The 95590-nt window shown below is 70.0% G+C and carries 93 protein-coding genes, 4 tRNA genes and 1 riboswitch (1 of these 98 only partly in view); of the genes, 37 read left to right on the top strand and 60 right to left on the bottom strand.

Annotated elements, in window-relative coordinates:
• Positions 1–275 (top strand): glycosyltransferase (locus tag GGQ54_RS16445; RefSeq protein WP_179446326.1); only part of this gene is annotated, 275 nt, incomplete at its 5' end.
• On the opposite strand, the gene GGQ54_RS16440 is transcribed toward GGQ54_RS16445, so the two are convergent.
• Positions 251–1546: a UDP-glucose dehydrogenase family protein gene (locus GGQ54_RS16440; RefSeq protein ID WP_179446325.1), complete on the bottom strand. Its 1296-nt coding sequence runs from the start codon at positions 1544–1546 to the stop codon at positions 251–253. The two genes, GGQ54_RS16445 and GGQ54_RS16440, sit on opposite strands and share 25 nt — an antisense overlap.
• Positions 1547–1707: 161 nt before the next feature.
• On the opposite strand from GGQ54_RS16440, the gene glf reads away from it, so the two are divergent.
• On the top strand, positions 1708–2877 hold the full coding sequence (gene glf / locus GGQ54_RS16435) for a UDP-galactopyranose mutase (RefSeq protein WP_179446324.1): 1170 nt from the start codon (positions 1708–1710) through the stop codon (positions 2875–2877).
• 9 nt (positions 2878–2886) lie between these two features.
• On the opposite strand, the gene GGQ54_RS16430 is transcribed toward glf, so the two are convergent.
• The 5 genes from GGQ54_RS16430 to erm form a co-directional block, all read right to left on the bottom strand.
• On the bottom strand, positions 2887–4788 hold the full coding sequence (locus tag GGQ54_RS16430) for a glycosyltransferase (RefSeq protein WP_179446323.1): 1902 nt from the start codon (positions 4786–4788) through the stop codon (positions 2887–2889).
• Positions 4789–4893: 105 nt separating this feature from the next.
• Entirely contained in the window at positions 4894–6294 is a 1401-nt protein-coding gene (locus tag GGQ54_RS16425; protein ID WP_179446322.1) for an FAD-dependent oxidoreductase, read from the bottom strand.
• A 31-nt stretch (positions 6295–6325) separates the two neighbouring features.
• Positions 6326–7618 (bottom strand): MFS transporter, encoded by a 1293-nt coding sequence (locus GGQ54_RS16420; RefSeq protein ID WP_246292671.1) that lies wholly within the window; start codon positions 7616–7618, stop codon positions 6326–6328.
• A 116-nt stretch (positions 7619–7734) separates the two neighbouring features.
• Positions 7735–8217, bottom strand: a complete 483-nt coding sequence (locus tag GGQ54_RS16415) for a hypothetical protein (RefSeq protein ID WP_179446321.1) — start codon at positions 8215–8217, stop codon at positions 7735–7737.
• Between the two features lie 94 nt (positions 8218–8311).
• Complete coding sequence (gene erm / locus GGQ54_RS16410) at positions 8312–9115, bottom strand: 23S ribosomal RNA methyltransferase Erm (protein WP_179446320.1); 804 nt, start codon at positions 9113–9115, stop codon at positions 8312–8314.
• A 289-nt stretch (positions 9116–9404) separates the two neighbouring features.
• Between erm and GGQ54_RS16405 the strand changes: the two genes are divergently transcribed.
• Positions 9405–10907: a peptide MFS transporter gene (locus GGQ54_RS16405; protein WP_179446319.1), complete on the top strand. Its 1503-nt coding sequence runs from the start codon at positions 9405–9407 to the stop codon at positions 10905–10907.
• A gap of 88 nt (positions 10908–10995) precedes the next feature.
• Positions 10996–11391 carry a PPOX class F420-dependent oxidoreductase gene (locus GGQ54_RS16400; RefSeq protein WP_179446318.1) on the top strand — a complete coding sequence of 132 codons (396 nt, stop codon included), beginning with the start codon at positions 10996–10998 and terminating at the stop codon, positions 11389–11391.
• Here the strand turns inward: GGQ54_RS16400 and GGQ54_RS16395 are convergent.
• The 5 genes from GGQ54_RS16395 to GGQ54_RS16375 all read right to left on the bottom strand — a co-directional run bounded on the left by GGQ54_RS16395 (position 11378) and on the right by GGQ54_RS16375 (position 16080).
• Complete coding sequence (locus GGQ54_RS16395; protein WP_179446317.1) at positions 11378–12334, bottom strand: ROK family protein; 957 nt, start codon at positions 12332–12334, stop codon at positions 11378–11380. The genes GGQ54_RS16400 and GGQ54_RS16395 overlap by 14 nt on opposite strands.
• Positions 12331–13137, bottom strand: a complete 807-nt coding sequence (locus GGQ54_RS16390; protein ID WP_179446316.1) for a 6-phosphogluconolactonase — start codon at positions 13135–13137, stop codon at positions 12331–12333. Before GGQ54_RS16390 ends, GGQ54_RS16395 begins: the two co-directional genes overlap by 4 nt.
• Positions 13138–13142: 5 nt before the next feature.
• Positions 13143–14051: a sugar phosphate isomerase/epimerase family protein gene (locus GGQ54_RS16385; RefSeq protein ID WP_179446315.1), complete on the bottom strand. Its 909-nt coding sequence runs from the start codon at positions 14049–14051 to the stop codon at positions 13143–13145.
• Positions 14048–15208 (bottom strand): Gfo/Idh/MocA family protein, encoded by a 1161-nt coding sequence (locus GGQ54_RS16380; RefSeq protein WP_179446314.1) that lies wholly within the window; start codon positions 15206–15208, stop codon positions 14048–14050. The genes GGQ54_RS16385 and GGQ54_RS16380 overlap by 4 nt, the downstream gene beginning before the upstream one ends.
• A 95-nt stretch (positions 15209–15303) precedes the next feature.
• Positions 15304–16080, bottom strand: coding sequence for a GntR family transcriptional regulator (locus tag GGQ54_RS16375; protein ID WP_218843912.1), 777 nt, complete (start codon positions 16078–16080; stop codon positions 15304–15306).
• Between the two features lie 105 nt (positions 16081–16185).
• On the opposite strand from GGQ54_RS16375, the gene GGQ54_RS16370 reads away from it, so the two are divergent.
• From GGQ54_RS16370 to fdhA, 6 genes are read left to right on the top strand one after another with little or no spacing between them, the layout of a single operon-like run.
• The gene (locus GGQ54_RS16370) at positions 16186–17559 is read left to right on the top strand and encodes an ABC transporter substrate-binding protein (RefSeq protein WP_179446313.1); all 1374 of its coding nucleotides are present in this window, start codon (positions 16186–16188) and stop codon (positions 17557–17559) included.
• Positions 17560–17567: 8 nt separating this feature from the next.
• Positions 17568–18494 carry a carbohydrate ABC transporter permease gene (locus GGQ54_RS16365; RefSeq protein ID WP_343046006.1) on the top strand — a complete coding sequence of 309 codons (927 nt, stop codon included), beginning with the start codon at positions 17568–17570 and terminating at the stop codon, positions 18492–18494.
• Positions 18491–19321, top strand: a complete 831-nt coding sequence (locus tag GGQ54_RS16360) for a carbohydrate ABC transporter permease (RefSeq protein ID WP_179446311.1) — start codon at positions 18491–18493, stop codon at positions 19319–19321. The genes GGQ54_RS16365 and GGQ54_RS16360 overlap by 4 nt, the downstream gene beginning before the upstream one ends.
• Positions 19318–20766 carry a sulfatase family protein gene (locus GGQ54_RS16355; RefSeq protein ID WP_343046005.1) on the top strand — a complete coding sequence of 483 codons (1449 nt, stop codon included), beginning with the start codon at positions 19318–19320 and terminating at the stop codon, positions 20764–20766. Before GGQ54_RS16360 ends, GGQ54_RS16355 begins: the two co-directional genes overlap by 4 nt.
• A gap of 34 nt (positions 20767–20800) precedes the next feature.
• The gene (locus GGQ54_RS16350; protein WP_179446310.1) at positions 20801–23188 is read left to right on the top strand and encodes an ATP-binding cassette domain-containing protein; all 2388 of its coding nucleotides are present in this window, start codon (positions 20801–20803) and stop codon (positions 23186–23188) included.
• Positions 23189–23240: 52 nt separating this feature from the next.
• On the top strand, positions 23241–24455 hold the full coding sequence (gene fdhA, locus GGQ54_RS16345; protein WP_179446309.1) for a formaldehyde dehydrogenase, glutathione-independent: 1215 nt from the start codon (positions 23241–23243) through the stop codon (positions 24453–24455).
• Positions 24456–25178: 723 nt separating this feature from the next.
• Here fdhA and GGQ54_RS16340 read toward each other — a convergent pair.
• Together GGQ54_RS16340 and GGQ54_RS16335 are read right to left on the bottom strand one after the other, a co-directional pair.
• On the bottom strand, positions 25179–27119 hold the full coding sequence (locus GGQ54_RS16340) for an ATP-dependent nuclease (protein WP_179446308.1): 1941 nt from the start codon (positions 27117–27119) through the stop codon (positions 25179–25181).
• 840 nt (positions 27120–27959) lie between these two features.
• Positions 27960–28448: an SRPBCC family protein gene (locus tag GGQ54_RS16335; RefSeq protein WP_179446307.1), complete on the bottom strand. Its 489-nt coding sequence runs from the start codon at positions 28446–28448 to the stop codon at positions 27960–27962.
• A gap of 57 nt (positions 28449–28505) precedes the next feature.
• Between GGQ54_RS16335 and GGQ54_RS16330 the strand changes: the two genes are divergently transcribed.
• Positions 28506–29252 carry a VOC family protein gene (locus GGQ54_RS16330; protein WP_179446306.1) on the top strand — a complete coding sequence of 249 codons (747 nt, stop codon included), beginning with the start codon at positions 28506–28508 and terminating at the stop codon, positions 29250–29252.
• Positions 29253–29262: 10 nt separating this feature from the next.
• The gene (locus tag GGQ54_RS16325; RefSeq protein ID WP_179446305.1) at positions 29263–30210 is read left to right on the top strand and encodes a hypothetical protein; all 948 of its coding nucleotides are present in this window, start codon (positions 29263–29265) and stop codon (positions 30208–30210) included.
• A gap of 28 nt (positions 30211–30238) precedes the next feature.
• Here GGQ54_RS16325 and GGQ54_RS16320 read toward each other — a convergent pair whose 3' ends face one another.
• Positions 30239–30622 carry a VOC family protein gene (locus GGQ54_RS16320; protein ID WP_179446304.1) on the bottom strand — a complete coding sequence of 128 codons (384 nt, stop codon included), beginning with the start codon at positions 30620–30622 and terminating at the stop codon, positions 30239–30241.
• Positions 30623–30666: 44 nt separating this feature from the next.
• On the opposite strand from GGQ54_RS16320, the gene GGQ54_RS16315 reads away from it, so the two are divergent.
• Entirely contained in the window at positions 30667–31374 is a 708-nt protein-coding gene (locus GGQ54_RS16315) for a dienelactone hydrolase family protein (RefSeq protein WP_179446303.1), read from the top strand.
• Positions 31375–31377: 3 nt separating this feature from the next.
• Here the strand turns inward: GGQ54_RS16315 and GGQ54_RS16310 are convergent, their stop codons facing one another.
• Positions 31378–32619, bottom strand: a complete 1242-nt coding sequence (locus tag GGQ54_RS16310) for an MFS transporter (RefSeq protein ID WP_179446302.1) — start codon at positions 32617–32619, stop codon at positions 31378–31380.
• A gap of 81 nt (positions 32620–32700) precedes the next feature.
• Between GGQ54_RS16310 and GGQ54_RS16305 the strand changes: the two genes are divergently transcribed.
• The gene (locus GGQ54_RS16305) at positions 32701–33585 is read left to right on the top strand and encodes a LysR substrate-binding domain-containing protein (RefSeq protein WP_179446301.1); all 885 of its coding nucleotides are present in this window, start codon (positions 32701–32703) and stop codon (positions 33583–33585) included.
• A 29-nt stretch (positions 33586–33614) separates the two neighbouring features.
• Here GGQ54_RS16305 and GGQ54_RS16300 read toward each other — a convergent pair whose 3' ends face one another.
• Both GGQ54_RS16300 and GGQ54_RS16295 read right to left on the bottom strand, forming a co-directional pair.
• On the bottom strand, positions 33615–34166 hold the full coding sequence (locus GGQ54_RS16300) for an LOG family protein (protein WP_343046004.1): 552 nt from the start codon (positions 34164–34166) through the stop codon (positions 33615–33617).
• A complete protein-coding gene (locus GGQ54_RS16295; RefSeq protein WP_179446300.1) occupies positions 34163–36811 on the bottom strand; it encodes a M14 family zinc carboxypeptidase in 2649 nt (882 codons plus the stop codon). Before GGQ54_RS16295 ends, GGQ54_RS16300 begins: the two co-directional genes overlap by 4 nt.
• A 135-nt stretch (positions 36812–36946) precedes the next feature.
• Here GGQ54_RS16295 and GGQ54_RS16290 point away from each other — a divergent pair, with 135 nt between their 5' ends.
• Positions 36947–37432, top strand: a complete 486-nt coding sequence (locus GGQ54_RS16290; RefSeq protein WP_218843909.1) for a DUF6328 family protein — start codon at positions 36947–36949, stop codon at positions 37430–37432.
• A 6-nt stretch (positions 37433–37438) separates the two neighbouring features.
• On the opposite strand, the gene panC is transcribed toward GGQ54_RS16290, so the two are convergent.
• From panC to GGQ54_RS16255, 7 genes are all read right to left on the bottom strand, one after another.
• On the bottom strand, positions 37439–38290 hold the full coding sequence (gene panC, locus GGQ54_RS16285; protein WP_179446299.1) for a pantoate--beta-alanine ligase: 852 nt from the start codon (positions 38288–38290) through the stop codon (positions 37439–37441).
• 19 nt (positions 38291–38309) lie between these two features.
• A complete protein-coding gene (locus GGQ54_RS16280; protein WP_179446298.1) occupies positions 38310–38678 on the bottom strand; it encodes a hypothetical protein in 369 nt (122 codons plus the stop codon).
• A gap of 76 nt (positions 38679–38754) precedes the next feature.
• On the bottom strand, positions 38755–39042 hold the full coding sequence (locus GGQ54_RS16275) for a hypothetical protein (protein ID WP_179446297.1): 288 nt from the start codon (positions 39040–39042) through the stop codon (positions 38755–38757).
• 10 nt (positions 39043–39052) lie between these two features.
• Complete coding sequence (locus GGQ54_RS16270; protein WP_179446296.1) at positions 39053–40750, bottom strand: sodium:solute symporter family protein; 1698 nt, start codon at positions 40748–40750, stop codon at positions 39053–39055.
• Between the two features lie 58 nt (positions 40751–40808).
• Positions 40809–41858 carry a zinc-dependent alcohol dehydrogenase family protein gene (locus GGQ54_RS16265; protein WP_179446295.1) on the bottom strand — a complete coding sequence of 350 codons (1050 nt, stop codon included), beginning with the start codon at positions 41856–41858 and terminating at the stop codon, positions 40809–40811.
• A gap of 30 nt (positions 41859–41888) precedes the next feature.
• Entirely contained in the window at positions 41889–42617 is a 729-nt protein-coding gene (locus GGQ54_RS16260) for an EcsC family protein (RefSeq protein ID WP_179446294.1), read from the bottom strand.
• A gap of 122 nt (positions 42618–42739) precedes the next feature.
• Positions 42740–43162 (bottom strand): hypothetical protein, encoded by a 423-nt coding sequence (locus GGQ54_RS16255; protein ID WP_179446293.1) that lies wholly within the window; start codon positions 43160–43162, stop codon positions 42740–42742.
• Positions 43163–43285: 123 nt separating this feature from the next.
• Between GGQ54_RS16255 and GGQ54_RS16250 the strand changes: the two genes are divergently transcribed.
• Positions 43286–43633 carry a tetratricopeptide repeat protein gene (locus GGQ54_RS16250; protein ID WP_218843908.1) on the top strand — a complete coding sequence of 116 codons (348 nt, stop codon included), beginning with the start codon at positions 43286–43288 and terminating at the stop codon, positions 43631–43633.
• A gap of 124 nt (positions 43634–43757) precedes the next feature.
• Positions 43758–44660 (top strand): polyphosphate kinase 2, encoded by a 903-nt coding sequence (gene ppk2 / locus GGQ54_RS16245; RefSeq protein WP_179446681.1) that lies wholly within the window; start codon positions 43758–43760, stop codon positions 44658–44660.
• 314 nt (positions 44661–44974) lie between these two features.
• On the opposite strand, the gene GGQ54_RS16240 is transcribed toward ppk2, so the two are convergent.
• The 3 genes from GGQ54_RS16240 to GGQ54_RS16230 all read right to left on the bottom strand — a co-directional run bounded on the left by GGQ54_RS16240 (position 44975) and on the right by GGQ54_RS16230 (position 48580).
• The gene (locus GGQ54_RS16240; RefSeq protein ID WP_218843907.1) at positions 44975–45907 is read right to left on the bottom strand and encodes a type IV toxin-antitoxin system AbiEi family antitoxin domain-containing protein; all 933 of its coding nucleotides are present in this window, start codon (positions 45905–45907) and stop codon (positions 44975–44977) included.
• A gap of 189 nt (positions 45908–46096) precedes the next feature.
• A complete protein-coding gene (locus GGQ54_RS16235) occupies positions 46097–47275 on the bottom strand; it encodes a winged helix DNA-binding domain-containing protein (protein ID WP_179446291.1) in 1179 nt (392 codons plus the stop codon).
• Positions 47276–47284: 9 nt separating this feature from the next.
• Entirely contained in the window at positions 47285–48580 is a 1296-nt protein-coding gene (locus tag GGQ54_RS16230) for a uracil-xanthine permease family protein (RefSeq protein ID WP_343046003.1), read from the bottom strand.
• A 124-nt stretch (positions 48581–48704) separates the two neighbouring features.
• Here GGQ54_RS16230 and GGQ54_RS16225 point away from each other — a divergent pair, with 124 nt between their 5' ends.
• Positions 48705–49781, top strand: coding sequence for an alpha/beta hydrolase (locus GGQ54_RS16225; protein ID WP_179446290.1), 1077 nt, complete (start codon positions 48705–48707; stop codon positions 49779–49781).
• Here the strand turns inward: GGQ54_RS16225 and GGQ54_RS16220 are convergent.
• From GGQ54_RS16220 to GGQ54_RS16210, 3 genes are all read right to left on the bottom strand, one after another.
• Positions 49759–50256 carry a DUF6069 family protein gene (locus tag GGQ54_RS16220; RefSeq protein WP_179446289.1) on the bottom strand — a complete coding sequence of 166 codons (498 nt, stop codon included), beginning with the start codon at positions 50254–50256 and terminating at the stop codon, positions 49759–49761. The genes GGQ54_RS16225 and GGQ54_RS16220 overlap by 23 nt on opposite strands.
• Before the next feature lie 107 nt (positions 50257–50363).
• Positions 50364–51287: an RNA polymerase sigma-70 factor gene (locus tag GGQ54_RS16215; protein ID WP_179446288.1), complete on the bottom strand. Its 924-nt coding sequence runs from the start codon at positions 51285–51287 to the stop codon at positions 50364–50366.
• 45 nt (positions 51288–51332) lie between these two features.
• On the bottom strand, positions 51333–51602 hold the full coding sequence (locus tag GGQ54_RS16210) for a DUF2277 domain-containing protein (RefSeq protein WP_179446287.1): 270 nt from the start codon (positions 51600–51602) through the stop codon (positions 51333–51335).
• Positions 51603–51688: 86 nt separating this feature from the next.
• Here GGQ54_RS16210 and GGQ54_RS16205 point away from each other — a divergent pair, with 86 nt between their 5' ends.
• The 7 genes from GGQ54_RS16205 (at position 51689) to GGQ54_RS16175 (ending at position 59326) form a co-directional block, all read left to right on the top strand.
• A complete protein-coding gene (locus GGQ54_RS16205; protein ID WP_179446286.1) occupies positions 51689–53986 on the top strand; it encodes a carbon starvation CstA family protein in 2298 nt (765 codons plus the stop codon).
• The gene (locus GGQ54_RS16200) at positions 53983–54177 is read left to right on the top strand and encodes a YbdD/YjiX family protein (protein WP_179446285.1); all 195 of its coding nucleotides are present in this window, start codon (positions 53983–53985) and stop codon (positions 54175–54177) included. Before GGQ54_RS16205 ends, GGQ54_RS16200 begins: the two co-directional genes overlap by 4 nt.
• Before the next feature lie 70 nt (positions 54178–54247).
• Entirely contained in the window at positions 54248–55024 is a 777-nt protein-coding gene (locus tag GGQ54_RS16195) for a FadR/GntR family transcriptional regulator (protein ID WP_179446284.1), read from the top strand.
• A 15-nt stretch (positions 55025–55039) separates the two neighbouring features.
• A complete protein-coding gene (locus GGQ54_RS16190) occupies positions 55040–56416 on the top strand; it encodes a glutamine synthetase family protein (protein ID WP_281370026.1) in 1377 nt (458 codons plus the stop codon).
• A 33-nt stretch (positions 56417–56449) separates the two neighbouring features.
• Entirely contained in the window at positions 56450–57829 is a 1380-nt protein-coding gene (locus GGQ54_RS16185) for an aldehyde dehydrogenase family protein (RefSeq protein WP_179446283.1), read from the top strand.
• The gene (locus tag GGQ54_RS16180; protein WP_179446282.1) at positions 57822–58601 is read left to right on the top strand and encodes a 3-oxoacyl-ACP reductase; all 780 of its coding nucleotides are present in this window, start codon (positions 57822–57824) and stop codon (positions 58599–58601) included. The genes GGQ54_RS16185 and GGQ54_RS16180 overlap by 8 nt, the downstream gene beginning before the upstream one ends.
• Complete coding sequence (locus tag GGQ54_RS16175) at positions 58598–59326, top strand: gamma-glutamyl-gamma-aminobutyrate hydrolase family protein (protein WP_179446281.1); 729 nt, start codon at positions 58598–58600, stop codon at positions 59324–59326. The genes GGQ54_RS16180 and GGQ54_RS16175 overlap by 4 nt, the downstream gene beginning before the upstream one ends.
• Here GGQ54_RS16175 and GGQ54_RS16170 read toward each other — a convergent pair.
• Positions 59293–59913 carry an L-threonylcarbamoyladenylate synthase gene (locus tag GGQ54_RS16170; RefSeq protein WP_179446280.1) on the bottom strand — a complete coding sequence of 207 codons (621 nt, stop codon included), beginning with the start codon at positions 59911–59913 and terminating at the stop codon, positions 59293–59295. The genes GGQ54_RS16175 and GGQ54_RS16170 overlap by 34 nt on opposite strands.
• 57 nt (positions 59914–59970) lie before the next feature.
• On the opposite strand from GGQ54_RS16170, the gene GGQ54_RS16165 reads away from it, so the two are divergent.
• From GGQ54_RS16165 to GGQ54_RS16155, 3 genes are read left to right on the top strand one after another with little or no spacing between them, the layout of a single operon-like run.
• Positions 59971–61104, top strand: coding sequence for a MalY/PatB family protein (locus GGQ54_RS16165; RefSeq protein WP_343046002.1), 1134 nt, complete (start codon positions 59971–59973; stop codon positions 61102–61104).
• 23 nt (positions 61105–61127) lie between these two features.
• Entirely contained in the window at positions 61128–61583 is a 456-nt protein-coding gene (gene soxR, locus GGQ54_RS16160; RefSeq protein ID WP_179446279.1) for a redox-sensitive transcriptional activator SoxR, read from the top strand.
• 59 nt (positions 61584–61642) lie between these two features.
• On the top strand, positions 61643–62848 hold the full coding sequence (locus GGQ54_RS16155) for a pyrophosphate--fructose-6-phosphate 1-phosphotransferase (protein ID WP_179446278.1): 1206 nt from the start codon (positions 61643–61645) through the stop codon (positions 62846–62848).
• Positions 62849–63004: 156 nt separating this feature from the next.
• Here GGQ54_RS16155 and GGQ54_RS16150 read toward each other — a convergent pair whose 3' ends face one another.
• From GGQ54_RS16150 to GGQ54_RS16055, 21 genes are all read right to left on the bottom strand, one after another.
• Positions 63005–64222 (bottom strand): YhjD/YihY/BrkB family envelope integrity protein, encoded by a 1218-nt coding sequence (locus GGQ54_RS16150; protein WP_179446277.1) that lies wholly within the window; start codon positions 64220–64222, stop codon positions 63005–63007.
• Positions 64223–64330: 108 nt separating this feature from the next.
• Positions 64331–67123, bottom strand: a complete 2793-nt coding sequence (gene gcvP, locus GGQ54_RS16145) for an aminomethyl-transferring glycine dehydrogenase (RefSeq protein WP_218844251.1) — start codon at positions 67121–67123, stop codon at positions 64331–64333.
• A 209-nt stretch (positions 67124–67332) separates the two neighbouring features.
• Positions 67333–67419: riboswitch (glycine riboswitch) on the bottom strand.
• Positions 67420–67511: 92 nt separating this feature from the next.
• The gene (locus tag GGQ54_RS16140) at positions 67512–68129 is read right to left on the bottom strand and encodes a MerR family transcriptional regulator (protein ID WP_425487411.1); all 618 of its coding nucleotides are present in this window, start codon (positions 68127–68129) and stop codon (positions 67512–67514) included.
• A 141-nt stretch (positions 68130–68270) separates the two neighbouring features.
• Positions 68271–68759, bottom strand: a complete 489-nt coding sequence (locus GGQ54_RS16135; RefSeq protein ID WP_179446276.1) for a bifunctional nuclease family protein — start codon at positions 68757–68759, stop codon at positions 68271–68273.
• 81 nt (positions 68760–68840) lie between these two features.
• Positions 68841–69557, bottom strand: coding sequence for a transcriptional regulator FtsR (ftsR, locus tag GGQ54_RS16130; protein ID WP_179446275.1), 717 nt, complete (start codon positions 69555–69557; stop codon positions 68841–68843).
• On the bottom strand, positions 69557–70081 hold the full coding sequence (locus GGQ54_RS16125; protein WP_179446274.1) for an FHA domain-containing protein: 525 nt from the start codon (positions 70079–70081) through the stop codon (positions 69557–69559). The genes ftsR and GGQ54_RS16125 overlap by 1 nt, the downstream gene beginning before the upstream one ends.
• Positions 70082–70139: 58 nt before the next feature.
• On the bottom strand, positions 70140–70526 hold the full coding sequence (gene gcvH, locus GGQ54_RS16120) for a glycine cleavage system protein GcvH (RefSeq protein ID WP_179446273.1): 387 nt from the start codon (positions 70524–70526) through the stop codon (positions 70140–70142).
• A gap of 26 nt (positions 70527–70552) precedes the next feature.
• Positions 70553–71389: a DUF881 domain-containing protein gene (locus GGQ54_RS16115; protein ID WP_179446272.1), complete on the bottom strand. Its 837-nt coding sequence runs from the start codon at positions 71387–71389 to the stop codon at positions 70553–70555.
• Entirely contained in the window at positions 71382–71714 is a 333-nt protein-coding gene (locus GGQ54_RS16110; protein WP_179446271.1) for a small basic family protein, read from the bottom strand. The genes GGQ54_RS16115 and GGQ54_RS16110 overlap by 8 nt, the downstream gene beginning before the upstream one ends.
• Complete coding sequence (locus GGQ54_RS16105) at positions 71711–72574, bottom strand: DUF881 domain-containing protein (protein WP_179446270.1); 864 nt, start codon at positions 72572–72574, stop codon at positions 71711–71713. Before GGQ54_RS16105 ends, GGQ54_RS16110 begins: the two co-directional genes overlap by 4 nt.
• 13 nt (positions 72575–72587) lie before the next feature.
• Positions 72588–73154, bottom strand: a complete 567-nt coding sequence (gene clsA, locus GGQ54_RS16100; RefSeq protein ID WP_343046029.1) for a cardiolipin synthase ClsA — start codon at positions 73152–73154, stop codon at positions 72588–72590.
• An 81-nt stretch (positions 73155–73235) separates the two neighbouring features.
• Positions 73236–74348, bottom strand: coding sequence for a glycosyltransferase family 4 protein (locus GGQ54_RS16095; protein ID WP_179446269.1), 1113 nt, complete (start codon positions 74346–74348; stop codon positions 73236–73238).
• The gene (locus GGQ54_RS16090; RefSeq protein WP_179446268.1) at positions 74345–75226 is read right to left on the bottom strand and encodes a phosphatidylinositol mannoside acyltransferase; all 882 of its coding nucleotides are present in this window, start codon (positions 75224–75226) and stop codon (positions 74345–74347) included. Before GGQ54_RS16090 ends, GGQ54_RS16095 begins: the two co-directional genes overlap by 4 nt.
• 3 nt (positions 75227–75229) lie before the next feature.
• Positions 75230–75826 (bottom strand): phosphatidylinositol phosphate synthase, encoded by a 597-nt coding sequence (pgsA, locus tag GGQ54_RS16085; protein ID WP_179446267.1) that lies wholly within the window; start codon positions 75824–75826, stop codon positions 75230–75232.
• Positions 75826–76407 carry an HIT family protein gene (locus tag GGQ54_RS16080; protein WP_246293530.1) on the bottom strand — a complete coding sequence of 194 codons (582 nt, stop codon included), beginning with the start codon at positions 76405–76407 and terminating at the stop codon, positions 75826–75828. The genes pgsA and GGQ54_RS16080 overlap by 1 nt, the downstream gene beginning before the upstream one ends.
• 18 nt (positions 76408–76425) lie before the next feature.
• Positions 76426–78465: a threonine--tRNA ligase gene (gene thrS / locus GGQ54_RS16075; protein WP_179446672.1), complete on the bottom strand. Its 2040-nt coding sequence runs from the start codon at positions 78463–78465 to the stop codon at positions 76426–76428.
• A gap of 55 nt (positions 78466–78520) precedes the next feature.
• Positions 78521–78655: a hypothetical protein gene (locus tag GGQ54_RS17515; RefSeq protein ID WP_281370025.1), complete on the bottom strand. Its 135-nt coding sequence runs from the start codon at positions 78653–78655 to the stop codon at positions 78521–78523.
• A 530-nt stretch (positions 78656–79185) separates the two neighbouring features.
• Positions 79186–80517, bottom strand: a complete 1332-nt coding sequence (locus GGQ54_RS16070; protein WP_179446266.1) for an ankyrin repeat domain-containing protein — start codon at positions 80515–80517, stop codon at positions 79186–79188.
• Positions 80517–81152, bottom strand: a complete 636-nt coding sequence (locus GGQ54_RS16065; RefSeq protein ID WP_179446265.1) for an FCD domain-containing protein — start codon at positions 81150–81152, stop codon at positions 80517–80519. The genes GGQ54_RS16070 and GGQ54_RS16065 overlap by 1 nt, the downstream gene beginning before the upstream one ends.
• Positions 81153–81360: 208 nt before the next feature.
• Positions 81361–81432, bottom strand: a tRNA-Val gene (locus GGQ54_RS16060).
• A gap of 15 nt (positions 81433–81447) precedes the next feature.
• Positions 81448–82950, bottom strand: a complete 1503-nt coding sequence (locus GGQ54_RS16055) for an MFS transporter (RefSeq protein WP_179446264.1) — start codon at positions 82948–82950, stop codon at positions 81448–81450.
• Between the two features lie 89 nt (positions 82951–83039).
• On the opposite strand from GGQ54_RS16055, the gene GGQ54_RS16050 reads away from it, so the two are divergent.
• Positions 83040–83897 carry a LysR substrate-binding domain-containing protein gene (locus tag GGQ54_RS16050; protein WP_179446263.1) on the top strand — a complete coding sequence of 286 codons (858 nt, stop codon included), beginning with the start codon at positions 83040–83042 and terminating at the stop codon, positions 83895–83897.
• A gap of 32 nt (positions 83898–83929) precedes the next feature.
• Here GGQ54_RS16050 and soxR (GGQ54_RS16045) read toward each other — a convergent pair whose 3' ends face one another.
• Positions 83930–84388 (bottom strand): redox-sensitive transcriptional activator SoxR, encoded by a 459-nt coding sequence (gene soxR, locus GGQ54_RS16045; RefSeq protein ID WP_179446262.1) that lies wholly within the window; start codon positions 84386–84388, stop codon positions 83930–83932.
• Positions 84389–84451: 63 nt separating this feature from the next.
• Between soxR (GGQ54_RS16045) and GGQ54_RS16040 the strand changes: the two genes are divergently transcribed.
• Positions 84452–85867, top strand: a complete 1416-nt coding sequence (locus tag GGQ54_RS16040) for an MFS transporter (protein WP_179446261.1) — start codon at positions 84452–84454, stop codon at positions 85865–85867.
• Positions 85868–85871: 4 nt separating this feature from the next.
• Here GGQ54_RS16040 and GGQ54_RS16035 read toward each other — a convergent pair whose 3' ends face one another.
• Together GGQ54_RS16035 and GGQ54_RS16030 are read right to left on the bottom strand one after the other, a co-directional pair.
• Complete coding sequence (locus tag GGQ54_RS16035; protein ID WP_179446260.1) at positions 85872–86708, bottom strand: aminotransferase class IV; 837 nt, start codon at positions 86706–86708, stop codon at positions 85872–85874.
• 27 nt (positions 86709–86735) lie between these two features.
• A complete protein-coding gene (locus tag GGQ54_RS16030; protein WP_179446259.1) occupies positions 86736–87149 on the bottom strand; it encodes a nitroreductase family deazaflavin-dependent oxidoreductase in 414 nt (137 codons plus the stop codon).
• Positions 87150–87237: 88 nt separating this feature from the next.
• Between GGQ54_RS16030 and GGQ54_RS16025 the strand changes: the two genes are divergently transcribed.
• From GGQ54_RS16025 to GGQ54_RS16010, 4 genes are all read left to right on the top strand, one after another.
• Positions 87238–87310 (top strand) — tRNA-Gly (locus tag GGQ54_RS16025).
• Positions 87311–87376: 66 nt separating this feature from the next.
• A tRNA-Cys gene (locus GGQ54_RS16020) sits at positions 87377–87447 on the top strand.
• A 1-nt stretch (position 87448) separates the two neighbouring features.
• Positions 87449–87524 (top strand) — tRNA-Val (locus tag GGQ54_RS16015).
• Positions 87525–87588: 64 nt separating this feature from the next.
• Positions 87589–88224: a CPBP family intramembrane glutamic endopeptidase gene (locus GGQ54_RS16010; protein WP_179446258.1), complete on the top strand. Its 636-nt coding sequence runs from the start codon at positions 87589–87591 to the stop codon at positions 88222–88224.
• On the opposite strand, the gene GGQ54_RS16005 is transcribed toward GGQ54_RS16010, so the two are convergent.
• The gene (locus tag GGQ54_RS16005; protein WP_179446257.1) at positions 88183–89121 is read right to left on the bottom strand and encodes an NAD(P)H-binding protein; all 939 of its coding nucleotides are present in this window, start codon (positions 89119–89121) and stop codon (positions 88183–88185) included. The genes GGQ54_RS16010 and GGQ54_RS16005 overlap by 42 nt on opposite strands.
• A gap of 64 nt (positions 89122–89185) precedes the next feature.
• On the opposite strand from GGQ54_RS16005, the gene GGQ54_RS16000 reads away from it, so the two are divergent.
• Positions 89186–90172, top strand: a complete 987-nt coding sequence (locus GGQ54_RS16000) for a YihY/virulence factor BrkB family protein (RefSeq protein ID WP_179446256.1) — start codon at positions 89186–89188, stop codon at positions 90170–90172.
• Here the strand turns inward: GGQ54_RS16000 and GGQ54_RS15995 are convergent.
• Genes GGQ54_RS15995 through GGQ54_RS15985 form a run of 3 tightly spaced genes read right to left on the bottom strand, consistent with a single transcriptional unit; the run spans position 90083 to position 93158 of the window.
• Positions 90083–90979 (bottom strand): carbohydrate ABC transporter permease, encoded by an 897-nt coding sequence (locus tag GGQ54_RS15995; protein WP_179446255.1) that lies wholly within the window; start codon positions 90977–90979, stop codon positions 90083–90085. The two genes, GGQ54_RS16000 and GGQ54_RS15995, sit on opposite strands and share 90 nt — an antisense overlap.
• Positions 90976–91872, bottom strand: coding sequence for an ABC transporter permease subunit (locus tag GGQ54_RS15990; RefSeq protein ID WP_218843906.1), 897 nt, complete (start codon positions 91870–91872; stop codon positions 90976–90978). Before GGQ54_RS15990 ends, GGQ54_RS15995 begins: the two co-directional genes overlap by 4 nt.
• Positions 91869–93158 carry an ABC transporter substrate-binding protein gene (locus tag GGQ54_RS15985; protein ID WP_179446254.1) on the bottom strand — a complete coding sequence of 430 codons (1290 nt, stop codon included), beginning with the start codon at positions 93156–93158 and terminating at the stop codon, positions 91869–91871. Before GGQ54_RS15985 ends, GGQ54_RS15990 begins: the two co-directional genes overlap by 4 nt.
• 199 nt (positions 93159–93357) lie before the next feature.
• Here GGQ54_RS15985 and GGQ54_RS15980 point away from each other — a divergent pair, with 199 nt between their 5' ends.
• A complete protein-coding gene (locus tag GGQ54_RS15980) occupies positions 93358–94155 on the top strand; it encodes a sirohydrochlorin chelatase (protein WP_179446253.1) in 798 nt (265 codons plus the stop codon).
• Between the two features lie 22 nt (positions 94156–94177).
• Here GGQ54_RS15980 and GGQ54_RS15975 read toward each other — a convergent pair whose 3' ends face one another.
• On the bottom strand, positions 94178–95029 hold the full coding sequence (locus GGQ54_RS15975; RefSeq protein WP_179446252.1) for a PPK2 family polyphosphate kinase: 852 nt from the start codon (positions 95027–95029) through the stop codon (positions 94178–94180).
• A 57-nt stretch (positions 95030–95086) separates the two neighbouring features.
• Between GGQ54_RS15975 and GGQ54_RS15970 the strand changes: the two genes are divergently transcribed.
• Positions 95087–95590: the 5' portion of an ATP-dependent DNA ligase gene (locus tag GGQ54_RS15970; RefSeq protein WP_179446251.1), read on the top strand. Its footprint extends 591 nt past the window's final position; only the first 504 of its 1095 coding nucleotides appear in the window; it begins with the start codon at positions 95087–95089; its stop codon lies off the right edge, out of view.

Here is a 95590-nt window from a genome sequence, read left to right as displayed (position 1 = left end):
CCTCGGCGTACCACCACGGCACGCCGGTGATCGCGACCGATGTGCCCGGCCTGATCGATGTGGTCGACGAGTCGACCGGCTGGGTCGTGCCGGTGGACGATCCCGAGGCGCTGGCCGACACGATTCGCACCATGACTCCCGAGGATTGCGCGACGCGGAGCGCCGGTACGCGCGAATTCACCCGGGACAATGACTGGCCCGCGATGGCGCGCGCGGTTCTGCGGACCTTCCTCGGTGACCGCGGCCCGCGTCAGGGGCGGCCGAGGCCCGCGTAGGTCCAGCCGGCGCCCTGCCAGGCGGCCGGATCGAGGACATTGCGGCCGTCGATCACCAGGCGCTGGGCGACCAGGCCGGCCGTCGCCGCCGGGTCCAGCTCGCGGAACTCCGACCACTCGGTGACCAGCACCACCGCCTGCGCGTCCTTCAGCGCCGCCTCGGCGGACTCGGCATAGACGAGCTGCGGATGCGCGCGCCGCGCATTCTCCACGGCCTCGGGATCGAAGGCGAGGACCTCGGCACCGAGCCCGTTCAGCATCACGGCGACGTCGAGGGCCGGCGAGTCGCGGATGTCGTCGCTGTTCGGCTTGAACGCAAGGCCGAGCACCGCGATCCGCTTCTCATAGACCGAGCCGCCCAACAGCTCGGTCGCCAGGTCCACCACCCGCTGCCGGCGGCGCAGGTTGATCTCGTCGATCTCCTTGAGGAAGGCCAGCGACTCGCCGCGCCCGAGCTCCTCGGCCCGGGCTCGGAAGGCCCGGATGTCCTTCGGCAGGCAGCCACCGCCGAAGCCGACGCCGGCATTGAGGAACTTGCGCCCGATCCGGGCGTCGTGGCCGATCGCGTCGGCCAGCTTGGTGACATCGGCGCCGGTCACTTCGGCAATCTCGGCCATCGCGTTGATGAAGCTGATCTTGGTGGCGAGGAAGGCGTTGGCGGCGGTCTTCACCAGCTCGGCGGTCGCATAGTCGGTGACCACGACCGGCGTACCCGCATCCACCGCGGTGCGGTACACGTCGTCGAGGATCTGCCGCGCGCGGTCGCTGCGGACGCCGTAGACGATCCGGTCGGGCTCGATCGTGTCCTTGACCGCGAAACCCTCCCGCAGGAACTCGGGATTCCAGGCCAGCTCGGCGCCCGTCGGCTCGATCCGCTCGGCCAGCCGCTCGGCGGTGCCGACCGGCACGGTCGACTTGCCGACCACGAGCGCGCCCGGCTTGAGGTGGGGCAGCAGCGACTCCACGGCCGCATTGACATAGGTCAGGTCGGCGCTGTGCCCGCCGCGGCGCTGCGGCGTACCGACCGCGACGAAGTGCACATCGCACTCGGCAACCTCGGCGATGTCGGTGGTGAAGCGCAGCTTGCCGCTGTCGTGGTTCTCGGTCAGCAGCTCGGGCAATCCGGGCTCGAAGAACGGCGCCTGGCCGGCCGCCAGCGCCTCGATCTTGGCCGGATCGACATCCACCCCGACGACCTCGTGTCCGAGGGATGCCATCGCCGCCGCATGCACGGCACCGAGGTACCCGCACCCAATAACCGACATCTTCATCTGTGCCAGATCCTCCTGCGTCCGCACCACCGCCGGTCGGCGGCCCCGGCCACGATACGCGAACCGACCGCCCGACACGGAAACCGCCGGTTCGGGCGCGCGGGCGCGTCACGGTTAGACTCGCCGCGGTTCTGGCCGACAAAGAGTGGGAGTGGACGAGGATGAATGCCGATCTGGTGGTGGTGGGGTCCGGGTTCTTCGGGCTGACGATCGCCGAACGCGCCGCCGCCGAGCTGGGGCTGAAGGTGCTGGTGATCGACCGACGCGACCACATCGGCGGCAATGCCTACAGCGAGGACGACCCCGAGACCGGGATCGAGATCCACCGCTACGGCGCCCACCTGTTCCACACCTCCAACGAGACGGTGTGGGACTACGTGAACCGGTTCACCGCGTTCACCGACTACACCCACCGCGTCTACACCCGGCACAAGGGCGTGGTGTATCCGCTGCCGATCAACCTCGGCACAGTGAACCAGTTCTTCTCCGCGGCCCACTCGCCGGACGAGGCGCGCGCGCTGATCGCCGAGCAGGCGGCCGAGTTCGACTCGAAGACGGCGGCAAACCTGGAGGAGAAGGGCATTTCGCTGATCGGCCGCCCGCTGTACGAGGCGTTCATCCGCGACTACACCGCCAAGCAGTGGCAGACCGACCCGACCGAGCTGCCGGCGGAGATCATCACCCGGCTGCCGGTCCGCTACAACTACGACAATCGCTACTTCAACGACACCTGGGAGGGCCTGCCGGTCAACGGCTACACGGCGTGGCTGGAGGCGATGGCCGATCACCCGAACATCGAGGTACGCCTGTCCACCGACTTCTTCGATGCCGGCCAGGAGGTCGCCAAGCAGACCACCGTCGGCAACGTGCCCGTCGTCTACACCGGGCCCGTGGACCGCTACTTCGACTACGCCGAGGGCGAGCTGTCCTGGCGTACCCTCGACTTCGAGCGCGAGGTCGTGCCGACCGGCGACTTCCAGGGCACCTCGGTGATGAACTACGCCGACGCGGACGTGCCGTTCACCCGGATCCACGAGTTCAAGCACTTCCACCCCGAGCGCGCCGATCGCTACCCGAGCGACAAGTCGGTGATCATGCGCGAGTTCTCCCGCTTCGCCTCGCGCACCGACGAGCCCTACTACCCGGTCAACACGCCGAAGGACCGCGCCGGCCTCGAGGCATACCGCGAGCTCACCGAGGGGGAGCCGAACGTGCTGTTCGGCGGCCGCCTCGGCACCTACAAGTACCTCGACATGCACATGGCCATCGGCTCCGCGCTGTCGATGTATCGCAACAAGCTGCGCCCGATCTTCGGCCAGCCGGCCGAGTAATCCCGGCTCCTACTCGCCGGCGAAGCTGCGCTCCCAGGCCTCCAGCGAGGTGATCTCGGGCAGCGCGCGCTGGTACTCGGCGGCCAGCTCGTTCCAGCGCCGCTCCAGCTCCCGGTGCAGCCGCAGGCTCTCGGCCAGCATCTTGCGGAACTCGGCCTGGTCGCGCCGGTAGACCGACTTGCCGCGCCCGTCGGCGGTGGAGATCAGCGCGCTGTCGAAGAACGGGACCCGCCACCACGCGGCGTCCTTCTTCGCCAGCTCCACCTCGGGCTGCTCGACGTTCTCCGGCCGCGGGCGGGTGAGCAGGTGCCGGATCGTGCCGCGCGCACCGAACGCCCACAGCCTCGGCCCCTGCGGGGGCTGCTCGATCACCGGCGGATAGATCTTCTTGCCCCGGTTGGCGTGCGGCATCTCCTCCTCGGTGCCCGAGATCACCCGGGTCTCGGGGAAGTCGGCCTTCGCGGCCTGCAGCTCCGGCAGCCGCTCGCGCTGGGTCGGGTGCATGTGCGCCGGCCCGGACAAGATGTCGCGCAGCGCCCGATGCCGGGCGGCGACCGCGTAGTACTGCATGGACAGCAGGTGCTTGAGATCGATCCGCCGGCTGTTCGACATCAGCCGCCCGCCGTGCTTGAACGGCGAGTGCAGCAGCGCCGCGACGATCCGGTTGCGCGCATGGAAGTACGCCTGCCAGTCCTGGGAGTCGTCCTTGTCCACCCACGACACGTGCCACAGCGCGGCGCCGGGCAGCGAGACGGTGCGGTAGCCGGCCTCGCGCGCCCGCAGCCCGTACTCCGAGTCGTCCCACTTGATGAAGGCGGGCAGCGACAAGCCGATGTCCTTGACCACCTCGACCGGGATCAGGCACATCCACCAGCCGTTGTAGTCGGCGTCCATCCGCGCGTGCATCCACGGCGTCTGGCGCAGGTTGGTCTTGCGGAAGTCGTGCCGAATCTGCTCGTCGAACAGCGGCCGCCACAAGAAGTACTTCATGTCGACGACCTCGGCGAACGCGTGCAGCACCGGCTTGTCGAACAGGTCGAACATGTGGCCGCCGACGATCGTCGGCGTGCGGGCGTACCGCGCGAACTGCAGGGCCCGGAAGATGCCCTCCGGCTCGACCTGGACATCGTCGTCGAGCAGCATCACGAAGTCGCTGGTGCCGGCCTTGATCGTCTCGGCCATCCCGCGGGAGAAGCCGCCGGAACCGCCGATGTTGTCCTGGCGGATCAGGCCGAGCTGGTCGCCGAGATCGGCAGCGACCTCGGCGAAGCCGGGCTCGTCGGAGACGAGCTTGGTGCCCTGGTCAACGACGTAGACCTTGTCGATCTCGCGCCGCAGATCCTTCTCGGCCGCGAGCGTGCCGAGCGTGCGTACCGCGTAGTCGGGCTTGTTGACCGTGGTCATCCCGAGCGAGACGTTGCCGCCGACCCGGGGCTCCCGCTCGGTGGTCCACTCGCCGCCGCGCAGGATCACGTCGTCGTCGTTCGCGACGATCTCGAACCAGTACCAGCCGCCGTCGCCGAAGTTGGTGACCGCCAGCTCGAACTCCGAGGTCTGCTCGCCGGAGACCATCGCGGAGTCGACGCGTTGGGCGTTGCCGGCGGCGTTGGAGCGGTAGACCAGCACGGTGCCGTCGCCGGAGGTCGTCACCCCCAGCGTGATCTTGTCGATCGTGGTCCAGCGCTGCCAGTACGCCGCGGGAAAGGCATTGAAGTAGCTGGCATACGACACCCGTCGCCCGGCCGGCACCCGCGCGCTGCTCCGCGACAACACGTTGTCCATGTGGGCCAGGGCGGACACGCGGACGTCCTGGGGACCGATGCGGGTCCAGGTCTCCGGATCGGCATAGAGGGGAAGGATGTCCGGGTCGTTGTCCTGGGGAAAGACGACGTGCTGGATGGTGGTAGTCATGGCGGCCGGTGGGGCTCCTGGTTCGCGATCGGACGGGGGCGGCAGTGGCGTCGAGCGTGCTCGGCTCCGGCTCACAGCCCATCACATTGCGGCCCCGAGGGCCACTCAGCCGGGCGGCGCGTCCTCGTCCGCGGCGGCAATCAAGTCGGCGCGGGCGGCGATGGTCGCCCGGTCGCGGCCCTGGGCCTGGCCGAGCGCGGCCTCCGTGGCATCGATCCGGTGCCAGGCCGCCATGTCCAGCGGGTGCAGGCCCTTGTCGGCCAGCAGCGCGGTCAGCGGGCGGGGATCGGGCGGCGCGGGCGGGTCGTCCTCGGCGAGGTCGTGCAGCAGCGCACCGACGGTCTCCACGGCGTCGTGCTTGTTGGTGCCGATCACGCCGGTGGGCCCGCGCTTGATCCAGCCGGCGACGTACTCGCCGGGGGAGAAGGCGCCGTCGCGCAGCACCCGCCCGTCGACCTGGGGCACCCGGCCGGTCTCGTCGTCGAACGGTACGCCCGGCAGCGGTTGGCCGAGATAGCCGATCGAGGTCACGAACAGGTCCGCGGCCACCTCGTGCTCGGCGGGTACGCCGCCCGGCGGGGCGGTGGCCAGGCGTACCCCCGTCACGCGATCGGAACCGAGCAGCGCGACCGGGACGGTCCAGAAGTGCAGGTGCACCCGCTTGCGGGCGGCGCCCGGGCGCTTGGCCTGCCAGGCGAGGAACTCGGTGACATTGCGGGCGGCGACCTTGTCCGACGCGCGTACCCGATCGAGGACCGCCGGCAGGTCGAGCGGGTCGGGATGGAAGGCGATCTCGACGTCGGGCAGGCCGCCGAGCTCGCGTACCTCCTTGGTCGTGAACGAGGTCTCGCCGGGGCCGCGCCGGTGCACCAGGTGCACCTCCTCGACGTCCTTGCGGGCCAGTGAGGCGAGCACGGGGTCGGCCATGTCGGTGGTGGTGAGATCCGCCCCGTCCTTGATCAGGATCCGGGCGACGTCGAGCGCCACATTGCCGGCACCGATGATCACCGCGCGGCGGGTGGTCTCCACCAGGCTGGGCAGGCTCGCCCGATCGGTCGCGGACGCCTCCCCGGGATGCACGTCGGGGTGCCCGCAGTACCAGGCCACCAGATCGGCCGCGCCGATCGCACCGGGCAGCTCATGACCGGGGATGTCCAGCAGCCGACTGGTGGCGGCGCCGTAGGCATAGATCACGGCATCGACGTGGCGGCGCAGCTCGTCGATGGTCAGGTCGCGGCCGATCTCCACGTTGCCGACGAAGCTGACCGCCGGGGAGTCAAGCGTGCGTTCCAGGGTGTTGCGGATCGAGCGGATGCTCGGATGGTCGGGGGCGACGCCGTAGCGGACCAGCCCGAACGGGGTCGGCAGTCGGTCCAGGACCGTCACCTCGACGGGCGTCTCGGCCTGCTGGGCCAGCGCCTCGGCGGCATAGATCCCGGACGGTCCGGCGCCGACGATCGCGATCCGGCGCGGCCGGTCCGCGGCGCCGCCTCCCGGGCTTCCCATGGGCGCAGTATCGCCGACCGCGCCGGGGAGGTCACCCCCCGGGCGTGAGCGGCGCCACCGACGCGGTTGCGGCCGCCGGGCGAGTGGCCAGGCGGGCGTCGAGCAGGCGCCGGCCGAACACCGCCAGCACGAGCGCACAGGCGGCCCCGGCGCAGGTGACGGCGTAGGCCAGCCGGTGACCGCCGAGATCGGCCAACTGTCCGGCCGCGGTGGAGCCGATGGCGTACCCGAGACCGATGGTGCCGGCGAGCACCGTCATCACGGTGCCGAGCCGCCGGCGGTCCGCGACCCGTTCGGCGAGCGTGAACACAGTGATCATGTACGGCGCCACCGTCAGGCCGAGGAGGACGAGCAGCACGGGCAGTTGGTCGATCGATCCGACGACGAGCAACGGCAACGTCAGGACGACCATGGCGGCGGCGAACGCGAGATAGCGCCCGACCAGCCCGAATCGCGGGGGGAGAGCCGGCAGCGAGAAGCCGGCGATCACGCTGCCGACACCGAGCAGTGCGTGCAGCCCGCCGGCCAGTCCGGGTTGGCCGGCCTGCGTGGCGAGCACCGAGTTGCCGGTCTGTACCGAACCGAAGATCGTTCCCATCAGCAGCATCGCGACCAGCAGCAGCGCCAGGGCCCGGGTCAGCACCGGGCCGCCCGGGGTGGTCGCCGGGGCGTGGGCCTCGGGCCGGGTGAGCGCGGCGCTCGGATGGAGCGCGAAGGCCGAACCGAACACGATGATCATGACTGCCGCGGCGACCAGGGCTCCCGCCGGCGAGATCAGCGCAGCACCCAGTCCGACCAGGGCCGGCCCCAGCATGAACGATGCTTCGTCGGCCGTGCCCTCGTAGGAGAACGCGGTCTCCAGTCGGCGTCGGCGCTCGCCGGCGGCCGGAGTCGCAGCGTTGATCATCAGCGGCCAGCGCACCCTGGCGAGCGAGCCGACCTGGGGGAGCGCGATGCCCGACAGACCCGCCAGCGCGGCCAGCGCGGGCCACGGCAGCCCGGCAGCGGCGCCGGCGACCAGCCCGAGCAGCGCCGCGGCCGCCGCGACCGAACTGATCAGGAGCACCCAGCGCTGGCCGATCCGATCGGTGAGCGCACCGATCAGCGGCGCCACGACGGCGTTGCAGACCGCGAGCACGCCGGCGCTCACGCCCCCCGCGCCGTAGGAGCCCGTCGCGCCGGCGACCAGCAGCAGGGTGCCGAGTTGGGCCATGGCCAGGGGCAGGCGCGCGATCGCGGCGATCACCACGAACGGCCAGCCCGACTGGCCGAAGAGTTCCCGATAGCCCGCGATGAGGCCGGTCGGGGCGGTGGACTGGGACACTGATGCCTCCGGGTTCGATCAGCGGCGTGCCGTCCCACCCATCCGACACGCCCAGAACCCTGTGCTGGCGACCATGGTACGCCGCCGGATCCGCGGCGGCGAACCTCGCCTCGCGCTCAGTCGGCCTGGTCCAGCCCGAGGGCGATCACATCGGCGGAGCCGCCGGCGCGCCAGACGAAGTGCACGGTGGTGCGGTCGGGGGCGCTGCGCCACGAGGCGAGACTGACATCGCGGTCGACCCCGCAGGCCAAGCTGAACAGGTCTCGGCGGCAGGTCGCGCCGACGAGCACCACCGTGCCGTCGGCGAAGCGGACCCGCGCGGTGCCGGCACGCTGGGCCGGCAGCACGGCGCGAACCGGTACGCGGCGGCTCCGCAGGACCCGCAGCCGCGCGTCGATCGCCGCGGCCCGGACGGGCGCGTGATCGGCGGCAATGGCCGCGAACCGCTCGCTCAGTTCACTCACATCCCGCGGGTCCAACATCGGCTGCGGGGCCGCGCGCCGCCTGCGCGCCCCCAGCGCACCGGCCACGACCGCCACCGCGATACCGCCGACCGCGATACCGCATGCCACGAGCACGCCGAACTGCCACCACTGCATGTCACGAGTCTGCGCTTCGTGAGCCGCGTATGCCAGCGATAATTCGTACCGTTTCGAGTTCGCCGTTCGGGGTTGACGTTTCGGGGGTTGATCGTCACGTCCGGCGGTACAGCGCGACCCAGTCCTCGACGGTCAGGTCGCGAGGCAGTGCGCTGTCGGCGATCCCGGACCGGCCGAGCCAACCGGCCGCGGCGCGGGTGGAGGAGAAGCAGCCGGCCCGTCGCAGGATGGCGGGCAGGCGGGCGCCGGGTCCGGTGAACACCCGCCGCACCAGCTCGCGATAGGCGCCTCGCTCACCCGCCGGCAACAGCGGCGGACTGCGCCGCTCGATGATCAGGATGGCTCCGTCGACGCCCGGGCGCGGTTCGAACGCGCGCGACGGCACCCGGCGATCCAGCCGGAAGTCGAACCAGGGCAGCCATTGCGCCGTCATCAGGGTGGATCCGCCGATGCCCGCTCGCCGGCGCGCGACCTCCCACTGCAGGAGCAGGACCGCCCGGGTCCAACCGGGTGCCTGCAGCACCCGACGCAGCATCGCCGTGGTCTGGTGGAACGGCAGGTTGCCGACCAGCACCTGCGGCCCCGGCGCGAGCCGGTGGTCGAGGAAGTCCCCGGTGATCACGCGAACCCCGGGCAGCCGGGACCGCAGCCTCCTCGCGTACCGGTCGTCGATCTCGACGGCGGTGAGTGGGCGGCCGAGACGCGCGAGTGGTGCGGTCAGGGCGCCGTCGCCCGGGCCGATCTCGGTGATCGGGCCGTCGGTCGGTGCCACCAGCTCGACCATCCGACCGATGACCGCGCGGTCGATGAGAAGGTTCTGGCCGAGTTCGTGTGGGCCGCCCGCGGATCCGGCGCGCCTGGGCCGGGTCGAGCGAGATGACGGATTCTTGCGTGCCATGGGTGGTGCTCCGCTGTCGATTCGGACAGCCGGGCAGCACAAGATCGCCGCCCGGCCAGGGACCGGAGGACGGCGGAACGCGATCAACAGGTACGCCGCGCGGCGCGCGGCACCGAACACTCCGCCGTCAGCGGCGGCGCAGACGCACGGCAACTCCGACAGCGAGGGCACAGGTCGACATGGGGCCACCGTAGGCCCAGCACGCGTGGCGGTCGAACGGTTTTCCGCGCCCGGCGCGCGGCGGCCCGCGACTTGTGCCCGCCACGACCGCGGGAGTAGGAGTGGAGCCATGTCATCTCGCCCCCCGACGAACCCGACCGACGCAGCCGCGGATTCCCGCACCGTGGTCCCCGCCGCGGAGCGCACCTTCTTCGGACATCCGTGGGGGCTGGCCAACCTGGCCGGCGTGGAGATGTGGGAGCGGTTCAGCTTCTACGGTATGCAGGCGATCCTCGCGTTCTACATCTACTACTCGGTGAGCGAGGGCGGCCTGGGGCTGCCGGAAGCGGCGGCCACCTCGATCGTCGGTGCCTACGGCGGCCTGGTCTACCTGTCCTCGATCGTCGGCGCCTGGGTGGCGGACCGCCTGATCGGCGCCGAGCGCGCGGTGCTCACCGCCTGCGTGGTGATCATGATCGGTCACATCTCCCTGGCCGTGCTGCCCGGTGTCGCCGGTCTCGGGGTCGGCCTGGTCGCGATCGCGCTCGGCTCCGGCACCCTGAAGACGACGACCAGCTCGGTGCTCGGGGACATGTACGCCCCTGGTGACACCACGCGCGATGCGGCGTTCTCGATCTACTACATGGGCGTGAACCTCGGCGCGCTGATCGGTCCGTTGCTGACCAGCGCGCTGTGGGGCTGGCGGGGCTTCCACTGGGGCTTCGGGCTGGCCGCGATCGGTATGGCGGTCGGGCTGGTGCAGTACCTGCTGATGCGGCGCCGCACGATCAGCGTCGTCGGCCGGCCCGCGCCGAATCCGCTGCCCGCCGCGCAGCGGGCGCGCCTGTTGATCATCCTGGTCGGGGCAATCGCACTGATCGCGGTCCTCGCCGCGACCGGGGTGCTCCGCGCCGAGCGACTCTCGGCCATCGTTGTCGGCCTGACCCTGGTGGCCGCGGTGGTGATGTTCGCCGTGATCCTGACCAGCTCCGAGATCACCTCGACCGAGCGTAGCCGGGTGATTGCGTTCGTTCCGATGTTCATCGCCAGCGCGGTGTTCTGGTCGCTGTTCCAGCAACAGTTCGGCGTGGTCGCGATCTATGCCGACCAGCGCCTTGACCGCAACCTGTTCGGGGTCGAGCTTCCCCCGTCGCTGGTCAATTCGATCAACCCATTGTTCGTGATCATCTTCGCCGGTGTGTTCGCGACGCTGTGGACCAGGCTCGGCAGCCGCCAGCCGTCCGCCCCGATGAAGTTCGCCCTGGGAACCGTGATCATGGGCGTGGCCTTCCTGGCCTTTCTCCCGTGGTCCGGCGGCGGCCCCAACAGCACCCCGCTGTATGCGATCGTGCTGATCCTGTTGCTGTTCACCTTCGCCGAGCTGTGTCTGTCACCGGTCGGCCAGTCGCTCGCCACCAAGCTCGCCCCGCGGGCATTCCACACCCAGATGATCGCGCTGTTCTTCTTGTCCATCGCGGTCGGCTCGGCCGGTGCGGGTGCGCTCGGCGGCTTCTACACCGAGTCGAGCGAGCGACCGTATTTCCTGATCATCGGCGGCGCGTCGATCGCGGTCGGGGTGCTGGTCGCCCTGCTGTCGCGCTGGATCAACAAGATGATGATCGACGTGCGCTGAACCGCGACCGACTTCATGATCGCGTCGGGATTCGGCCCGACGGGAATCACCGCATCGCCGGGCGGGCCCATGTGGCAGATTCTCGACCATGGCAACCGAACTGACAGACCACCAGCGGCGACTGCTGGAACAGCCGATCTATGCCTCGCTCGGGACGACGCGCCCCGACGGCACCCCGCAGGTGAACCCGATGTGGTTCGGCTGGGACGGCGGGGACACGATCAGGTTCACCCACATCCCCGGCCGGGCGAAGTACCGCAATCTGCAGGCCAACCCGGCGATGTCGCTGATGCTGCTCGATCCCGACAACCCGTTCTCCTACATCGAGGTACGCGGGCGGCTGGTCGGGGTCGATCCCGACCCCACCGGCGCCTACTACGTCGAGCTGCAGAACCGGTACGGCAATCCCAGCACCACGCCGCCCCCGGATGCGGCCGATCGGATCGTATTGCAGATGAGCATCGACAAGGTCATCGGTCAGTAGCGGGCGGCGGTCCCGCAGCGGCGCCACGAAGGTCCTGCCCGATCGCCCGGAACGCCGCGACCGCCCCGCCGAGCATGCCCGAGCGATGTCCGCAGCGGGCGGGGACCAGGGCGGCTGCCCCGGTGCGGCGTCCGGACCGCCGCAGGTAGGCCTCGGTCGCGGCGGTACGCAGCGGGGTGTCGGCGGTCCCGAGCCCGCCGCCGAGGACCACCGCGTGCGGGTCCAACACGGCAACCAGCGCCGCGATCCCTTCGCCGAGCGCCGTCCCGGCGCTGCTCAGCACGTCGAGCGCCGCCGCGTCACCGGCGCGGGCGGCGGCGGCGATCGCGCGCCCGTCGGCGCGGCGACCGGTCCGTTCGGCGTAGCGGGCCTGCACGGCGCTCCCCGAGGAATAGGTCTCCAGGGTGGCCCGGTCCGCGGAATCCGCGGGTACGGCCAGGGGAAACTCGCCGAAGCCGATTGCCTCGCCGCGGGCACCGGCCCAGATCCGGTCGTCGATGACCAGGGCCGAGGACAATCCGGTGCCTAGCGACACGTAGAGGAACGATGCGAATCCGGCACCGGCCCCGAAGCGGGCCTCACCCAGCGCCCCGAGTCGGACATCGGAATCGATCACCAGCGGCCGCTCAGCCGCCCCGGGATCGCGGGCGAGGTAGGCGTCGTGGGGCTGGACCGCCCAGTCCAGCACCTCGTGGGAGGTGAGACGCCCGTCGACGACATATTCCGGGAATCCGGCCGCAACGCAGAGCGGGGGGTGGCCGAGCCGGCCGAGATCCGCGGCGGCCCGGGCCGCGAAGTCGATCACCCAGGCGACCTGATCGCCGTCGGCCGCGCCCGGCCCGGTCGCCTCGGTCCACTCGCGAACGACCCGACCGTCCGCGGCGACGCCGGCCGCCAGCGTCTTGGTGCCGCCGACATCGAGCGACAACACGGTCGCCGTCATCGCTGCTCGCGGTCCGGGGATTCGCCTGCGGCGGCGCGGTCGGCGTACAGCATGGCCGGCGGGACCAGCCGATAGACGGTGGCCGGCCATTCGGGGTCGTAGCCCTCCCCGGTGGTCAGCCGGGTGTAGGCGTGTCGCTTGTCGGCACCGAGGAGGATCATCGGGGCGCTCGCGGAATGCCGCACGATCGTGCCGATGCCGATCGTGACGCCGTGCGTCGGCACGTCGTCCAGGCCGCCGAAACCGGGAAATGTGGCCAGGTTGTCGCGCCGCGTCTGCTCGCCGAGCCGCACGATCCGGGTGAGCGAGTCGACCGGTGAGCCCGGGGGATTGAACGCGACGTGCCCGTCGCCGGCGCCGCTGGCCAGCAGGAAGCAGTCGATGCCACCCGCATCCGCGATGCGCTCCTCGTAGGCTGCGGGGTCCTTGGGATCGGGGAACCAGACATGCTCGTCGCGCACCCAGCGATCCGTGGGCAGCACTCGATTGAGTACGCCCTGGATCTCCACCCGGGCGAACCGCCGGCACGAGTAGTGCGCGTCGCCGTCCACATTGCGCCAGCTTGTCCCATCGGGCACGACGTAGTCGTCCATCATCGCGATCACGAGGCCGGACAGGTCCAGCTCGCGCGCGGCGGCCAGCGCGGCCAGGGCGTGATAGGTGCTGACCGGTGTCCGACCGCCGGGGCAGCCGAGCACGAATCTCCGACCGCCGCGCAGGGCCGTTGTCAGGTCGTCGACGATCCGGCCGGCAACGGCCGCGCCGACCGCGGCGGCGTCGGGACCGATCTGGATCTGCGGCATCGATCTCACCGGTCCTTCCGCGCCAGCGCGGGGCCGAGATGATCTTCCAGCCAACGCAGATTCGCCGCCTGGTCGGCCACCACCGCCGGGTAGTCCGCCGCGGTCAACGGCGCTCGGTCCTGCTCGACCACCACCCAGCCGTCGTACCCGGTGTCCAGCAGCGCCTCGGCGAACTCGTCCAGCCGCGAGTCTCCGCGCCCGAGGGTCGTCGAGACACCGGACCACCACTCGTCGAAATCGGTACGCCGCTCGGCGCGGGCGGTCTCGAGCACGTCGATGTGGACATCCTTGATGTGGACGTGGTTGATCCGCTCGCGCCAGCGCCGGTACAAGGCGATGCCGTCTCCGCCGGCGAGCACCAGGTGCCCGATGTCGAAGGTGAGCGACAGGTCCGTGGCGTCGAGCAGGCGGTCGACCTCGTCGGGCAGCTCGACGAAGGTGGCGATGTGCGGGTGGACGCTCGGCGTCAGGCCGCGATCCCGGGCGCGCGTCGCAGCATCGGACAGGACGCGGACCAGTCGGGCCCAGTCGTCGCCGGCAAGGCTCTGCGCGGGATCCTTGCGGGGCCGGCGCAGGAGATCGTCCGAGCCCTCGTCGGCGAGGATGGCCAGGCCGTCCGGGTTCGTCCGCTCCAGCTCGGCGAAGGTCTGCTCCATCCGGGCCAGGTCGCGCTCCAGTGCGTCGGGATCCTGCGTGTGCAGCGGAACGTAGGCCCCGACCGGGGTCAGGCCCGCGTCTGCGAAGACCCGGGCGACGCCGTCGGGATCTCCGAAGAATCCGGGTGGCCCGAGCTCGGATCCCGCGTAGCCCGAGCGGGCCATGGTGTCCAGCAGCTCGGCGGTGGTCACGACGCCGTCGACATCAAGATCACCGAACACGCCGTAGGAGACGGGGGCATTGGCCAGCCGGATCATCGCTCATCCTCGATTCGGCTCTCGTCCTCGATTCGGCTCTCATCTTCGGTTCGGATCGACTCGCCGAGGTTCTCCGCGACGGCTCGGGCGAGGAGCTGCAACTGCCGGATGTCGGTCTTGACCCCGGCCAAGCCGGCGGCATTGGGTCGATCCGTGCGGATCGCCGCGGCAAAGGCGTCGAGCTGGCGCAGGAATCCGGTCTCGTGGCCGCTGGTGTAGGTCGTGTCCCGGCGCAGCTCGCCCTCGTGACGCTGGCTGCGCAGCCGGCTGCGAGCCTCCAGCAGGTACGGCTTGGCGAGGCTGAACTCCAGCCGACCGTTGGCCGCCAGCACCGCCAGCTCCTCGTGGTACTCCGGGTGATCGGGCAGCCAGTTCCAGTTCAGCAGGTACGCCGTGTCGCCGACGCGGGCGTGGGCGAGCAGCGACGGTGGCTCCGCGGCGCCGAGCGGACCGAGCAGCTCGGCCGACCAGCGCGTCGGCAGGGGCAGGCCGAGCGCCCGCAACAGGCTGAACTCGTGGATGATCGATCCGTTCAGGACGTCGGCGTAGTAGCGGGTCAGCGGCTCGCTGGCCCCGGGCAGCGCCTCCCGCGCCCGCGCCGAGTCGTAGTCCACGAACGGGCGGATGCTTTCCGGGTCGGCATCGTGCGGAGCCGGGCCCATCCGCAGGTGTGAGACCTGCGGATCATCGGCGGGGTGGGAGACGGTGATCCGCACCAGGCGCGTGTCGCGGTACTCGGCGAGTTCCGCGGCCGCCGTCTCCACCAAGGGATCGAACATCTTCATGTAGCCGACCTGGGTGACCACCCGCTGCTCGGCTGCGAGCCGTTCCAGTTCGTCGACCTCACCGACAGTGAAGGCAAGCGGCTTCTCGGCCAACACGTGCTTCCCGGCCCGGATGGCCGCCGCGGCCAGTTGGGCATGCGATCCGGGAGTGGCGATCAGCACGGCGTCCACGTCGGACCCCAACACCTCGGCGGGGTCGGTGAACCCGCGCGTGCCGAGCAGGGCAGCCACCTCGGCGGCGCGGCTGGGGGAGGCATCACACACCGCCGCCACCTCGAATCCGGCGCGTCGCAGGCTCGCGAAGTGCACCGATTGCGAGATGGTCCCGGCACCGATCACCCCGATCCGGATGCGGCGTGCAGCGTCTGTCATCGGCAGTCCCGTCGTCGTCGATCGAACCCGTCGCCGAGAAGATACCAGTTAGTCCATACGGTCTGCCACACGATCCTTGGCGCCCGGACGGGCCGTCAGCTCACCGGGCGGAAGAGATCGGCCTTGAAACGGTACGCATCGCCGCGGTACTTCACCTCGCCCAGGATGATCGGGCGACCCCGGTCGTCATAGGCGGTCTCGGTCCCGACGAGGACCGGGCTGCCCAGATCGATCCCTAGCTGTCCGGCCAGCTCCTCGTCGGCCGCGCGGGCCTCCACGGCGTAGGAGCTGCGAGTGATCTCGACGCCGGCGAGGTCCGCGAGCGCGGCATACAGCGACCGGTCGACAAGATCGAGCTCGGCCAGGGCACCGGGCTCTGTCAGGTGCACGACGCTGCGATCGACGCACACGGGGGAGGGGCCGAGGAACCGGAGCCGCCGGATCTCGACCACCGGCGTCGCGGGGGCGACCCCGAGGCGGAGCGATTCGTCGTAGCTGCACGGTCGCATTTCCTGGAGGAGGATCCGCGAGTGCGCGGTGAGGCCGCGAGCCGTCGCCATCTCGGTGAAGCTCTGCAGGATGCTGGGCGGCTCACCGATCCGCTCGCCGGACACGTGCCAGCCACGCTGCCCGGTGGAGGCAACGCGCTCCTCGCGGGCCAGCCGATTGAGGGCGAGGCGAAGCGTCGAGCGCGAGGTCTCGAGGCGGTTGGCGAGCTCGCGCTCGGCCGGCAACCGGGAGCCGGGTCCGTAGACGCCGCGGTTCAGATCACCGAGGAGCTGGCGGTAGACCGCCTCGGCCGCCGGCCGGCCGCGCGTCAGGTCGCGCGCCTCGGAGCCGCCGTCCGCTCGGGCCGGTGCACGGGGAGCCATGGGGGCAGCGTACCAATGAACGCTTCGCGCCATCTATGGCGCAGGAGCGAATCATCTGGTCTAATTGGTTTGTCAGAGTTGACACCCGTAAGCCCTGGAGGAGCAATGAAGCACCGACTGCCCCGCGCGGCACTCATCGTGGCCAGTGGGGCCACCCTGCTGCTGTCCGCCTGCGTGCCCGGCGCCTCCGGCCCGTCCGCACCGCAGGAGGGAGGCCCGGCGATCACCGCGCCCGTGACCGTCGAGGAGGTCGCGGCGCTCGGCGAGACCACGCTCGATGTCCTCGCCGACTCCGGTGAGGAGGGGACCCTCGCGGCGCTCGAGCCGCTCTACGAGGAGCGCTATCCGAACGTGGACGTCCGGATCACCGTGAAGGGCTTCGACGACCTGATGAAGACGGTCGTCAACGTGGTGAGCAGCGAAGGCGCGCCCGATGTGGTGCAGGGCAACCAGGGCTACGCCGTCGACGGCGCTCTCGTCGAGGCCGGCCTGATCCGCAATCTCGATGATGTGGCGGCGGCCTACGGCTGGGAGGAACAGTTCGGCGCGGCCACGCTGGAGCAGTTCCGCTGGACCGAGGGGGGCGCCGCGTTCGGCGAGGGCGCCCTCTACGGCGTATCGCCGGTCGACGAGTTCGTCGGCGTCTTCTACAACCGCAGCGAGCTGGAGAAGCTCGGCATCACCACCCCGCCCAAGACCTTCGAGGAGTTCCAGCAGGCGCTCGCTGCCGCCAAGGCCGCGGGCAAGGTGCCGCTGATGCTCGGCAACTCGAGCAAGTACCCGGCGAACCAGGTCTTCTCGGTCGTGCAGTCGGCGTTCCAGGCGCCCGACGCGACCCGCGCCTGGATCACCGGAAGCGGGGAGAACTATGCGAACCCGGCGAATCTCGAGACGGCATCCATCATGCGGCAGTGGGTCGAGCAGGGCTACGTCGTCGAGGGCTATGACGGCATCAGCCCCGACGACGCGGTGGCGAAGTTCTCGGCGGGGGAGGGCGTGTTCCTGATCGGTGGATCGTGGAATGCGAATGCGCTGGCCGAGGTCGGAGGCGGCGACGGCTTCGGCTTCGTCGCGCCGCCGGTCGGCGCCGGCGGCGAGCGGACGGGGCCGGGCTCGCTGGGGCTGGGCTGGCACATCAATGCGGGTACGCAGAAGCTGCCGGCGGCCGTCGCCTTCGTGGCCATGCTGAACGATCCGAGCTTCGCCCAGCAGCTCGCGGACCTGAACCGCATTCCGGTTGCCGCGGATGGCGTCACCGCGCCGAATCAACTGTTCGCCGATGCCATGACCGCGGCGGGGGAGATCCGCGCCGGCGGCGGGGCGACCTTCTTCGTGGACTGGGCGACCCCGACCATGGCCGACACGGCAGGCTCCCGACTGCAGGAGTTGCTGGCCGGCCGGATCACGCCACAGGAGTACGTCAATGCGGTGCAGGCCGACTGGACCGACTTCCAGGAACAGCGCGCCACCGGCAGATGACCAGCATCGTGACTGACCCGGCACCGAGGTCTGCCCCGGCGGCCGGGAGGCCCGGCCGCCGGCGGCGGCGGAGTCTGGGTGACTTCTCGGCGTACTGGTTCCTGGCGCCGGGGCTGATCGTCTATGCGATCTTCGTGCTCTGGCCGATCGCCCAGACGGCGTGGCTCAGCCTGTTCGACTGGAACGGGCTGACGGCCGGGCGCTGGGCGGGCCCCGACAACTACCTGCGCGCGTTCGGTGACCGGCGGATCACCGGGGCCCTGGGCCATTCGTTCGCGTTCATCGGCTTCTACGCGCTGTTGCCGACGGCCATCGGGCTGGTCCTCACCGGACTCCTTTCGCGGGTGCGGGTGTATGGGCTGACCTTCTTCCGCGCCGTGCTCTTCCTTCCGCAGATCCTCGCCACCGTGGTGATCGCGGTCGCATGGCGCTGGATCTACGACATCGACGGGCCGCTCAATGCCGGCCTGCGGGCGATCGGCCTGGGCGGACTCACCCGGGCCTGGCTGGGCGACTTCGACCTCGCGCTGCCCTCGGTCGGCATGATCGGCGCCTGGATGACCTACGGATTGTGCATGGTCTTGTTCCTGGCGGGTGCGCAGAAGATTCCTCGGGAACTCTACGAGTCGGCGCGGCTCGACGGCGCCGGTGCGGTCCGCGAATTCCTGACCGTCACCCTGCCCGCCCTGCGCGGGGAGATCCAGGTCGCGCTCGTGCTCACCGTCACCTTCGCCCTGCGCAATTTCGACATCGTCTGGAACACCACCGCCGGCGGTCCGGGATCGTCCACGGCGGTTCCGTCGGTGTACATCTACCAGGGCGCGTTCCTCACCCGCGAGGTCGGCTATGCCGCGGCGATCAGCGTGCTGCTGACCATCCTGATCCTGGCCGTCACCGGGATCGTGCTGTGGACGCTGAGGGAGCGACGATCATGAAGGAACGTCCCGCCGCAGTCGGCATCACCCATGCCTTGTTGATCCTCGCCTCGATCGTCGCGCTGTACCCGTTCTTCTCGATCCTGGCGCTCGCCGTCAGCGAGCCCGGCCGCCGGCCGACCGGCATGTCGCTGCCCAGCAGCTTCACCCTCGACAACTTCGCGCGGGCATGGACCGGTGGCCACTTCGATCAGGCGCTGGTGTCCTCGGCCATCGTCTCGGCGGTGGTCGTCTGCGGCACGGTCGTGCTGTCGGCGCTCGCGGCGTACCCGTTGGCGATGATGCGGGTGCCGTTCGGGCGGCTGATCATGGGCCTGTTGTTGCTGGGTCTGGTGATGCCGGTCGAGGCGATGATCGTGCCTCTTTACTACCAACTGCGCGGCCTGGGGCTGACCAACAGCTATCTCGCCCTGATCCTCCCGCAACTCGGTCTGCAACTCGCCTTCGGCACCTTCTGGATGCGCACGGCGTTCGCCGACATCCCACCCAGCCTCTCCGAGTCCGCCGCCCTGGACGGTGCGAGCCGCCTGCAGGGACTGCGCCACGTTCTGCTTCCCGTGGTCAGTCCCGCCGTCGGGACGCTCGCCACGTTGATCTTCTTGTTCAGTTGGAACGAGTTCCTCCTGGCGCTGGTCATGGTGCCGACGAACCAGGCGGTGCAGACCGCGCCGCTGGCCCTGTCGTTCTTCGCCGGCAACATCCGGACCGGCGATCCGGGCGTCACCGCCGCCGCCGCCGTTCTCGTCGCCCTGCCCGTGCTCGTGGTCTACGTGTTCCTGCAGCGCCGATTCATCTCGGGCATGCTGTCGGGTGCAGTGAAGGAGTGACCACGGAGAGGGCCCTGATGCGTACCCGACCGAACATCTTGTTGATCATGAGCGACGATCATGCCGCTCGCGCGATCGGGGCGTACGGATCGGTGGTGAATGCCACTCCCCGGATCGACGAGATCGCTCGCCGGGGTGCCCGGTTGGACTCCTGCTTCTGCACCAACGCCATCTGCGCCCCGAGCCGGGCGAGCATCCTGACCGGCACCTACAGCCACGTGAACGGGGTGCTGACGCTCGCGATACCGATGGACGCGTCGCAGCCGACCTTCGTCTCCCGGCTGAAGGAGGACGGATATCGCACCGGGCTCGTCGGCAAGTGGCATCTGGGGCACGGCGAGGCGCATGACCCACAGGGCTTCGACTACTGGGACGTCTTGCTCGGCCAGGGGGAGTACGTCGACCCGCGGTTCCGCACCGCGGCGGGCGAACGCACCGAGACCGGATATGTGACCGACGTGATCACCGATCTCGGCATCGGGTGGCTCGACAGCCAGGCTCCCGACGAACCGTGGTGCCTGCTCGTTCATCACAAGGCGCCGCACAGTCCCTGGGAGCCGGACGCGAAGCACGCCGGGATGTATGCCGACCCGATTCCGCTGCCGGACACCTTCGATGACGACTACGACACCAGGAGCGTTGCCGCCCACCATGCGACGATGCGGGTCGCCGACTACCTGCGCCGCGACGATCTCAAGATCGATCCGCCGGAGGGGCTGAGCTATTCCGATCTGGCGGCGTGGAAGTACCAGCGGTTCATGGAGGACTACCTGGCGGTGATCGCATCCGTCGACGACAACGTAGGCCGGCTGATCGACTGGCTCGACGACCGCGACCAGTTCGACGACACGATCGTGATCTACACCTCCGACCAGGGCTACTTCATCGGCGAGCACGGCTGGTTCGACAAGCGATTCATGTACGAGGAGTCGCTGCGGATGCCGTTCCTGATCAGCTACCCCAGGGCGATCGCGGCGGGCACCGAATCGGGCGAGATGGTCGCCAATGTCGACTTCGCCCGGACCCTGCTGGAGGCGGCCGGGGTCCAGCCGGATCCGCGGATGCAGGGGAGAAGCTTCTGGCGCGATCTCGCGCCAGGTACGCCGGAGCCGGCCCGCGACGGCCTGTACTACCGGTACTGGGAGAACGACTCCTCCGACCATCACGTCCTGGCGCACTATGGCCTGCGCACGGAACGCTACAAGATCATCTACTTCTACAACGACGGCCTGGGGGTCCCGGGCTCCGGCCCCTACACCTACCCGCCCGAATGGGAGCTCTACGACCTGGCGAACGACCCGGACGAGCTGCACAACGTGTACCACGACCCCGCCTACGGCGAGATCCGCGAGCAGTTGAAGCGCGAGCTGTGGCAGGCCCAGGCCGCGGTCGGCGACGAACCTCACCCGCGGCAACCAGCGCCGGGACCGTTGACGGTCGACTAGAGTCGAGCGCGGCCGAGTCAGGGACGGGAGAGCAATGTCGACCACGCCGCACATCGCCGACAACCACGACACGATCCGGGTACGGGGTGCCCGGGAGAACAATCTGCGCGACATCAGCGTCGAACTGCCCAAGCGGCGGCTCACGGTGTTCACCGGGGTATCCGGGTCGGGCAAGAGCTCACTGGTCTTCGCGACCATCGCCGCCGAGTCGCAGCGGATGATCAACGAGACCTACAGCGCGTTCGTCCAGGGCTTCATGCCACGGATGGACCGGCCCGATGTGGACCTGCTGGAGGGCCTGACCACCGCGATCATCGTCGATCAGGAGCGGCTGGGCGCCAATCCTCGGTCGACCGTCGGCACGGTGACGGACACCGGCACCATGTTGCGGATCCTGTTCAGCCGGCTGGGCGAGCCACACATCGGCTCGCCCCAGGCGTACTCGTTCAATGTCGCGTCGATCAGCGGCGCCGGCGCGGTCACGCCGGAGCGCGGGGGAGAGCAGGTCAAGGAGCGCCGGGACTTCTCGATCACCGGCGGGATGTGCCCGCGCTGCGAGGGCACCGGCCGGGTCAGCGACTTCGACCTCACCGCGCTGTACGACGAGGAGCTCTCGCTCAACGATGGCGCGCTGAAGATCCCGGGCTACAGCATGGACGGCTGGTACGGCCGGATCTTCCGCGGCGCGGGCTTCTTCGATCCCGACAAGCCGATCAAGAAGTTCACCAAGAAGCAGCTCAACGATCTGTTGCACAAGCCGCCGACCAAGATCAAGGTCGAGGGCATCAACGTCACCTACGAAGGCCTGATCCCGCGGATCCAGAAGTCGATGCTGAGCAAGGATCGCGAGGCGATGCAGCCGCACATCCGAGCGTTCGTGGACCGGGCCATCGCCTTCGACGTCTGCCCGGAGTGCGCCGGCACCCGACTGAACGAGGGGGCGCGTTCGTCCAAGATCGACGGCGTCAGCATCGCCGACGCGAACGCGATGCAGATCAGCGATCTCGCCGAGTGGGTACGCCGGATCGACGACCCATCGGTGGCGCCGCTGCTGAAGGCCCTGCGCGACAGCCTGGACTCGTTCGTGGAGATCGGGCTGGGCTACCTGAGCCTGGATCGTTCGTCCGGTTCGCTGTCGGGCGGCGAGGCGCAGCGGACGAAGATGATCAAGCACCTCGGTTCCTCGCTGACCGACATCACCTATGTCTTCGACGAGCCGACCATCGGGCTTCACCCGCACGACATCCGGCGGATGAACGACCTGCTGATCCGCCTGCGGGACAAGGGAAACACCGTGCTCGTGGTGGAGCACAAGCCGGAGGCGATCGCCGTCGCCGATCACGTCGTCGACCTCGGCCCGGGTGCCGGATCGGGCGGCGGCACGATCTGCTTCGAGGGAACGGTCGAGGACCTGCGGGCCAGCGACACCCTGACCGGACGGCACCTGGACGACCGGGCGCGGGTGAAGGACGAGGTGCGCGAGTCGACCGGTGCGCTGGAGATCCGCGGCGCGACGACCCACAACCTGCAAGACGTCGACGTCGACGTACCGCGCGGTGTGCTGTGCGTGATCACCGGGGTCGCCGGATCCGGCAAGAGCTCCCTGATCCACGGATCGCTGGGCAACCGCGACGGCGTGATCGCGATCGACCAGGGCGCGATCAAGGGCTCGCGGCGCAGCAACCCGGCCACCTACACCGGCCTGCTCGACCCGATCCGCAAGGCCTTCGCGAAGGCCAACGGCGTCAAGCCCGCCCTGTTCAGCGCCAACTCCGAGGGCGCCTGCCCGGTGTGCAAGGGCGCCGGCGTCGTCTACACCGAGCTGGGCTTCATGGAGACCGTGGCCACGACCTGCGAGGAATGCGGGGGCAAGCGCTTCCAGGCGGCGGTGCTGGACTACAAGCTGGGCGGCTCTGACATCAGCGAGGTGTTGGCGATGCCCGTCGCGGAGGCGGAGCGATTCTTCGCCGAGGGCGACGCGCGTACCCCTGCCGCACACAAGATCCTGGAACGGTTGGCGGCCGTCGGGCTGGGCTATCTCAGCCTCGGGCAGCCGCTCACCACGCTGTCCGGCGGCGAGCGCCAGCGACTGAAGCTCGCGACGCAGATGGGGGAGAAGGGCGGGGACGTGCTGATCCTCGACGAGCCGACGACGGGCCTGCACCTGGCCGATGTCGAGCAACTGCTGGAGCTGCTGGACGGCCTGGTGGACTCGGGCAAGTCGGTGATCGTGATCGAGCACCACCAGGCGGTGATGGCGCACGCGGACTGGATCATCGACATCGGCCCGGGCGCGGGCCACGACGGCGGCCGCGTGGTGTTCGAGGGTACGCCGGCGCAGCTCGTCGCCGACGGCTCGACGCTCACCGGCCAGCACCTGGCCGAGTATGTCGCGGATGGAGCAGTCGCCGGCAAGGGGTAGCCAGAGCGTCGATGTCGGCGCATTGTGGAGTCATCCGAGGAAAGGATGAGTCATGGCTGACTCCAACCGCGTCGTCGTGTACCAGGGTCCCGGGAAGGTGGCGGTCGAGTCGATCGACTACCCGAAGCTGGAGATCCCCGAGGAGGTCGCGAGTCACTTCGGTATCGCACAGAAGGCCCCACACGCGGTCATTCTCAAGCTGGTCACCACCAACATCTGCGGCTCCGACCAACACATGGTGCGCGGGCGTACCACCGCGCCCGTGGGGCAGACGCTCGGGCACGAGATCACCGGTGAGGTCGTCGAGACCGGGGAGGACGTGCTCTTCGTCAAGAAGGGCGACATCGTCTCGACGCCGTTCAACATCGCCTGCGGTCGGTGTCGGCTGTGCAACGAGGGCAAGACCGGGATCTGCCTGAACGTCAATCCGGCAAGGCCCGGTGCCGCGTACGGCTACGTGGACATGGGCGGCTGGATCGGCGGGCAGGCGGACTATGTGATGGTGCCGTACGCCGACTTCAACCTGCTGAAGTTCCCCGACCGCGATCAGGCCCTGGAGAAGATCTTGGACCTGACGATGCTGTCCGACATCTTCCCGACCGGCTATCACGGCGCGATCACCGCCGGCACGACGACGGGCTCGACGGTCTATGTCGCCGGCGCCGGGCCCGTCGGGCTGGCCGCCGCGTACGCCGCGCAGTTGCTCGGCGCGTCGGTGGTGATGGTCGGTGACATGAATCCCGAGCGGCTGCGCCAGGCCGAATCGTTCGGCTGTGTCGGGATCGACCTGACCAGCGAAGGGGAGTTGGGCGACAAGGTGGCCGACATCGTCGGCGAGCCGGTCGTGGACGCGGCCGTGGACGCGGTCGGATTCGAGGCGCGCGGCCACGGCGAGGGCGCCGCGGAGGCGCCCGCGACTGTGCTCAACGACGCGATGACCATCGCGCGGGCGGGCGCAGGGATCGGCATTCCCGGCCTCTACGTCACCGGCGACCCCGGTGCCGTCGACGACGCCGCCAAGGAAGGAACGCTCGGCGTGCGGTTGGGCCTCGGCTGGTCCAAGTCGAACTACTTCGTGACCGGCCAGTGCCCGGTGAAGCAGTACAACCGGAAGCTGATGAACATGATCTTGAGCGACAAGGCCGACATCGGGAAGGCGGTGAACGCGACCGTGATCACGCTGGACGAGGCCCCGGAAGGCTATGCCAGCTTCGATCAGGGCGTCGCGCGCAAGTATGTGATCGATCCGCACGGCATGGTCGCCTGACACACCCGCTGCGTGGACTCTGCCCGCCGAAGGGCACTCAATCGGGCCGACGAGGTCGGTGCCGCCGGGCCAGCAAGATCAGCCCACCAGCGAGCACCACCGCGATGAGCCCCACAATCATGGCTGCCCACACCCAAAGCAGTGACCATATCCCGACTGACATCGCTTTCACCTCACAGGCGCTTCCGTAGCTTGATCGTCGCTGGCGCCCACGCTGCCGACCAGTTCGGTACGACGCAACCGCATGGTCAGCCTCTTACCGAACCCTTATCACCGCGACCACGATGCTGGTCCGATAAGCCACATTATGACATTACGATAGTGTGCGTAGTGCATCAGATGAATCATCTGGCTCGCTGCATGCCACTACCCCGGCGTCAGCGGCCACTAAGGTCCTAACCTGCGCAAACAGCTGCTCTCGAATGACGGAGCAGGACTGCGATAGCCCAGACGCTGGCGAGTGAGACTGCCGGCGCCTTGGTAACGACACGCCGATGACCTGCGTTGAGCGCACGAAATCGAGCAATCGGTGAACTCGTGCTCGAGTGCCCACCCTCGCTCGTCGCCGACACACTCGGCTACAGCCACCAGGTCGCCTTCCTCCACGCCAACAAAGCCGCCGAGCCGTGGGCTCGCTACGCCGGACGACGCATTGCTTCCCCGTGACGTCGCGTCGATGGACGGGGCTCCCGGTCATGATGCTGCGTGACATTGGCGGGCCTGTCACAGCAGCGCGTTGAGCGCCTTGAACAGTGATTCGAAACGGTCGAGCGCGTCCGCGGCGTGCGTGCCCAGCACGTCCGGATGCTCGATGAGGTAGCGCGACGGGCCGAAGTGCCCGTACTCGTCCACGGCGCCCGGCAGTGTCCGGAAGTGGTCCTCGACCTCGACCGTGACACGTCCTGGCGCGTCGGCCGGTGCCTTCTTCGGAAGCGTCTGCTTCACGGTGAGGCCGTAGGTCGCCTTGACCAGTTGGAGGTAGCCGTCGCGGCCGATGATGTCCTCCACGTCGGCCTCGCCGGGGCCTCCTTCAGCGAACATGTCGGCGCTGAAGACGTGCCCGTCCCGCAGAAGGTCCGACTCGCGTAGGTCGCGGACCTTTTTCTTGTCGCCGGCACCGTGGTCGGTCAGAACCGCGACGTGCAGCTTGCTGCCGCCGAAGAGCGCCAGGAAGCTTGGGACCTTGGTGATGCCGCCGCACGGGGTGACCGTCCAGCGCGAGTCGAGCGGGGTTCGGCCCTGCTGGCGCAGCTGATCGCAGGCCCATTGGATGTACAGCAGGTCCGAGGGCCCCTCCACGAGAAGGCAGTGCTCCCCGACGAACAGCGTCTGCGTCAGGTCGTAGCCCAGGGCCGCCTGCAGCGGGAACAGGGTGTCCCCGTCCGTGGACAGGACCTGGTCGCCGACCTTGGTCCCGAGGACCTCCTCGTTCGGCCCGGTAGCGTCCTCGACGGTGCGGCAGCTGAGCAGGTTGGCGGCGTCGACCATGAACGGCGAGTGGGTGGTGTAGACGACCTGGTACCTGGGCAGGAGCTCCTCGCGGATGTATCGCAGCAGGTCCTCCTGCGCGCGTGCGTGCAGGGTCAGGCCGGGCTCGTCCAGCAGCACCACGAGGTTGTCGCCGTGCTGCTTCTGCACCTCAGAGAACCACACCAGGAAGGAGAAGAACCAGATAAATCCGGTGCTGCGCTCGTCGAGCCGGATCGTCGCCTCGTGCCGGGTGTTCTCGATGCGGGTCTGGAAAACCTTGCCGCTGTTGAACGGCGCTGGGTCACCAGGGCTGGCCTGGTCGAACCGGAACCGGACCTTCAGGTGCCGGTTCTGCGACCAGTACTTGAAGATCTTTTTCGACAGGCGCGTCTGCACGCCCTCGAGCTTGCTGATGAGCTCCTCGGAGGTCGCGATCTGGTTGATCGCCTCCGGCGTCGAGCCGACCATCGACAGCAGCGCGAGGAATACCTGCGATCCCGTCAGCTGCTCAAGCGTGCCGTTCGCCTTCGCGGCGAGCAGCTGGTCCAGCGACACCCTGCCCGGCAGTCGATCGTATTGGTCGTAGTAGACGAACTTCGGCAGCCGATCTTCGAGATAGCCACGAACGGTGGACTGGACGCCGCCCTTCGGCCAGCGTTCGGTGAGCTCTTTGAGCAAGGCCTCCTGCTGCGGCGACGGCTCCCCGACATTCTTGAGCGTGGCCAGCAGCTCGGCCGTGTCGCCTGCTTCCGACAGCTCCTGCTTCTCCTGCTCGGACAGTCCGGAGTTCTCGACGGCGTGGCTGACCGCCTCCGCCAGGTCCACTGGGACGGTCCAGGTGAGCTTGTTGTCGTAGTTCTTCGCAACGACGACCTTGCGGGAGGTGACCGCCTCAGCGGAGCCGGCCATGGCCATGACCTCGGCATACTCGTCGTCGTCGAGCTCCCACTCCGTCGTCAACGCCACGTCGACGTCTTCGGACTCCTCATATTCGGACCAGTTCATCCGCGGATAGCTCGTCTCGGACAAGTCAGCCCGCTCGGGCCGGACCGAGTTCAGCTTCTCCAGCGCCTCCAGCAGCGCGGTCTTACCGCTCTCGTTCTTGCCGACCAGGCAGGTGAGGTCATCGAACGTGAACCATTCGGAGTCCAGGACGGACTTGAAGTTGGTGATGCGTGCCCGGGTCAGACGCATGGATGCTCCTTCGGGAAGGCTGCTCTCGTGCTGTAAGCCTCGCACGGAGCGGTGACAGTCCGACGACGAAGCGTGGACTGACCCTATGCCGCTGCAACCACGCTTCCCGGGCACCAGGAATGGGGTGTCGTCATGGCACGCGATTGCGGCGGTCGGCGCACTCACATCGCCCCGCCAGAGCCCGCGCGGACGTCAGCACGCCGCGTGGCCCAATGCGCGCTCCGGCCGCGGCCGGGACGCTACATCGCTCTTTACGTCCTGTTCTCGGGCCGGCCGCCTCTGGTCGACGGCGTCGCCGGATCTCCTTCCACTCACGAAGCATCACCTCCGACCACGGCCATCACAGCCGAGCCTGACTCAACGGGTTCTTGGCCCCGTCCGTACGCAGTGACCGTGACTCATCTCCCGTCGGCAGCCTTGTGGCCGTACCTTCCGCCGGATCACGCAAGCTCACAACGAATGACCTTTCGATTAGCTGTTCGCAGACGTCTCTACCGGTTGAAGAACATGGATCCGTGTGGTCGAGGCGTCGTTGCGACCCATCGAGGTCAGGAAGTCGCGAGTGGTCTCCTCGGCGTCTGCGAGTTCGGCGCGCTGGGTGACGCCGACACCGTCCACGTGAAGTTCCCAACCGAGCCGCCAGGGCACGGGGCTAACCCAGTAGCCCCTGCGCCAGGTCTTGCCGCCCTCGCCATGCACGTCCGGGCAGTCAGCCGCGCAACAACCACACATCGGGCCTCAGCCGAGGTCGATGTCGGCTTCGTTCCCGCATACGCAATCTTGACACGTCCGGAACTTGATACGCAGGCTGTCCAGTAACGACCGCCGGGCCGGTTCCGGCTACCGCTCCAGGACCGCGCTCATGCGTTCGAGCGTCTGCCTCATCCCCCGCTCGTTGGTCCGCCGTCGTGCCCGCCCGAACAACAGCCAGTACGCACGGACGGCCACCGTCGGCTCCAGCCGGAAGTACTCGGTGACGACGGAGCCGTCGTCGCCGTCGGGTTCGATCCGGTAGCCCCAGTTGTTCACGGTGACCCGCTCGGTGCCGACCGAAAACTCGAAGACCCGCAATGGTTCGCACCTGATCACGGTGCACGGCGTCCAGTAGGTCGGCCCGATCCCGTTGCGGCGCACGTGCCCACTGAAGGTCGCGCCGACCGCCGGGCCGGTCGAGCCGCGAGTCCAGCGCGCCTCGAACGTCTCCGGGGAGAACTCGCCGATCCGTGTCACGTCACTGACCAGCGCCCACACGCGATCCGGCGTGGCGGACATCCGCATCGCCACCTCGCCGCCGAGCCACGTTCGATCTTCCCGGGCCTGCCACCTCATCGCCACCTCATTGCTGGCAGGCTACCCGGCACGCGGGCACGGGCGTACCCTCGGCTCGTGGCCCGCACCCGCCTCGCCGTGATCATCGACGCCAACGACCCCGCGCTGCTCGCAAGGTTCTGGGCCGCCCTGCTCCGACGCGACCTGATCAGCGACGCCGCCCGGCTGACTCTGCCGGCCCGTGACGACCGCGAGCTGGCCATCCGGTTCGAACCCACCGCACGCGCCAAGCGCGTTCCCAACTGGGCCCACTTCGATCTGACCAGCACCTCGCTCGATGACCAGAAACAGACGGTGACCCGGGCGCTCGGGCTCGGCGCGACCTTGATCGACTTCGGACAGGGCCCCGACGCCGTGCACGATGTGCTGGCCGACCCCGAGGGCAACGAGTTCTGCGTAACCCCGCACTGGAACACCTTCCTCGCGCGGACCGACCGCATCGGCGCGCTCGCCTGCGACGGCACCCGCGCGGTCGGGGAGTTCTGGGCCGCCGCCCTCGGCTGGCCGCTGGTCTGGGACGAGGGCGAGGAAACGGCGATCCAGTCCCCTGCCGGCGGGACCAAGATCAGTTGGGGCGGCCCGCCGCTGATGGAGCGCGACGGGCGCAACCGTTGGCGCTACGAGTTGATCACCGAGACATCCGTACGCGACGAGGTCGATCAGCTGACCGCCCTCGGCGCCGCCCTGGTCTCCCCCACCGACGACCGGGCCGATTCGACCGCGATGAGTGACCCCGATGGCAACGAGTTCACGGTTGCCGCCCCGCGGTCGTGGACATCGGAGCGGCGACCCCGCCCGGTGTGACACTGGCGCCATGTCGCTGCCCCGGCGCACGCTCGTCGCGCTGCTGCCCGTCGCCACAGCTCTCGCCGCCGGGCTGGCCGGCTGCGGCGAGGCCAAACCGGCGCCGGAGGCCGAGGCGACCGCCTCGCGGCTCGGCACGGCACTCGCCGAGATCGACGGCGTCACCTCGTCCGAGGCGAGGGTGCACATCCCCCGCCGCTCTCCCCGCGCGCGGATCGTCGGCAATGTCACCGTTCGCCCCGATCTCGATCTCGCCGAACTGACACGGGTCGCCCGGGCCTTCCGCGCCGCGCTCGAGGCCCACCAGTTTCCGCCGTACATCACCGAGGGCCGGCTCACCACATCGCTCGACGGTCACGAGTTCAGCTGGGAGATGGACCTGGCTGCGCCGGGCGAGCTGGTCGGACCCACGGTCGAGACCGCCTACGAGGAGCTTGATCGCGGGGCCAGCTCCGTCCAACTCGATCGGTACGGCGTCCGCTCCTCCTGGGAACGGATGGACGATCGTGCCCTGCTGGCGCCGGTCGGCCGGGTCCGGGTCGGCCGCGGGCTCACCGCGAGCGATTCCGCAGGCACGTTCACCTGGGTCGATGTCGTCGTGTTCCCCGACCAGCGCATCTACCCGATCCCCTTCACCTCCCTTGCCACCCCGATGATCGGCATCATGCGCAGCATCAGGCTCGGCTTCCTCGACAACCGGGTGAGCTGGCAACTGTCTCCAAGGTCCGAACGGATCGGGGGCGCCGACGATCCCCTGCTGCGCAGCACGGCGGCCCGATTCCTGCGCGACCTGCTCGCCCGGCCGGTGGCGCCGGAGCAGGACGTCGAGTTCATGCCGCCCTGGGGCGTGAAGCTCCGGGTCGCCGACACGGTCACGATCACCGAATGGAACAACGATGCGACGCGTGCCCAATCGGAGGCGGTGGTGATCGGCCTGCTCGAGGAGCTGAACCGCTGAGCGGGCGTACCAACGCCGGCGGATCGGACTACAGGTCGGCGATCCGGCGGCGCAGGAGGCAGAACTCGTTGCCCTCCGGATCGGCCAGCACGTGCCACTCCTCCTCCCCGGTCTGACCGACATCGGCCGGCCGGGCGCCCAGCGTCAGCAGCCGTTCCAGCTCGGCCTCCTGATCACGGTCGACCGGGTTCACGTCGAAGTGCAGCCGCAGCGGGTTCCTCGCCTGCCCCGCGTCCGCGACCTTCGCCAGAATGATCGTCGGCGCCAACCCACCGAAGCCCGATTCCGGGCCGATCTCGATGTCCTCGCCGTCGCGGTCCAGCACCACATAGCCGAGGACCGCGCACCAGAAGTCCGCCAGTCGGGCGGGATCGTTGCAGTTCAACACCAGTTCGGAAAGCCGGCAGCTCATGGTCCGACCGTATGCCGCGCGGCACCGCGTGTCAGACTTCGGACATGATCGACAGCGAGCGGGTCGAAGTTCCCACCCCGGACGGACCGATGCCTGCCGAGTGGTTCGGGCCGACCGACGGATCCGTGCCCGTGATCGTGGTCTGCCAGGAGATCTTCGGCGTCACCGACTACATCCGGCGTCGCTGCCGCGATCTCGCCGACGCCGGGTACGCCGTCCTGGCCCCCCACTTCTACTGGCGCCTCTCCCCCACCGGCGACGCACCGGAGATCGCCGAGACCGACGAGAACGCCCTGCAGCAGGCGATGGGGCTGGCCCAGCAACTCGACTTCGCCGCGGCGACCGCGGACGGAGTGGCCGCCGTGGCGTACGCCCGCGAGCACGGGACCGCGGTCGGCCTGGTCGGCTTCTGCTTCGGCGGCGGGCTCGCCTTCGCCATTGCCGCGCAGGCGGAGCCGGACGCGCTGGTCAGCTACTACGGCTCGGGATTGCCCGGACTGCTGGAGCTGGCCCCCCGGGTCACCGCACCCAGCCTGCACCACTTCGGCGACGCAGACTCCTTCATCGATGCCGACGCCCAGGCCCGGGTACGCGACGCCGTCACCGCCAACACCGAGGCCGAGTGGATCACCCACCCCGGCGCCGACCACGCCTTCGACAACGACGTGGCCCCCTGGCACCACCCCGAGGCATCGGCCCGCGCGTGGCAGGCGACGCTGCGCTTTCTCGCCGACCGGTTGCCCGCACGCTGAGCCTCACCCTGCCTCGCGGGTCCGCCCGCGCCCACCCCGGGCCTGCGCTCGCCAGAGCGCGGCCGCGGCGAGCGTCGACGCCGCTGCCAGCCCGCAGGCCATGATCACGAAGCCGGCGACACCCGGGACGAAGGCCCCGAGGACGGTGGTACCCACCGCGACGCCGAGATTGGAGGCCGAGTTGTTCCAGGACACGACGCTGCCCCGCTGCCGGGGGAACCGGGTGGCAAGCTGCGCCTGGGTCGCCCCGAAGAGCGTCCCGCCGGCCGCGAACCAGACCACGAGTCCTGCCAGTGCCACCTGCACGTGGCTCGCGGTGAGGGCCACGCCCATCGCCACGGCCAGGACCGTCCCCGCCCCGACGCTGATCGAGGCGATCGACCAGCCCGACCGCCGCCAACGGTCCACCAGGGGGCCCGCCACGAACGAGCCCAGCAGGGCGCCGACCCCCGCCACGGCACCGACCAACCCCAGTTGGGTCACACCCAGCCCGAATCGCCGGCCGAACAGCAGCCCCACGAACGAGTACGCACCCATCCGGGAGGCCTGCGCCAGCGTCGTCATGACGATGATCAACACGAACTCCGGGCGCCGCCACAACGCCGCCGAGGCACGCAACGCCTGCGTCGCGGAGCGCTCCGCGGGCCTGGGGCGGTCAGGATCGCGCAGCCGGAACGCGAGCAGCAGCATGGTTGCGAGCATGCACGCCCCGAGCGCGGCGAAGGACCAGCGCCAGCTCGCCGCGCCGGCCACGAAGGTGCCGAGAGGCACGCCCAGGATCTGGCCGGAGGCAAACGCGGCGGTGCCGCGGCCGATCGCCCGGCCGACCTGGTGCGGTGCCGCCGTCTCGCCGAAGTACGCCCAGATCGCCGGGCCCGCCAGCGCCCCTCCGACGCCGGTGACACCGTGCGCGACGACGATGATCGGCAGGGACGGGCCCAGCGCGCAGACCAGGTCGGCGATTCCGAAGATCGTTCCCCCCAACAGGATCACCCGGCGCCGGGAACGGTTGTCGGCCAGCGCGCCAAGGACCGGGCTGACCAGGGCGTACCCCAACACGTAGGCGGTGATGATCATCGCCGCCGCGGACGGCGGCTCCCCGAGGTCTGTGCTGACATCGGCCAGCATCGGCGAAACGACGAACATCTGGGCACCGATCAGGAAGAACACCAGATACAACAGCCCGTGCTGACGCCAGGGCGTCTGCACGGGAACCGTCCTCGTCGTCTGCGTAGTGGTCGTCACACTCCCATGGTGACCCCCGGGACCCCGTCCGGTCCAAGACCGGGTTCTTCGCCATCGATAAGTCTCGCTTATCATCGGTACGTGGGACTGGAACGACTCGAGTACTTTCTCGCGCTGGCCGACGAACTGCATTTCGGCCGCGCGGCCGAACGCGTGCACATCAGTCAGCCCGCTCTCTCCCAGCAGATCAAGAAGCTGGAATCCGAGCTCGGGGCCACCTTGATCGACCGAACGAATCGCTCGCCGACGCTGACCGCCGCCGGCGAGCGGCTGCGCACGGGAGGGCAGGAGCTGCTGGGTGCCCACGCGCGGCTCTGGGAGGATGTCCGCGCCGCCGCGCAGGGCCGGACCGACACTCTTCGCCTGGCGCGAACCAGGTCGAGCACGGACCCCCTGATCACCGATCTGGTCTCCCGGTTCCAGGACGCGTACCCGACCGTGGCCGTGCACACCTCGACCGGCTGGACGGCCTGGAATCTCACCCAGCTCACCATCGGCACCTTCGACGTGGCCGTGGTCCGCGGCCATCCGCGTCATCCGGGGGTACGCACGATGCGCCTCGCGCGCAGCGAGCTGGTCGCCGTCGTCTCGGACCGACATCCCGCGGCGCGGCGCGGCGGGCCGATCGGCATCGCCGACCTCGCGGGCCAGGCGCTGGTGATCTGGCCGCGGGAACTGGGACCGGATTTCTACGACCGGATCGTCACCCATGTCCGCGACCGCTCCCGCCGGCCGATCATCCTCGAGGCCGACAACGCCAGCACCTTCGACGCCGTGGCCGAGGGGCGCGGCTTCGGCGTACTCGACCGCATCCGCGTACCGGATGACCATCCCGGGATCACTGCGTTGCCGTTCGCCAAACCACTGCGGGTCGATCTGCGGCTGGCCTGGCACGGGGAGCCGGAACGGGGCGGCGCGCTGGCCGGATTCCTCCGCCTGGCGCAGCGGGTGGCCGTGCGGACCTGACGCCGTCCGACCTCCGTCGGGCGGGCCGGTCAGCCCAGGGCGAGCCGCAGTGCGTGGTCGGGATCGGCGGCGACCAGCAGCCTGGCCCGCGCCTCGGGTGCCAGGAAGCCCGCGCTCTCGAAGTGCTCGGCCAGCCCCAGCAGCGGCTGCCAGAAGCCGCCGTCGTCCAGCAGCACCAGCGGCTGACGCAGGTAGCCGAGGTTCAACCAGCTCCAGATCTCGACCAGCTCCTCCAGGGTTCCGGACCCGCCCGGCAGGCAGATGAAACCGTCGCAGCGGTCGGCCATGATCTTCTTCCGCTGGTGCATCGACTCCGTGATCACCAGCTCGGACAGGTCGCCCCGACCCCACTCGCGATCCATCATCGATTGCGGGATCACGCCGACCACCGTGCCGCCGTGGTCGAGCGCGCCCTGCGACACCGCGCCCATCAGGCCGACGCCGCCGGCCCCGTAGACCAGGGCGGCCCCGCGCCCGGCGATGGCCGCGCCCAATCGGTACGCCGTGTCGGACCAGCGCTCCTCCACCCCGGGCGCCGAGCCCGCGAACACCGTCACCGCACCGGTCTGCCCCACGGTCACCGGGCCTGGTCGGCCACACCCCAGAAGATCGCCGCGGCGCCCTGGGCCATGCCGTTCTTGGTGTGGGTCCGGAAGAACGGCGATGTGCCGAAGAGCAGCACGCGCGATCCCGTAGCGGACTCGGCGGAGATCACCGATGCCCGGCCGGCGGCGAACTCGGGGCCGGACTCGCCGGCACCGCGCCAGTGCCCGGCCAACAGCGGGTTCCCGGGCCCGTATCGCTGCTCGGCGCGGGTGCCGGCTCCCAGGTCGACGAACGTCACCGGCGGGTAGACGAAGGCGCTGTCCTGGGCCGACGCGGCCAGCACCCCGTCGGCCGGCGTCTCGACGGCGACGATCCCGTTGCCGCTGCCGGTCCCCTGCACCGCGCGGGCATCGATCGCCCCGAGGTCGCCGGCGGCCCGCGCCGCCGCGAGCCCGCGGCCCAGCAGCGGATGACCGTCGGCGAGGTACGCCTCCAGCGCGGCCCGCCCGGCCGCCTGCTCGGTGGAGAACCGAAGATCGCTGCCGACCCAGACCGCGTCGGCATCGTCGAGCAGGCCGGGCTGCTCGGTCAGCAGTTGGGCGCCGATCGGGACCAGGTCGGTGAAGCCCAGTTCTGTCAGCGCCAGCCGGTCGTCCGCGGTGCCGGTGTAGGCGATCCGCAGCGGGCCGGACAGCCGGCGGGTCCCGGCATCGTCGAGTTGCCCCACTTGCTCGGCGGTGGCCGAGGTGATCGTCAGGTCGTGGCTGCGCCACAGTTCACGCAACTTCGGCAAGGCGTCGCGGCCGAGGATCGGCGTACCGTCGGACAGCAGCGCCACCTCGACGCCCGAGTCGAGCAGGGCGTTCAACGCCTGGTAGTCGGTCAGCCCGGCAAGCTCGAAGGTGAACGAGCGGGCGGCCCCGTCGATCCGGCCGACCCGGTCCGGGGCATCGACGCGGCTGCCGCGGATCCGGGTCCGGTCGGTGATGTCACCGGCTTTGATCACGTCCGCTCCCCACAGATAGGAGTAGGACCAGGCCGACACGTCGTACATGCTGGGGACCTTGGCACTGATGTCGGAGCCGCGGTCCAGCAGCGCGTTGGCGAGCGCGCGCAGCGGCTGGTTCATGTCCACCGCATACGAACCCACCGGATAGGTACGCCCGCCCAGTCGCAGCTCGCGGTCCAGCCGGGTGACCCGGATGTCCTGCGCGATCAACTGCCGCACCAGACGCTGTGCATCACTGCGCGAACGCTGATCATCGCCCATCGGGATCAGGTACGCGCGCGGCAGCGTGACCGGCTCCTGGTCATCGGCGGCGTCCCAGAACTCCTTCCACTCCGCGGGTCCGGGCACCTGGTCGATGGTGGCGCCGGTGAGCTGGGCCTTCGGCTCGCCCGCGACGGCGCGGCGGAAAAACTCGATCTGATTGGCCAACATGTCCTCGGCGTTCTCGTTGGTGTAGGCGACCAGGCTGTCGATCGTCTGCACGCCGACGGCGGTGTTGATCACGCCGTTCCCGGGCGTCTGGGAGTTGCCGTTCGGACGCTGCTTCGGCAGTTCAACGGTGCTGGTCACGGCACCGTGGAAGGCCGCGTACTGCGCGGTGAAGATGGGCGGGAAGTCGTCCCAGCCCGATGGGGTGTCGCGGTAGGGAATCTTGATGTGGGAGGTGGCCGGCCCGGTGTTCTCGTTGACCACCTGGCCGGTCTCGATGTTCAGGTAGGTGTTGCCGTCGATGTCGGCCGCGACAACATCGCGCTCGACCCGCAGCGCCGCGGCGTAGGCGTGGGGCAGGAACAGGTCGTACTCGTAGTTGTCGCCGTGCGGAGGGCCGCAGGGCTCGACCTGGAGCACGCCGGTGTAGCCGTGCAGATCGGCGGCGTACAGCGGCTGCAGGGCCTGGACGGTACGGACGAAACTCATCGATTCTGGTGTCGCGTTGGTGATCATGTCACGGTTCTCGTCCAGCCCGAGTGCCGTCTGCCGGGTGCCGAGCGCCCGGCCGTCCGGGTTCAGGGTCAGACTGAAGTAGAGCCGGCTCTCCGCCAGCAGCTTCGTCGTGGCCGCATCCTTCGCGGTGATCAACTTCTCGATGTAGGCCAGCGCGGCGTCGGTGCCCTCCCATTCGTTGCCGTGGATGTTGCCGCTGAACCAGATCGGGGTCTTGTAGCCGCGGGCGAGCCCGCGATCCCGGGCCGCGACATCCGGCCGGTCCCTGATCTTGTCGCGCCAGCGGGCCTGCTTCGCGGTCTCGGAACGCGACTCCGGGGCGGTGACGGTGACCAGGTAGAGGTCTCGCCCACCCGTGGTCTCGCCGACGACCTGCGCCGAGATCCGATCCGAGGACCGCATCCACGCGTTCAGCTTCGAGGCGATGGCGTGGTAGGGGGTCAGACCCCCGGTCAACGAGCGATCGTCCGGGTTGTCGGGGAAGGTACGCAGCACCGGCTGCGAGGGATAGGACGCGGGCATCGGCAAGGCGCCCGGTGCTGCCTGCCCCTGTCCCTTCGCGGCCGCCCGAGCCAGTGCGGCGGGCGAGGCGGGGGCAGTGGATGCGGAGTCCTCGCCGCGCCCGTTGGACGGTTCGGCATGCGCCGGACGCATGCCGGGCGCCAGCAGCCCGACGGCGGCGAGGACCGCCACCAGCAGCAGAATCGGTGAACGCGGATGCCGCATGTCGCCTCCCAGGATCGCCCGGGACCCCGAGCTGCGTCCCGTGGCCCCACCCTGCCCGATCCGGGCGGGTTCCACCACCGATTCGGGCCGATGCCCGATCGGAACCCGCAGCTTCGCGCATGCCAGACTCGAGCCGTGACGCCTACCCCCGATCCGGAGGCCCTGCCCGAGCGCAACGAGACGCCCGCGGAGCGGATGGACCGCAACTGGGTCGAGCTGTTGCAGGAGCTTCGCGTGCTGCAGACCGGTACGCAGATCCTGGCGGGCTTCCTGCTGATCCTGCCGTTCCAGCCCGCCTTCGCCGAGCTCTCGCTCGCTCCCCGGATCGTCTACCTCTCCGCCAGTGGGCTGACCGTGGTCACGACCATTCTCGTGCTCGCTCCGGTCAGCGCGCACCGGCTGCTGTTCCGCCGCGGGCGCAAGGCCCAGCTCGTCGATCTCGGCGACCGGATGGCCCGGCTCGGCCTGGCCAGCCTGGCACTCAGCCTGGCCTGTGTGATGTTCCTGATCTTCACCATGGTGCTCGGGCTCGTCGCCGGCGCCGTCGCCGCCGCGGTCGTGCTGATCATGGTGATCATGCTGTGGCAGGTGATGCCCTTCACCGCGCTCCTGCGACGCTGAGGCGGGTCAGATCCGCAGGTTGTCGATCAGCCTGGTCTGCCCCAGTCGGGCGGCGACCAGGGCCACCTCCGCCTCGCCCGCGCCCGCCGGCTCGGACAGGTCGGCGCGGCGTAGCACCGCATAGTCGGATTCGAACCCGGCAGAGCTCAGGGCGGCCATCGCCTCGGCCTCGACGGCGGGGAGCGGCGTACCCGCCCGCGCCGCGCCGGCCATCGCCGACAGCACCCGGTGAATGAGGCCCGCCCGGTCCCGCTGTTCGGTGTCGAGGAATCCGTTGCGCGAGCTCATCGCGAGACCGTCCGGCTCGCGCACGGTCGGCGCGGCGACGATCTCGACCGGCGCCGACAGGTCGGCCACCATCCGGCGGATCACCTGCAACTGCTGGTAGTCCTTCTCACCGAACACGGCGACCTCGGCGCGACTCTGGTTGAACAGCCGCGTCACGACGCTGGCCACCCCGTCGAAGTGGCCGGGTCGGTGCGCACCCTCCAGGACGTCGGTCAGCCCGGGCACGTGCACGGTGGTCGCCGCCCCGGGCCCGAAGGGATACATCGCCTCCACCGAGGGCAGCCAGACCGCGTCAGCGCGGTCGGCGAGCGCGGCGAGGTCGGCGTCGACGGTACGCGGATAGCGGTCGAAGTCCCCGCCGTCGCCGAACTGGGTCGGATTGACGAAGATGCTGACCAGGACCGCATCGGCCCGTTCCCTGGCGGCGGCGACGAGCGACAGATGCCCCGCGTGCAGATTGCCCATCGTGGGCACCAGGCCGATCCGGCGGCCGGCCGCGCGCGCCTCATCGGTCCAGGCGCGCAACTGCGCGGGCTCGGTCAGCGCCCGGGGCCGGCTCTGTTCACTCACAAGGCCCGGACCCCACCGGTCAGCTGGCGCGGGACCGCCGGGCGTTCACGAACGATCGCACCCCGATCACGACATAGCACGCCGTGATCACGAACAGCAGCACGCTGGTGATGATCGCCGACGGCCGCTCGGCGGTGCCGGCGAACAGTTGGCCGATCTTCACCACGTTCATCAACGAACCGAGCGCACCCAACAGGGCGATCACCAACGCGATGTGCACGACGATCTTGCGCAATCCCTCCTGCCGGGCCAGCACACCGCAGATCACGATCGGCACGCCGACGAAGGCCGGGATCAGCGCGGTCACGCTCACCGCGCCCGTCGCCAGGTAGGCGATCAGCCCGATCACCGTGAGCAACACACCAACGGTCAGGGTCAGCCTGGGCACGAGATCTCACTTCCAGCCGGGTACGGACCAGAAAGATACTACTCACAGTAGTAAAGATCGTCCAGCGCGGTGCGCCTCACTCCGGCGCGAGGTCGGTCTCGGCCTCCCCCGTCGGATCCTCGTGCACCCGGATGGTGATCGGCCGCAACCTGGCCCAGAGCAGGAACAGCGCCCCGACGGCGGTCATGGCGATCCCGGTCCACAGATTGGCATCGACACCGCCGGTGCGGGCGGCCTCGTCCGGGGTGAAGCCGACCAGGCCGACGATGATCAGCACGACCCCGTAGAGGCCGATCAGAGCGCCGATGAAGTTGCGGATGTCGAAGGCACCGACCCGCTCGGTGTGCACGCTCGATTCGGTCATGATCAGCTCCTCAGCCGAAGATCACATTCAGGATGATCACGATGCCCAGCGCGACCGCCGCCACCGGCACCGGCCGCTGCCACGGCTTCAGCTTGGCATCGTTCTCGTCACGAAGGTCCGCGCGCGGCGTCTCCGAGGCGACCAGCCCGCGCAGCTCGTGCGCCGGCTTCGGGGTGGTCACCAGCGAGACCACGACCGACAACACGATGTCGACCGCGAACGCCACCGACGCGGCCAGGAACGCGGCGCCCTGGCCGGGCAGGTTGATCACGCCGACCTCGGACAGGATGAAGACCAGCACCGCCGACAAGGTGCCGCAGACCAGGCCGACCCAGCCGGCGGTCGGCGTCATCCGCTTCCAGAACATGCCGAGGATGAATGTGGCGAACAGCGGCGCATTGAAGAAGCCGAAGAGCGTCTGCAGGTAGTCCATCAGGTTGGAGAAGTTCCCCGCGATCAGCGCGGTGAAGATGGCGATGATGCAGGCGGCGACCGTGGCGTACCGGCCGACCTTGAGGTAGTAGGCGTCGTCGCGGTCCTTGACCACGTACTGCTGCCACAGGTCATAGCTGAAGACCGTGTTGAAGGCCGAAATGTTGGCCGCCATCCCGGCCATGAATGCCGCCAACAGGCCGGCGATCGCCACCCCCAGCAGCCCGTTGGGCAAGACCTCGCGCATCAGCAGCAGCAGCGCGTCGTTGTAGGTGACGCCGGTCTGCGCCACGGCCGCCTCCTCGCCGGCGCGGTAGTAGATCTCCTTGAACTGCGTGAGCTGCGGCACCAGCACGGCCGCGATCATGCCGGGGATCACCACGATGAACGGTACGAACATCTTCGGGTACGCCCCGATGATCGGGGTCATCCGCGCGGAGTTGATGTCCTTGGAGGCCATCGCCCGCTGCACCTCGACGAAGTTCGTCGTCCAGTAGCCGAAGGAGAGCACGAAGCCGAGGCCGAAGATGATCCCGACCACCGACAGCACCGGATTGGCGAAACCGGAGAGCTGTTCGCCCGGCCAGGTGTGCAACTGTTCCGCGCCGAGCATCCCGTCGTTCGCGACGCGCTGCATCAGCCCGTCCCAGCCGCCGACCCGGTTCAGGCCGATCAGCGTCAGCGGCAACAGCGCCGCGACGATCACGAAGAACTGCAGCACCTCGTTGTAGATCGCGGCGGACAGGCCGCCGAGCGTGATGTAGGACAACACGATCGCCGCGGCGACGATCAACGCCACCCACAGCGGCCAGCCGAGCAGGCGATTGACGATGGTGCCGAGCAGGAACAGGTTCACGCCGGCGATCAGAATCTGCGCGAGCGCGAAGGACAGCGCATTCACCAGGTGCGCACCGGTGCCGAATCGCATTCGCATGAACTCGGGCACCGAGCGGACCTTCGACCCGTAGTAGAACGGCATCATCACCACGCCGAGGAACAACATGGCGGGGATGGCGCCGACCCAGAAGTAGTGCATGGTCGGGAAGCCGTACTGGGCGCCGGTCGCCGACATGCCCATCACCTCGACCGCGCCGAGGTTGGCCGAGATGAACGCGAGGCCCGTCACCCAGGCGGGCAGGCTGCGCCCGGACAAGAAGAACTCGATGCTGTTGGAGACGCCGCGCCGGGCGTACCAACCGATCCCGAGGACGAACAGGAAATAGACCGCGATCAACACGTAGTCGATCCACTGGGCGTCCAGCCTGATCTCATTCATGCCGATTCCCTTCCTACCCGGGCGCCGACGATCACTGCCTCCTTCGAGACTAGACCCATCAGGCGGGTACGCGCAGCAAACTCTTGATCGCGCGTCGCTCGTCCATCGCCCGGTACGCCTCGCCCACCTCGGCGAGCGGCAGCTCGAGGTCGAACACGCGCCCGGGCTCGATCTCGCCGTCGAGCACCAGGTCGAGCAGCCGCGGCAGGTACTCCCGCGCGGGGGCGATTCCGCCGGCGACCGTCAGGTTGCGCCCGAAGATCGTTTCTGCGGGCAGCTCGACCTCGTGCGGGACACCGACGAAGCCGATCACGCCGCCCGGCCGCGCGATCCCGAATGCGGTCTGCATGGACTGTGCCGAACCGACACACTCCAGCACCGAGTCCGGGCCGAGTCCGCCCGTCAGCTCGGCGATGGCCGCCTCTCCGTCCGCGCCGCGCTCGGCGACGATGTCGGTCGCGCCGAAGGCCCGGGCCAGGCGTTGCCGCGGCTCGTGTCGCGACATCGCGATCACCCGGTGCGCGCCCATCCGCGACGCCGCCAGCACCGCGCACAGCCCGACGGCACCGTCCCCGATCACCACCGCCGTGGCGCCCGGACCCACGCGGGCGGAGACCGCGGCGTGCCAGCCGGTCGACATCACGTCGGTCAGCGCCAACAGCGACGGCAGGTGGCTCTCGTCGTGCTCGACGACCTTGATCAACGTCCCGTCGGCCAGCGGTACCCGGACCGCCTCGCCCTGCCCGCCGTCGACGGGCAGTCCCTCACGATCGGGCGCGCCGTAGTTGCCGCCGTTGCGGCAGGACGGCTGTACGCCGTAGCGGCACTCCGGGCAGGTGTTGTCCGACCACCTGAACGGGGCGACCACGAAGTCGCCCGGGTGCAGCGTGCGCACCTGCTCGCCCACGGCCTCGACCACGCCGACGAACTCGTGCCCGATCGGGCGCGCGTCCGGGACCGGAGTCACTCCCCGGTAGCGCCACAGGTCCGACCCGCACACCGCGGCCGCGGTGACCGTGACCACGGCGTCGGTCGGGCGTCGGATCGTCGGATCCGGACGCTCCTCCAGCGTGATCGTGCCGCCGGGATGCATCATGGTCGCTTTCATGATCAGCGAGCCTAGCCCGGGTGCCGCCGGTCAGTGCACCGCCGGGAACTCCTTGCGGGCGAACGACGCGATCCGCTGCATCATGAAGGTGTCGACGCCCGCGCCGATCGCCCCACCCACCGCGGGCAGCGCCTTGCCGAGCCGGCTCAGGCCGCTCCTGGCCAGCGAGGCCGCGAGGCGGAAGCCGATCGCCTTGTTGATCACCATCATCGCGGAGCGGGGCAACCGGCTCAGGGCCAACCCGGCGAGCCTGCCGCCCGGCACCACCACGCCGGCCTTGGTCAGGATCTCGTCGGCATTCGAGCCGGTCAGGGCGAGCAGGACGGCCGTGCGTACCTGCGGGTCCGCGATGTCGTAGCCGCGGATCTTGGCGATCGCCGCGATCATCCGGGTGGCCAGCAGGTGGAACTCCACGACATTCACCGGCAGCGCGACGGGCATCGTCACGAAGCCGCCGAGGCCGGTGACGAATCCGCCCGCCGCGCCCTTGGCCAGGGTCTGGCGTACCACCTTGCCGATTGCGGCCTCCTCGCTCGACGAGCTCGCCAGCGCCCGGTCGGCGACGGTCGCCGCCGACGCGAACGGCCCGCGGCCATCGATCCCGATCTCGAGCAGGGCCCGGACCAGCGAGTCCGCACGGCCCTCCAGGCCCTCGTTCTTGGTCTGCTCGACCACCTGCCGGGCCTGTTCCAACACGCCGGCCTCGTCATCGTTGCGGGACTGCCAGGGAAGGCGCACGATTCCTCCAAATGTCGACATCGAGATTCTGTCGGCACTCTAGCCCCTCCGCCGATCGGCGTCGCGGCCCGGAACGACTCGTGGACGCGACCCGCCCCAGAACGCGAGCCGCCTCAGAACGACTCGCCTCAGAACGACTCGCCTCAGAACGACTCGACCGCGTACACCCCGCCGTTGGTCGCCGCGGCATTGCGGGCCAGGTGCTGCAGATCGGTCAGGTAGTCGACCAGCTCGGCCGGGTCGGCGCTGCCGTCGAAGGCATCGGTCGCGCTCCACGGTCCGGCGAGATCGGTGAACTCCTGGGCGTCCCGGTCGGCGATCTGGGCGACCAGCCCCGAGCCCAGGGCGACGACGCTCTGGGTGGCATCGGTCGCAACATCGTCGCGGACGGTGTACTCGTCGCCGTCGAGCTGGTCGAGCTGCTTGCCGGTGACCAGTTCGATCAACGCGGTGAACCGGTCGTCGTCGGGAGCGATGTCGCTGGTCAGCACCTCATCGCCGGTCGGCGGGTTCTTGAGCGCCTGCACGGCCTGATCGTCATCTGCTGCGGTGTAGTAGGTCGTCATGGGCCCATGCTGGGCCATCGAGCCGGCCGGCGGAAGGGGGTACGGAATATCCGGCGTCAACGAACGGTTGAGCGGGTGTCCGGGCAGCGCACCCCGCGCGCCGCCGAGCCGAAGGAGGCAACCGTGGACACCCGTTGGATCAACTACCGTCGCGCCGTGGAGGCCTTCGAGGCCAAGGACTACCGCAGCGCCATCCCGGTCCTGCAGGGGCTGTTGGCCGACCGGCCCGAGGCCGTCGAGGTGCGGATGCTGCTGGCCCGCTCCTACTACCACTCGGCATCGCTGGAGCCCGCCGCGGAGCAACTGCGCGTCGTGCTCGACCAGCAGCCGACCGAGGCGTACGCCCACCTGCTGTTGGCCCGGACCCTCGAACGCCAGTCGCGTGCGGAGGAAGCCCGGCCGCACCGCAAGCTCGCCGCCGTCCTGACCGGCGACGACACGCTGGCCGCGACGCACGAGGTCGGCCGCTGAGCCGTTCACCGTCTCGTCAACCGCGAGACACCAAGGGGGCGCGGGATCTGCGTACCCTGAACCGGTGAGCGAGACCAGCACGACCCAGTCCGAGACGCCCCCGGCGGATTCTGCCGGGGGCGTCGTGTCGCAGGTCGGCGAGCGGTGGCCGATCGACCTGGCCCGGCTCGAGGGCTATCGGGTGGTCGATGTGGACGACGACGACCCCATCCTGCTCGACGCCTCCGGGCGGCCGGTCGAGACCTGGCGAGAGGGCTACCCCTACACCGACAAGCTCGACCGCGATCGCTACGACCTGGAGAAGCGGCTGCTGCAGATCGAGCTGCTGAAATTGCAGAAGTGGATCCAGAAGACCGGACGCCGACTGGTGATCATCTTCGAGGGCCGCGACGCCGCCGGCAAGGGCGGAACGATCAAGCGGTTCACCGAGCACCTGAATCCCCGTGGCGCCCGGGTGGTCGCACTGGAGAAGCCGACCGACCGCGAGCAGACGCAGTGGTACTTCCAGCGGTATGTGGCGCATCTGCCCTCGGCCGGCGAGATCGTGATGTTCGACCGGTCCTGGTACAACCGGGCGGGAGTCGAGCGGGTGATGGGCTTCAGCACCGACGACGAGTACCGGCTGTTCATGGACGACGCGCCGGCCTTCGAGCGGCTGTTGACCCGCGACGGCATCGACCTGGTGAAGTTCTGGTTCTCGGTCTCCCAGGCCGAACAGCGCACCCGGTTCGCGATCCGCCAGGTGGACCCGGTACGCCAGTGGAAGCTCTCCCCCACCGATCTCGCCTCGCTGGACAAGTGGGACGCCTACACCGCGGCCAAGGAGAACATGTTCGCCCTGACCGACAAGCCGGATGCGCCGTGGACCGTGGTGAAGTCCAACGACAAGAAGCGCGCCCGGCTGGAGGCGATGCGGCACGTGCTGTCGCGCTATGACTACGAGAACAAGGACCGCGAGATCGTCGGCACCCCCGACCGCAAGATCGTCGGCCCCGCCGCCGAGATCTTCCGCGACGCCGAGGACTGAGCCTCGGCGGCACGCCGCTCCCGGGCTTGCCCACCCCTTGGGCTTGCCCGGACCCCTTGGGCTTGCCCGGACCCCGGCCTTGCCCGAAACCCCGGCCTTGCCCCACCCCCGAGGCGTACCCCTCTCTCCCCGCTCACCCAACACGTGCTCGGTCACCCAACACCTATAGCTGTTGGGTGACGGGACAAGTGTTGGGTGAGCGGTTGGGTGACGGGCAAGTGTTGGGTCACGGGGGCAGTGCTGGGTGACGGGCAGTGCTGGGTGACGGGGCAAGTGTTGGGCGAGCGGGGACAAGTGTTGGGCAAGCGGGTGTCTCAGCTCGCGAGGTCGCCGCGGAGTCGCCGGCGCAGGCGCTCGATGAGGGGCCACCGCTCGTCCAGATCGGTGGTGATCCAGCGCGTCATGCCATAACCCAGATCGCGGACCGCGTCCTCGCGTACCTTCTCGCGGATCACCACCGCCGACACATCCTCGCCCGGCCGGCGAAGCCGCCCGTACTTGATCATCCCGTCGAACTCGCCGGTGTGGCGCCACTGCGGCCAGTAGAAGTCGACGATCGCCACCGTCGCGGATCCGTCGGTGATCTTGTGTTGCAGGACCGGTGCCGGCAGTCCGGCATCGTGGAAGATCAACCTGCTGACCGACTCCCCCGGCGACTCGCTCCGCCCGTCGAGCAGGCCACAGATGCGGCGTGCACCGACGATCCCGCGCCATCCCGCAGCCCGGTCGAGGGCCGCGTCGAGCTCGTCCCCGCTCAGACCTCGGGCGAGCGCGGCATCGCCTGCGGCCACGGCCAGCGCACCGGGGTAGCGCCGAGCAAGATCGACGACGGTACGCGCCAGCGAGGTGACGCGCATCCCGGCGACGGTGATCACCTCGTCCTCGCGCAGCACGGAGGCGTGCATGACCTGGCCGGGGCGGATGCGCCCGCCGTGCTCGCGGTGCTTGGTCAGGTGCACCCGCCACAGGTCTCCGCGCCAGACGGGCAGACCGTGCAGCACCGCCGCCGAGATGTGACTGGCGCAGGCGTCGTTGCCCACGTGTGCCAGCGCCGCCCGCACGGCCAGTCGATGTTGCGCCTCGGGCGAGGCCGCGGGCTCCGGGTAGGCATAGGCACCGCGCCGCACGCGGATCAGCTCGCCGCGGCGTACCAATGCGGCGATTCCGTCGGCCGAGTGTCCGCGCGCGGCGAGGTCTCCCGGGGACAAGATCAGACCCGCCTCCGCCCGCGGCATCTGCTCGCCCATGCCCGGAGTCTTGATCAGCACGCGGGCCACTCGCCAGCCCCCTGTGGACAACCGGGTCTGCCCGAGCCCGGGCCGCCCGGTGCAATCCCTCCCCGACCCCCGCCGACGCACCACTTCCTCGGTCACCCAACACCTATTGCTGTTGGGTGACCGAGCAAGTGGTGGGTGAGCGCTCCGATCGGGCCCGGCTCAGTCGGTGAGGAGTGTCTTGTGCAGCGGGCTCGGGAAGCGGACCCGGAAGCGGGTCTCCCCGATCCACCCGGCGACTTCCTCGGCGCGGGTGGTGATCTCGTGGCGACGCCGGGCCGGCACCTCCTCGAACCAGTGGATCCGGATCTGCCCGTCGGCGCGCTGCGCCCAGGTTCCGACCACCCGGCCGTCGGCCCAGACGGTCGGCGAGGCGTTGCCGGCGCGGTCGAAGGCGTCCCGGGCCGCCGTTTCCGGGAGGTACCACCGCCGGTGCTTCCATCCCATCGTCGTCGGGTCCAGCGTCGGCAACAGGGCGACCCACGGCCCCGGGTCGGCGAAATCATGATCATCGGGCGCCAGCCAGCCGGGCCCCTCGGACAGTTCCACCGGCTCGGCCCCCGCCGCGGCCAGCGCGTCCCGGGTCAGCGTCTTGGTCCAGCCCATCCACCACTGCAGATCCTCGGCCGTCGCCGGACCGAATCGCCGCAGCCAGGCGCCGGCCAGTTCGGCCGCGCTCTCGGCGAATGGCGGGCCGGCGAGCTCGCGGCCGAGCCAGTCGGCCGTCGGCAGCCAGGCGAACTCCGAGGTGTGCCAGCCCCCGACCGGGGTGGTCCGGGTCACCACAGCCTCGAAGCCGAGCAGGGTGAGCAGGCGGGTGTGCGCGGACTGGGCGACCTCCCATTTCGTGCCGGACCCGGCCCGGAGCCCGGTGTTCAGCCGCGGCAGGCGCTTGCCGATGGCCCGGGAGTTCAGCGGCCCCTCGGCGCGCAGCAGGGCGAGCACCTCGGCGGTGGCGTCGGCGATCCAGCGCTCCGGGGCATCGATCCCGCTGTCGGTGAGCATGCGGACCAGCAGCCGGCATTCGTTGGCGGCGATCTTGCGGGTGGCGGCCTCGTGCATCAGCGCCATCGTGGGGACGCCCGCCACCCAGAGGGTGCGTCGCATCGCGTGGTGGCGGACCAGGGTCTTGTCGGCCAATCGCTGCTCAACCGCCGACGGCTCCGGCGTCGCCATCCGGGCCCAGGCCGACAGATGCACGGTCGGCGGGTCGGTGGCGTGGAGCGCGAGCACGGCGTCGGCGATCGCGCCCGCATCGTCGCACCGCGCCGCCGGGGCCAGCAGGTGACGAGCGCCGAGCCGGGCGCGCCGCTGCGCATCGGTGATCCGGCGTACGCTCATCCCCGCCGCCTATGCCGCCGGGTCGGCATCGCGGTCGGTACCGCGCAGGCGGGCGATCCCGCTCATCAGGTGGTAGACGACGATCGCCGCGACCGATCCCAGTGCGATCCCCTTGAAGCTCAGCGCGCCGGCGCTGAAGGTGAAGTCGGCGATGGCGATGATCAGCGCCACCGCGGCCGTCAACTGGTTCGCGGGCCGGGAGAAGTCGACCCGGTTGTCGATCCAGATCCTGATTCCGATCACCCCGATCAGCCCGTAGAGCACGGTCGTCACGCCCCCGATCACCCCGGGCGGAATGGTGTTGATCAACGCGCCGACCTTCGGCGACAGGCCGAGCGCGACGGCGACGACCGCAGCCACCCAGTACGCGGCGGTCGAGTAGACCCGGGTCGCCGCCATCACCCCGATGTTCTCGCCGTAGGTGGTGGTGCCGGAACCGCCGGCCGAGCCCGAGAGCGTCGTCGCCAGCCCGTCGGCGAACAGCGCGCGCCCGGTCAACGGTCCGAGATCGCGGCCCGTCAGTTGGCTGACCGCCCGCACGTGGCCCACATTCTCGGCCACCAGGACCAGCACCACGGGCAGGAAGATCGGCAACACGGCCGGATCCAGCGTCGGTGTCGAGAACTGCGGCAGCCCCACCCAGGCGGCCGCAGCCACGGTGGCGAAGTCGACCTCGCCGCGTACCACCGCGACCAGATAGCCCACGACCACGCCGAGCACGATCGCCATCCGCCCCAGCAGGCCCCGGAACACGACCGTGGACAAGATCACCACCGCCAGCGTGATCACCGCCGTCACCGGCTGCTGGACGAAGTTGTCCCGGGCGGCCGGGGCCAGGTTGAAGCCGATCAGGGCGACGATCGCGCCGGCCACGACGGGCGGCATCAGGGCATCGATCCACCGCGTACCGGCGACGTGCACGATCGCGCCGACGATCATCAACAAGACGCCGATCGCGACGATCCCACCGAGCGCGCCGCCCGGCGATGCGGCGGCAGTCACCGGGGCAATGAACGCGAACGACGACCCCAGGTAGCTCGGCAGCCGGTTGCCGGTGATCAACAAGAACAGGATCGTCCCGATCCCGGAGAACAGGATGGTCGTGCTGGGCGGGAACCCGGTCAGCACCGGCACCAGGAAGGTCGCGCCGAACATGGCGAGCACATGTTGGACGCCGAGTCCGACGGTCCGCGGCCAGGACAACCGCTCGTCCGGCGCGACGATCGCTCCCGGCCGGTCCGGTACGCGTCGCCAACGGAAGCTGCGGGTGGGGCCTGCGGTCTGGCTCGGGTCCGGATCGATCACGGCGACAATCTAGGGCCCCGCCGCGACCGCGCGCGCCCGGCGAACGACAACCGGACCCCCCTTGCCCGATGCGACCGGGGTTCGGCAGGGTGAGAGCAATCGAATCACTTCGAAAGGACTCGCCATGGACCGCATGCCCCCCACGGTCATTGACGACATCGACGGCCCGCGACGGCCCGGCCGCAGGGTGCTGGCCGCCGTCGCGGTCGGCGCACTCGCCTGGTTCGCGCCGATGACTCCCGCCCGGGCCGAGCCGCTGCCGCCCGCCGAGGACGCCAACGGGATCACCGTGCAGCGGGTGGAGCGGGTGGAGAACCTGGACCGCTCCTATGACTACCGGATCTCCTCGGACAAGGTCACCGACGACGTCCAGACGACCTACGGCCTGTCCCTGCGCGTAACGCTGCCCGAGGACTACTTCTCCTCCGACCGCGACTACCCCGTGCTGTACATCTACAACGGCAATCCCGGCAACTACCGCGAGTGGACCGAGAAGGCCGGCCTCGAGGACGCGACCGACGGCACCGAGGTGATCTATGTGTCGGTCGAGGGCGGCGAGACGAGCTGGTACACCGACTGGAAGGGGTCCAACGGCTCCGGGCGGAAGAACGACTGGCGGACCTTCCACAACGAGCAGGTGGTGCCGTTCATCGACGCCAATCTGCGCACCATCGCCGATCGCGACCACCGCGGCGTGGCCGGCTTCTCGATGGGCGGCTTCGGCGCGATCCGGTACGCCCAGCAGTATCCGGAGCTCTATTCCTACGCGGCATCGTTCTCCGGGGGTCTCGACCTGGAGGACCAGGTGATCCGCGGCGCCGTCATCGGCAGCCTGACCGTGCAGGGCTGGAACCCGTACGGCCCGTTCGGCCCGGTGGTCTGGCCGAAGGACGGGGGCTGGAAGGAACAGAACCCGGTGCGGCATGCGGGCGACCTCGCCGACACCACGGTCAGTCTGTACGCCGGCTCCGGCGCCAATGACGCAGACATCTTCGAGCGCGGGGCCGGCTGGTCGACCCGCACCTTCGCCAGGTCGCTGGCCGCCGCCGGCGTGGAGCACCGGTTCGACATGTACGGCCGCAACGTGACCTATCAGGGCCGGCGCTGCAACGGCGGACACAACTGGGACTGCGCGGGTCTTGCCTTCGTCACGGAGCGCGAGCGGATGTTGGACGCGCTCACCGACGGCTCCGGAGGCTGATCGGACCGCCCGCGGCCGATGTCGCGGCGGCGACGGTTCGGACTCCGATCAGGACGAAGGCAGCGCCGGCGATTGTGTGCAGGGCGAGGAGCGTCGTCGCGGTGCGCGGATCGTGGGCGCCCAGCAGCGGAAGGGGAATGCTGAGGGCGGCGAGCACGCCGCCGAGGACGATGACGCCGCTCGCCGCCCGTCGGGATCGTTGCGCCGCCAGCCACACGACCAGGGACCCGGCGAGCACCGGGACGGCGGTCTTCCACGCAACATCGACACCCGTGACGAGATGATTCGCCGGCCCGATCCCGGGGTCCACCAACAAGGTGGCCCCGACAGCGCGGGCGACGCCGAAGCAGGCGAGATTGAGCGTCGTCGCGATCAGCGAGACGGTGGCGGCGGTGCGGGCAAACCGCCCGAAGCTCGGGGCGGCGCGACGGTTGCCCGCAGGAGCGGGGGCGGTTGCCGACGGTGTGGTGATCATGGCGTCGTCCTCAGGGTGTTGCGGCGGAAAAGGTGACACCTCTCAGACAGAACCGGGCCGCCCGCTGTGACAGTGCCGCGGGAACCTCTGCACAGCCGCTCTCGCGATCAGCGCGCCGTGCGGCGCGCCCGCTGGAAGTCGGCCCGGATCGCCCAGGCGTCGCCGACTCGTCCGAGATGGCCGAGCTTGTCGGGATTGCTCACCGCAAGAATGGTCGAGATCTGATCGCCTGCGACGTCGAGCACGAGGGCGTACACGACCCGGCCGCCGGAATCGCGCGCGATGGCGCCGGGCTGTCCATTGATCGGGTGCCGCTCATGGCTGATCCCGATCCGCGCGAGCACCGGGCCGACCGATCCCAGCACGCGTGCCACCTGTTCCGCACCGGTGACGGGCCGGACCAGGGCCGGGGCGTTGCCACCGCTGTCGCCGGCTATCCGGACATCCCGGGCAAGCAGCGCCCGGAGGGCGTCCACGTCGCCATCGGTGAAGGCCGCGAAGAAGCGCGCGGCAAGTTCGTCCCGGTCACGACCGTCCGCCTCGAAGCGGGGGCGTCCCGACTCCATGTGGCGACGAGCGCGAACCGCCAGTTGACGGCAGGCTGCTTCGGAACGTTCCAGCGTCACGGCGATGTCGGAGAAGGCGAAGTCGAAGACCTCGCGCAGCACGAACACGGCCCGCTCCGGCGGACTCAGGTGCTCCAGGAGCCGAAGCGCGGCCATCGACACCGAGTCCGCCAACTCTGCCGAGCGCTGCGGGTCGGCGTACGGATCGTCGAGCAGTGGTTCGGGCAACCACACTCCGACGTACTCCTCGCGCCGGACCCGCGCGGATCCGAGCACATTGATCGAAACCCGGGTGACCGCTGTGCACAGGTACGCCTTCGGCGACCTCGGCACGGTGCCGACCGCCGCATAGCGCAACCACGTCTCCTGGACGGCGTCCTCGGCCTCGGCCACACTGCCCAGAATCCGGTAGGCGATCGAGAACAACAGGGGTCGCAGCGCTTCGAACTCCTCCGCTCGATGCATCTGCGTCTCCCCCGTCGGATTGGTCAGGACTCCCGACGAATCCGGTCAGCCAGCGTAGCGAGCAGCCGAACGCGCCCTGGCCTTGGCCGCCTCGACCTCGCGGTTCTTCGGCGGGGCGGAGGTGACCAGGGCATCCAGCAGGTGCCGGGTGCTGTGCGCGACCTCGGCGACGGCGCGGTCGAATGCCGCCTGGTTGGCCTGGCTGGGCTTGGTCGTCCCGGCGATCTTGCGAACGTACTGCAGCGCGGCGGCGTGGACCTCGTCGTTGGTCGCCTCGGGTTCGAAATTGTGCAGGGTGCGGATATTGCGACACATGCGGGCAGCTTAGGCCTGACACGTGCGCCGGCGACCTGCTCGCCCTAAGCTCAACCCTGTCAGTTCGAGGGCTTGGAGGCCGCGACATGAGCATCGACGCTCCGCAGGGCAACGCGATCCGCACCGATCCCGACCTGCCCCCCGTGGCGGTCCAGGAGCCGCCGGGGACCAGCCTGCGGGCCAAGATCGTGATCGGCATCATCGCGCTGCTGGCCGCGATCGGCTGGGTGATGATCGCGGTCGTCCGGGGCGAGCAGGTGAACGGACTGTGGTTCGTGTTCGCCGCCGTCGGCAGCTACATCATCGGCTTTCGCTTCTACTCCAAGCTGATCGACCGCAAGATCGTCCAGCCCGACGACACCCGGGCCACCCCGGCCGAGATCCTGAACAACGGCAAGGACTTCCTGCCGACCGATCGGCGGGTGCTGTTCGGGCACCACTTCGCCGCGATCTCCGGTGCCGGACCGCTGGTCGGCCCGGTGCTCGCCGCGCAGATGGGCTACCTGCCCGGCACCATCTGGATCATCGTCGGGGTCATCTTCGCCGGCGCGGTCCAGGACTTCTTGGTGTTGCACCTGTCCCTGCGCCGCCGCGGCCGAAGCCTCGGGCAGATGGCCCGCGACGAGCTCGGCCCGATCGGCGGCTGGGCGGCGATGATCGGCGTGCTGACGATCATGATCATCCTGATCGCGGTGCTCGCCGTGGTGGTGATCGGCGCACTGGCCGAGAGCCCGTGGGGTGTCTTCTCCGTGTCGATGACCATCCCGATCGCCATCCTGATGGGGATCTACCTGCGATTCATCCGCCCCGGGCGGGTCTCCGAGACCTCGGCGATCGGCGTGGTGCTGCTGCTGTTCGCGATCATCGCCGGCGGGTGGGTGGCCAACTCCTCCTGGGCGGAGTTCTTCACCCTCGAGCCCGCGACCCTGGCGCTGTGGCTTGCCGCGTACGGATTCCTCGCCTCCGTGCTGCCGGTCTGGCTCCTGCTCGCTCCCCGCGATTATCTGTCGACCTTCATGAAGGTCGGCACGATCATCCTGCTGGCCCTGGCCATCGTGATCGCGCAGCCGGTGATCCAGATGCCGGCGGTCACCTCCTTCGCCTTCACCGGGACCGGCCCGGCCTTCGCCGGCGCGCTGTTCCCCTTCTTGTTCATCACCATCGCCTGCGGCGCCCTGTCGGGCTTCCACGCGCTGATTTCCTCGGGGACCACGCCCAAGCTGATCGAGAAGGAGAAGCAGGCCCGCCTGATCGGTTACGGCGGCATGCTGACCGAGTCGTTCGTCGCGATCATGGCGCTGGTCGCGGCGGTGGCGATCGATCAGCACCTGTACTTCGTGATGAACGCCCCCAAGGGCGTCACCGGCGGCGAGCCGGGAACCGCGGCCGCCTGGGTGAACAGCCTCGGCCTGCTCTCCCCCGGCGGCCAGCCGCTGCCGCCCTACCCGGCCGAGCAGATCGCCGCCGCCGCGCAATCGGTCGGGGAGGAGTCGATCGTCTCGCGGACCGGCGGCGCGCCCACGCTCGCCTTCGGGATGTCGCACATCCTCGCCCAGATCCCGTTCCTGCCCGCGGCCCAGGCGTTCTGGTACCACTTCGCGATCATGTTCGAGGCGCTGTTCATCCTGACCACCATCGATGCCGGTACGCGGGTCGCCCGCTTCATGCTGACCGACACCTTGGGCAACTTCCCCGGGATGAGCCGCTTCAAGGACCCCTCCTGGCGCGTCGGCGCCTGGCTCTGCTCGGCGATCGTGGTGGCAGCCTGGGGGGCGATCTTGCTGATGGGCGTCACCGACCCGCTCGGCGGGATCAACATGTTGTTCCCGCTGTTCGGCATCGCCAACCAGCTCCTTGCCGCGATCGCGCTGGCGGTCGTGTTCACCGTCGTGGTCAAACGCGGGCTCTACAAGTGGGCCTGGATCCCCGGGCTGCCGCTGGCCTGGGACCTCGCGGTCACCCTCACCGCCAGCTACCAGAAGGTCTTCTCCGCGAACCCGAAGATCGGCTACTGGGCGCTGAATGCCGCGGCCCGGGAGGCGCGCGCGTCCGGCGCGGAGAGCTTCCAGACGGCGACCACACCCGCCCAGATCGACGCGGTGATCAGGAACACCACGGTCCAGGGCACCCTGTCGGTGATCTATGCGTTGCTCGTGATCATCGTCGTCATCGCCGCCCTGTGGGCGTGCGCGAAGGCCGTTCGCGGGTCATCCGGGCCGCCGACGGAGGACGCGGTGGTGCCGACCCGCATCTTCGCCCCGGCGGGATTCATCCCGACCGCCACGGAGCGGGCCGTGCTGGCCGAGTGGCAACAGGCCGGCCTGGACCCGTCGCCGGACCGGCCGCGGCCGGTCACCGCACCCGCCGACGGTGAGCGACGATGACCGCGGTGCTGGAGCGGGCCTGGCGGGTGGCCAGTTGGTACGTCGGCTCGATCATGGGCGATCGGGCGTACCGGCGCTATGTCGAACACCTGCGCGCCACCCACCCGGATGCGTCGGTGCCGACCGAGCGGGAGTTCTGGCGTACCAGACACGCCGAGGCCGACGCGCGCCCCGGCATGCGCTGCTGCTGAGCAGAAAGTTCAAAAGGTCTGACTCCAGACCATTGACAGGGACCGGCGGTGCCCCGACAGACTGGGGACCATGACACAACGGGCCGCCACGACCGCCGTCGGGCAGATCCCCGCGGTCGTGCTGCGTCCCGTACGGGCCCATCACGCGTTCGAGGCCTGTGTCGAGCAACTGGCCACGGCCATCCGGCTCGGCGCCTGGGCGCGGGGCGAACTGCTGCCGCCCGAGCGCGAGCTGGCCGCCCGGCTGCAGGTCTCCCGGGCCACCCTGCGGGAGGCGATCGCGGCGCTGCGGGCGGCAGGCATGGTCCGCACCCGACGGGGGCGCGGCGGCGGGACGGAGGTCACGTCGAGCCCGACCGTGCCCAACGACGACCCGGACCAAGCCGGCGCCATCCTGGGTGCCGGCCCGCTGCCCGGCCAGCCGCCGCGTACCGATCAGCTCCTCGACACCCTGGTCTATCGCCGGATCGTCGAACCGGGCGCCTGCGAGTACGCCGCGAGCCTCACGCTCGCCCCGGCACAACGCGAACTGCTCGCCGCCAGCCTCGCCGAGGTCGAGGGCGCCGGGGATCCCGCCGAGCACCGGCAGGCCGACGCCCGCCTGCACCTCGCGCTGGCCGGCGTCACCGGCTCGGCCGCGATCACCTCCGCGGTGACGCATGTCCAGGCCGACCTGCACACGATGCTCTGCGCCATCCCGTCGCTGCCGGTCAACATCGATCACTCCACCGACCAGCACCGCAGCATCGTGCGGGCCGTGCTGGCCGGCAACCCCGCCCGGGCGCGCCGCGCCATGGAACGCCACTGCGACGACACTGCCGCGCTGCTGCGCGGCTTCCTCGGCTGAGAGAGAAGGCACGCCATGACCGCGACCGAACCCGCCCGGACCAATCCCCGCATGCTCGACCTCGCCGCCCTACGATCCGCCGTGGACGAGGGCACCATCGACACGGTCGTCGTCGCCTTCACCGACATGCAGGGCCGGCTGCAGGGCAAGCGGCTGCATGCGGCGTACTTCCTCGACTTCGCCCTCGAACACGGCACGGAGGGCTGCAACTACCTGCTTGCCGTCGATGTCGAGATGAACACCGTCGACGGGTACGCCATTTCGTCCTGGGAGCGGGGCTACGGCGATCTCGCCTTCGAACTCGACCTGAGCACCCTGCGCCGGCTGCCGCACGAGCCGGCCTCGGCGATGGTGCAGTGCGACCTGACCTGGCTGGACGGGCGGCCCGTGGAGCAGTCGCCGCGCCGGATCCTGCGCCGCCAGCTCGACCGGGCCGCCGCCCTCGGCTACACCGCGCTCGCCGGCACCGAGCTGGAGTTCGTGATCTTCCGGGACAGCTACGAGGAGGCGCAGCGGCGCGACTACCGCGAGCTGACGCCGGCCAACCTCTACAACATCGACTACTCCCTGCTCGGCACGGCGCGGGTGGAACCGCTGTTGCGCGCGATCCGCAATGCCACCTATGCGGCCGGGATGAACGTGGAGAGCGCCAAGGGCGAGTGCAATCTCGGCCAGCACGAGATCGGCTTCCTCTACGACGAGGCGATGGTCACCGCCGACAACCACAGCGTCTACAAGACGATGGCCAAGGAGATCGCCGCCCAGCACGGCCAGTCGATCACCTTCATGGCCAAGCCGAACGAGCGCGAGGGCAATTCCTGCCACATCCACCTGTCGCTGCGCGGGAAGGACGGCGAGCTGGTCTTCGACACCGGCGACGGCCCGACCCCGATCTATCGCAGCTTCATCGCCGGAATGCTCGCCACGATGCGCGACCACACCCTGCTCTATGCGCCGAACATCAACTCCTACAAGCGTTTCGCCGATGCCTCCTTCGCGCCGACGGCCATCGCCTGGGGCGAGGACAATCGCACCTGTGCGATCCGGACGGTCGGCCACCGCGGCTCGGCCCGGCTGGAGAACCGCGTACCCGGCGGCGACGTGAATCCCTACCTCGCGCTCGCCGCGATGCTGGCGAGCGGCCTCGACGGGATCGAGCAACAGCTCGAACTCGAGCCCGCCCTGGCGGGCAATGCCTATGCCGCGGGCCGCGAACGGGTGCCGGGCACCCTCGCCGAGGCCCGCGACGCCTTCGCCGGGTCCGCTGCGGCCCGGGCGGCATTCGGCGACGAGGTCGTCGACCACTACGTGAACATGGCCGATGTCGAGCTGGCGGCCTTCGGCGCCGCCGTCACCGACTGGGAGCTGCGCCGCGGCTTCGAACGCCTGTGAGACCGTCCGACCAACCCATTCGATGAGGAGCGCATGTCCACCCACCAGGTGATCAATCCCGCCACCGAGGAGCTGGTCGCGGAGATCCCGTCGGCCGACGAGGCCGGCGCCGACCAGGCCGTCGCCGGCGCGGCGGCGGCCGCGCCCGCGTGGGCCGAGGTAGCGCCCGGCGAGCGGGCCCGGCTGCTGCGTTCCTTCGCCGCCGTCGTCGACGCGCATCTTGACGAGCTGGCCGAGCTCGAGGTGCGCAATGCCGGCCATACCCGGGGCAATGCGCGCTGGGAGGCCGGCAACGTCCGCGACGTGCTCAACTACTACGCGGGTACGCCGGAACGCCTGCTCGGCAAGCAGATCCCGGTGGCGGGCGGCGTCGACCTGACCTTCCACGAGCCGATCGGCGTGGTCGGGATCATCGTCCCCTGGAACTTCCCGATGCCCATCGCCGGCTGGGGTCTGGCGCCGGCGCTGGCGGCCGGCAACACCGTCGTCCTCAAGCCAGCCGAGCTGACCCCGCTGACCGCGATCCGGCTCGGCGAGCTGGCGCTGGAGGCCGGGTTGCCCCCCGGGGTGCTCACCGTCGTGCCCGGCCAGGGCTCGGTCGTCGGCCGCCGCTTCGTCGAGCATCCGGACGTGGGCAAGATCGTCTTCACCGGTTCGACCGCCGTCGGCAAGTCGATCATGGCCGGCTGCGCCGACCGAGTGAAGCGGCTGACCCTGGAGCTCGGCGGCAAGAGCGCCAACATCATCTTCGCCGACGCCGATCTCTCCGCGGCGGCCGCGGCGGCACCCGGCGCGGTCTTCGACAATGCGGGGCAGGACTGCTGCGCACGGTCGCGGTTGCTGGTCCAGCGCAGCGTCTACGAGAAGTTTCTCGGCCTGCTCCGGCCGGCGATCGCGAACGTCCGGGTGGCCGACCCCGCGGCCGACGCCGGGGCGGACATGGGGCCGCTGATCTCCGCACAGCAGCGCGATCGCGTCCGCGCCTATCTCGATCATGCCCAGATCGACCAGCAGGCAGCCGTGCCCGACGGGCCCGGCTTCTGGGTGGCGCCCACGCTGACCCGGGTGGACAGCACCGACGAGCCCATCTGGCGCGAGGAGGTTTTCGGCCCCGTGGTCTCGGTGCTGCCGTTCGACGACGAGGACGAGGCGATCGCGCTGGCCAACGACACCGAGTACGGCCTGTCCGGTTCGATCTACACCGGCGATGTCGGGCGCGCGCTGCGCGTCGCGCGCGGCGTACGCGCCGGCAATCTCAGCGTCAACTCCCACGCCTCGGTGCGCTACTGGACCCCGTTCGGCGGCTACAAGCAATCGGGGCTGGGCCGCGAGCTCGGGCCGGACGCCGCCCACGGATTCACCGAGGAGAAGAACGTCTTCATCGCCACCGACCGGAAGGATGATCATGAGTAGTGCCGCGACGGGCCGGGTGGCCGGAAAGGTGGCGGTGATCACCGGCGCCGCGTCCGGGATCGGCCGGGCCAGCGCCGAACGCCTTGCGGCAGAGGGCGCCCGCGTGGTGCTGGCCGATGTCGACGACGGCGCCGGCAAGGAGCTTGCCGAACGCCTGGGCGGCAGCTTCTGCCACACCGACGTCACCGATCCCGAGCAGGTTTCGGCGCTGTTCGATCATGCCCAGCAGACCTGGGGCAGCGTCGACATCGCGTTCAACAACGCGGGCATCTCCCCGCCCGAGGACGACTCGATCCTCGACACCGACCTCGAGGCGTGGAAGCGGGTGCAGGAGGTCAACCTGACCAGCGTGTACCTGTGCTGCAAGGCCGCGCTGCCGTACATGATCGAGCAGGGGCGCGGATCGATCATCAACACCGCCTCGTTCGTCGCGGTGATGGGTGCCGCAACCTCACAGATCTCCTACTCGGCCTCCAAGGGCGGGGTGTTGTCGATGAGCCGGGAACTCGGCGTGCAGTTCGCGCGTCAGGGCGTGCGGGTGAATGCGCTGTGCCCCGGCCCGGTGAACACCCCGCTGCTGCGCGATCTGTTCGCCGCCGACCCCGAGCGAGCCGAGCGCCGGTTGGTGCACGTGCCGATGGGCCGCTTCGGCGAGCCGGAGGAGATGGCCAATGCCGTCCTCTTCCTGGCCTCCGACGAGGCCAGCTTCATCACCGCGAGCACGTTCCTGGTCGACGGCGGCATCTCCGCTGCCTATGTGACGCCACTGTGAGCGGCGTACCGCCCGTGATCGGGCTGACCAGCTACCGCGAACCGACCCGCTGGGGTGCCTGGCACGAGGTGGCCGACCTGCTGACCGGGAACTACAGCGCCACCGTGACCAAGGCCGGCGCGATACCCGTGCTGCTGCCCGCCTCGGACCCGACGGTCCTGGACCGGCTGGACGGGCTGGTGATCAGCGGCGGGCCCGATGTCGATCCCGCACGCTATGCGGCCCGGCCGCACCCGCGTGCGGGTGAGCCCAGAACCGTGCGAGATGCGTGGGAACTGGACCTGCTGGACGGGGCGGCCGCGCGTGGCATGCCGGTGCTCGGCGTGTGCCGCGGGATGCAGGTGATGGCCGTCCACGCCGGCGGGTCGCTCGACCAGCACGTGCCCGACCTGGTCGGCCACGAGCGGCACTCCCCCGGCCCGGACGCCTTCGGCGACACCGAAGTGGTGATCGACGCCGGGTCGCGCCTGGCGGAGGTGCTGGGCGAGACCCGGACGATCGTGTCGTGTCACCACCACCAGTCGGTCGCCGCACACCCGGGACTGAACCCGGTCGCGCGGGCCGCGGACGGGTTGCTGGAGGCGATCGAGCATCCGGACCGGGAGTTCTGGCTCGGCATCCAGTGGCATCCCGAGCATCGGGAGGAGGACGCCCTCTTCCGCGGCCTCGCGGCGGCCGCGCGGGCGTACCGTCACTCGAACGGTGCGGGATCGCCCGCCCCGTAGCGCGCGATCACCACCTCCTCGCCCGAGAGGTCGACGACCGTCGTCGGCTCCACGCCGCAGTCACCGGAATCGACCACGGCGTCGAGCTGATTGCCGAGCTCGTCGTTGATCACCCAGCCCTCCGTCAGCGGGTCCTCCTCGCCGGGCAGCAGCAGCGTGCTGGAGATCATCGGCTCACCGAGCGCCTCGACCAGCGCGAGCGTCGTCGTGTGCTCGGGAATCCGGACGCCGACCGTGCGCTTCTTCGGGTGCAACATCTGCCGCGGCACCTCCCGAGTCGCCGGGAGGATGAAGGTGTACTTCCCCGGGGTGGCGGCCTTGACCGCCCGGAAGGTCGCATTGTCGAGCTGGACGAACTGCCCGAGCTGAGCGAAGTCCTTGCAGACCAGGGTGAAGTGGTGCTTGTCGTCGAGCTGGCGGATGGCCCGGATCCGGTTCAGCCCATCGGCATTGCCGAGCCGGCAGCCGAGCGCGAAGCAGGAGTCCGTCGGGTACGCCACCAGCCCGCCGTCGCGCACGATGTCGATCACCTGGCCGATCGCGCGTGGCTGCGGATTGTCGGGGTGCACGTCGAAATACCTCGCCATGTCCGGATCCTAGACCGCCGGACCGACGCCCGGCGGGGTGTCACATAGGGTGATCGGGTGGCGATATTCGACCTCACCCTGGCGGAATTGCGGCGGCGCACCAGCATGAAGTGGCGCCGCTACGGCCCGGACGTGTTGCCCGCCTGGGTCGCGGAGATGGACTGCCGCCCCGCGCCCGCCGTCCGGGAGACCCTGGTCGCCGCCATCGAGTCCGGCGACACCGGCTACCCGGAGGGCTCGGACTACCAGGCGGCCTACGCCGACTTCGCCGCGACGCGCTGGGGTTGGGACTTCGACCCGAATGACGCCGTAATCGTGCCGGACGTGATGCAGGGTGTGGCGAAGGTTGCCGAGCTGCTGACCCCGCCGGACACCGCGGTGGTGGTCAACAATCCCGTCTACAACTGTTTCTACGGCTATCTGCCCTGGGCGAAGCGTCGGGTTCTCGAGGTTCCGCTGGGCGCCGACGGACGGCTCGACCTCGACGCCCTGGCCGCCGCCTTCGCCGGGCCGGAGCGGCCATCGGCCTACCTGCTGTGCAATCCCCACAACCCGACCGGCACCGTGCACAGCCCCGCCGAGCTCACGCGCGTCGCCGAGCTCGCGGCCGAGCACGGCGTCGCAGTGATCAGCGACGAGATCCACGCGCCGCTGGTCCCGGCAGACGCCGGGTTCGTGCCGTACCTGTCGCTGCCCGGCACCGAGGACGCGGTGACGGTCACGTCGGCGTCGAAGGCCTGGAATCTGGCCGGGCTGAAGGCGGCCGTCGCGATCGGCGGTACGCGAGCGGCCGCGGCCCTGCGTACCCTGCCCAACGAGGTGACCGGCAGCGCCAGCCATCTCGGCATCCTCTCCCACGTCGCCGCGCTCGAGAAGGCCCGCGACTGGCTCGACGAGGCAATCGACGAGATCGCGGCGAACCGGGCACTCTTCTCCGAGCTGCTCGCCCGGGACGTGCCCGGGGCGGTGTATCGGCCGGGGGCGGCGACCTACCTGGCCTGGGTCGACGCACGCGGGCTGGGCCTGGACCGTCCGGTGCAGCAGTTCCGGACCCGCGGCCGGGTCGCGCTCAGCGACGGAGCCGCGTTCGGCAGCGGCGGCGAAGGGTTCGTCCGGGTCAACCTCGCCACCTCGCCCGAGATCCTCACCGAGGTGGTGGCGCGGATGGGCCGCGCCGTCGCCCCGGCCTGACCGGCTGGCCTAGGCTCGCAGGCGTGCCCGACCGGAACTCCCTGTCCATCGGCGAGCTCGCCGAGCGATCCGGCCTCGCCCACTCGGCGCTGCGGTTCTACGAGCAGCACGGCCTGCTCAGCCCCGAACGCAATGCGGCGAACCAGCGCCGCTATCCGCGCAGCGAACTGCGCCGGATCGCGTTCATCCGCTCCGCCCAGCGCGTCGGGCTGACCCTGGGCGAGATCCGCACCGCGCTGGCGTCCCTGCCGAGCGGCCGCACGCCGACCCGCGCCGACTGGCGGCAACTGTCGGAGTCGTGGCGGCCGCGCCTGAACGAGCAGATCCGGCGGCTGGAGGAACTGCGGGACCGGCTGGACACCTGCATCGGCTGCGGCTGCCTGAGCCTGTCCACCTGCGCCCTGAGCAATCCCGAGGATCGCGCCCATGCCGACGGCCCCGGGGCCGTCTACATGGAACACCGCATCGAGCGCGGCTGAGCCGCCCCCGGCCGGACCGATAGGGTGCGGCCACCGAGTCCCCTGCTGGAAGGATCACGATGGTCGCCAAGGTTGCGTTTCTCACCGCCGGGGGCTTCGCACCCTGCCTGTCGGCGTCGCTGGGATACCTGATCCGGCGCTGGAGCGAGGTCTCGCCCGACACCGAACTGATCGCCTACCGCAATGGCTATCACGGCCTGCTCAGCGGCAACTCGGTGTCGATCACGCCGCAGGTCCGGGAGCGGGCCGAACTGCTGACCGAGTACGGGGGGTCGCCGATCGGGAACTCCCGGGTGAAGCTGACCAACGCCCAAGACCTGGTCAAGCGCGGCCTGGTGGCCGAAGGCCAGGACCCGCTGCAGGTGGCGGCCGACCGGCTGACCGCGGACGGCGTTGACGTGTTGCACACCATCGGCGGGGACGACACCAACACCACCGCCGCCGATCTCGCCCGCTTCCTGGCCGAGCAGGGCCACGACCTCACGGTGGTCGGCCTGCCCAAGACCATCGACAACGACGTGGTGCCGATCAAGCAGACCCTCGGGGCGTGGACCGCCGCCGAGATGGGTTCGCGGTTCGCCCAGAACGTGCTCGCCGAGCACAATGTCGGCCCGCGGATGTTGATCATCCACGAGGTGATGGGCCGCAACTGCGGCTGGCTGACCGCCGCCACCGCGAGGGCGTACCGCGATTGGCTGGACGGCCGGGAGTGGCTGCCCGAGATCGGGCTCTCCAAGGAAGCCTGGGACGTGCACGCGGTGTGGATCCCGGAGGCGCCGATCGATCTCGAGTCCGAGGTGGCCCGGTTGAAGTCGATCATGGACGAGCAGGGCAATGTGACGATCTTCTTGTCCGAGGGCGCAGGCCTGGACGCGATCGTGGCCGAGATGGAGGCCGCCGGCGAGGACGTGCCACGCGACCCGTTCGGACATGTGCGACTCGACGAGATCAACCCCGGCGCGTGGTTCGCCGACCGGTTGAAGAGCAAGCTCGGCGCGGAGAAGGTGCTGGTCCAGAAGTCGGGCTACTACTCGCGCTCGGCGGCGGCCAATGAGGCCGATCTGGCGCTGATCTCGCGGATGGCCGACACGGCCGTCGAGGCCGCGATCGCTGGCCGGCCCGGGGTGATCGGCGAGGATTACGAGCGCGGCGACGAGCTGCGGCCCATCGAGTTCGACCGGATCGCGGGCGGCAAGCCCTTCGACACCTCGACCGACTGGTACCTCGCCACCCTCGATGCCATCGGCCAACCGCGGCCGAGCTGAAGCCCGAGCGCGGCGACTCGCTCCGAGCGCCGCTCCGGGGTCACGAAGGAATCCGCACATCCCTCCCGCAGGTGATGCCGCTCTGGGGCGCCCAAAGCGGGCATAACTACGGAAACAATCGGGGCGGACGGGTGGGATCGTCGCCCGGCGGGCCGGTCAGCGGCGGGCGATCTTGCTGACCACCGCGGTGATCAGGGCGCCGATGCCGAGGCCCGAGCCGATCCCGACGAGCCAGCCGCCGGCCATCCCGACCCGCACCCCGCGGGCGGCGACATCGGCGCGGACCAGTTCCTCGGACTCGCCCGGCTCGCCGTCGAACGACACCGGCTTCGGATAGCTGGGCGGAGTCCAGGCCTGGGCGCTCGGGCGGCGTACCCGCGCGGCCCGGGGTTCGTCGGCCCCGTCGTCGCGATTGCGCCCGGTCTCCTCCTCATACGCCTCCGGCGTGAGGATCGGGTCACCGCTCTCCTCCAGCGGTTCGTCCACCAACTGGTGCTCGCCCGCGACGGCCGGTTGGTTGGCCGTCGCGATCCAACCCGCCAATCGCAGGATCAACTGCGCGAACAGGTTGAAGAACAGCATCAGCGCAATGACTGGCCCGAACAGGCTGGCCGTCGGGCTGTTGCTGAAGAGCTGGATCAGGTAGCCGAGCAGGTACTGCAGGATCGCCAGGCCCACGGCGCCCGCGACGGAGCCTCGCACCAACGCATTCCGCGGCGGCCGGTACTCCGGAAAGACCCGGAAGATGAACCAGAACAGCACGAAGCCGGCCACCAGCGATGCCGCGATCGGGACCAGCCGGACCAGCGCGCCGATGCCCGGTACGCCGTCCAGCCCGAGCAGATCGATCACCGTCGCGGCGAGAGCGGTGGCGACGCTGGAGAGCGCGAAGGTGATCAACAGCATCAGCAAGAAGATGATCAACGTGCCCAGATTCGCCAGCGTCTCGACCACGATGTTGCGCTTGTTCTCGGTCATGTCGAAGACCGGCCGCATCTGCGCCCGGATGGCGCTCTTGATGTTGCCGATCCAGTTCGCACCCGAGTACGCCCCGGCGAGCACCGCGAAGATGCCGACCGCGGCCCAGTTGTTGAAGGCATTCAGCACCGTCTCGCTGAGCTGACCGGCCATCGGCGCGCCGCTCATCGCCCGCGTGATCTGATCGGCGACGGCCTGCTGCAGCCCCTGATCCCGGCTGACGATGAACCCCGCCGTGGCAAACGCGAAAGAGATGATCGGCACCAGCGACAGCACCGAGAAATAGGTGATCGCCGCCGCGAACTGGGCGCCCAGGCGCGATCCGTAGCGCGCATTCGACCGCAACAGGTGCGCCACCCAGGGCCGGCGCTGCAGCTTCTCGATCCTGTCCGACACGACGCCTCCTCCGCCTCGTGGGCGACCTTAGCGGGTCGGGGAACGACAGGTACGCAGCACCGGGTTCGGCGCGCGCGCCGGACTCGCCCGCGAGCCGGCGGGCTCACCTCACTCGAAGGCCTCCGGCGGCGGGCAGGAGCAGACCAGGTTCCGATCGCCGAAGGCGCCGTCGATCCGCGCCACCGGCGGCCAGTACTTGTCGTGACCGGCTCCCGCGATCGGGCCGCGGTGCAGCCCGGACGGGTACGCCGCGATCCGGCGCGGGTACGGGTGATCCCACTCGTCGGCACTCACCTGGTCGGCGGTGTGCGGGGCGTTGATCAACGGATTGTCCTGCGCCGGCCACTCCCCCGACTCGACGCGGGTGATCTCGCCGCGAATGCTGATCATCGCCTCGCAGAACCGGTCCAGTTCGATCAGGTCCTCCGACTCGGTTGGTTCCACCATCAGCGTGCCCGCGACGGGGAAGCTCATCGTCGGGGCATGGAAGCCGTAGTCGATCAGCCGCTTGGCGACATCGTCGACGGTGATCCCGCTCGCCTTGGTCAGCGGCCGGAGATCGAGGATGCACTCGTGGGCCACCAGACCGCCGCGCCCGGCGTACAGCACCGGGTAGTGCTCGCGCAGCCGCGCGGCCACGTAGTTCGCCGCGAGCACCGCATGCTCGGTGGCCGACCGCAGCCCGTCGGCGCCCATCATCGCGATGTAGGCCCAACTGATCGGCAGGATGCCCGCCGACCCGTAGGGTGCGGCCGAGATCGGGCCCACTCCCGATTCCGGCCCGGCCTCGCTCGCCAACGGGTGATTGGGCAGGAACGGGGTCAGGTGCTCGCCCACGGCGACCGGTCCCACGCCCGGACCGCCGCCGCCGTGCGGGATGCAGAAGGTCTTGTGCAGATTCAGGTGGCTGACGTCGGCGCCGAACCGGCCGGGCAGCGCGTGCCCGAGCAGGGCGTTGAGGTTGGCGCCGTCGACATAGACCTGACCGCCCGCATCGTGCACCAGCGCGCACAACTCGGTGATCGTCTCCTCGTAGACGCCGTGCGTCGACGGGTAGGTGACCATGATCGCCGCCAGCTCGTCGCGGTGGGAGTCGATCTTGGCGCGAAGATCGGTCAGGTCGACCGAGCCGTCGGCGGTGGCGGCGACCACGACCACCCGCATCCCGGCCATGGCGGCGGAGGCCGCATTGGTTCCGTGCGCCGAGGACGGGATCAGGCAGACGACGCGTTGATCATCGCCCCGGGATCGGTGGTACGCCCGGATCGCGAGCAGGCCCGCCAACTCACCCTGGCTGCCGGCATTCGGCTGGACCGACACCTTCGCGTAGCCGGTGACCCGGGCCAGCCAGTCCTCCAGCTCGGTGATCAGCTCGCGATATCCCCGCGCATCCTCGGCCGGGGCGAAGGGATGGAGTTCGGCGTACCCGGGGTAGGAGATCGGCTCCATCTCCGCCGTCGCGTTGAGCTTCATCGTGCACGAACCCAGCGGGATCATCCCCCGGTCCAGCGCGAAATCGCGATCGGACAGCGCCCGCAGGTAGCGCAGCATGGAGGTCTCGCTGTGGTGGCTGTTGAACACCGGGTGGGTCAGGTACTCGGTGTCGCGCGTCTGTCCCGCAAGATCACCCAGCTCGCGCCCGGTCAGCTCGGCGCCGAAGGCCGCGGCGACCGCGGCCAGGTCGGCCTCTTCGGCGTCCTCACCGACGCTGATCCCGACATGATCGGCATCGATGCGCCGCAGGTGCACGCCGCCGTCGCGGGCGGCCGCGATGATCGCGTCCGCCCGGCCGGGCACCTCGACCAGCAGCGTGTCGAAGAACGAGCGGTGCACCGGCGGATGCCCCGCCGCATCCAGGGCCGCGGCCAGCCGTCGGGTCCGGTGCATGATCGTCTCGGCGATCCGGGCCAGGCCGCGCGGGCCGTGATAGACGGCGTACATGCCCGCCACCACCGCGAGCAGCACCTGCGCGGTGCAGATGTTGGAGGTGGCCTTCTCGCGCCGGATGTGCTGTTCGCGGGTCTGCAGCGCGAGCCGGTAGGCCGGCGTACCGGCCGCGTCCTTGGACACGCCGACCAGGCGTCCCGGCAGCGTGCGCTCGAGCTTGTCCCGGACGGCGATGTAGCCGGCATGGGGGCCGCCGTAGAACAGCGGTACGCCGAAGCGCTGCGTCGAGCCGACCGCGACATCGGCACCCCAGGTGGCGGGGGCCCGGGTCACCGTGAGGGCCAGCAGGTCGGCGGCGGCAATCACCAGCGCGCCGTTCTCGTGCGCCTTGTCGGCGATCGCGCCCAGCTCATCGGCGGCGCGGACCACGCCGTCGGCGGTCGGCGTCTGGACGACGACGGCGAAGGCCTCGTTGGACTGCAGCGCCGCGACGAGATCGTCGGCGACCACGACGTCGATACCCATCGCCTCCGCGCGGGTACGCAGCACCGCCAGGCTCTGCGGCAGGATCCCGGCGTCGACCACGGCGACGCTGCCCTTGCGGACATTGCGGCGGGCGAGCTGGACGGCCTCGGCGACGGCGGTGCCCTCGTCCAACAGGCTCGCCCCGGCGGTCGGCAGGCCGGTCAGATCGGCGACGACGGTCTGGAAGTTGAGCAGTGCCTCGAGCCGGCCCTGGGAGATCTCGGGCTGATAGGGCGTGTAGGCGGTGTACCAGGCGGGGCTCTCCAGGACGTTGCGGCGAATCACGGGCGGAGTGATCGTGCCGTGATAGCCGAGGCCGATCATCGCGCGCAGCGGGTTGTTGAGCGCGGCGAGCTCGCGCATCCGGGCCAGCGCCTGCGCCTCGGTCAGCGGGTCGGGCAGGTCGAGCGCCTCATGCAGCCGGATCTTCGCCGGCAGCGCCCCGTCCACCAGGCCGGCCAACGAGTCGTGCCCCACCGCCCGCAGCATCGTCGCGCGCTGGTCGTCGTCGGGCCCGATGTGGCGGGCGGCGAAACCCGGATTGGCGCTGTCGGCGGCGGTGGTGTCGGCGACCTCGTCGATGGGCTGGTCGGCGAGTTGCTGGGCCACGGCGTACTCCTCGGTGCAGGCGGGATCCGGGCAGTGCTGCCCGCTCCCCCTCTGTCACCGGTGCTCCAGAGTTGCCAGCCCCGTTGCGGAGCGCCGACGCGGTCTCGGGTGCCTGAGAGGTTCCGGGGAGGTTGCCCCTTCGGCGCCGCCGCTGCGGTCTCTCCCGCGCCGGTTGTCGCGCCGCCAAGGTTACACGCGACGGCTGTGCACCGATGCCGGATCGGTGGCGCGTCCCGAGCGGTCAGTTGTGCACAGGTACGCGGCGGCCTCAGCCGGCGGCGCGGCGCTTGGCTGCCCGGCGCTTGGCGAGTTCGTCGCCCTCGAAAGCGACCATCGGCTCCTCGGACTCCTCCTCGGCCGCGGCGCGCTCGGCGGGCAGCTCGTGCAGGCTGCCCCGGACGTCCTTCCACACGCTGCCCAGACCAATGGCGAACATCCCCTGGCCGCCGGCCAGCAGGTCGCGGATCTCGTGGTCCTCGGTGCACTCATAGACCGAGATTCCGTCGCTCATCAAGGTGACCTGCGACAGATCCTCGACGCCGCGGGCGCGGAGGTGGTCGATAGCGACCCGGATCTGCTGCAGCGCGATGCCGGCGTCGAGCAGGCGCTTGATCACCCGGAGCAGCAAGATGTCGCGGAAGCTGTAGAGGCGCTGGCTCCCGGAGCCGGACGCGCCGCGCACGCCGGGCTTGACCAGGCCGGTTCGGGCCCAGTAGTCGAGCTGTCGGTAGGTGATACCGGCCGCGCTGCAGGCGACCGGGCCGCGGTAGCCGATGTCGTCCGCGACGGGCGAGAAATCCCCGTCGAACAGCAACTCCTGCGCCTGCTCGGGCGCGTCGATCTCCAGGCCGGGCAGCGGCTCGTGTGTCTCGGACTGCTTGCTCACTGTCTGCTCCTGGGGAAGGGCTACCACGTTTCACGGCGTGGTAGTTACACCGTTGTCGGCCACGCTACGGCGCCACGGACGGAAGGGTCAACGACACGCCGGGAACCCTCGACTTCTTCTGCAGCCCCGACCCCGGGAGGCTCAGTCCTGGCGGCCGCCGCCCTCGTCGGTGACGAAGTCGTCGGGGTTGACGTGGTCGAGGAACTCGCGGAACCGCTCGACCTCGTCGTCCTCCTCCTCGGGAACGTCGATCCCGGCCTCGTCCAGCACCTCCTCGGCGCAGTAGATCTCCGCGCCCGTGCGGACCGCCAGGGCAATCGCGTCCGAGGGCCGCGCGCTGATCTCGACGCCGCCGTCGAGGGCCAGCTCGGCGTAGAAGGTGCCGCCGCTCAGCTCGGTGATCCGGACCTCCACCAGCCTGCGCTGCAGACCGGCCAGCACATCGACGAGCAGATCGTGCGTCATCGGCCGCGGCGGCACGATGCCCTCCTGCGCGTTCGCGATCGCCGACGCCTCGCTGGCGCCGATCCAGATGGTCAGATAGCGCTTGCCGCCGACCTCTCGGAGCAACACCATCGGCGCGTTCTGCGGCATCTCGACGCGCACGCCGACCAGGTCCAGTTCCCGCATGTCGCCCAGCCTACGCCGAGCCTCCAGTCGCCCACGCCCGGGCGGTGCCCGCCCGCCGGTCGGTCTCGGGGAGCCGCGCCGTCAGCGGTCCATCGCGGTACGCATCAGCGCCGCGTGGACATGGATCACGATGTTGGCCACCTCGTGTGCGGCCTGCCGGGACCCGCCCATCCGTCGCTGGTGCGGGGCGATCGCCTGCTCGATCACTCCGACCTCGCGCTCCGCGGCCATCTTGAAGGCGCGCAGGTGCCGGGCGTCGATCCCGAACTCCGCGAGCTTGCGCGCGGCCACGGCCACGGTCACGGCCTCACGGCCGTAGTGGTTCGTGCCGCGTCGCGGCAGGACGAGCATCTGCTTCTCCAACTCGATCAGCGCCGGCTCGCTCAGGCCGCTCGCCTCGAGCAGTTCCTCGCGGGACAGCCGGAGCTGGGGTCGGCGCTGGGCGGCGGGCCGCGGGCTCGGGTCGGCCTCGGTGTCGGCGGGCGCGGGCCGCTCGGCGGGTGCGGCCGCCAGCCGGGGTCGCGGGGTCTCCAACGCCGGCGGCTCCATCCCGCGATCCATCATGTCCAGATGCTCGCGGATCACCTTCAGCGGCAGATAGTGGTCCTTCTGCACGGTCAGGATGTAGCGCAACCGCTCCACATCGGTCTCGGTGTAGCGGCGATAGCCCGACTTGGCCCGCTCCGGCGAGACCAGCCCCTCCCCCTCCAGGAACCTGATCTTGGAGATGGTGATGTCGGGGAAGTCGTTCTTGAGCATGGCGAGCACCTGCCCGATGCTGCGCTTCTCTGCCGGCATCAGCCCACGCCGCGCGCGCTCGCGAAGTAGACCATCCGGAACTTGCCGATCTGCACCTCATCACCGGACTTCAGGGGCGCCTCACCGTCGATCAGCGCGCGGTTCACGTAGGTGCCGTTGAGGCTTCCCTGGTCCTTGACGAGTACGCCGCCCTCGGTGCGCTGGAGCTCGGCATGGTGGCGGGAGACGGTGATGTCGTCGAAGAAGATGTCGGCATCGGGGTGCCGGCCGACGCTCGTGGTGTCGCGGTCGATCAGGAAGCGCGAGCCCGATCCCGGGCCGCGGTGCACGATCAGCAGCGACGAACCCTGCGGCAGGTTCTCGATCGCCGCCTCGTCCTCCTCGGTGAGCTCGGCGAGCAGGCCCTCGTCGGCGATCTGGATGATGCGGGTGTTGTCGCCGCCGAGGGCGTCGACCTCGGTCTCGTCCGGGGCATCGGCGGGGCGCACCATCGGCTCACCACAGCGGGCGCAGAAGTTCGCCCCGTCCGGGTTGTTGTGTCCGCAGTGCGTGCAGTAAGGCATGGACTCCTTCTCCGTCCTACCCCGCGTGAGGTCTGGTCATCCTAGTGCCAGGACGCAATCAGGAGGCCACCGACTCGGCATAGGCATCCGCGTCCAGCAACTCCTCCAGCGCGGAGGTGTCTGCCACCTCGACCTCGAACAGCCAGCCGTCGCCGTACGGATCGTTGTTGACGGTCTCCGGCGCCGCGGCCAGCGTCTCGTTGACCGCCGTCACCACGCCGGCGACCGGGGTGAACAGATCGGACACGCTCTTGGTCGACTCGAGCTCCCCGACGGCATCGCCGACGGCGACCTCTTCGCCGGGTTCGGGAAGCTGGGCGAAGACGATGTCGCCGAGCTGCTCCGCGGCATAGCTGGTGATGCCGACCCGGACGATTCCGGAGTTGCCGGCCCGCGCCCACTCGTGGTCGTTGCTGTATCTCAGGTCCTCGGGGAAATCCGCCATGACCGACACCTCTTCCGCTGGGGCTGCTACCGGGCTGGGCGAGCGTACTGATTCTCGCTCGCGCTGTGCAAGGATTCCACGCGCACCTCGGACTCCCGGGTGATCGTGACGGTCCCGCCCACCTGGTCGCCCGTCACGGCACTCACCAGGCCGCCACGGAACCGGGCCCCCTCCTCGAGGTTGTTCGGATCTCCGATCGCCTCGATCACGATCGGACGGGTGATCGCGGTGCCGCCGGATGTCGGGCCGTCCGGGCCCTGCCCGAAGGCGGTGGAGGCGACGACGCGGATCGAGTTGTTGATCTCGATCGCCTCCGCCCCGGCGTCGCGCAACTCCTGGACCGCGTCCACCAGTACGGCGTCGCTGACCGCGCCGCGCGGGTCGTCGATGACGATCCGGACGCCGGGTCCGACGGCGGGCAGCGTACCGGCCAGAATGCCCAGATTCTCCTCGCGCCGGGTCGCCTCCTCGCGCGCCACCCGCTCACGATCGGCGCCGGTGCGCAGCTCCTCGCGGGTCTGCTCGAGCTCGCGCAGGTCCTCGTCGAGGCGCCGGGACTCGGCGTTCAGCCCGTCCAGGATCTGCACCAGATCGGCGCGCCTGGCGGTCGCATAGGCGTCGTCGTCGTTACGCGCCCGCAACTGGACCATGACGCCGATCGCGACCAGGCACAAGACGAGGCCGACCACGACCTGCGCGCGGCTGGGCCGCAGCAGCGATCGCCAGTCGGCGGCCGGCTCGGCGTCCGCGGCCCGGGTCGGCGCCGCGTGTTCGGGGGTGTGCGGCGCGGTGTCGATCCGCGGCAGCCGCCGGGTCTCCGCGTTCTCCTCGGGCGCGCGCTCGGCCGGGGTGTCCTCAGGCATGGAACAGCGCCCGTCGAATGGCCGCGGCATTGGTGAAGATCCGGATGCCGAGCACCACGACCACCCCGGTCGAGAGCTGACTGCCGACCCCGATCTGGTCGCCGACCCAGACAATCAGCGCCGCGATCAGCACATTCGAGACGAAGGAGACCACGAAGACGCGATCGTTGAACTTGCCGTCCAGCCAGGCGCGGAAAGCGCCGAACAGGGCGTCCAGCGCGGCAACGATCGCGATGGGCAGATAGGGCTGCAGGTACGCCGGGAGGGTCGGCTGGAGCAGCGCTCCGATCAGGATGCCGAGCGCCAGTCCGACGATCGCGATCATCGTGCCACCTCCGCTCGTTCCAGGGGCGCCTGCGGGCTGCCCGGCAAGGTGAGCTCATCGGATCCGGTGAGCTCGTAGCGCATCTGGTAGTTGTCCTTGAGATAGTTCCACAGCACGCCGCCGGACGACTGTACCCAACGGCTCTGCAGGTTCCGCGGATCGCCGATCGCCTCGACCCGGTAGGGCCGGGTCAGGGACCGGTAGTCGACGGTGATCGCGTCGCCGGCCGCTCGGATCGCGGTACGCGAACCGAGCCGGTGCCCGTTGATCGCGATCGCCTCGGCGCCGGACAGCCACAAGCCGTTGACCAGCAGTTGCAGGTCCCGGTCGAGCACCCGGTTGCTGGTGCCCTGCGCGTCCGCCGGTGCGTCATCGACGGTGATCACGAGGCCCGGCCCCCGGACGTCGACCGTCTGCGCCGCCTCGCCGTAGCGCTCCAACCGGTCCCGGGTGCGCGCGCCGGTGGCGTCGCCGGCCAGCGCCTGCTCGCGGGCGGCGTCGATCTCGTCGGTGAGCGTCCCGATCCGGGCCCGCTGGTCGGCCACGGTCTGCTCCTGCCGGGCGATCCGGTCGACCAGATCCAGCCGCTGTTGTTCGTCCGCCGGCGCCGCCCGCAGGGTCTGGGCCAGCGACAGCCCGATCATCGCGCCCGCGACGAGCAGGCAGCCGAAGACGATCAGCGCACCGCGGCGCCGCCCGGTCGTGGCCCCGGCGGACCTGCTCCCGCCGCTCGCCTCGGCGTACCCCGGTTCGATCGGCTGGTCGATGAGTTGGTTCAGCAGGTCCATCGAGGCGTCGCGGCGCCGGTCACGCGGTGGGCGTACCCGGCGGCGCAGGATCTGCGACCAGTTCGGCCCCATGTCCGCGCCTCCCTCAGTCGGTTCGCTCGCGCAGCAGCATGCGCGCCTGCGCCACATAGAGCAAACCGGCCCACCAGTACAGGCCCGTACCCCACAGCGCGAACGCCCAGCCGACGATCCGGGCGGCGACCGCCCACCCGTCGGGCACGATGGGCACCTCCCCGGAGCCGAGCAGCACCAGCGGGAAGGCGTACAGCAGGCAGAACGTCGCCGCCTTGCCCAGGAAGTGCACCGGTAGCGGCCGGTATCCGCGACCGCCGAGCAACGGGACGACGAGCACCAGCATCACGTCCCGCGCGATCAGGATCGCGACGAGCCACCACGGGATGACACCGCGCGCCGCCAACCCGACCACGATCGCGAGGATGTAGAGCCGATCCGCGATCGGGTCGAGCAGTTGGCCGAGCCTGGTCACCTGGCCCAGCCGGCGGGCGAGCCAGCCGTCCAGCCAGTCGGTCACGCCGGCGGCCGCCAGCACGGCCACCGCGAGCAGGTCGGCCCGGGGCACCAGCAGCACCCACAAGAACACGCCGACCCCGGCCAGCCGCACCATCGACAAGACATTCGGGGCGGTCCAGATCCGGTTGCTGACCTGGCGGCCGAGGCCATCGGTGTCCCCGTCGGGTGCGGGAAGCGGTGAGCCGCGGGACACCCGGCCAGCCTAGGCGATGCCGGCGCCGCGGGTGCGCATCCGGATCGCGGTTCGGTACGCCTGCAGGATCTGCGGGGCGACCTCCGACCAGTCGTAGCGGCGGGCGTGGGCGCGGCCCGCGGGCGGGGCGGGCGGCCGGTCGAGCGCCGAGACGACCGCGTCGGCGAGTGCGCGATGATCACCGGGCGGCACGGTCGCGCCGTGCGCCCGGCCGCCACCCTCCGCCAGCACCGCACGAAATGCCGGCAGATCGGAGGCGACCACGCGGGCGCCGGCCGCCAGCGCCTCGACCAGGATCAGACCGAAGCTCTCCCGCGCGAGGTTCGGCGCGACGAAGACATCGGTGCCCCGCAGCAGCGCGCTGCGTTCGGCGTCGCTGATCAGTCCGGTACGCCGCACTCCCCCGGGCAGCTTGGTCCGGCCCGGGCCGGCGACGACGATCTCGGCATCGGGGCGGGCGGCGCGGATCCGCGGCAGCGCCCGCAGGAAGACCGGCAGGCCCTTGCGTTCCTCGTCCAGTCGCCCGAGCAGCGTGACCCGCGGCGCCCGGCCGGGCTCGGCCCGCGGGCCGGCGAAGTCGGCGACGCGTACCCCGTTGGGAATGATCATCGGATCGAGCCCCAGGTGGCGCCGGACGACGGACCGGGCGCTGGAGGAGACCGCCAGGCCGAGATCGATGCGGTCGATCATGGGTCCCAGCGCGCGTCCGGCGAGGCGCATCGCGGTGCTGCCCGGGGTGGCCGTGTGGAAGGTCGCAACGACCGGGACGGCCCGCGCCTCCCGCAGGGCCAGCAGCGCGACGCTCGGCGTGACGGGCTCGTGCACGTGCAGGACATCGACCCGTTCGCGGGCCAGCCAGGCGGCGACCCGCGCATGGCTGCGCGGGCCGAAGTTCACCCGGGCGACCGACCCGTTGTAGCGCACCGGCACCCCGGCTCCGGCGCTGGCCACGAGCCGACGCAGCTCCGGGTCGGCCTCGGCGCCCAGGCGGCCCGGTGCCAGCACGCGCGGCTGGTGCCCGAGCCGGCGCAGCTCGCGTGCCAGGCCGAGGACGTGGTTCTGCACCCCGCCCGGGGCCGCGAGCGAATAGGGACAGACCAGCCCGACCCGTAGCCCACTCATCTCGTCGAGCCGGTGTCGAAGAACGGTTGCATCACGTGCCAGTCTGCCGGGTGCGCGGCAACGAACCGGGAGAACCAGTCCGCGAGGTCCTGGGTCATCGCGGCCAGTCCGGTGCGGCCGGGCCGATGCTCGATCGGGTCGGAGAACTCGATCTTCATCCCGGCCGCCGTGTAGTGACAGCCCACGCCGAGCAGTACGGCGCCGGTCCGCCGGGCGACGAGCGCGGGGCCGGCCGGCATGATCACGCGCCGCCCGTTCCAGCGCACGGCCACCCCGCCGGTGCCGAACTCGCGATCGGCCATCAGGCAGACCACCCGGCCGGCCCGGACGGCGCCGATCAGCGCGCGCACCGCTCCCGGGTCGTCGTGGGCGAGGATGTCGATGCCGAGTCCGGCGCGGATCCGGGTGAAGGCGGCGAACTCGGCCTCGCCGAGCCGTTCGGCGACCGAGCTGACGGGCAGGCCGGTGCTGGCGGCCCAGCCGCCGGCGAGATCCCAGTTGCCGCTGTGCGGCAGGGCGCAGACGACGCCCGGCCCGGCGTGCGCGAGCCGCAGCACGCGTTCGCCCTCGGGATCGGCGCTGACCCGGCCGGCGATCTGTTCGGGCCGCCAGGACGGCAGCGCGAGCACCTCCAGATAGGTACGCAGCCACGAGCGGATCGCCTGGCGACGCAGCCCGGGCCCCGGCGACTCGCCGGTCGCCAGCTCGATATTGGTCGCCCAGGTCCGCAGCGGCGCGATGTCGGAGCGCACCGCCCACTCGGCCCCCAGGTTCATGATCAGGTTCCGGACCGGGCGCGGCAGCCGGGGCACGATTCGCTCACCGGCGGCGAAGAGCCGGCGGTTGCGGGCATCGACCTGCTCGGGGGTGGCGGGCACGGGTCACTCCGCCAGGCTGCGCGCGGCCCGCCGCATCCGCAGCGCGACCGTCCAGCCGCCGAGCACCGCCAGCACGACCAGGGCCGCCGGCAGCGCCCAGGGCAGGCCGAGCCCGTGCGCCAGCATGCCGAGCAGGATGATCACGATCCGATCCGCGCGGGCGGCGGGCCCGCCGCCGCCGGTCCCGCCGAGCGATTCGGCGCGGGCCTTCAGGTACGAGATCAACTGGCCGGTGACCAGCACCGCCAACGCCAGCACGGCCCACGCCTGCTCACCGCGCAGCGCGAAGAAGATCACCACCGAACCGAAGATCGCCCCGTCGGCGACCCGGTCCAGGCTGGAGTCGAGGAAGGCCCCCCACCGGCCCACGCGATCATCCAACCGGGCCATCGCCCCGTCGATCGTGTCGGACAACGACAGCACGCCGATGATCAGTGCGCCCTGCCACAGCCAGCCCTGCGGGACCGTGATCAGCGCGGTGACGCAGACCGCGACCGTGCCGAGCCAGGTGACCACATCCGGCGCGACCCGCAGCGCCAGGAGCAGCCGGGCGATCGGGCGTACCAGACGATCGCCGAAGGCCCGCAGGTTCTCCAGCATCAGTCCGCCGCCCGCTCGGGGGGAGCGCCGAAGAGCCGCTGCCAGGCCTCGTGCAGCCGGGAGCGGGCGTCCTCCAGCAGCATCGGCAGCGGCTTGGTGTGCGCGATGATCGGCATGAAGTTCGCATCGCCGGCCCAGCGCGGCACCACGTGCTGGTGCAGGTGCGCCTGGATGCCGGCGCCGCCGACGACGCCCTGGTTGATGCCGAGGTTGAAGCCGGCGGGGCCCGACACCTCCCGGGTGACGATCATGGCCTGCTGGGTGAGCCGGGCCAGCTCGTCGGTCTCGGCATCGGTCAGGTCGGGATAGTCGGCGACATGCCGATACGGGCAGACCAGGGTGTGCCCGGGCGAGTAGGGATAGAGGTTCATCACCACATAGCAGTGCGCGCCGCGGCGTACCACCAGCCCTTCGGCGTCCGGCAGCCGCGCCGCCCGGCAGAACGGGCACTCGCGCGGGCTGTCGTCGGCCGGCTTGTCCTGCCCGTCGATGTAGACCATCCGGTGCGGCGTCCACAGCCGGGCGAAGCCGTCCGGCTCGCCCGGCAGGGTCGCCGGATCCTCACCCGCGGCCGGGTTCAACTCTCCCACCCCCGGGCCTCAGACCTGGCGCCGGTCGGCGATCGCGCCGGTGATCTCGGCGATCGCCTCGTCGACGGGTACGCCGTTGCGCTGGCTGCCGTCGCGGAACCGGAAGGACACCGCTCCCGCGTCGCGGTCCTCGCCGCCGGCGATCAACTGGAACGGCACCTTCGCCCTGGTCGCGTTCCTGATCTTCTTCTGCATCCGGTCGTCGGAGGTGTCGACCTCGACGCGTACCCCATGATCACGAAGGCGGGCGGCGACGTCTTGCAGGTAGCCGTCGAACTCGGCCGCGACCGGGATGCCGACCACCTGCACGGGCGCGAGCCAGGGCGGGAAGGCGCCGGCATAGTGCTCGACCAGCACGCCGATGAACCGCTCGATCGAGCCGAACTTCGCCGAGTGGATCATCACGGGCTGCCGGCGGGTGCCGTCGGCGTCGACGTATTCCAGGTTGAACCGGTCGGGCGAGGGCTGGTTGAAGTCGTACTGGATGGTCGACATCTGCCAGGTACGCCCGATCGCGTCGCGGGCCTGGATGCTGATCTTGGGCCCGTAGTAGGCGGCGCCGCCCGGGTCGGGCACGAGCTCCAAGCCCGAGGCGGTGGCCACATCGGCCAGCACCTGCGTGGCGATCGCCCAGTCCTCGTCGGACCCGATGAACTTGTCGGGCTTGGAGTCGTCGCGGGTGGACAGCTCCAGGTAGAAGTCGTCCAGACCGAAATCGCGCAGCAGGCCGAGCACGAAGTCCAGCAGATGCTGCACCTCGGCCGGCGCCTGCTCGGGGGTGACATAGGAGTGCGAATCGTCCTGGGAGAAGCCGCGTACCCGGGTCAGCCCGTGGATCACGCCCGACTTCTCGTTGCGGTAGACGTGCCCGAACTCGAACAACCGGATCGGCAGGTCCCGGTAGGAACGCTGCTGGGAGCGGTAGATCAGGTTGTGCATCGGGCAGTTCATCGCCTTCAGCCGGTAGTCCTGGCCGTCCACGTCGAGCGCCGGGAACATGCCCTCGCCGTAGTAGGGCAGGTGGCCCGAGGTGTGGAACAGCTCCTCCTTGGCGATGTGCGGCGTACCGACGTAGTCGAAGCCCGCATCGAGGTGGCGCTGCCGGACGTAGTCCTCCATCTCGCGCTTGATCACCCCGCCCTTGGCGTGGAAGACCGGCAGGCCGGAGCCGATCTCCTCGGGGAAGGAGAACAGGTCCAACTCGCGGCCGAGCCGGCGGTGGTCGCGCTTGGCGGCCTCCTCCAGCCGGTGCTGGTACGCCTTGAGCTCCTCGCGGCTCGGCCAGGCGGTGCCATAGATGCGCTGCAGTTGCGGGTTCTTCTCGCTGCCACGCCAGTAGGCCGCGGCGGTGCGGGTCAGCGCGTACGCCGGGATGTAACCGGTGTGCGGCACGTGCGGCCCGCGGCACAGGTCGGACCAGGCTCGTGAGTCGTCGCGATTCAGGTTGTCGTAGATGGTCAGTTGCCCCGTGCCGACCTCGACGGAGCTGCCGTCGTCGTCGGAGGTGGCGCCCTTCAGCCCGATCAGCTCGAGCTTGTACGGCTCGTCGGCCAGCTCCGCGCGCGCCTCGTCGTCGCTCACCTCGCGGCGGGCGAACCGCTGCCGCGCCTTGATGATCTTGGTCATCGACTTCTCCAGCCCCTTGAGATCATCGGGGGTGAAGGGTTCGGCGACGTCGAAGTCGTAGTAGAAGCCGTCGGTGATCGGCGGGCCGATGCCGAGCTTGGCGTCCGGATGGGCGTCCTGGACGGCCTGGGCGAGCACGTGCGCGGCGGAGTGCCGGACGATCGCCAGGCCCTCGGGCTCGTCGATCCGGATGGGCTCGACCCGCTCGCCCCCGGCGAGCTCGCGGGCGAGGTCGCGCTGCTCGCCGTCGACCCGCATGGCGACGATCGTCTTGTCGTCGCCGAACAGGTCGAGGCCGGTCGTCGTGGTGGTCAGCTCCCGGACGTCGTCGTCTCCGTCGCGTACCAGGGTGATCTGCACCGACACTGCGCTTCCTCTCTCGGGATCCCGCGGGCTGTTCCCACCGGCGTCGCAATGCCCCATCATGCCGCACCGGTGCGGGCGCGGTCGCCACGGTTTCCGGTGGGCCGAGAGCGGCTCAGCGACCGAACAGGCGGCCGAACAATCCCGTCGGGCGGCGGGGTGTCTTCGGGTCGTAGCCCGCGCCGGCACCGAGTCCGGTCGTCGGGAAGGCCGGGTCGGCGAGCTCCTCGCGGCCGGCTTCGTCGTTCACCGCGGCAGGCTGACGGCGCGCGGTGTCGCGCGGGCCGTGGTGGTGGAGAAATGGGTGAGGCCCCGCCAAGTATGAGTTGGCGGGGCCTCTGGGTGACCCGCGGTGAGGCTGCGGACCGCGCCGGGGGGAATCGGATCTGCAGCCCCCTCACGGGCCACACCCTCCGCCGAAGCTTCGGGTAGGACCAATTCCCGGTCCTTTGCAGTTCCTCCGAGGAGGAACGTGAGACATGTCTACGCCCCGCAATCGCAGTTCTGCAAGGGGTTTCGGGAAATTCGGAGGACGAATCCTGCCGTCCACAGGCTTTCCCACCGCGGATGGATGGTTGTCCACCGTTCGCGCGGGGTTGACCACAGGTTCATCCACAGGTCATCCGTTGGTACGCCGGAGTGGCAGCCTCTCGGCGTGGCGCCGTGCATCCCCGCCCCGAAGGTGGTCGCATGGTGTCGGCCCCGCTACGTATGAGGTTGCGGGGCCCCTTGCTTTCCCCGCTGCGGTTCGTCGGGCCTCGGGCTCTCGGGCCGCCCCGCTCAGCGCAGCAGCTCGGCGATCTCGTCGTACCCGCGGCGCTCCGCGTGCTGCAGCGCGGTCACCCCGTCGGCGTCGGGGATGGCCGGGTCGGCGCCCGCGTCGAGCAGGATCTTCACCACCTGCTGGTGCCGCTCTCCCCCGTCGCCGAGAATGACGGCCTCCAGCAGCGCGGTCCAGCCCAGGTCGTTGACATGGTCGAGGTCGACCTCGGTGCGGACCACGCGTCGCAGGTAGTCGACGTGGCCGCGCTCGGCGGCGGGGATCGGCGACAGTCCGCCGAACCGGTTGGTCGCGGTCAGGTCGGGATCGGCCGGCAGGAGAATTTCCAGCATCTGCACGCTGCCGGTCACCCCGGTCACCAGCCACGGCGTGTCCGAGCGGTCGTCGACGGCGTCCGGGTCGGCGCCGAGGTAGGTCAGCAGCCGGGCCACCTGCGTGCTGTCGGCCGCGGCGGCGACGAGCAGCGGGGTCTGGCCACGGTCGTTGCGGGCCTCGAGCTCTGCGCCGCCGCGCAGGGCGAGCGCGGCCGCATCCGCGTCGTCACCGGCTGCCGCATCCAGCAGGCGGCGATTCGCCTCGGCCCGCGACACCCGGCCCTGGGATGCCGCCGCGTCGATCAGCTCGGCCTGGGCGTCCAGACCGCTCTCCCGGGCGAGCTCCAGCGGAGACCGATCGTCGCGCCGTGAGCGCAGGGTCACGTCGCCGCCGGCAGCGACCAGGACGCGAACGGTGTCGACGTAGTCGCGCTCGTCGCCGCGCGCTTCCCCGCCGGCCCGCTCGGCGAACACCAGCGCCTCGTGCAGCCCGGTCCAGCCGAGCCGGTTCACGTGATCGATGTCGACTCCACGCTGGATCAGCTCACCGACGATGTCGGCGTGACCGCGCTCCGCGGCGCGGATCAGGCCCGTGCCGCGGTAGGAGTCGAGGCTGGCGACGTCGGCGCCGTGGTCGAGGGTGAGGCGGAGCAGCTCGGAGAAGCCCTCGGAGGTGGCGATCAGGTACGCGCTCTGCTCGGTGGCGTCCTTGGCGTTGACGTCCGCGCCGCGCTCGACCAGGTCCTGGGCGGCATCCACGTCGTTCGCCCAGGCGGCTCGGATCAGATCGTCGTCGAGTGCCGGATCGCGCACGGCGCTGGCCTCCCTTGTCGGTGTCGGAGTCGGGGTCGGGGTCTCGGTGGTGGGCTGGGTCGGGTCCGGACCGCTCCGGCTGACCGACGGCGAGACGGTCGGCACCGCGGGGGCGGTCGGTTCCGGCCCGGCGCTGGGCGCGGCACACGCACCGAGCACCACGGCCACGGCAGCCACCGCGACCGGTGCCGGCCTCGGGCGCATCAGGTACCTCCGTGCAGATTGACCGCCGCCGCCCGGCTGGTCACGGCATGATCGCGGAGCAGGCCGGCCGCCACCTCCGCGTCGCCGGCCGCGATCGCATCGGTGATCGCCACGTGCTCGGCGTGGATCGCGCGGGGGTCGGTGTGTTGCCGCTGCAGCCAGCGCAGGCGGGGCCCGATCAGGGCGAGCAGCTCGGTGGTGACCCCGGGGCGCGCGCGGGCGCTCAGCACCTCGTGGAAGCGCGCGTTGCCGTCGCTCGCCGCCGCGGTGTCGCCGTTGGCGATGGCCGTCGCGGTCTCGGCAAGGACGACGCGCAGCGCGGTGACGTCACCCTCGCTCGCCTCACGCGCGAGTCTGGTCACCAGCAGGGTTTCCAGGGCGGCGTTGGCGGCAACCAGCTCGTCGATCTCGTCGGCGGTGTAGGCCCGGACGGCGATACCGCCGGTCGCCCGCTGTTCGGCGTACCCGGCGGCGACCAGCTCGCGCAGCGCCTCGCGTACCGGCACGCGGGAGACGGCCAGCTCCGCGCCGAGCGTGCGCTCCACCAGCCGGTCCCCCGGGGACAGGTCGCCGGAGATGATCTTGTCCCGGATGGCATCCCGGGCCTCGGCCACGACGGCGGCGGTTCTCGGCACGACACCGATGGTATACCACCCGCTCCGAGCGCGTGATCTCTCATCTGGTTGCGGCAGGTTCTCAGACGCACCGTGCGGATACCTCGAGGTCGGGTCGATCACACTGGACGTCCTGACCAAGATCGAGTTGGTGCGGGCCCAGGTCGGAGCCGGAGTTGCGTACCGCCCAAGAAAAAGAACCCCTGGCCTGACCAAGGGTTCTCTGCTGTGGGCGATACTGGGTTCGAACCAGTGACCTCTTCGGTGTGAACGAAGCGCGCTACCACTGCGCCAATCGCCCGGGCGAGCGCCAAGACTAGCGCACGTCCTCGGGCTGCGGAAATCGCCGAGTGATCAACTCGCTGCCCGGCTGTTGCGGGTCAGGAGGTTCTGGGTGTTCCTCGTCGAGCAATTCACGGACTCGTTCGGTGGTGCGTCGGGCTCGGCGGGTTGTGGTGACGATTGCGATGACCACAACGAGTGCTCCGGCCGCGGTGATGACCCACCACCCGGGGCGAGAGGCCGCTGGTAGTGATGTGGCCACTGCGCGCAGGTTGATGCGGTTGACGACGACGGCGCCCACGATGGCGACGCCGAGTGCTTGGCCGACCTGGCGGCCGGTTGATGCGACTGCAGACGCAACGGCCGCCTGGCTCTTCGGCATCCCAGCAACCGCGGCGTTGGTGATCGGCGCGTTGAGCATGCCGAACCCGATGCCGAACACGACGAAGGACGTCAGGAGCACCAACAGCGACGTGTGCTGGTGCAGGCGGGTGAGCAGCGCGGCGGAGATCGCCACGCAGCAGCCGCTGATCGCCAGCGGGATCCGCGGGCCATGGCGTGCTGCCAGCCGACCCGACAGGGGGGCAACGATCAGCACCATCGCCGCGATCGGCAGCATCAACGCGCCAGCACTGGCGGGTGAAAGACCGCGGGCATCCTGCAGGTAGAACGTCACCACCCACAGGTAACCGGCGGTGCCGCCCATGCCGATCAGAGCGATGAGGATGGCACCGGAGAACGGTGCGCTGCGGAAGAACAGCGGGTCGACGACTGGCTCGGGGACGCGGCCCTCCCACCACACCAGCGCGGCGGCACACACCAGGACGATCACTGCCAGGACGATGATCCGAGCCGATGCCCACCCCAGCGAGTTGCCCTCGATGATGGCGTACGTCAACGCCAGCAAGATCACGATGACCAGTGCTTGCCCGATCGCGTCAAACCGGCGTCGGGTTGGTGACTTGGACTCCGGAACGGCCCACGCGCACAGCCCGATCGCTATCACACCGATCGGGATGTTCACCCAGAAGATCGATCGCCAACCGGCGTGTTGGACCAGGAAACCGCCCAGCACCGGGCCGATCGCCATGCTCAGCCCGTAGACCCCGCTCCAGATACCGAAGGCGTGGGCTCGGCGACGGGCGTCGGGGTAGACCTGCGTGACGATTGCTATCGCGACGGGATTCATCATCGAGCCGCCCAGCGCCTGGACGACCCGGGACCCGATGAGCCAACCGATGGTGGGCGCCGCGGCGCACAACGCCGAAGCGATCGTGAAGACGGCCAGACCTGTTTGCAACGTCAGCCGCCGTCCCCATCGGTCCGCTGTCGCACCCGCCGTCAGCAAGAAGGCGCCCAGGACCAGCTGATAGGCATCCACCGTCCACTGTGCGGACGAGAACGAGGCGTGCATGTCTTGCCGGATCTGTGGCAGCCCGATCGTGACGATCGTATTGTCCACGCCGACGATCAGCAGGCTCAGACAACAGATACCGAGCACGAGACCGGGCCGCACGAGACGCGTGGTACGAGGCATGCCTTCATCGTCACCAGAGGCTGACCGGTTGGTCCAACAATGATTCCGTATCGGTATCGATACCGTTTGCGGATCGTCTACGATGAGGTGTGCCCGAGACGCTCGACATCGTCACCATGCGTAGCTTGGTCGCCGTTGCCCAGTGCGGCGGCTTTCACAAGGCGGCTCGGGTTCTTCACCTCACTCAGGCTGCCGTCAGCCGACACGTTCAGCGTCTGGAGGACACCCTCAAGGTGCAGCTGGTGACCCGCGAAGGTCGGGCGATCCGATTCACCCAGGACGGCGAACGCTTCCTCACGCACGCGACACGAATCCTCGAAGCACACGACGCCGCCCTGGACGACTTCATCGACCGCACCCAGACCGTCACGATCGGGGCGATGGACCACGCCGTCGACATCCTCCTTCCGGCTCTGGTGCATCAGCTACGAGCAGCCCTGCCACGGAAGAACATCCAGCTACGACTCGGGCGCAGCGCGCGATTGCGCGACGCCGTCAACCGCAACCAGCTCGACGCGGCACTCGTTCTCGAAAGACTCACCAGCGACCCCACCGAGATCGGAGCGATTCCCACCCAATGGGTCGCCGGGCGAGAGCTCGCAACCGCCGAACACCCCCCAAGGCGCCGCGTACCGCTCGTCCTGTTCGACCACGACTGCGGCCTGCGCCGCGGCGCGATAGACACCATCGCCGCAGCCGGCCTGCGCTACGACATCAGTGCAGAATCACCCGACCTGGCCGGGATTCAAGCGGCGGTACGCACCAATCTCGGCTACACCCTGTTACCCGCCCTCGGCCGGCTTCCCGACAGCATTTACGCGGTCTCTGGCTTGCCCGAGCCGCCCGGCGTCGTGATGAGAACACAGACAGCCACCCACGTCACAGACACCGATGCCCGCACCATCCGCGACGTGGTCCAGGACGTGCTCGCCCTGCACCACGCCTGACTGATCACCGCTCGCCTGCCTCGCGCATACACCTAGCCGTCGACCTCCAGCCGCCGCGGACCCGGCCCCTGCTGGGACAGCTCGTCGTCGGGATTCAGCAGCTTGCAGGCGCTCATCGACAGGCAGCCACAACCGATGCAACCGTTCAGTTCGCGTTCCAGGCGTTCGATCTGGTGGCGGCGTTGGGCCAGGGTCGCGCGCCAGACCTTCGACACCCGCCGCCAGTCGCGGGCGGTCGGCTGGCGATCCATCGGCAGCTCGCCGAACGCCTGCTGCACGTCGGCGAGCGGGATCCCCAGCCGCTTGGCGACCACGATCAGCGAGATCCGCCGCACCATGTGGCGGTGATAGCGGCGCTGGTTCCCGACCGTACGCGTGGCCACGATCAACCCGAGCTGCTCGTAGTAGTGCAGCGCCGACTTCGCCACGCCGGTCCGCCCGGCGATCTCGCCGATGCTCAACAGGTCGCTGGGATGTGGATGCCCCTCCATGATCGAATCTTCGCGCTGTTCGGCCCTTGATCTCAAGTCCACTTGAGTTTCTAGGTTTGCTGCATGACCTCGGAATCCCCATCCGTCCACGCCCCACGCAGCGACTCCCCGCGCTTCACCGATCTCTTCCGTGACGGCAATGCCGGCGCCGTCGGCATCCTGGCCGGCGGCTTCCTGCTGGCCGCGATCACGATGTTCGTCACCACGGCCCTGATGCCCTCGGTCGTCGCCGAGATCGGTGGTCGGGAGCTGTACGCCTGGCCGACGACGATCTATGTCGTCGTCTCGATCATCGGCGTGATGGGCGTCGGCCAGGCCCTGGCCAGGCTCGGGGCCGTCGGCGCGTACCTGCTCGCCTTCGCCACCTACCTCGTCGGTGGGATCGTCTGCACGCTCGCGCCGACGATGCCGGTGCTGCTCGCCGGCCGCGCCGTCGTCGGGCTGGGCGGCGGGCTGCTGTCCGGGCTCGGGTACGCCCTGGTCCGCACCGTGCTTCCGCAACGCCTGTGGGGAATGGCCACCGGGCTGATCTCGGCGATGTTCGGCGTCGGCACGCTCGTCGGGCCGGTCCTCGGCGGCCTCTTCGCCCAGTTCGACGCCTGGCGGCTGGCCTTCGCGATGATCGCGCTGGCCGGCCTTGCTCTCGGGTTCGTCGCGCCGCGGGCACTGCGCGGGCACGGTCGCACCGGGCAGGTCGAGCCGTTCCCGCTCGGCTCGGTCGCGCTGCTGACCGCCGCGGTGGCCGCGCTGAGCGTCGCCTCGATCACCGAGGGTGCGGCGCGGGTCGCGCTGCTCGCCGCGGCCGCGGTCCTGCTCGTCGCCTTCGTCGCCTGGGACCGCCGGGCCCGCTCCTCGGTACTGCCGGACTCCACCTATCGGCCGGGATCGCCGATGCGCTGGCTGATGCTGACCAATGCGATGCTGACCATTGCCGTCGTCAGCGAGGCCTTCACGCCGCTGTTCGGCCAGAGCATGGCCGGCCTCGCCCCGGTGGTCGCCGGCTTCTTCGGTGCCGCGGTCTCGGTCGGCTGGTCGTTCTTCGGCCTGCTCGGCGCCCGCGCCGCGACCCCGCGGTCGCGCTCGGCACTGTTGATCATCGGGCCCGGCCTGTTGGCAGCGGGCTTCCTCGGCGCCGCGCTCACCCAGCGCGAGCCGGCGGGGCCCGGCCTGGCGATCGTCTGGTTCGTGTTGTTGGTGATCGCCGGCGCCGGCATCGGCTTCGGCTTCCCCGTGCTCAGCTACGCGACGATGAGCAATGTCACCGATGCGGCAGAGGCCGGCAAGGCGGCCGCCACCATCCCGTTGGTCGGCCTGGCCGCACAGAGCCTCGGGGCCGCCCTCGCCGGCGTCCTGGTCAACGCCGGCCTGCCGTCCATGCCGCAGGCCGCGATCAACCTCTTCGTCGGGCTGGCCGTCCTGGCGGCACTCGGCGTGGTGACGGCCCTGGCAGCGGTACGCCGCCGCGCCGTCGCCGAGTAGCCGCTCAGGCGGGATCGGGCTCGTCGACCGAACGGCGCGCGAACTCCTCGGCGATCGCGGCGGTCACCGGTCCGACCGGATAGCTGTGCTCGTCCCAGGCGACGATCGGGTGCACGTCGCGCAGCGAGCCGGTGAGGAAGACCTCGTCGGCCCGCTGCGCGGCGGCGAGGTCGATGTCCTCCTCCACCGCGCCGGACTGCTCGATCACGCAGGCCCGGGTGATGCCGGCCAGCGGACCCGCGGCCAGCGTCGGCGTGATCACGCGGTCGCCGAAGACGAGGAAGATGTTCGACCCGGACGCCTCGCAGACCTGGCCACGGGTGTTGCAGAACAGCGCCTCCCCGGCGCCGTGATCATGGGCGTACGCCAGGGCGCGAACATTGCCGGCGTACGACGTCGTCTTGATCCCCGACAGCGGGTCGTCGGGGTTGCGGGTCCAGGGCACGGTGACGATCCGCCCCGGTTCGCTGGTGCGCGCCGCCGGACCGGCTGCGACGATCAGCCGCGGCGGCCCGTACGCGGCATTGCTGCTGAGCGGCCCGATGCCGCCCGTCCAGGTGATCCGGAGCCGTCCGAACTCGAAGTCCCGCCCCGCCAGGACGGCGGCGATACCCTCGCGTACCGCCGACTCCTCGGGCGTCGGCAGGCCGAGAACCTTGGCGGAGTTCTCCAACCGGCGGACGTGCCGGCCGATCGCGAACGCGCCCCACGGCTCGATCTTCAGGGTTTCGAAGACGCCGTCGCCGGCGACCAGCCCATGATCATCGGCGGGCACGGTCGCGTCGGCGGCATCGGCGTACAGCGTGCCGTCGATCCAGACACGCGGGCGGGCTTCACTCACCCGCCCATGCTGCCACGGCGACGACCGTCAGCGCGGCTCGAGCACGAAGATCGGGATCTTGCGATCGGTCTTGGTCTGGTACTCCGCATAGGGCGGGTACGCCGCGACGGATCGGTCCCACCAGGTTCGGTACTCCTCGGGGTCGTCCACCAGCCGCGCCCGCACCGGGAAGGTGTCGCTGCCGTCCATCAGCTCGATGTCGGGGTGGGCGACCAGGTTGTTGAACCACACCGGATTCTCCGGCGAACCGCCCTTGCTCGCCACGGCCGCGTAGTTTCCGTCGGCCTCGACCCGCATCACGGGCACCCGCCGAAGCTCGCCGGTCTTCGCTCCCTGCTGGTTCATCACCACGACGGCCATCCCCTTCACGCTGGCCGCCGCTGTGTCGCCCGCGGCGTCGATGTCCGCCAGTTGCTTGCGCACCCACTCCCACTGTCCCATGCACCCGACGCTAGCGCGCTGGTTTGTGCGCGGCCAGAGTCGTCGGCTAGTCTCTTCCACGCGCTGCTGCCGGAAACGGCACAGCGATGCGGACGTGGCTCAGTTGGTAGAGCATCACCTTGCCAAGGTGAGGGTCGCGGGTTCGAATCCCGTCGTCCGCTCGGAGCGGGTCTCAGCCCCGGTGGTCTCGACCAGGGTCTCAACCACCAAGGTTGGGCTCCTCACCTGGTGGAGTGGCCGAGAGGCGAGGCAACGGACTGCAAATCCGTCTACACGGGTTCAAATCCCGTCTCCACCTCGGGCGATTGGCGCAGGGGCTAGCGCGCTTCCCTGACACGGAAGAGGTCACTGGTTCGATTCCAGTATCGCCCACCACCAAGGGCTGCCGACCGGCGACGGTCGGCAGCCCCTCGCTCTCCCGGCCAGGGACGGAGCCCTGATGATCGAACCGCCGCGCCACTACCCCTCGTGGGTCGTCCCGACGGTCATCGGCGCCACGCTGGTCATCGCCGCGTACTGCGTGTTCCGGATCTTTGCCGCGACCGGCGACCCGGAGTTCTTCGGCTGGTCGGTCGCGCTGTGTCTGCTGTACGCCGTGGTCGGCTCCGCCCTCGCCACGCGACGCGATCCGGGCGGCGGGCGACCGCTCTGGTCCGTCCTGGCGGCGGGTGTCTGCGCCGGTGCGTTGCTGGCGGCGGTCTTCGTCGTCGGGGCGTTCGTCGTGCGCGCCGTTCCCGCACTGGCGGACGCCGTGCGAGCGGTCACCGGGCAGGCCGATCACACGCCGTTCGTGGCGGTGGTCGCGATCACGGCGCTGACGGGCGTCGCGGAGGAACTGTTCTTCCGCGGTGCCGTCTACGCCCGGCTCGCCCGCCGGCCGGTTCTGGTCAGCACCCTGGCCTATGCGGCGGTCACCGCCGGATCGCTGAACCCGATGATGATCTTCGCCGCGCTGGTGCTCGGTACGGTCACCGGCCTGCAGCGGCGCTCCAGCGGAGGGATCGTGCTTCCGGCGGTCACCCATGTGGTGTGGTCACTGACCATGCTGCTCGCGCTCCCCGCCGTCGTCGGCTGACCCGGTCAGCGCCGCCAGCCGCTCGCGCAGCGCCGCGAGCACCATCTGCCGATAGCCGAGCACGGGGCCGGGCACCAGATCGGTGATGGCATCGTCGGTCACGATCACCTCGTTGGAGACCGACTCCAGCAGGTTGCGACCCGTCACGGGGTCGACCCGGGTGATCAACGACAGCCAGAGCGCGGATGCCCGGGGCGTGGCCACCGGGGCGATGAACACCGGCAGCGGCCGCCGGTTCAGGATCCGCCCCAGCACCTGCATCATCCGGCGATAGGTGAGCACGTCGGCGCCGCCGATCTCATACGTGCGGCCCAGCGCCTCCTCCCGCTCCGCGACCCCGACGAGATAGCGCACGGCGTCGCCGATCCAGATCGGCTGCACCCGCGTGTTCACCCACCGCGGGGCGATCATCACCGGCAGCGCATCGACCAGCTCGCGCGTCATCTCCCACGAGATCCCGCCGTGGCCGACGATGATCGCCGCCCGCAGGGTGGTCACGGGTACGCCTGCCGCCGCCAGCAGCCGCTCCGCCTCGCGCCGCGAGCGCAGGTGCGGCGACAGGTCGTCGCGATCGCTGCCCAGGCCGCCGAGGTAGACGATCTGGCGCACCCCGGCCCGGGCCGCGGCTGCACCGAAGTTCTGCGCGGCGCGGGCATCCTCGGTCTCGAAGTCCCGCGACCCGAGTCCGTGCACCAGGTAGTAGGCGACGGTCGCGCCGGCCATCGCGTCGGCCAGCGACCCGGCGTCGGCGACATCACCCGCCACCGGTCTGGCCGGCCCGGCGTACTCGTCGGGGTTGCGGGTCATCGCCCGCACATCGTGCCCGGCCTCCGCGAGGGCCGGCACCAGCCGCCGTCCCACGAAACCGGTCGCCCCTGCCACCAGGATCGATGCCACCGCCGCCTCCGTGCGTTGCGTGTCGTTGCCCGGACCGCGCGCCGGGACTGTCAGGATAGGAGCAATGAACGCGATCCCCGGCACGGACACCGTTCCGGGACGGCTCCGCAAGGTCGGTGTGCTGGCCTTCCGCGCCGGGTTTCGCTATCGCGTGATCGGCCTCGCGGCGGAGAGCGCGTTCTTCGCCCTGTTGTCGCTGCCGCCGATGCTGTTCGCGCTGGTCGGAGCGCTCGGCTTCGTCGCCGCACAGACCGACCCGTCGACGATCTTCGGGCTGCGCGACGACATCCTCGGTTTCGCGGGCCAGTTCCTGACCCGGACCAGCATCGAGTCGATCCTCGCCCCCACCATCGACGAGGTGATCAGCAGCCGGCGCTCCGATGTGGTGTCGATCGGCTTCCTGATCGCCCTGTGGACGGGATCGCGGGCGATCGCGGTCTTCGTCGAGACCGTCAGCCTGATGTATGGCTACCAGGGCAGGCGCAGCATCGTGCGGCAGCGGGCCCTCAGCTTTGCGCTGTTCTTGTTGTTGCTGGTGATCGGCATCGTGCTGATCCCGCTGATCCTCACCGGGCCTTCGCTGATCGGCGAGCTGTTGCCCGAGCGGGTTGCCTGGCTGGCCGGGCTCTACTGGCCCGTGGTGACGTTGCTCTCGATCGGGCTGGTCACCACGATGTTCTATCTCGCGGTGCCCGAACGCCACGCCTGGCACTCGCACCTGCCGGGCGCGCTGTGGACGATGGTGATGTGGCTGGTCGGCAGCCAGCTCCTGCGCCTGGTGCTCTCCTTCGCCAGCGACACCACCTCGATCTACGGGCCGCTCGCAGCGCCGATCGCCGTCTTGTTGTGGCTCTATCTGACGTCGCTGGCCGTGCTGATCGGCGCGGCCATCAACGCCTCCGTCGCCGAGGTCTTTCCCCGGTTTGCGGGGGTACGCCCGACTCCGCGACGGGCCGAGGACTCACTTCAGGCCGCTGCTGGCGATGCCGGTGACGATCTGGCGCTGGAGGAACAAGAAGATGATGATCACCGGAACCATCGAGACGACTGACATCGCCAGGATGTAGTTGAACGGCACGATCAGTTCGGCGTTGAACTGGGCCAACGCGACCGGGAGGGTGTAGTTGTCCTGCTGCTGGGAGATCACCAGCGGCCACAAGAAGTCGTTCCAGCGCCACATGATCGAGAAGATGGTGACCACCGCGATCGGCGGACCGCACAGCGGCAGCACGACCCGGGCGAAGATGCCGAACTCGCTCGCTCCGTCGACCCGCGCGGCCTCGATCAGATCGTCCGGTATCCCCAGCATGTACTGCCGGATCAGGAACACCCCGGTCGGCGTCGCCGCCGGCGGGATGATCAGGCCCCACAACGTGTTCACCAGCCCGAGCTGGTAGGCCATCTGGTAGACCGGGATCAGGATCACCTGCAGCGGGATCATGATCGTCGCCAGCACGAGCAGGAAGACGAAGTTGCGGCCGCGGAAGTTGTACTTGGCCAGGCCGTAGGCGCACATCGTGTTGATCACGACCGTCAACGCGGTGGCGGCGACCGTGACGATCACCGAGTTGCGCAGATAGGTCGCGAACGGGAATCGCTCCAGCGCCCCGGTGTAGTTCTCCAGGCTCCACTGCGCGGGCAGGATCACCGGCGGCCGCTGCGCCAGTTCGGTGGGGGTCTTGAAGCTCGACACGAAGGTCCAGACCAGCGGGCCGAGGATCAGCAGCGCGGTGGCGATCAGGATCACGTAACGCGCGATCGCCCAGCCCGTCGGCGGGCGGCGGCCGGTGCCGGTCCAGGTCGGCGCGGCCGGCCGCCCTGCGGCGACATCGGGCGGGTTCGTCGCCGGGGCGCTCATGCGATGCCCCGACGCCGCGCGTTGAGGAAGTTCAGCATGGTGAAGGCGAACACGCAGATGAACAACACCACCGAACCGGCCGCGGCGATCCCGTAGCGGATCGGCGAGACGAAGGCCCGCTCGTAGACGAACTGCACCATCAGCATCGTCGCGCCGACCGGGCCACCGCCGGTCAGCGAGTAGATGTAGTCGAAGGACTGGAAGGCCGACATGGTGCCGAGGATCACCACCACCAGGGTCGTCGGGCGCAGCAGTGGCCAGGTGAGGTGCCGGAACTGTTGCCAGCGCGAGGCGCCGTCGACATGCGCCGCCTCGTAGACCGTCGGGTCGATTCCCTGCAGCCCGGACAACATGATCAGCGTGTAGAAGCCCAGGTGGATCCACAGCCCGACCGCGATGATCACCCCCATCGCGAGCGGTCCGTTGATCAGCCAACCCGGCTCGGGCAGGCCGAGCGTGCCGAGGACGATGTTCACCAGACCGTTCGTCCGGTCCAGCAGCCAGCGCCACAACAGCCCGATCACCACGGCCGAGAGCAGGCTCGGCAGGAACAGCACCGCCCGGAAGAACCCCCGCCCGGGGAAGGCGTCGTTCAGCAGCACGGCGTACGCCGTGGCCAGCACTGTGGTCGCGATCACGAAGCAGATCACGTAGAAGACGGTCTGACCGGCCACCTGCCAGAACTCGGCATCGCTGACCAGCTCGGAGTAGTTGCTGGTCCCGACGAACCGGAAATTGCGCCCGTCGCGGGAGTCGTAGAGGGAGATGTTGACCATGTTGATCGCCGGCCAGATCGTGAACAGCAAGAAGATCACCAGGTTCGGCGCAATGAACAGGTACGGCGCGAGCGTACGCGCCGTGAACCGCCGCCGGCGTGCGACGGGCCGGCTCACCCGGCCGCGTCCTGCAGCGACTTCTCCGCGCCCTTGCGGAAGGCGGCCACGGCCTGGGCCGGATCCTGCTGCCCCGCCAACACGGCGGCGAGCACCTTGGTCATCTCGGTGCTGGTGGCGCTGAAGGCGGGCGAGAACGACGTGCCGAAGGTGTCGGGCGGGGTCTGCTGGACATCGGCGAGGAAGACCTGCATGTCGGCATCGCGGTTGCTGTATTCCACCCCGGACTCGATCAGGTCCTTGCGGGTCGGCAGGAAGTTGGCCTTGTCCGCCAGATAGCGCTGGGAGTCGGCGGAGTTCATGAAGGCGATGAAGTCGGCGGCGAGCTGCTGGCGCGGGCTGGCCTTGAACGCGCCCATGAACTTGCCGCCCGGGAATCCGCCGCAGCGCTCCTGGCAGGGGTTCGGCACCGCCGCCCAGTCGAACTCAGCGGACTCGGCGAAGGCCGCGACCTGCCAGTTGCCCGAAACATAGATCGGCGCCTGCTGGGCGAGGAAGATCTCGTTCGCCGCGGTGTAGCGCGTACCGGCCTGCAACCACAGGTCGCGCGGCATCACGCCGTCGGCATTCAGCTCGGCGAACCTGGTCACGGCGGCGACGGCCGGCTCCTCGGCGAGCGCGACCTGCGTACCCGATTCGTCGAAGACGGTCGTCCCGTACTGGCTCATCATCGTGGAGAACCGGTGACCCGACACGTCCATGGCCAGACCGAACTCGGTGCCGGCGCCCTTCTTCACCTGCTCGGCCGCCTCGACGACCTCGTCCCACGACCGCCACGGCCGCTGCGCCGTCGGTGGCTCGACGCCGGCCTTCTCGAACAGGTCGAGATTGATCATCGGCCCGTTCAGCGTCAGGTCGCTGGGCACCGCGAGCAGCTCGCCGCCCGGCCCGGTGGCCGGTCCGGCCATGCCGTCGAGGTACTGCCCCGCGAGCTCCGGTCGCAGCGCGGTCAGATCGACCAGGTCGTCGCGGACCGGGGTGAGCGTGGTCAGGCGGGCAACGTCGGGGGGATTACCACCGGAGAGCCTGGCCTGCAGCGTCTGCTCCAGATTGGCGTACGGGATCAGTTCGAGGTTCACCGTGGCCCCCGTCTCCTGCTCGAAGCGGGCGATCAGGTCGCGCGTCGCCTGCTCGTCCGGACCGTCGGTGAAGTACAGGTAGGTCAGCGTCTGGTCGCCCGTCTGCTCCGCCTCGCCCCCGGCGCCGCCGGGCGCACAGGCCGCGGTCGCCGCCAGCACCAGCGCCGCGCCTAGCCCGGCCGCCGTCCTGATCAGTCCTCGTCGCATCGCGTCGTCCTTCCGCATTGGGGGAGCCACACTGCCGCGCACAGTTTTGCCGATCCGGCCACGATTGACGAGACGCCGGCGCGATATGTCGCCCAGCCGTGACCCGAGGCCACGAGGTCGATGCTCAATATGTGAGATTCAATCTCATACTTTGGTATCTCAGCTTGTGGACGCGTGTCCGAGCCGCGAGAGTGTCCGCATGAACGCACCGACTCTCGTCGTCCTGGCCGCCGGCAGCTCTGATTCTCAGGTCAACCAGGTAGCCCACGCCATGCGCGTCGGGCTGCAGGCGATGCGTCCCGAACTCGACGTCCGCGCTGCGTTCCTCGATCACTGTCCGCCGACCGGACCGCAGGTGGTCAGCCACCTGGCCCGCGCCGGCGTGCGCGAGATCGCCTTCGTTCCCGCACTGCTGTCCAGCCCGTTCGCCACCGACGAGCGCGTCGCGACGCTGGTACGCCGCACCCGCGCCACGCACCCGGAGATCCGCACCGCGGTCGCGGGGTCGATCGGCCCGGAGGCGAGCCTGTTGTCCCGGGTCGACGCGCAACTGCGGCAGGCGCTGCGCCGGGCCCGGGCCACCGAGCTCGACGGCCTGGTGCTGCTGGCCGAGGGCACCCCCGATTCCCGCGGAGCGGCGCTCGTCGCCCGCCGCGCCCGGCAGTGGGGCCAGCACCACAAGCTGCCCTGCGTACCCGTCTTCACCGATGCCGGCGCCGGCGCGATGGCGGAGGCGCTGCACTCGCTGTACGCCCAGGGGCGGCGCAACGTGGCCGTCGGCTCGCTCTGCCTGACCGCCGATGCGCACTGGGTGGAACGGGCCGAGCAAGCGCGGTCGGCCGGCGTCGTCGCGGTCGGCGATCCGCTCGGGGCCGACGAGACCGTCCTTGATCTGGCGCTGGCCCGCTACGCCGTGGCGGCGATGGAACTGGTCGACTTCGGTTTCGACGAGACCGCGGAGCCCGCGCGCCCGTCGCTCAGCGTGGTCGGTGCCTGAGGCCGCTTGAGCGGCCCCGGCGTCACATGGTCGCCGCGAGCAGCCTCTTCTGCTCGGCCACGTCGAAATCGGCGGGCGGCCAGCCGAGGTTCAGCCGCTCCAACTGCTCGGCGAGCAACTGGGCGGCCGCCCAGTTGCGGTACCACTTGCGATCGGCCGGGATGACGTACCAGGGCGCGACCTCGGTGTTGCAGTTGGCCAACGCGTCGGCATAGGCCGCCTGGTAGTCCGCCCAGCGGGAGCGGGCGACCAGGTCGCCCGGGTTGTACTTCCAGTACTTGTCCGGGTTGTCCAGCCGCTCCATCAGGCGCTCACCCTGCTTGGCATAGGACACGTTCAGGAAGCACTTGATGATCAAGGTGCCCTGCTCGGCCAACCGGGCCTCGAACTCGTTGATCCGGTCATAGCGCGAGCGCCATTCGGCCTCGTCCACGAGCTGCTCGACCCGGACCACCAGCACGTCCTCGTACTGGGAGCGGTCGAAGATCCCGACCTGGCCGGGCGACGGGAGCGCACGCTCGATCCGCCACAAGAAGTCGTGGGACCGCTCCTCCTCGGTGGGCGCCTTGAAGCCGGTGATCCGGACGCCCTGGGGGTCCATCAGCCCGACCGCGTGCCGGATCACGCCGCCCTTACCGGAGGTGTCCATGCCCTGCAGGATCATCAACACCCGCGGCGCGCTCTCCGGATCGGCCCGGCCGGCGGCGAAGAGGCGCTCCTGGCGATCGTCCAGCACGGGCGCCAGCTCGGCCATCAGCTTCGGCTGGTCCGACTTGTCCTTGCCGGGGAACCCGTGGGTGGCGCGGGGGTCGAGCGCGGACAGGTCGACCGGCCCGGCCGGCAACCGCAGGAGGTCGGAGATCGGAGTCGTCATGGCGTCATCCTGCCGCACGCGGCGGTTCGGCGTACCTGTGCGAACTACCATCACCGGGTGGACCTGCCGCTGTCTCCCCCGCTGGCGCCGATGCTCGCGGCGCCGGCGACGACGATTCCGCCCGGAATGGCCTATGAGCCCAAGTGGGACGGATTTCGCGCGCTGGTCTTTCGTGATCACGACGAGGTACGCCTGATCAGCCGCTCGGGCCGCGACCTGACGCCCTACTTCCCCGATGTCGTCGAGGCCGTGCGCGCCGATGCGCCGCAGCGTTGCGTGCTCGACGGCGAACTCGTGGTGATCGACGGCGATGCCCTGCGCTTCACCCGACTGCTGGAGCGGTCGGGGGCGGCACCGCACCGGGTCGCCCAACTGGTACGCCTGCGCCCGGCATCCATGATCGTCTTCGACGTGCTTGCCGTGGACGATCTTGCGATGCTGCGGCTGCCCTATCGGGAGCGGCGCCGCGTCGCGGAGGCGCTGTTCGCCGACCTCTCCGGGCCGCTGTTCCTGAGCCCGATGACGACCGACCCCGACACCGCGCGCGAGTGGTTCGCGCGC

Origin of the sequence: Naumannella cuiyingiana, assembly GCF_013408305.1 — a bacterium.
Lineage (GTDB): Bacteria > Actinomycetota > Actinomycetes > Propionibacteriales > Propionibacteriaceae > Naumannella > Naumannella cuiyingiana.
This window is presented reverse-complemented; position numbering and strand designations above follow the sequence as displayed.

Bases quoted from the DNA above. Each gene is read 5' to 3' on its own strand.
- GGQ54_RS16185 (WP_179446283.1), top strand. From the start codon at position 56,450: ATGTCCACCCACCAGGTGATCAATCCCGCCACCGAGGAGCTGGTCGCG.
- GGQ54_RS16095 (WP_179446269.1), bottom strand. From the start codon at position 74,348: ATGAGTGGGCTACGGGTCGGGCTGGTCTGTCCCTATTCGCTCGCGGCC.
- GGQ54_RS16210 (WP_179446287.1), bottom strand. From the start codon at position 51,602: ATGTGTCGCAATATCCGCACCCTGCACAATTTCGAACCCGAGGCGACC.
- GGQ54_RS16180 (WP_179446282.1), top strand. From the start codon at position 57,822: ATGAGTAGTGCCGCGACGGGCCGGGTGGCCGGAAAGGTGGCGGTGATC.
- GGQ54_RS16040 (WP_179446261.1), top strand. From the start codon at position 84,452: ATGACCTCGGAATCCCCATCCGTCCACGCCCCACGCAGCGACTCCCCG.
- soxR (WP_179446262.1), bottom strand. From the start codon at position 84,388: ATGGAGGGGCATCCACATCCCAGCGACCTGTTGAGCATCGGCGAGATC.
- GGQ54_RS16340 (WP_179446308.1), bottom strand. From the start codon at position 27,119: ATGCGTCTGACCCGGGCACGCATCACCAACTTCAAGTCCGTCCTGGAC.
- ftsR (WP_179446275.1), bottom strand. From the start codon at position 69,557: ATGCCGGCAGAGAAGCGCAGCATCGGGCAGGTGCTCGCCATGCTCAAG.
- GGQ54_RS16315 (WP_179446303.1), top strand. From the start codon at position 30,667: ATGATCGACAGCGAGCGGGTCGAAGTTCCCACCCCGGACGGACCGATG.
- GGQ54_RS16170 (WP_179446280.1), bottom strand. From the start codon at position 59,913: ATGGCGAGGTATTTCGACGTGCACCCCGACAATCCGCAGCCACGCGCG.
- fdhA (WP_179446309.1), top strand. From the start codon at position 23,241: ATGGCTGACTCCAACCGCGTCGTCGTGTACCAGGGTCCCGGGAAGGTG.
- GGQ54_RS16380 (WP_179446314.1), bottom strand. From the start codon at position 15,208: ATGACAGACGCTGCACGCCGCATCCGGATCGGGGTGATCGGTGCCGGG.
- GGQ54_RS16320 (WP_179446304.1), bottom strand. From the start codon at position 30,622: ATGAGCTGCCGGCTTTCCGAACTGGTGTTGAACTGCAACGATCCCGCC.
- gcvP (WP_218844251.1), bottom strand. From the start codon at position 67,123: ATGCTGCGGGCGGTGGGGCACGACTCGTTGGCCGGCCTGGTGGACGGG.
- GGQ54_RS16390 (WP_179446316.1), bottom strand. From the start codon at position 13,137: ATGCCGCAGATCCAGATCGGTCCCGACGCCGCCGCGGTCGGCGCGGCC.
- GGQ54_RS15975 (WP_179446252.1), bottom strand. From the start codon at position 95,029: ATGACGACTCCGATCTCCGACCTCCTGCGGTTGCCGGCCGGGCCGGTC.
- GGQ54_RS16220 (WP_179446289.1), bottom strand. From the start codon at position 50,256: ATGATCACCACACCGTCGGCAACCGCCCCCGCTCCTGCGGGCAACCGT.
- GGQ54_RS16275 (WP_179446297.1), bottom strand. From the start codon at position 39,042: ATGACCGAATCGAGCGTGCACACCGAGCGGGTCGGTGCCTTCGACATC.
- GGQ54_RS16010 (WP_179446258.1), top strand. From the start codon at position 87,589: ATGATCGAACCGCCGCGCCACTACCCCTCGTGGGTCGTCCCGACGGTC.
- pgsA (WP_179446267.1), bottom strand. From the start codon at position 75,826: ATGCTGGAGAACCTGCGGGCCTTCGGCGATCGTCTGGTACGCCCGATC.
- GGQ54_RS16200 (WP_179446285.1), top strand. From the start codon at position 53,983: ATGACCGCGGTGCTGGAGCGGGCCTGGCGGGTGGCCAGTTGGTACGTC.
- GGQ54_RS16415 (WP_179446321.1), bottom strand. From the start codon at position 8,217: ATGCAGTGGTGGCAGTTCGGCGTGCTCGTGGCATGCGGTATCGCGGTC.
- GGQ54_RS16385 (WP_179446315.1), bottom strand. From the start codon at position 14,051: ATGATCCGGCTGGCCAATGCCCCCGTCTCCTACGGCGTGTTCGGTGAT.
- GGQ54_RS16260 (WP_179446294.1), bottom strand. From the start codon at position 42,617: ATGTCGACATTTGGAGGAATCGTGCGCCTTCCCTGGCAGTCCCGCAAC.
- GGQ54_RS16370 (WP_179446313.1), top strand. From the start codon at position 16,186: ATGAAGCACCGACTGCCCCGCGCGGCACTCATCGTGGCCAGTGGGGCC.
- GGQ54_RS16235 (WP_179446291.1), bottom strand. From the start codon at position 47,275: ATGAGCGTACGCCGGATCACCGATGCGCAGCGGCGCGCCCGGCTCGGC.
- GGQ54_RS16255 (WP_179446293.1), bottom strand. From the start codon at position 43,162: ATGACGACCTACTACACCGCAGCAGATGACGATCAGGCCGTGCAGGCG.
- GGQ54_RS16335 (WP_179446307.1), bottom strand. From the start codon at position 28,448: ATGAGGTGGCAGGCCCGGGAAGATCGAACGTGGCTCGGCGGCGAGGTG.
- erm (WP_179446320.1), bottom strand. From the start codon at position 9,115: ATGGCACGCAAGAATCCGTCATCTCGCTCGACCCGGCCCAGGCGCGCC.
- GGQ54_RS16055 (WP_179446264.1), bottom strand. From the start codon at position 82,950: ATGCCTCGTACCACGCGTCTCGTGCGGCCCGGTCTCGTGCTCGGTATC.
- GGQ54_RS16265 (WP_179446295.1), bottom strand. From the start codon at position 41,858: ATGAAAGCGACCATGATGCATCCCGGCGGCACGATCACGCTGGAGGAG.
- GGQ54_RS15985 (WP_179446254.1), bottom strand. From the start codon at position 93,158: ATGCGACGAGGACTGATCAGGACGGCGGCCGGGCTAGGCGCGGCGCTG.
- GGQ54_RS16190 (WP_281370026.1), top strand. From the start codon at position 55,040: ATGACCGCGACCGAACCCGCCCGGACCAATCCCCGCATGCTCGACCTC.
- GGQ54_RS16125 (WP_179446274.1), bottom strand. From the start codon at position 70,081: ATGCCTTACTGCACGCACTGCGGACACAACAACCCGGACGGGGCGAAC.
- GGQ54_RS16205 (WP_179446286.1), top strand. From the start codon at position 51,689: ATGAGCATCGACGCTCCGCAGGGCAACGCGATCCGCACCGATCCCGAC.
- GGQ54_RS16295 (WP_179446300.1), bottom strand. From the start codon at position 36,811: ATGCGGCATCCGCGTTCACCGATTCTGCTGCTGGTGGCGGTCCTCGCC.
- GGQ54_RS16350 (WP_179446310.1), top strand. From the start codon at position 20,801: ATGTCGACCACGCCGCACATCGCCGACAACCACGACACGATCCGGGTA.
- GGQ54_RS16430 (WP_179446323.1), bottom strand. From the start codon at position 4,788: ATGACTACCACCATCCAGCACGTCGTCTTTCCCCAGGACAACGACCCG.
- GGQ54_RS16225 (WP_179446290.1), top strand. From the start codon at position 48,705: ATGGACCGCATGCCCCCCACGGTCATTGACGACATCGACGGCCCGCGA.
- GGQ54_RS16395 (WP_179446317.1), bottom strand. From the start codon at position 12,334: ATGACGGCGACCGTGTTGTCGCTCGATGTCGGCGGCACCAAGACGCTG.
- GGQ54_RS16425 (WP_179446322.1), bottom strand. From the start codon at position 6,294: ATGGGAAGCCCGGGAGGCGGCGCCGCGGACCGGCCGCGCCGGATCGCG.
- GGQ54_RS16240 (WP_218843907.1), bottom strand. From the start codon at position 45,907: ATGGGCGAGCAGATGCCGCGGGCGGAGGCGGGTCTGATCTTGTCCCCG.
- GGQ54_RS16400 (WP_179446318.1), top strand. From the start codon at position 10,996: ATGGCAACCGAACTGACAGACCACCAGCGGCGACTGCTGGAACAGCCG.
- GGQ54_RS16105 (WP_179446270.1), bottom strand. From the start codon at position 72,574: ATGGGGCCGAACTGGTCGCAGATCCTGCGCCGCCGGGTACGCCCACCG.
- GGQ54_RS16325 (WP_179446305.1), top strand. From the start codon at position 29,263: ATGTCGCTGCCCCGGCGCACGCTCGTCGCGCTGCTGCCCGTCGCCACA.
- GGQ54_RS16215 (WP_179446288.1), bottom strand. From the start codon at position 51,287: ATGCATCGAGCGGAGGAGTTCGAAGCGCTGCGACCCCTGTTGTTCTCG.
- glf (WP_179446324.1), top strand. From the start codon at position 1,708: ATGAATGCCGATCTGGTGGTGGTGGGGTCCGGGTTCTTCGGGCTGACG.
- GGQ54_RS16195 (WP_179446284.1), top strand. From the start codon at position 54,248: ATGACACAACGGGCCGCCACGACCGCCGTCGGGCAGATCCCCGCGGTC.
- GGQ54_RS16115 (WP_179446272.1), bottom strand. From the start codon at position 71,389: ATGCCTGAGGACACCCCGGCCGAGCGCGCGCCCGAGGAGAACGCGGAG.
- GGQ54_RS16270 (WP_179446296.1), bottom strand. From the start codon at position 40,750: ATGAATGAGATCAGGCTGGACGCCCAGTGGATCGACTACGTGTTGATC.
- GGQ54_RS16135 (WP_179446276.1), bottom strand. From the start codon at position 68,759: ATGCGGGAACTGGACCTGGTCGGCGTGCGCGTCGAGATGCCGCAGAAC.
- GGQ54_RS16440 (WP_179446325.1), bottom strand. From the start codon at position 1,546: ATGAAGATGTCGGTTATTGGGTGCGGGTACCTCGGTGCCGTGCATGCG.
- GGQ54_RS16030 (WP_179446259.1), bottom strand. From the start codon at position 87,149: ATGGGACAGTGGGAGTGGGTGCGCAAGCAACTGGCGGACATCGACGCC.
- GGQ54_RS15980 (WP_179446253.1), top strand. From the start codon at position 93,358: ATGAACGCACCGACTCTCGTCGTCCTGGCCGCCGGCAGCTCTGATTCT.
- GGQ54_RS15995 (WP_179446255.1), bottom strand. From the start codon at position 90,979: ATGAGCGCCCCGGCGACGAACCCGCCCGATGTCGCCGCAGGGCGGCCG.
- gcvH (WP_179446273.1), bottom strand. From the start codon at position 70,526: ATGGCGGATTTCCCCGAGGACCTGAGATACAGCAACGACCACGAGTGG.
- GGQ54_RS16155 (WP_179446278.1), top strand. From the start codon at position 61,643: ATGGTCGCCAAGGTTGCGTTTCTCACCGCCGGGGGCTTCGCACCCTGC.
- GGQ54_RS16110 (WP_179446271.1), bottom strand. From the start codon at position 71,714: ATGATCGCGATCGTCGGACTGGCGCTCGGCATCCTGATCGGAGCGCTG.
- GGQ54_RS16375 (WP_218843912.1), bottom strand. From the start codon at position 16,080: ATGGCTCCCCGTGCACCGGCCCGAGCGGACGGCGGCTCCGAGGCGCGC.
- thrS (WP_179446672.1), bottom strand. From the start codon at position 78,465: ATGGGGCATTGCGACGCCGGTGGGAACAGCCCGCGGGATCCCGAGAGA.
- GGQ54_RS16000 (WP_179446256.1), top strand. From the start codon at position 89,186: ATGAACGCGATCCCCGGCACGGACACCGTTCCGGGACGGCTCCGCAAG.
- GGQ54_RS16360 (WP_179446311.1), top strand. From the start codon at position 18,491: ATGAAGGAACGTCCCGCCGCAGTCGGCATCACCCATGCCTTGTTGATC.
- GGQ54_RS16405 (WP_179446319.1), top strand. From the start codon at position 9,405: ATGTCATCTCGCCCCCCGACGAACCCGACCGACGCAGCCGCGGATTCC.
- GGQ54_RS16070 (WP_179446266.1), bottom strand. From the start codon at position 80,517: ATGCGCCCGAGGCCGGCACCGGTCGCGGTGGCTGCCGTGGCCGTGGTG.